Origin of the sequence: Streptomyces sp. NPDC059897, assembly GCF_042730865.1 — a bacterium.
Taxonomy (GTDB): Bacteria; Actinomycetota; Actinomycetes; order Streptomycetales; family Streptomycetaceae; genus Streptomyces.
This window is the reverse complement of the sequence record NZ_JBHWKQ010000001.1, coordinates 1-112,392: the sequence shown is the minus strand read 5'-3', so window position 1 is coordinate 112,392 and position 112,392 is coordinate 1. Positions and strand designations below refer to the sequence as shown.

Genomic DNA, 112,392 nt, shown 5'->3' with positions numbered 1-112,392 from the left:
GGCCCGGGGCAGAGCCCCGAGGCCCCAGCCCCGTTGAGCGTCAACGGGCAAACACTCGTTGACCACCGACGAAGGTCTGCGCGACCCGCGTCGCGCCGATCTCCGTCACGGGTCCGGCGAACGGGTCCCGGTCCAGGACGACAAGGTCCGCCAGGTAACCCGCCGCGATCACCCCCGTCTCCGCGTCGAGGTGGTTCACGTACGCGCTGCCGGAGGTGTACGCCGCGAGCGCGTCGCCGAGCCCGATCCGCTGCTCCGGCAGGAAGGCCGGAGTGCCGTCGGGCGCGTCCGTCAGGACCCGGTTCACCGCCACATGGATTCCCTGCAAGGGATCCGGGCTGCTCACCGGCCAGTCGCTGCCCGCCGCGAGCGTCGCCCCGGCCCGCAGCAGCGCCGCGAACGGATACTGCCAGGCCGACCGCTCCGCGCCCAGGAACGGGATCGTCAGCTCGTCCATCTGCGGCTCGTGCGCGGCCCACAGCGCCTGCATGTTCGCCGTCGCGCCCAGCTCCCGGAACCGGCCGATGTCGTCGGGGTGCACCACCTGAAGATGCGCGAGGTGCGGGCGCGTATCCGTCCAGCCATTGGCCCCCCGTGCCGCTTCGACGGCATCGAGTGCCTCGCGGACGGCGCGGTCGCCGAGCGCGTGGAAGTGCACCTGGAAACCGTGGGCGTCCAGTTCGGTCACGTACTTCTTCAGCGCCTCGGGCGGTACGAAGCTGATCCCGCTGTTGTCCGAGCGGCAGCCGCAGCCGTCGAGGTACGGGCCGAGCAGCGCCGCCGTGCCGTTCTCCGCGACCCCGTCCTGCATGATCTTCACGGTCGTCGAGCGGAGCCGGCCGCGGGTGCCGGCCGCGCGCCGCGCGAGGAGTTCCTCGATCTGCTCGGTGCCGCGCGCGCGGTCCCACCACAGCGCGCCCACGACACGTGCGGTGAGCCGCCCGTCGTCGGCGCACGCCAGGTACGCGTCCGTGGGGTCGGTCAGGTTGGCGTGATCGCCGAGGATGGCGTCCTGCCAGGCCGTGACGCCGAGCGAGTGCAGGTGTTCCTGGGCGCGAAGCAGTCCCGCGATCCGCTCCTCGCGGGTGACCGGGGGGAGCAGGCGGCCGACGAGGTTCGCGGCGCCCTCCTGGAGCATGCCCGTCGGCGTGCCGTCCGCGTCGCGCTCGATGCGGCCGTCCGACGGGTCGGGGGTGCGGGCGTCGATTCCGGCGGCCCGCAGGGCGCGGGAGTTGACCCAGGCGCCGTGGTGGTCGCGGTTGACCAGATACACCGGACGGTCCGGCACCAGGGCGTCCAGCTCGGCCGCCGTCGGCAGCCCGCCCGGGAACGCCTCCATCGCCCAGCCGCCCCCGGTGATCCACTCGGCGTCCGGGTGCGCGCTCGCGTACGCGGCGATCCGCTCCCGGTACGCGGCGAGCGTCGTCGAGCCGCTCAGGTCGCACTGGCCCATCTCCAGGCCCGCCCCGACAGGGTGCGCGTGCGCGTCCTGGAAACCGGGGACCAGCAACTTCCCCGCCAGGTCGACCACTTCGGTGCGCGGGCCGATCAGCTCGCGCACCTCGTCGTGGCCGACGGCGACGATCCGCTCGCCCCGCACCGCGACGGTCGTGGCGCGTGAGCGGGCGGGGGAGCCGGTGTGGACGGGGCCGCCGGTGAAGACGAGGTCGGCGGGTTCGGGCATGGTGTCAACTCCTAGTGCATGTACGGGTGTTACGTCTGGTGGTGGTTCAGTTGGCCGTCGGTCCGGCCAGTTCGACGGCGTCGGCGTCCGTGCCGCGCCCGGTCCTGAAGTAGGGGGAGCGGCGGCCGTACTTGGCGACGGCGGCCATCACGAGACCGGACACGACGATCGTCGAGGGCACCGCCAGCATGAACCACCCGTTGTCCGGCGACAGTTCGAAGTGGTCGCTCATCGTCGCGTACGAGTACGCCAGATACGCCCCGATGCCGAGCAGCGCGAGCCCGCTGGCCCCCGGAACGAGGACCGCGCGCACCGCCTCACGGGGCGCGGTGCGCAGCATCTCGCGGAAGCGGACCGAGCAGGCGAGGGCCGTGAGGCCGTAGTAGAGGGCGACGGTAAGACCGATGGAGTTCACGGCGGCGAGGATCATCTCGTTCAGCTTCGGTATCGCCAGCGCCAGCAGGGCGACCCCGGTCGCGATCGACATCACGGCGACGGTGCCGGCGGCAGGCGAACCGTAACGGGGACTGACCCGCGTCCACACCGGCCCCATGGTGCGGTCCCGGCCCATCGCGAGCAGCCCGCGCGCCGTCGGGATCACGCTGGCCTGCAGGGACGCCACCGCCGAGAAGAGCAGCGCGAGCAGCGGCAGGCTGGCGACCGGCTCGTCGGCGAGCTTCGCGCCGAGATAGGTGAGGGCCTGCGGGCCCTGCTCGACCAGTTCGGGCAGTGACATCTCGCGCTGGAAGGCCACGGAACCGTAGAGGAAGAGCCCGAGCATCGCGAACAGGGCGATCAGTCCGCCGCGCCCCGCGTCCCGTACGTCCTTCGTCTCTTCGGTGACGGTGAACGCCGCGTCCCAGCCCCAGTAGAAGAACACCGCGAGGACCAGTCCCTGCGCGAAGGCCGTGCCGCCGTCGATGTCGAAGGGGTTGAACCACGACCACTGGAAGGCGTGCGGGCCGGTGACCAGGGACCAGCCGCAGAACCCGAGCAGCACCGCGTACTCGAAGACGAGCAGCCACGCCTGCAGGCGGGTCGCCTTGCGGACGCCGGTGACCGCGGTGACGGTGACGGCGGTCAGGACGAGCAGGCCGACGACCGTCGAGAGCGCCGTCGAGTTCGGGTCGAGGTCGAGCCCGAACAGGGTGTGCAGATCGGCCTTGTTGGCGAACTGGAGGAAGACAGAGCCCGTCACCGCGCTCGTGTACGCCATGAAGACCAGCGTGCCGACGAGGGTGACCCAGCCCGTGAGGAAGCCGAGCCAGGGGCCGAGCGAACGGCCCACCCAGACGTAGCCGTTGCCCATGTTGGGCTCCTGCCGGTTCAGCCGCGCGTAGGCGGTGGCGATCCCCAGGATCGGCAGGAACGCCACCAGCAGGACCGCCGGCGCGTGCAGCCCGACCGTCGCGGCCAGGGAACCCATTCCGATGCCGATGCTGGTGGTCGCGGCGGTGCTGGACGCGGCGATGGCGATGCCGTCGACGACGCCGAGGGAACGGCGCAGACCAGGTGGTTCGCTTCTCATGATCGATCTCCTGACGGCAGGGGGAGGGAGGCGGAGGCAGGGGAGAGGGAGGTGCACGAGGGGCGGCGACCGCGATCAAATCGGCCTTGTCAGCTTGCGTCAATGGTGTTGTCATAAGCGCGGAGTGCTGGGCGAGGGAGAGGAGAGGGCGATGGCGGAGGGGCGGATCCCGGTGGAGCGGCGGCGCCGCAAGCCGACGAAATCGGGGGTGCTGCTGTCCGAGGACGTGATCGTCGACTGCGCGCTGCGCCTGGTCGGGCAGCACGGCCCCGACGCGCTGAGCGTGCGCCGGCTGGGCGCCGCTCTGGGGTGCGACCCGAGCGCGCTGTACCGCTACTTCCACAGCACGGACGACCTGCTGCTCGCTGTCTCCGACCGGATCATCGGCGAGGCCATGGACGGCTTCGAGCCCGAGCGGACGACCTGGCGCGACGGCCTGCGCGAGTTCGGCCTGCGCATCCACCGCGGGTACCGGGCGCACCCCCGGGTGGCGGCGCTCGCGGCGTACCGGGTGACGAGGCGCGCGCACGAGTTCCGGGCCGTCGACGCGGGCATCGGCCTGCTGCGGCGGGCCGGCTTCGGAGCCGAGGACGCGGTGCGGCACTACTCCGCCTTCGTCGACACGGTCCTCGGCCACGCGGCCCTCGACGCCGCGTACTTGGCGCTGCCGCCGGAGCGCAGGGAGGCGGACGACCGGGCGTGGACGGGAGAGTACGCGAACCTGTCGGCCGAGACGCACCCCCAACTCGACGCGGCTCGGGGGTACTTGCCGTTGATGGCGGGGAGCTCGTTCGAGGTGGCGTTGGAGCTGTTGCTCACGGCGGTGGAGGTGGCGGCGGGGAGGAACGGACGTACGGACAAGCTGTCCATCCGGGGCGCGCGCGAGTAGGCTGTTCAGCAGTCCGTGGAATATGCGCGCCGTCAGCGCGGCGCAGCGCTTCCGGCGATCTTCGGGCCCAATGGAGGGCCTCCCCACGCCAGCGGCTGCTTATCGCGGGAGCCTGTTCCCGCCTCACAACACCGCTCGCCGCGTGGATCATTCCGACCACCGTCGGCCACCCCGCCCCACGAGCAGTGCACTCCGCTTTGGGGCACCTCATGCCTGGCTTCTTCGTAGACGAACTCCTCTTGATCGCTCCCCTTCGCCAGAGCGCGGGCGTGCGCCTGTGCGGCGAGGTCGTCGGCGCGCACAAGGCGCCCCTGACGGTCGCCGTGACCGAACACGCCCAGAACGCCGACGAGATCACCGTCGATCTCACGCGCGTCGGATACCTCGCCAACAGCGTGCTGGAGACCTTCGTCGCCCTCGCGCGCCACCTCAACCCGCCCCAGTGCCTGTGCCTGGTCGCGGGGCCCGAGCTCCAACTCGCCGAGCGGCTGGCCCAGCGCGGATGGGACGAGATCGACACGCTGCGGGTGGCCGCCCCGTGAGGTCACCGGCGCGGGGGCGTCAGTCCAGCTGACCCCGCAGCCACTCCTCCACCTCGCCCACATGCGCCGCGGCGGCGGCCCGCGCCGCCTCCGGGTCGTGGGCGGTCAGGGCGCGCAGGATGCGGGCGTGCTCGCGGCGGGTGCGTTCGAAGGCGCCCTCCTGTTCGTAGCCGCGCCACACGCGGGCCCGGAAGGTGCGGGATGACAGGCCCTCCAGGATCGCTGCCATCGTGTCGTTGCCCGCGGCCGTGGCGATCGTCCGGTGGAACGCCAGGTCGTGGGAGAGGATCTCGTCCGGGTCGTCCGTCGCCTCCATCGCCGCCAAGTGGTCCGCGACCTCCGCGAGTTGGGCATGGGTGATCCGCGCCGCGGCGAGCGCGGTCGCCGTCGACTCCAGGATGCGGCGCACCTCCAGGAGTTCCACCAGTCCTGGCCCGCGCGACAGGTCGGCGACCACCCCGAACGTCTCCAGGAGGTCGCCGGCCTCCAACTGCGTGACGTAGATGCCTGATCCGTGCCGCGCCTCCAGGGCGCCGAGCACGGTGAGCGCCCGGATCGCCTCCCGCATGGAACTGCGCGAGATGCCGAGCTGCACCGCCAGATCGCGTTCGGTGGGCAGCCGTTGACCCGGCTGGAGCTCGCCGCTGCCGATCATCGCCTTGAGCTGTTCGATGGCCCGCTGGGTGACGGTGGCCTTCTGCATGCCGCGCAGTGTAACCAGCCAGGTGGTCCGACCACTACCGGGGAAGTCGGACCTCTTGCGCGTACCGGCACCAGCAAATACCGAGAAAACTTGGGTACGAAGGGTGTTGGGGCTCCGAAGTGGTCTGATAAATATCTCGGCGCGGGCCGGATCCGGAGGGGTGGAGACCGGCCGTGCCCATGACTTCAGGAGCCGAGGAGCAGTCCGATGACTGGCACCACGATGGACTCGAAGGGGACGACCAGGGGGAACGGGGCCGCACGCGCCCGGAGTTCCCGAAGGCGAGGGCTGGGCGCGGTCGCCCTGCTCGGCTGCGCCGCGCTCGCCCTCACCGCCTGTGGCAGCACCAAGGACACCGCGGCGGGAGCGGGCGGCGGGGGCGGTGGCGACGGCAAGGGCAAGGTGGGCGTCGTCCTGCCGCTACTGACGTCACCGTTCTGGCAGTCGTACAACGACTACGTGCCGAAGATGGCGAAGTCCGAGGGCGTCGACGCGCTGAAGACCGTCAACTCCAACAGCGACCCCTCGCAGCAGATCACGGACATCAACAACCAGCTCAACCAGGGCGTGAAGGGCCTCGTCGTGGCCCCGCTCGACAGCGCCGCCATCGGCGCCGGGCTCGACCAGGCCGAGCGCAAGGGTGTGCCGGTCGTCGCCGTGGACGTCGCGCCCGACAAGGGCAAGGTCGCCATGGTCGTGCGCGCCAACAACGTCGCGTACGGCAAGAAGGCATGCGGCTACCTCGGCGACCACGTGAAGTCCGGCAAGGTCGTCCAGATCATGGGCGACCTCGCGTCCGTGAACGGGCGTGAGCGGTCCAAGGCCTTCCGGGACTGCGTGAAGGAGAAGTACCCGAAGCTGAAGGTCCTGGAGATCCCGGCGAAGTGGGAGTCCGACACCGCCGCCTCCAAGCTCGACACCCTCCTCAACGCCAACCCCGACATCAAGGGCATCTACCTGCAGGCGGGCGGCGTCTATCTCGCACCGACCCTCCAGACCCTCAAGTCCAAGGGAATGCTGGAGAAGGCGGGATCCGCCAAGCACATCACGATCGTGTCGAACGACGGCATCCCGCAGGAGTTCGACGCCATCCGCAAGGGCCAGATCGACGCGACGGTCTCGCAGCCCGCCGACACCTACGCCAAGTACGGCATGTACTACATCAAGGCGGCGATGCAGGGGAAGAAGTTCGAGCCGGGACCGACCGACCACGGCTCGAAGATCGTGAAGCTGCCCAGCGGCACCCTGGAGGACCAGCTGCCCGCACCGCTGGTCACCAAGAAGAACGTCGACGACCCCGAGCTGTGGGGAAACACTGTCAAGTGAGCGCCGACACACCGCCCTTGGTCGAGGCACGCGGCATAGTCAAACGCTACGGGCCCACGGTCGCCCTCGCCGACGGCCGGCTCACCGTGCGCGCGGGCGAGTCCCACGCGCTCGTCGGGCGCAACGGCGCGGGCAAGTCCACACTCGTCCAGGTCCTCACCGGACTGCAGGCCGCCGACGAAGGCACGCTCACCTTTGACGGGCGGCCCGCGCCGCCGCTCGGCGACCGCGAGGCATGGCGGTCCAAGGTCGCCTGCGTCTACCAAAAGCCCACCGTCATACCCGAGTTGACCGTCGCGGAGAACCTGTTCCTGAACCGGCAGCCGGGCGCCCGGCGCGGCTTCTTCAGCTGGAAGAAGCTCGACGCCGAGGCCCGCGAACTGCTCGACACCTGGGACGTTCGCGTCGACCCCGGCGCGCGCACCGCCGACCTCAAGGTCGAGGACCGCCAAATGGTCGAGATCGCACGGGCGTTGAGCGGCGGCGCCCGGTTCATCGTGCTCGACGAGCCGACCGCGCAGCTCGACAACCGGGAGATCGAGCGCCTCTTCGCCCGCATGCGCGCCCTCCAGGACTCGGGTGTCACCTTCCTGTTCATCTCGCACCACCTCCAGGAGGTGTACGAGGTGTGCCAGACGGTCACCGTGCTCCGCGACGCCCGCTGGATCACCACGGCCCCCGTCGCCGAACTGCCCCGGCCCGCCCTCGTCGAGGCGATGGCGGGGGAGGCGGTCGCGGAACAGGCGGCCGCCGCAGCGGAGGCGGTCGTCGAGCAGGCCGCCGAGGAGGCCGTCGAACCCGTCGTCCTCGAGGTCGCGGGCCTCACCTCGGACACGTACGAGGACGTGGACCTGACCGTGCGGCGCGGCGAGGTCGTCGGGCTCGCGGGCTCCAGCGGCAGCGGCAAGATCGCCCTCGCGGAGTCCCTCGCCGGACTGCACACACCCAAGTCCGGCACCGCCCGGCTCGACGGACGGCCACTGCCCTTCGGGGACGTGTCCGCCGCGCTCGCCGCCGGTGTGGGGTGTGTGCCGCGTGACCGGCACGACCAAGGGCTCGTCACCGGGATGTCCATCGGCGACAACTCCACGCTGTCGGTGCTCGGGCGGCTCGGCCGACGCGGGTTCATCGGCACGGAGAGCCGCCGGCGGTTCGCCCGTGAGCTGATCGAGCGGCTCGACATCCATGCGGAGGGGCCCGACCAGCCGGTGTCCGACCTGTCCGGCGGCAACGCGCAGAAGGTGGTGATGGCCCGTGCGCTCGCCTCCGACCCGCGGCTGCTCGTGCTCATCAACCCGACGGCCGGGGTCGACGTGAAGTCGAAGGAGTCGCTGCTGCGCAGGGTCGACAGTGCGCGGGACGACGGCACGGCGGTGCTCGTCGTGTCGGACGAGCTGGATGATCTGCGGCGGTGCGACCGGGTGCTTGTGCTGTTTCACGGGCGGGTGGTTGCGGAGCATGTTGCGGGTTGGGCGGACCAATCGCTGATCGCGTCGATCGAGGGAGTTTCCAGTGACGTCCACCCGTAAAGTTGAGGTCACTTCGGTGCCCAGGCCTCGGGGCTCCGCCCCGGACCCCGCTGGCTCTCGTCCAACAGCGGGGCTCAAGAGCGCCAAGAACGTCCTGCTGCGCCGCGCACGCGAACTCGCCCTCGTACCCGCCCTGTTGCTGCTCGTGGTGCTCGGCGCCGTGCTCAATGACTCGTTCCTGACCGAGCAGAACATCATCACCATCCTCGGCTCCTCCGCCGCCCTCGCGATGGTGGTGCTCGCCGAGTCGCTCGTGCTCATCAGCGGCAAGTTCGACCTGTCGCTGGAGTCGGTCGTCGGTATTGCGCCCGCCTTCGGCGCGCTGCTCGTGCTGCCCGTCGCGCAGTCCGGGTTCGGGACCGAATTCCCCGTCGCCGTATCGCTGTTGGCGGTGCTCGTGGCCGGGGCGTGCATCGGTGCTTTCAACGGTGTACTCGTCGTCAAGCTGAAGCTCAACGCGTTCATCGTGACGCTCGCGATGCTGATCGTGCTGCGCGGGCTGCTCGTCGGGGCCACCAAGGGCAAGACGCTGTTCGGGATGCCCGACGCGTTCTTCGCGCTCGCCACGTCCACGTTCCTGCGCATCCCGATGTCGGTGTGGTTCGCCGCCATCGCGTTCGGGGTCGCGGGGCTCGTCCTCAAGTACCACCGTGTGGGCCGCGCCCTGTACGCGATCGGCGGCAACGCCGAGGCCGCGCGCGCCGCCGGTATCCGCGTCGAGCGGGTCACGCTCGGTGTCTTCGTGGTCGCTGGTGTCCTCGCCTCCGTCGGCGGCATCATGCAGACCGGATACGTGGGTGCCATCAGCGCCAACCAGGGCAACAACATGATCTTCACGGTGTTCGCCGCCGCGGTCATCGGAGGCATCAGCCTCGACGGCGGAAAGGGCACCATGTTCGGCGCCCTGACCGGCGTACTGCTGCTCGGTGTCGTGCAGAACATGCTGACCCTCGCCCAGGTGCCGTCCTTCTGGATCCAGGCCATCTACGGCGGAATCATCCTGCTCGCCCTCATGGTCGCCCGTGTCACCACCGGCCGCGCCCAGGACTGACGCCGCCCGACCACGCCCCCGCCCGAAAGGCAGCACGTGTCCTCCACCTCGCCCCGTGTCACCGCCGTCGACACGTACGACATCCGGTTCCCGACCTCCCGTGAGCTTGACGGCTCCGACGCCATGAACCCCGACCCCGACTACTCCGCCGCGTACGTCGTGCTGCGCACCGACGACCCGGACGGGCACGAGGGGCACGGCTTCACCTTCACCATCGGGCGCGGCAACGACGTCCAGGTCGCCGCGATCCGCGCGCTGAGCCACCACGTCGTCGGCCGCCCGCTGGATGTGTTGTGCGCCGACCCCGGAAGCCTCAACCGCGATCTGATCGGTGACAGCCAACTGCGGTGGCTCGGGCCCGAGAAGGGCGTGATGCACATGGCCATCGGTGCTGTCGTCAATGCCACCTGGGACCTCGCCGCCAAGCGCGCCGCCAAGCCGCTGTGGCGGCTGCTCGCCGAGGCCGAGCCCGAGTGGCTGGTGTCCCAGGTCGACTTCCGCTACATCGCGGACGCGCTCACCCCCGAAGAGGCACTCGAGCTGCTGCGGGCGGGGCGGCAGGGCGCCGCCGACCGTACCGCGCGTCTCGTCGAGCGCGGCTACCCGGGCTATACCACCTCGCCCGGCTGGCTCGGCTACAGCGACGAGAAGCTCACCCGCCTCGCCCGGCAGGCCGTCGCCGACGGCTTCACCCAGATCAAGCTGAAGGTCGGCGCCGACCTCGACGACGACATCCGCCGCTGCCGCACCGCCCGCGCGGTCGTCGGCCCCGACATCCGCATGGCCGTCGACGCCAACCAGCGGTGGAACGTCGGCGACGCCGTCCAATGGACCAACGCGCTGGCCGAGTTCGCCCCCTACTGGGTGGAGGAGCCCACCAGCCCCGACGACATCCTGGGTCACGCCGCCATCCGTGAGGGGGTCGCCCCCGTGAAGGTGGCCACCGGCGAACACGTGCAGAACCGCGTCGTGTTCAAGCAGCTCCTCCAGGCCGGGGCCATCGACATCCTCCAGATCGACGCCGCACGCGTCGGCGGCGTCAACGAGAACCTGGCGATCCTGCTGCTCGCCGCGAAGTTCGGCGTCCCCGTCTGCCCGCACGCGGGCGGCGTCGGCCTGTGCGAACTCGTCCAGCACCTGTCGATGTTCGACTACGTCGCCCTGTCCGGCACCACCGAGGATCGCGTCATCGAGTACGTCGACCATCTGCACGAGCACTTCGTCGACCCGGTCGTCGTTCGTCGGGGCCACTACGCCGCCCCGACGTCCCCCGGCTTCTCCGCCACCATGCACGCCTCGTCCATCGCCGAATTCACCTACCCGGACGGCGAGTTCTGGGCGCGGGACCTTGCCACCGAACCGAACGGAGCCGCCGCATGAGCGACACCCCTGCCCGCAGTGTCCAGGACTTCGCAGGGCTCAAGGCCCTCGTCACCGGCGGCGCCTCCGGCATCGGCCGGGCCACCGCCGAACTGCTCGCCGAGCGCGGCGCCGACGTCGCCGTGCTCGACCGCGACATCACCGACGTGGAGAAGCCACTGCGCGGGTACGCCGCCGATGTCACCGACGACACCGCGGTGCGGGCCGCCGTGGCCGCGGCCGTCCGCGACCTCGGCGGGCTCGACGTACTCGTCAACAACGCGGGCATCGGCGCCCAGGGCACCGTCGCCGACAACGACGACGCCGAATGGCACCGGGTCCTCGACGTCAACGTCATCGGGATGGTCCGCGTGGCCCGCGCCGCGCTCCCCACGCTGCGGGACTCGGGGCATGCCGCGATCGTCAACACCTGCTCCATCGCCGCCACGGCGGGAATCCCGCAGCGGGCCCTGTACGCGGCGTCCAAGGGTGCGGTCCTCTCCCTGACGCTCGCCATGGCCGCCGACCACATCCGCGAGGGCATCCGCGTCAACTGCGTCAACCCCGGCACCGCCGACACCCCCTGGGTCGGCCGGCTCCTCGACAAGGCGGACGACCCGGCCGCCGAACGCGCCGCCCTCGAAGCCCGCCAGCCCACCGGGCGCCTGGTCTCCGCCGCCGAAGTCGCGGGCGCCATCGCCCACTTGGCGAGCCCGCTGTCCGGCGCGACCACCGGCACGTCGATAGCCGTGGACGGCGGCATGCAGGGGCTGCGCCTGCGCCCCGTCGAACAGTGACCCGCATGCGCACCGGCACACTCGGCCGCACCGACGTCCCGGTCACCGCGCTGGGCTTCGGCGGCGCGGCCATCGGCAACCTCTACACACCGGTCCGCGACGACGAGGCCCACCTCGCCCTGGACACCGCGTGGGAGGCGGGCCTGCGCTACTTCGACACCGCGCCGCACTACGGCCTCGGCCTCTCCGAGCGCCGGATCGGCGAGTACCTGCGCAGCCGGCCCACGGGCTCGTACACCGTGTCCACCAAGGTCGGCCGCCTGCTCGAACCGTACGACGGGGGCGGCGACGACAGCGCCCACGGCTTCGCCGTGCCCGCCACCACGCGCCGTGTGTGGGACTTCAGCGCGGCCGGGGTGCGCCGCTCCATCGAGGACAGCCTCGGGCGGCTCGGCCTCGACCGCATCGACGTCGCCTACCTCCACGACCCCGACGACCACTCGGAGGAGGCGTTCGGTGAGGCCTACCCCGAGCTGGAGCGGCTGCGCGGCGAAGGGCTCGTCGGCGCCATCGGCGCGGGCATGAACCAGTCCGCGATGCTGACCCGCTTCGTCCGCGACACCGACGTGGACGTGGTGCTGTGCGCGGGCCGCTACTCGCTGCTCGACCAGCGCGCCCTGAAGACCCTGCTGCCCGCCGCCGTCGAACGCGGTGTCTCCGTCGTCATCGGCGGTGTCTTCAACTCCGGGCTGCTCGCCGACCCCAAGCAGGGCGGCACCTTCGACTACGCCCTCGCGTCGCCCGAGGTCCTCTCCCGCGCCCGCCGGTTCCAGGACCTCGCCGAGCGTCACGGCACCACCCTGCGCGCCGCCGCGCTCGCCTTCCCGTTCGGCCACCCGGGCGTCACCAGCGTGCTCGTCGGCACCCGCTCGGCCGCCGAAGTCACCGACACCGTACGGCAGTTCACCGCAGAGGTGCCCGCCGCGTTCTGGCAGGAGGCCCGCGACCAGCACCTCCTCCCCGCCGACGTGCCCGTCCCCTCCGAACAGGAGCCGCACACGTGAGAATCGCCCTGCACACCAAGGTCCGCGCCGACCTCGTCGACGCGTACGAAGCCGCCCACCGCGAGGTGCCGGAGGAACTCGTCGCCGCGATCCGCGCGGCGGGCGCCCGGCAGTGGACTATCTGGCGCAGCGGCACCGACCTGTTCCACGTCATCGAGTGCGAGGACTACGCCCGCATGCTCGCCGAACTCGACAAGCTGCCCGTGAACATCGCCTGGCAGGCCCGCATGGACGAACTCCTCGACGTCGCCCACGACTACTCCGCCGAAGGCGCGGAAGCCGGACTGCCCGTCGTGTGGGAGCTGCCGTGACCCCCGGAATCGTCGACGCACACCATCACGTCTGGGACCTGTCCGTACGCGACCAGGACTGGATCACCGGACCCGAACTCACCCCCATCCGCCGCACGTTCACCCTCGACGAGCTGGCCCCCGAGCTGCGGGCCGCCGGAGTCGAGGCGACCGTGCTCGTGCAGACGGTGACCGTCGCCGAGGAGACCCCCGAGTTCCTGGCGCTCGCCGGGCGCAGCGACCTCGTCGCGGGCGTGGTCGGCTGGACCGATCTGACGCGGCCCGACGTCCGTGACACCCTGGAGCGGCTGCGGGAGCTGCCCGGCGGGCGGCACCTGGTGGGCATCCGGCACCAGGTGCAGGGCGAGCGCGACCCCGAGTGGCTGCTGCGGCCCGACGTGCGGCGTGGGCTCGCCGCCGTCGCCGACGCCGGGCTCGTGTACGACCTGGTGGTCCTGCCGCACCAGCTGCCGGCCTGCGTCAAGGCGGCGGCCGAGCACCCCGGACTCACCTTCGTCCTCGACCACCTGGGCAAGCCGCCGATCGCGGCGGGGGAGATGGTCCCCTGGCGGGACGACGTGCGCGCGCTCGCGGCGCTGCCCAACACGGTCTGCAAGCTCTCCGGCATGGTCACCGAGGCCGACTGGACGGGCTGGACCGTCGACCACCTGCGCCCGTACGCGGACACGGTCATCGACGCCTTCGGGCCCGCCCGCGTGATGTTCGGCTCGGACTGGCCGGTGTGCACGCTCGCGGCGACGTACCAGCAAGTCATTGACACCGCGCGCGAGTTGGTCGGCGGCGCGGACCCGCACGTCTTCGGGGAGACCGCCCGCCGCGTCTACCTCAGCCGGGTCGGCGGCAGGAACTCCCGTACGTAGGTCCGCTCCCACCACGCACCCGTCTCCCGCAGCTCCCGCCACGTCGTGAAGCGGTAGCGGTACACGCGCGCCCGGATGTGCACGGGCGGCGCGTCGGCCGGGAAGGGGGAGCGGCGCAGCAGCCGCAGCGTGTCCCGGTCGCCCTCCAGGAGCCGCTCGACCAGGCCCTGGAACCACGCCCGCCCGTACGCGGGGGACAGCGCGGCGAACCACATCATCCAGTCGAGCCGCAGATGGTAGGGCGCGAACTGGCGCGGCAGGCGGCGCGGATCGCCGGGCTTGCCCTTGAACTCGTAGGCCAGCCAGCCCGATTCGGGGCGTGGCACCTCGTCCGTCGTGCCCTCGATCACGATCTCCTGGCGGACCCGGCCGACCGAGCCGAACGCCCCGTACGTGTTGACCAGGTGCAGGGAGTCGTAGGAGCGGTTCATGGACTGGCGGCGCGAGAGCAGATTGCGCACCGGCCGGTAGCTGAGCGCCGCGACCGCCGCCGTGAGGGCGATGACCACCACCTCGTACCAGAGCGGCGCCCCGGGAAGCGCCGGTGGTGGGTGCAGGGAGGACAGGTCGAGGGCGGAGGCGGCCAGAACGATCGCGAGCCAGTTCAGCCACGCGAAGTTGCCCGAGGCGACCAGCCACAGCTGGGTGACGATCATCAGGGCCGCCGCCCACGTGGCGACCGGCTGCGGGGCGAAGAGCAGGAAGGGGACCGCCAACTGGGTGACATGGTTGGCCGCCACCTCCACACGGTGCAGCGGGCGCGGCAGGTGGTGGAAGAACCAGCTCAGCGGGCCCGGCATCGGCTGCGTCTCGTGGTGGAAGTCGAGACACGTCAGCTTCCGCCAGCACTCGTCGCCGCGCAGCTTGATCAGCCCGGCCCCGAATTCGAGGCGGAACAGCACCCAGCGCAGCAGGAACAGCACCAGGACCGGCGGCGCCACCTCGTCGTTGCCGAGGAAAACCGCCAGGAAACCGACCTCAAGGAGCAGCGACTCCCAACCGAAGCCGTACCAGGTCTGCCCGACGTTCACGATCGACAGATACAGCGCCCACGGCACCAGCCACAGCGCCATCGCCGCCCACAGCGGCAGCAGCCCGTCCACCCCGGCCAGCAGCCCGCTGGCCACCACCGCGCCGCCCCACGCGCACCCGGCGAAGAACCGGTCCGAGTAGTGCAGCCGGAACAGCGAGGGCGCCGCCTTCCACGGCACGCGCGCCACGAACCGGGGGACAGGAGTCATCCCGCGCTCCCCGATCAGCGCCCGGAACTGCAGCGCCGCCGCCACGAACGCGACGAGGTACAGCGCCGCCAGCCCGCGCTGGAACACCAGGCGGGCGAGCCACATGTCCGCATCGCCGAACCAGTCCACGCCTCCAGTGTGTCCCCGGTTCCGCACCAAGGTCACGACGTGCGGGCACAGGGGGCTCGGCCTAGCGTGGGGCCCATGGGCGCGGGTGACAGGGGCGGCGAGGAGCCCGGGCACGCCCCAGGCGGGGACAGCCCGGAGGACACCTCACGCGGATTTCTGGAGGCCTACGGCCGCGGACTGCGCATGGGCAGCTTCGACTGGGACCTCGACACCGGCCTCATGGCCATGGACGCCCAGGCCCACGAGGTCTTCGACCTGCGCCCCGACGAGTACGACGAGCACCCCGAGACCCTCGCCCAGCGGGTGCCGGTCAGCGAGGGCGGGCGGCTCGACGCGCTCGTGGCGCGGGCCCTGAAGAGCGGCGAGGAGACCTACGGGACGTACTTCCGCATCCGCACCCGTGCGGGCGACATGCGCTGGACCCACACGCGCGGCTACATCCGGCGCGACGAGCAGGGCCGCCCGCGCCGCATCGTGGGCATCGTCCGCGACGCCACCGACGAGCTGAACGACGCCACCGTGCACGCCGAGCGCGAGGCCCGGCGGGCGCTGCGCAGTGGCGACACGGGCGTCGTGCAGACCACCACGGCGGCCCTCGCGCACGCCCGCACGGTCCAGGACGTCATCGACGTGCTGCGCGACACCCACGGCGTCGACCAGCGCGGCTCCGCCAGCTTCGTCATGGGCCTGGTCAGGGCCGGGCGCATCCACCTCGTCGCCGAAGGGCCCCAGGGCACCTTCGTGCCGGGCATCCACACCACCCGCATCGACGACCCGTACCCGATGAGCGAGGCCGTGCGCACCCTTCAGCCCCGCTTCATCGAGTCACCGCAGGAGTTCGCCGCCTCCTACCCCGCGCTGTGGCCGCTCATCGCCCACATGGAGATCACCTCAGCGGCCTACCTGCCGCTCATCGCACAGGCCAAGCCCATCGGCGTGGTCGGCCTGCTCTTCCACGACCGCCAGGGCTTCACCGACTCCGAGCGCAACGTCATGGTCGCGCTCGGCAGCAGCATCGCGCAGAGCCTCCAGCGCGCCATGTTCTACGAGCAGGAGAAGGACCTGGCTCAGGGCCTCCAGCAGGCCATGCTGCCGCGCACCATCCCCGACGTACCGGGCGCCGACCTCGCGGTGCGCTACCGCGCGGCCTCCCTCGGCCGCGACATCGGCGGCGACTGGTACGACGTGATCCCGCTGCCCGGCGGCCGCGTCGGCGCGGTCATCGGCGACGTCCAGGGACACGACACGCACGCCGCCGCCGTCATGGGCCAACTGCGGATTGTGCTGCGCGCCTACGCCGCCGAGGGCCACACACCCGCCACCGTCATGGCCCGCGCCTCCTCCTTCCTGCACGAACTCGACACCGACCGCTTCGCGACCTGCCTGTACGCGGAGGCCGACCTGTCGACCGGCGTCGTCCAGCTCGTGCGGGCCGGACACCTCGACCCGCTGCTGCGCCTGATGGGCGGGAACTGCCGCAGGCTCGCGGTCGCGGGTGGCCTTCCGCTCGGCCTGTCCGCCGAGTTCGGGCGCCTCGAGTACCCGGTGACCACCGCCGAACTCGACCCCGGCGAGGCGCTGGTGATGTGCACCGACGGCCTCGTCGAGCGGCCCGGCACCGATCTCGACGACGGGCTCCAGACCCTCACCACCCTCATCGGCACGGGCCCCGACGACCTCGACCAGCTCGCGGACCGGCTCGTCGCCTCCGTCGAGGACCGCGACACCGAGGACGACGTGGCACTGCTGCTCCTGCGCCGCCGCGGCGCGGGCGCCGTGCAGAGCGGCGGCCGGCTCACCGAACACGTGCCGCCCGGCGACCCGGACGCGCTGAGGGCGGCCCGCCACATGATCCGGCACGCCGTCCGCGCCTGGGGAGCAAGGGACAGCGCCGACGAGATCGAACTCGTCGCCGACGAGATGATCACCAACGCCCTCATGCACACCGAAGGACCCGCCATCGTCACCCTGCGCGTCCTGACCGGCGCCGACCGAAGGCTCAGGGTCGACGTGGAGGACACCTCCAGCGCCCTGCCGCGCCGCCGCGAGGCGGGCGAGGACGGCGTCTCGGGACGCGGCCTGTTCCTCGTCGACCAGCTCGCCGACGTGTGGGGCGTGGAGGCGCGCGGCGTCGGCAAGTGCGTCTGGTGCGAATTCGTGGTGCCCGCACGCGAGTGAGAGGCTGGACGGCATGCCGGAGCTCCCCGAGGTCGAAGCGCTCAAGGACTTCCTCACCGAGCGCCTGGTGGGCCACGACATCGTGCGCGTCCTGCCGGTCGCGGTGAGCGTCCTGAAGACGTACGACCCTCCGCTCACCGCCCTGGAGGGCCGCACGGTCACGTCCGTGGCACGGCACGGCAAATTCCTCGACCTGCACACCGCGGACGGCCCCCACCTGGTCACGCACCTGGCCCGCGCGGGCTGGCTGCACTGGAAGGACCGGCTCCCCGACGGCCCGCCCAAACCGGGCAAGGGACCCCTCGCCCTGCGCGTCGCCCTGGAGACCGGCGAGGGCTTCGACCTCACCGAGGCCGGCACCACGAAGAAGCTCGCCGTGTACGTCGTCCGGGACCCCGGCGAAGTGCCGGGCATCGCCCGCCTCGGCCCCGACCCGCTGGCGGACGACTTCGACGAGACGGCGTTCGCCCGCCTCCTGGAGGGGGAGCGACGCCAGATCAAAGGCGCGCTGCGCGACCAGTCGCTCATCGCGGGCATCGGCAACGCCTACAGCGACGAGATCCTGCACGCCGCCCGCATGTCCCCCTTCAAACCGACGTCCAAGCTGAACGCCGACGACGTGCACACCCTGTACGAGGCGATGCGCACGACGCTGACCGAAGCCGTCGAACGCTCGCGCGGGCTCGCCGCCGGAAAGCTCAAGGCCGAGAAGAAGAGCGGCCTGCGCGTGCACGGCCGGGCCGGGGAGGCGTGCCCCGTGTGCGGGGACACCGTGCGCGAGGTCAGCTTCAGCGACAGCTCGCTGCAGTACTGCCCGACCTGCCAGACGGGCGGCAAGCCACTCGCGGACCGGCGGATGTCGCGGCTGCTGAAGTAGCCGGTCACCGTAAGGGGAGCGTCAGCAGCGGTACCCCGTCCGCCGCCCGCACCTCGAACCGCGCGAGATCCGCGGGCCGCGCCGCCGCCCCGCCGTCCAGCGCCACCGGGTCCCCGCGCACGGTCCACGTCGCCACCGTCTGCTCCGAGCCGTCCCGGCCCACCGCGACCAGCTCGCACACCCGGGGCCCGCCCGAGTCCCGTACGTCCAGGCCCACTTGGGTGCCCCAGTCCCGGTCGTCCGCGGTCACGGTCGCCGCCACACCGGTCGCGGCATCGTGCCCGCTCACGGTCGCCGTGTGCCCGGGAGGACCGGCACCGGCCCCGGTCAGCAGCGCGACACCCTGCCCCGCCGCGGCGAGCACCAGCACCGCCGCGACGGCCGCGCCCCACAGCCGGCGCCGCGCCCTGCGGTGCAGCGCCCCGAGCCGGTCCACGGCCCGGTCGAGAAGCGTCGGGGCCGGTCGCGCCAGCACCTCCACGCACGGCGGCGTCGCCCGCGCGTACAGCGCCAGCGCCCCCGTCGTGGGCGCCAGTTCACCGACCAGGGACGCACACGCGGCGCACTCGGGCAGATGATCCTCGAAGCGGAAGCGTTCCGCGGGGTCGAGAACCCCCAGCGCATAGGCGCCTACGTCGCGATGCCGTTCCAGGGACCACATGCCTTCCTCCGTCTGTCGCCCACCGGTACGCAGGAGGCGGCTGATTCATTCAAGCGACCACGCGATTACACTCCGCCGCATGTTGCGCGTACTGGCCGTCGACGACGAGGAACCCGCCCTCGCCGAACTCCTGTACCTCCTGCGGGCCGACCCGCGCGTGCGCAGCGCCGAGGGCGCCACCGACGCCAACGAGGCGCTGCGCCGCATCGGCCGGGCCCTGGAGGGCGGCGACGGCGCGATCGACGTCCTCTTCCTCGACATCCAGATGGCGGGCCTCACCGGCCTCGACGTGGCGCGTCTCCTCGCCGGTTTCGCCCGCCCGCCGCTCGTCGTCTTCGTCACCGCGCACGAGGACTTCGCGGTCAAGGCCTTCGACCTGAAGGCCGTCGACTACGTCCTCAAACCGGTGCGCCGCGAGCGCCTCGCGGAGGCCGTCGGCCGGGTCACCGAACGCGTCGCGAGCAGCGCGCCACCGGCCACCGTCGCCGACCGCATCCCCGTCGAACTCGGCGGCATCACCCGCCTCGTGGCCGTCGCCGACATCACTTACGCCGAGGCCCAGGGCGACTACGCGCGCCTGCACACCCAGGACGGCGTCAGCCACCTGGTGCGGATACCGCTCAGCACCCTGGAGGAACGCTGGCAGGAACTCGGCTTCGTCCGCGTCCACCGCAGCCACCTCGTCGCCCTCCACCGCATCGACGAACTCCGCCTCGACGGCGCCGGAATGACGGTCCGGGTCGGCGAGGCGGAAATAGCGGTGAGCCGCAGACACGCGAGCCGGGTCCGAGAGCTGCTGATGCGCAGACCGTAGGCAAATGGAGCCCGCCTTTCGTACGAGAGCCCGCGGGGCCCGGGGCAGAGCCCCGCGACCGCAACCCCGTCCCACCGCGAGCAACCCCTTCCGCCGAGCCACCCGACCTGCCTAAACTCCGCCCGTGTCCGATCACCCCCAACGCGAAACCGTGACCGGCGAACCCCGCCAGGTCCCCGGCCCGGAGGGCCTCCGTACGCAGTGGGAGATCGACGAACAGACCACCCTCGGCGCCGCCTACGTCCGCTCCCTCATGCGCAGCCAACTCCGCGCCGGCATCACCGCGTTCATGCTCATGGCCGTCCCCGTCGCCGTCCTGCCCCTGTTCTTCGGCGCCCTGCGCAACGCACCCGTCCAATGGCTCGTCCTCGGCTTCGGCTGCTACCCGTTCCTCGTGCTGATCGCCTGGTGGTACGTGCGCCGCGCCGAGCGCAACGAACGTGACTTCGCCGACCTGGTGCGCGGCCGCCCGGCCGACCACGGAGCGCCGTGAACGAGGCGTACGCGATCCCTGCGGTGGCCGTCGTCGTCCTTGCCACCGTCCTCATCGGCGGCTTCGGCCTGCGCGTGTCCCGCACGACGTCCGACTTCTACGTGGCGTCCCGTACGGTCGGCCCCCGGCTCAACGCGGCGGCGATCAGCGGCGAGTACCTCTCGGCCGCCTCCTTCCTCGGCATCGCCGGGCTGCTCCTGATCCACGGCCCCGATATGCTCTGGTACTCGGTCGGCTACACGGCGGGCTATCTCGTCCTCCTGGTCTTCGTCGCCGCGCCCCTGCGCCGCTCCGGCGCGTACACGCTGCCCGACTTCGCCGAGGGGCGCCTCGAGTCCCGCCAGGTGCGGCGCGTGGTCAGTCTGTTCGTCGTCGGGGCGGGCTGGCTGTACCTGGTGCCCCAGCTCCAGGGCGCGGGGCTCACGCTGCAGATCCTGACCGGGGCGCCCCGCTGGTTCGGGGCGACGCTCGTCGCCACGGTCGTGGTGCTCGCGGTCGCGGCGGGCGGCATGCGCTCGATCACCTTCGTCCAGGCCTTCCAGTACTGGCTCAAGCTCACCGCCCTCCTGGTGCCCGCCTTCTTCCTCCTGCTGGCCTGGCACGGCAACGGCGCCCCGCCGCCGGAGGCCGCGAGCCTCGCCCCGCCGTCCGCCGGGGTCGGCGCGGGCCAGCCCCTCGCCACCAGCCGCGCCGACCACCCGCTCTACGCCACGTACGGCCTGATCATGGCCACGTTCCTGGGCACGATGGGCCTGCCGCACGTCGTCGTCCGCTTCTACACCAGCCCCAACGGCCGCGCGGCCCGCCGCACCACCGTCGTGGTCCTCGCCCTGATCGGCCTCTTCTACCTGCTGCCGCCCGTGTACGGCTGGCTGGGCCGCCTGTACGCGCCCGAACTCACCGCCACCCAGGACGCCGACGCCACCGTGCTGCTGCTGCCGGGGCGGGTCTTCGACGGGGTGGCGGGCGACCTCCTGGGCGCGCTGGTCGCGGGCGGCGCGTTCGCGGCATTCCTGTCCACCGCGTCGGGGCTGACGATGGCGGTCGCCGGAGTCGTCAGCCAGGACGTGCTCCAGGCACGCGGCGTACGGCACTTCCGGCTCGCCGTGCTGCTCGCGATCGTGATGCCGCTCGGCGGGGCGCTCCTGGTGGACGGGGTGCCGGTCGCCGACGCGGTCGGCATGGCGTTCGCGGTGTCGGCGTCCTCGTTCTGCCCGCTGCTCATCCTGGGCATCTGGTGGCGCCGCCTCACCCCACCGGGGGCGCTCGCGGGCCTGCTCCTCGGCGGCGGCTCGGCCCTCATGGCGGTGACGCTGACGGTCGCGGGGCCGGTCACCTCCGGCTGGCTGCACACGCTCCTCGCCTGGCCCGCCGTGTGGTCGGTGCCGGTCGGCTTCCTGGCGATGATCCTGGTGTCCCTGGCGACGCGGGACGCGATCCCGCCGCACACGACGGCGACGATGACGCGACTGCACCTCCCGGAATCGCTGAAGGCGTCCGCGCGAGGTCTCAAGCCGGCGCCACGCGCGCGTGCGGGGGAGACGGGAGGCGGTCCCGAGTGAGCGGCACCGTCACCGCGGCCCTCATCGCCCTGTGCCCGCTGCTGCTCGGCGCCGGGTTCCTGCTCGGGCGGCGCACCGCCCACCCCGACGGGCGCAGCGACGTCGGCACGCCCGTGGAGCGCGCCACCTTCGAGACCCTGCACACCGCCTCGCTCGCCGCCCCTGCACTGCGCGCGGGCCTCACCGAGGACACCGCCCGCAAGTCCGCCCGCCGCCTGCGCACGCTGCTCGGCACGGACGCCCTCGCCGTCACCAACCGCTCCACGGTCCTCGCCTGGGACGGGGCGGCCGAACACACCCACGCCGCGCACGTGATGGAGCGGGTGGAGCCGGTGCTCGCCGGGGGCCGCAGCGCCGCGTTCGGCTGCGGCTGCCCGAACGACGACTGCCTGCTGCGGTGGGCAGTCGCGGCGCCCGTGGTCGCGGACGGCCGGGTGCTCGGCGCCGTCGTCGCCTACGCGGCCCGCGAGTCCGCGGTGCTCGCCCGCGCCACCGACGAGGTCGCCCGCTGGGTCTCGGTTCAGCTCGAACTCGCCGAACTGGACCGCTCCCGCACCCGCCTCATCGAGGCGGAGATCAAGGCGCTGCGCGCGCAGATCTCGCCGCACTTCATCTTCAACTCCCTCGCGGCGATCGCCTCGTTCGTCCGCACCGACCCCGAGCGGGCCCGCGAACTCCTCCTGGAATTCGCCGACTTCACCCGCTACTCGTTCCGCCGCCACGGCGACTTCACCACGCTGGCCGACGAACTGCACTCCATCGACCAGTACCTGGCGCTGGTGCGCGCCCGCTTCGGCGACCGGCTCTCCGTCACCCTCCAGATCGCCCCGGAGGTCCTTCCGGTCACGCTGCCGTTCCTGTGCCTGCAGCCGCTCGTCGAGAACGCGGTCAAGCACGGTCTGGAGGGCGCCGTCACCCGCAGCCTCATCTCCATCCGCGCCACCGACGCGGGCGCCGAGGCCGAGGTCGTCATCGAGGACGACGGCGTCGGCATGAACCCCGCCGAACTCCGCGCGATCCTGCGCGGTGAGGGCGGCCACGGGCGCGGCATCGGCCTGTCGAACGTCGACGAACGCCTGCGCCAGGTCTTCGGCGACGCCTACGGCCTGGTGATCGAGACCGCGGAGGGCGCCGGCATGAAGATCACCATCCGTATCCCGAAGTACCGTGCGGGCGTGTACGCGCCGTAGGGACCGCGGCCCCGCTCAGAACAGGGAGATCGCCAAGTGGCCGAGCGGTAAACCCAGTTGCCACGCGGGCGTCCACACCTGCGGGCCGTCCTCCTCGTCCGGCACGGGCACCGCGTCCAGGTCGGGGGCGAGCAGCTCGGTCTCCTCCAGCCATCTCCACGCGGCCTCGGCGAGGAGCAGGTCGGGCGAGGGGCGCCGGGCCCGCGCGTCCTGGTCGAGCCGCTCCGAGAAGCGGTCCCGCACCCACGACTGCCACGGCTGGTCGTACGCCGTCAGCGACAGCCAGTTCTCCAGCTGGGACACGACGCGGATCCCGGACAGCTCGTCGCCCGCGTCGGACAGGAAGATCGTCAGCGCGAGCGCGTCACGGCCCGCCTTGAACTCGAAGGACGTGGGCGGCATCAGGTCGCCCGTGCGCAGCAACTCGTCCGCGATGTACTCCGCGTACAACCACGCCATGGGGACGACGAGTCCGTCGCCCGGCCCACTCTCGGCGCCGGACGTGCCGTCCGTGCCCTCATCGCTCCCGTACCGCATCGCCTTCCTGCCTTCCTCCGGTCCGTGTGCTGCTTCGGCCCCCGGACCCACCCGTCTCAACTCACCGGGGAGGACAGCGGATTACTCAACCGAGGAAAGGGGGTGCGGAGCAAGGCGCTTTACCGATGCTTGACCCGGCCTTCGGTTTCACCGCAGGTCGGATGCGTAACCCGGAAGGACACGGCGCAACGCCCGCAACGCGTAGTACGCACGGGACTTGACCGTACCCGGGGGGATGCCGAGGGTCTCTGCGGCCTCGGCCACACTAGCGCCCTTGAAGTAGACCTCGAGCAGAACCGCCCGGTGTTCGGGTGTGAGGGTCGCCACGGCGTCCCGGACATCGAGCGCGGCCGCCGAGCGCTCCGCGTGGTCCGCGCACACCCGGGCGTTCTCCAGGACCGCGTCGCCCACCTCCGCGGGCCGCGAAAGGCGTGCCCTGCGCGCGTCGATGGCGAGCCGCCGCCCGACCGTGAACAGCCAGGGCCGCACCGACTCGTAGCGCGGATCGAGCGCCTCGGGATGCTGCCAGGCGCGTACGTACGTCTCCTGGACCAGGTCCTCCGCGCGCTGGGCGTCACCGTCGCACAGGCGCAGCAGGAACGAGAACAGCGGACCGCCGTGCTCCCGCTGGACCTGGGCGAGGTCCTCCTCCGTCGTCGTGGGTGTCGTGAGCGCCGTCGTCATGGGCGTCATGGCAGCGCAGCCCGCCCCGCGCGCCCAGGGGACGCGCGGGGCTCTGCGGCGGACGGGGCGAAGCCCTCGACGAGCGGTGCGGTGAGCGGGACGGGCGGCGTCCCGCGGGCCAGTGCGGAATCAGCCGAATCAGTCGGAGGTGCGGGCCAATTCGGACTTCCTGTACGAGTAGGCGAAGTAGATGACCAGACCGACCAGGAACCACACGGCGAACCGCACCCACGTCTGCCACTGCAGGAACGTGATCAGCCAGATCGAGAAGACGATGCCGATCGCGGGCACGAACGGCATGGCGGGCGTGCGGAAGGTGCGCGGCAGCTCCGGCTGGCGGTAGCGCAGCACGATCACCGCGACGCAGACCACGACGAACGCCAGCAGGATGCCGATGTTGGTGAGTTCGGCCGCCTCCCCGATGGGCAGGAAGCCGGCGATGGCGGCGGAGCAGACGCCGACGATCCACGTCACACGGGTCGGCACGTGCCGCGTGGGATGGGTCTTCGCGAACCACTTCGGCAGCAGCCCGTCGCGCGACATCGCGAACCACACGCGCGTGACGCCCAGCATGAACGTGAACATCACGGTGAGGATGCCGATGATCGCGCCCACCGCGATCACGTCCGCGAGACCGCTGAGGCCCACCGACTTGAACGCGGTCGAGAAGCCGCTCTCCGGGTCGATGTCCTTGTAGTTCTGCATGCCGGTCAGGACCAGGCAGGCGAGGACGTACAGGACCATCGAGATGATCAGCGAGTAGATGATCGCCTTCGGCATGTGGCGCTGCGCGTCCTTCGACTCCTCGGCCGCCGTCGACATGGCGTCGTAGCCGAAGACCGCGAAGAAGACGGTGGCCGCGCCGGTGAAGGCGCCGCTGACGCCGAACGGGAAGAACGGCGTGTAGTTGTCCGAGTTGATGTGGAAGACGCCGACGCCGATGACGAGCAGCACGACGAGGACCTTGAGGATGACCACGAAGGTCTCGAAGCGGGCCGCGTTCTTCATGCCCATGTTCAGCAGCCACGCGATGAGCAGACACAGCGCGGCGGCGAACAGGTCGACCTTGTGACCGCTGCCGGTGCCCGGCGCGCCCAGCATCCAGCTGGGCAGGTCGACGCCCATCTCGCCCAGCAGGAAGCTGAAGTAGCCGGAGATCCCGATCGCGACGACCGCGACGATCGCCGTGTACTCCAGGAGCAGGTCCCAGCCGATCAGCCAGCCGACGAGCTCACCGAGCACGGCGTAGCCGTACGTGTACGCGGACCCGGCCTTCGGGATGAGCCCGGCGAACTCCGCGTACGACAGGGCCGCCGCCGCGCTCGCGACGCCCGCGATGAGGAACGAGATGAGGACCGCGGGCCCCGCCGTGCCGTTGGCGACCGTGCCGGCGAGGGTGAAGATGCCGGCGCCGATGATGCCGCCGACGCCGATCGCGGTCAGCTGCCACAGCCCGAGGGAGCGGGTGAGCTTCCCGCCGGACTCGGTGTCCTCGATCTGCTCGATGGGCTTGCGGCGCAGTACGCCCTGCCCTCTCGAGATGTTCGGGGGGACGGCCATGGGGACCTCACCTCTTCGCTGCTGCGACGACGGCTGACGGCCGATCATGATGCCCCTGTGACAGCGGGTTCGGAAGACAGCAGCGCCGTAGAGGCACCCACGGAATTGTTTTACGGGACGACCGTGACCGGCCAGCGGCCCGCCTTCACCAGGCGCACGGCGACCGAGCCGACGATGCGGTGGCCCGCCTGCTCCGACGCGCCGACCACCACCGCGTCCGCCTTCAGCTCGTCGGCGGCCGTGACCAGGCCGTTGAACGGGTCGCCGCGGAAGGTGTGGAACTCCCAGCGCACGTCGTATATGCCCTTGACCCGAGCGGCCGAGGCGCGGATCTCCTGGATGAGGCCCTCGGCGATCTCGTCGGTCGTCTCCGCGACCGGCACCCCGAGCGCGGCCCCGCCCGTCATCACGGGCTGTACGTAGACGACGGCGAGCAACGCGTGCTGTCTGCGGGCCAGGCCCCCCGCGTAGGCCGCCGCGCGGAACGAGGAATCGGAGCCGTCGACACCGACGACGATCACTTTCGGTCCGTCGGTGCCACGTTCGAACTGATGGGGCTGCTCTTCGGTCACGCGGCAGAGGTTAACGGAGAAGCCGCCGAACAGGTGCTTTCCCGCGTCCCATCCGGTGGTTCCGCGCGCGGCGCCCGCGTGCCGTGTCACGCATTAATCATGACAAAGCATCAGGACATCACGGGACGGCGGACGTTGCTGCGCGGCTTCACCGCCGTCGGCCTCGCCGCCCTCACCGGCTGCACGGGCACCGGCCGGCAGGGCGCCGCCCCGGCCCCCGCGGGCGGGGCCGCCCGCCCCGTACGCGAGCCGTCCACGTACCGGCTGCGCCCGCTGGCCGGACCCGGCGGCCCGCGCCGCGCCGCCCTGAAGGTGCGCAAGGCGCCCATCCTGAGGCTCGACACCGCACCCGGCGACCGCGCCATGGCGCTCACCTTCGACGACGGCCCCGACCCCGCGTACACGCCCGAGATCCTCCGGCTGCTGCGCGAGCACGACGTGCGCGCGACGTTCCTCGTGTGCGGGAACCGGGCGCGGGAGAGCCCCGACCTGCTGCGCAGAATGGCCGCCGAGGGGCATGTCATCGGCAACCACACCTGGACGCACCCGCTGCTCCTCAAGCTGGACAGGACGCGGATCCGCACCGAGATCGAGCGCACCAGCGAGCTCGTCGAGCGGACCGTCGGCGAGCCGCCGCTCTGGTTCCGGGCGCCCTACGGCGCGTGGAACCGCCATGTGTTCGAGCTGGGGACCGAACTCGGCATGGAACCGCTCGCCTGGACCGTGGACTCGCTCGACTGGGACAACCCCGGCACCCCCACGGTGATCTCCCGGGTCGTCGACCGCGCGGCGCCCGGCGTGATCGTCCTCAACCACGACGCGGGAGGCGACCGCTCCCAGACGCTCACCGCCGTACGCAGCTATCTGCCACGCCTGCTGGAGGCCGGGTACCGGCTGACGGTGCCGCGCCCCCACGGCGTGTGACAGGACACCGGGGACAGGTGCGAGGTCAGCGCGTCGACATCAGGCGTGCGAACGCCACGACGTTGCCCTCGTAGCCCCCGCGCTTCGAGAAGCGGCCGCCGCACGTGATGAGCCGCAGCTCCGGGGTGCCGTGCGAGCGGTAGACCTTGCGGCCCGGAAAGCGGGACTTGGCGAACACCTCGACGCCGTAGACCCGGAAGACGGCCGTCCTGCCGTCCCTGCGGCGGATCTCCACGTGGTGGCCCTCGCGCAGCGAGCCCAGTCCGTAGAAGACGGCGGGGCCGCGCGCGTTGTCGACGTGGCCGACGACGACAGCGGTGCCGCGCTCGCCGGGCGCCGCCGCGCCGGTGAACCAGCCCGCCAGGTTCGCCTCCTTCGGCGGCGGCGCGTCGATCCAGCCGTCCGCGTCGAGGCCGACCTCGGACACCGGGGCGTCGACCCGGATCGCCGGGATGCGGACCCGGTCGACCGGCGAGAACGGCAGCGGGCGGGCGGCCTTCGCCGCGGCCGCCTCCGGTGCGCGCCGTTCGTCGGACGCGGCGGACGCGGGCTGCGGCGGCCCCTCGTCGAACTCTCCCGAACCGCTGCGGACGAGGGCCAGCCCGGTGAGCAGCACCAGCGCCAGCACACCCCACGGGGCGCGCCGTCCCGGCCGTTCCTCGTCCGCGAAGCGCCAGTTCGACATGGGTGGCGGCGGGGCGGGTCAGGCGCTCTTGTCGCCGGTGCGGCGGCGCGCCACGACGTACGCGGTGCCGAGCGCGCCCGCGATCAGGGCGCCACCGAGGGCGACCTCCTGAAGGTCCAGCCCGCCGGCACTGCCGCCGATACCGGCCTTGACGCCCTGGGGGACGGGGCTGGGGGAGGAGTCGGGGCGGCCGGTGGCGATGGTGAGGTCGACCCTGCGGGGCTGGCCGCCGTCGCAGACGAACGTGACGGTGTAGGCGGCGCCCTGCTTCGCGTCCCAGTCGACCGGGACGGTGCGGGGGCCCTCGCCGGGCTTGATCCAGACGGAGTCGAAGATCCCGGCCGTCACCTCGGTCTTCCCCGTGCAGCCGCTGGCCGACAGGGTCACCTTGCCGCCCGCGGCGATCGTGGTGGGGGAGATGCTGGGCCTGAAGCCGTCCTCGGCGACGGCCGACGGCGCGGTCAGGGTCAGCGCGGCGAGCGAGAGAGCGGCGGCGGATGCGGCACGTATCGCGTGCATGGGGTTCCTCCGGGGTTCACGAGGAGCGGCAGCGGACCGGTTCCGCGCGCGGGGGACAGCCACCTCGATGCCCGACACGCTAGGGACGCCCCCGTACGGCCGCGATCCGTGTCGTACGAACGGGGCATCCGTGTGGGCCGGTCAGGTGGCGTCCGGGCCGTGCTGATGCTCCGTCGGGCCGCCGGTGTGCCACACGTGCGGGCCCGCGCCGCGCCACTCCACGAGGTGCGGATCGTCGAGCGTCACGTCCGACTCGCCGAACCCGGCGCGGCGCAGCAGTTCGGTCAGGTCCGTGTCGCTGTGCGCCAGGCCGAGCGCCTGTCCGCGTACGGAGACATGCCGCCCACCCGCCGGTGCGGGCGGGTGGACGACGATCGGGGCGTGCCATCGGGTCATGCACCACAGAGTGCGGCGCGCCGGGGCGGGCCGCAGCACGAATCGGTCAATGGGCGCCCGGGAACAGCGTCAGGAACGGATCCGCGGTGGCCGCGACGCCCCGGCTGTACGGCGCGTCGAGATCCCAGATCAGGAACAGCAGGAACGCGATGAGGGACGAGAAGAGCCCGGCGAGGACCAGCTCGCGCGCGGTGCGCCTGATCTGCAGCGCGAAGATCATGCCGATGGTGACCAGGGCGCCGATGGTCAGTCCGAACCAGACGACGCCCGGCATCGTGGCGCTCGTCGAGTCCTCGCGGGCGCCGCGCGCCTCGTCGGCGGCCGTCACCTGGTCGAGCAGCGGCTGATAGGCCTGCGCCTGGAAGTCGTTCTTCGGTTCGAAGTCCGTGACGTCCTCGCGCACCTTCTTCAGCAGCGAGTCGCCCTTGGCGGTCAGCTCGCTCTTGTCGCGCATCGAGTCCCACTCGGTGGTGACGACATGGCTGACATACCTGTCGACATCCGCGCGGATGTCGTCCCGGATCTCCGCCGGGTAGACCCGGACGCGTTCATGGACCTCGTGCAGCGCCTGTGCCTCTTTGCGTACGTGGTCCTCGGCGGCGTTGCGGCCCTCCCAGACGCCCGCGATGGCGAGGCCGAGGACGATCGCGTAGACCACGCCGATCATCATCGTCATGTACTCGATGACGTCGGGAGTCTCGGACGGGTCGTCGTCCTCGCCGATCCTGCGCTGCTGCAGGACCTGGACGACGAGGACGACGCCGCAGACCGCGAGCATCGCGAGGGCGAGAACAAGCCATTCCGACATCGAAAGCTCCACATGGGTTCAACAGGATCAGCGGGGACGCAGTGCGGCGACGGCGAGCACCGCGGGCGCGGTGATGAGCAGGGTGAGCGAGACCAGGGACGGCCCGCCGCGCGGCGGGGCGCGATGGGCGGTGGGGCGGTAGGCGGGGTAGTGCACCGGCTTCGGTTTCGGTGGGGGCTTCGTATGGGTCGGGGTCGGCTTCGGCTCGGGCTTCGGGGGCGGTGCGGGGGCCGGTGGCGGGGGAGGCGGCGGCGTCGGTGTGGGGGTCGGCGGAGGCGGAGGCGGGGGCGGCGGCGGTGGTGGAGGGGGCGGAGGTGGCGGCGGAGGCGCCGGTTTGGGAGGCGGCGGCTTGGGCGCGGGCTTCTTCGGCGGGGGCGTGCTGGGGCCCGCGCTGCAGTCGACGCCGCTGCCGGCGACCGCCACCGCGTCGCCCGACGAGCCGCCGTCGACGGAGGCGTAGGCGCAGGCGTCGGCCGGGAGGACGAGCGGTGCGGCGATGGCGGCCGCGCTCGGCGCGCCGCACAGCCAGGCGGTGACGAGCACCGCGATGACGCGGGTGACCAGGGCTGACCCGGGGCGCTTGGTTCGATGCACGACCATGATCCTGAGCAGCGGCGGGCCCCGGCACGCCGACCCGGGCGCGGAATGGCCCGATGGTGGGGCGCTGGAGCATTCGGGTTTGCTCGCGTGCGCGGGCCTGCTACGGAGCCTGCGCCCCCCGGCGTGCGCCCCTGCCGCACCGAAGAAATCTTCCCCCGCGTTGAACACAGCCGTCACCGCCGCCCGTACCTAGGGCCATGTGCGGCCCGCTCGGGCCCGCGCAACACCCAAGGAATGTGCGGGAGTTGAGATGAAGACCTCCTGGCGGAGCGCCTCGCTCGTAGCGACAGCTGCGGCCCTGCTGGCGCTGACGACGGCGTGCGGTCAGGACCAGGGAGACCAGGCGGCCACAGGGCAGAACGTCGGCAGCGCGGCCGACGCGCAGGGCGGCTACGGGTCCGCCGACGGCTACGGATCGTCGGGCACCGACAAGAGCGCGGCCAAGTCCAAGTCCGCGGGCCAGCTCGCCTCGTGGGACAGCAAGGAACTGGGCAAGGTGCTCACCGACAGCGAAGGGATGACCCTGTACCGCTTCGACAAGGACACCGCGCAGCCGCCCAAGTCGAACTGCGACGCGGCCTGTCTGAAGGCGTGGCCGGCCGTGCCGGCGAGCGGCGCCAAGGCGGCGCCCGGGGTCGACGAGTCACTGCTCGGCGAGGTCACCGCCGCCGGCGGCACGAAGCAGCTCACGGTCGACGGCTGGCCCATGTACCACTACGCGGAGGACAAGAAGGCCGGCGACGTCAAGGGCCAGGGCGTGGGCGGCACTTGGTGGGCCGCGGCCCCCGACGGCAAGAAGGCCAACAAGAAGGCCGAGGAGGAGGCCGGGGCCCAGCCCGCCGACCTCGCGGGCCTGTCCACGCGCAACGACCCGAAGCTCGGCGAGATCGTCGTCGACAAGAACGGCATGACGGTCTACCGCTTCCTCAAGGACTCGGCGTGGCCCATCAAGACGAACTGTGTCGGCGCCTGCGCCGAGAAGTGGCCCGCCGTCGCTCCGGTTGCGAAGAACGACACGCAGAACATTCCACTGAAGGGCTACATGACCTTCACAAGGCCCGACGGAACCAAGCAGCAGACCTTGGACTGCTGGCCCGTCTACACCTTCGCGGGCGACAAAAAGCCAGGTGACACGAACGGTCAGGGCGTAGGAGGTACTTGGTACGCGGCGGCTCCGAATGGAAAGCCGGTAGGGGCTCCCAAGTAACAACCGGGAGGGTCCGGTGCGCCCGGTGAGGCGCCCACAGTAGAGTCGTCAACGGAATTGGCTCGTCGCCGGTCCGTTCCCCGCATGGCCTGGTCAGGCCGTGTGGAGGGAGCGGGCCGGTTCTTTTCGTCGGGGAAAGAGAAGGTTTCGGGATGGTTTCGGATCGTTGCCGATTGGCACGTGACGGAGGCAGTGACCGGGAACGGACGGTCAATTTCCGTTTTGACTCGCTCCTTTGGCGGTGGATCAGTAGCCTCGGCTCGAACACCGGCACGCCTACGCCATGGAGACCTTGATGCAGCGTCCCGCCTGGGCCCCACAGGGCATCGACATCTCGGTGCCCAGTGTGTCCCGTATCTACGACTTCTACCTGGGCGGTTCGCACAATTTCGAGGTCGACCGGGAGGCCGCCCGCAAGGCCATGGAGTTCCTGCCGGGACTGCCGAAGATCATGCAGGCGAACCGGGCGTTCATGCGGCGTGCCGTGCGATACGCCGCGGAGGCCGGAATCACGCAATTCCTCGACATCGGCTCCGGCATCCCGACGTTCGGCAATGTCCACGAGGTGGCCCAGCAGGCGAGCCCCGGAGCGCGCGTGGTGTACGTCGACCACGACCCGGTCGCGGTCGCGCACAGCAGGGCGGTCCTCGAGGACGTCCCGCACACCGGAGTCGTCACGGCGGACCTGCGCAGGCCCCGGGAGATCCTGGAGAGCCCCGAAGTCGCCGAACTGCTGGACCTGGAGCGGCCGGTGGCCCTGCTCCTCGTCGCCGTACTGCACTTCATCGAGGAGGTCGACGACCCGTACGCGGCCGTGGCCGAACTCAGCGAGGCGCTCGCACCGGGCAGCCTGCTCATCGTGACGCATGCCTCCAATGAGGGCATGCCCATAGAGACGGAGCGGGCGGACGGGATGGTCGACGTCTACCGAAACGATGTCCGCAATCCGCTGATCATGCGGAACCGCGACGAGATCAAACGGTTCTTCAAGGGGTACGAGGTGGTCGCACCGGGCATCGTGGCGATGCCGGTGTGGCGGCCTGACACCGCCCCAGAGGACGAGGACCCGTACACCTTCGCGGGCTATGTGGGAGTGGGGCGCAAGGCGTGACTGCTGCATCCTCCCGGGGGACGAACCCCGGACCCCGGGCCGGGAAAGCCGGCCGGACGGACAGGTCGGCACGGACCGACGACAGCATCGGCGGTGATGCGTCGGCCGGGCCGGAAGACAGAGTGCGCGGGTTCGCCACGCTCTGGAGCCGGGAGATCTTCCCGCTCACGGCGACCTCGCTGACCCGGCACGAGTTCGAGGCGGAACTCGTGCCGCTCGTACGCCGGCTGCGCACCGCGCTCGCCTCGCGGGTGCTCGACCGGGCGGAGGCACAGGCCGTCGGCGCGGCCCTGGTCGACGCGCACTGCACCGACCCCGAGGCACTCACCCAGACCCTCGACGTGGTGGAGACACACCTCGTCGGGCACTGCGGGGAACAGACACCCACCGCGGAGCGCGCGGCGGAACTGCGCTCGCGCTGCGCCCGCATCCAGCACGCGATGGCCGCCGGGTTCGCGGCCGCCCTGCGGGAGCGCACCCGCGCCGAGCAGGAGGCCATATCGCGGGCCGCGCTCGACGCCCGCAGCGCCGTCGCCGAGGCCCTGCACGCGAGCGAGGCCAAGTTCCGCGCGGTGTTCCACGGCGCCGCGATCGGCATCGGGATCGCCGACCTCGACGGCACCATCCTCGAGGTCAACGAGACGATGGTGCGGATGTTCGGCGGCAGCAGGCAGCAGCTGCTCAAGCGCAAGGCCCACCAGCTGACCCACCCCGAGGACGCCCCGCACATCTGGCGCATGTACCACGAGCTGGTGCAGGGCGAGCGCGAGCACTACCGGGTGGAGAAGGCCTACTCGCGACCGGACGGCACCGCCCTGTGGACGAACCTGACGGTCTCGCTGCTGCGCGACGCGGACGGCGCCCCGCAGTACCAGCTGGCGCTCATGGAGGACGTGACCGAGCGCCGACTGCTGAACCTGCGGCTGCGCTACGAGGCCACCCACGACGCACTCACCGGGCTGCCCAACCGCACCCTGTTCTTCGAGCGCCTGGAGAAGGTGCTCAGCGCGGGCGAGGGCATGCGCTTCGGCCTGTGCTACCTCGACCTCGACGGCTTCAAGACCATCAACGACAGCCTCGGCCACGCGGCGGGCGACCGGCTCCTCGTCGAGGTCGCGGACCGCCTCCAGGCCTGCGCCACCGCGCCCGGCGAGATGGTCGCGCGGCTCGGCGGCGACGAGTTCGTGGCCCTGACCACCGGCAAGGACACCGAGGCCGAGGTCGACGAGCTGGCCGGACGCATCATGCACGCGCTGGCCACGCCCATCCGTATCGACGGACGCGAGCTCACCGTGCGCGGCTCGGTCGGCATCGTCGAGGGCCCGGCCGCCGAGCGCAGCCCCGCGGAGGTGCTGCGCAGCGCCGACATCACGATGTACCGGGCGAAGTCCGCGGGCGGCAACCGCTACGAGCTGGCGGACCCCGAGGCCGACGCCCGCGCCATCACCCGGCACGGCCTGACGACGGCGCTGCCCGCCGCCCTGGACCGCGGCGAGTTCTTCATCGAGTACCAGCCCCTGGTGCACCTCGGCGACGGCAGCGTGCGCGGCGCCGAGGCCCTGGTCCGCTGGCTGCACCCGCAGCACGGCGTGCTCGGCCCCGACCGCTTCATCCCGCTCGCCGAGCACACCGGCCTGATCGTGCCGCTCGGCCGCTGGGTCCTGGAGGAGTCGGTCCGGCAGGCGCGGGTGTGGCAGGACCGGTACGAGGAGGCGGGCGCGTTCCGCATCAACGTGAACCTGTCCCCGATGCAGCTGACCCACCCCGGTCTGGTGGCGGACACGGTCGACATCCTGGAGCGCTTCGGTCTCGAACCGGACGCGCTGTGCCTGGAGGTCACGGAGTCGGCCCTGATCGGTGCGGACGACGACCTCCTCAAGCCGCTGCGCAGGCTCTCCGAGATGGGCGTCGACATCGCCCTCGACGACTTCGGCACCGGCTACTCGAACCTGGCGAACCTGCGCCGCCTGCCCGTGAACGTCCTCAAGCTGGACCGCTCCTTCACACAGGGCATGCAGCAGTTCCCCGCGGACCCCGTCGACCTGAAGATCGTCGAGGGCATCGTCTCGCTCGCCCACAGCCTCGACCTGTCGGTCACGGTCGAGGGCGTCGAGACGGGCGCGCAGGCAGAGCAGCTCCGCCACCTCGGCTGCGACACGGCCCAGGGCTGGTACTACGCCCGTCCCGGCCCGCCGGACCGCCTCCATGAGCTGGCCCTTGCGGACGCGACCGGCTGAGCTTCAGGAGCGCCCCTCGAACAGCATCCGCTGAAGCTCGCGCGCCGCTCGGGGCGGCGCCACGTCCGACCGGTGCGCGAGCGCGATCGTGCGGCTGAGTCCTGGCTTGGCCAGGGGTGTGACCCGCAGGTCCGCCCCGGCCCGGTGTGCCACCATCCACGGCACCACCGCCACCCCGAGCCCGGCCCGCACGAACCCGAGGACCGCGTCCATCTCGCCGCCCTCCACCGCGAAGTCCGGCTCGAAGCCCTCGCCCCGGCACGCGGCGACGGTCAGCTCCCGCAGGTCGTACCCGTGCCGGAACATGACGAGCCGCTCGCCCTCCAGGTCGGAGACGCGCACGGACTTGCGGCCCCGCCCCGGCGCCGGCGCGTCCTTCGACGACACCACGACCAGCTCCTCACGCAGCAGCTCGACCGTCGTCAGGGCGGGCGCCGGCGCGGGCAGCGGCAGCACGACGAGCGCGAGGTCGAGGGCGCCGCGCGCGAGTTCCCGTACGAGGTCGTGGGAGCCGCCCTCCTCGATCATCAGCTGGATGCCGGGATAGCGGTCGTGAAAGGAGCGCAGCACGTCCGGCAGCAGGCCCGTGCACAGCGAGGGCGTCGCGCCGAGCCGGACCCGCCCGCGCTTCAGCTGCGCCAGCTCCTGCACCTCGTGCCGCGCCGTGTCCGCGTCGGCGAGGATGCGGCGGGCGAGCGGCAGGAGCGCCTCCCCGGCGTCGGTCAGCGAGATGTTCCCGCGGGCCCGCAGGAACAGGTCGACGCCCAGTTCCCGCTCGAGCGCCCGGATCTGCTGGGACAGCGACGGCTGCGCGACGTGCACCAGCTCGGCGGCGCGCGTGAAGTGCCGGGTCTCCGCGACCGCGACGAAGTACTGGAGCTGCTGGAACTGCATGAGCCCACCCTAGCCCCTCGATAGCGAATGCCTATCGAAATGAGGCGGACCATGTCTTGGACCGATCGGGCCCTTGGGCTCTAGCGTCTTGACCCATGGCTCTGGCAACGCGGACGGATCGACGGCCGTCCATGGCACGTACTGTCTGGGACAGTTCCGTCGGCAAGAAGACAGTGATGGCGGTGAGCGGGCTCGTCATGCTGCTCTACCTGGTCGCGCACATGATCGGGAACCTCAAGATCTTCTTCGGTCCCGAGGAGATCAACCACTACGCCTCCTGGCTGCGCACCATGGGCGGCCCGGTGCTGCACTACGAGTGGGGCCTGTGGATCGCCCGCGTGGTGCTGGTCGTCGCCGTCGTCGCGCACGCCACCTCCGCGTACCAGCTGAGCCGACGCGGTCAGAAGGCCCGCCCCAGCAAGTACGTGCACAAGAAGCCGCGCGCCGACTACGCCACGCGCACCATGCGCTGGGGCGGCATCATCCTCGGCCTGTTCATCGTCTGGCACATCCTCGACCTGACGACCGGCACGGTGCACCCGGGCGGCTATGAGCACCTGCGCCCGTACCAGAACATCATCGACACGTTCTCGACCTGGTACAGCAACGTCATCTACATCGTCGCGATGCTGGCCCTCGGCTTCCACATCCAGCACGGGTTCTGGAGCGCCGCGCAGACCCTCGGTGTCGGCAGCCGCACCCGCGACCGCGTCCTGAAGACCGTCGGCAACGTACTCGCCGTGGTGCTCACGCTCGGCTTCATCGCCGTGCCCGTGGGCGTCATGACCGGATTGGTGAGCTGAGGAACAACATGAGCACCTACGCGGACTACTCCACCGGCGAACCCGTCGTCGACACCAAGGCGCCGACCGGCCCCGTCAACGAGCGCTGGGACACCCGCCGCTTCCAGGCCAAGCTGGTCAACCCGGCCAACCGCCGCAAGCACACCGTCATCGTCGTCGGCACCGGACTCGCCGGCGGCTCGGCGGGCGCCACCCTCGCCGAACAGGGCTACCACGTCGTCCAGTTCTGCTACCAGGACTCCCCGCGCCGCGCCCACTCCATCGCCGCGCAGGGCGGCATCAACGCCGCGAAGAACTACCGCAACGACGGCGACTCGGTGCACCGCCTCTTCTACGACACCGTCAAGGGCGGCGACTTCCGCGCCCGCGAGTCCAACGTGCACCGCCTCGCGCAGATCTCCGTCGAGATCATCGACCAGTGTGTCGCGCAGGGTGTGCCGTTCGCCCGCGAGTACGGCGGCCTCCTCGACACCCGCTCCTTCGGCGGCGTGCAGGTGTCCCGTACGTTCTACGCCCGCGGCCAGACGGGCCAGCAGCTCCTCCTCGGCGCGTACCAGGCGCTCAGCCGTCAAGTCGCCGCCGGGAACATCGAGTTGCACCCGCGCACCGAGATGCTCGACCTCGTCATCGTCGACGGCAAGGCCCGCGGCATCGTCGCCCGCGACCTCGTCACCGGCAAGATCGACACGTACTTCGCGGACGCCGTCGTGCTCGCCTCCGGCGGCTACGGCAACGTCTTCTACCTGTCGACCAACGCCATGAACTCCAACGCGACCGCCGTCTGGCGGGCGCACCGGCGCGGCGCCTACTTCGCCAACCCGTGCTTCACGCAGATCCACCCCACCTGCATCCCGCGCACCGGCGACCACCAGTCGAAGCTGACCCTGATGTCGGAGTCGCTGCGCAACGACGGCCGTATCTGGGTGCCGAAGGCGAAGGGCGACACACGCCCCGCGGGCGAGATCCCCGAGGACGAGCGCGACTACTACCTGGAGCGCATCTACCCGGCGTTCGGCAACCTCGTGCCCCGCGACATCGCCTCGCGCGCCGCGAAGAACGTGTGCGACGAGGGCAGGGGAGTGGGCCCCGGCGGCCAGGGTGTGTACCTCGACTTCGCCGACGCCATCAAGCGGATGGGCAAGAAGGCCGTCGAGGCCAAGTACGGCAACCTCTTCGACATGTACGCGCGGATCACCGACGAGGACCCGTACAAGACCCCCATGCGGATCTACCCCGCCGTGCACTACACGATGGGCGGACTCTGGGTCGACTACGACCTCCAGACCACCATCCCCGGCCTGTTCGCCATCGGTGAGGCGAACTTCTCCGACCACGGCGCCAACCGGCTCGGCGCGAGTGCCCTGATGCAGGGACTCGCCGACGGCTACTTCGTGCTCCCCGCCACCATCAACGACTACCTCGCCAAGCACCCGCACAAGGACGAGGTCGACGCTTCGCACCCCGCCACCGTCGAGGTCGTGCGCGAGACCGAGGAGCGGCTCGCCAAGCTGCTCGCCGTCGACGGGGACCGCACACCCGACTCCTTCCACCGTGAACTCGGCGAGCTCATGTGGGAGTTCTGCGGAATGGCCCGCACCGACGCCGGGCTGCGCAAGGCACTCGACCGGATCCCGCAGATCCGCGAGGAGTTCTGGCGCCGCATCAAGGTCCCCGGTGTCGGCGAGGAGTTCAACCAGTCCCTGGAGAAGGCCAACCGCATCATCGACTACATCGAGCTCGCCGAGCTGATGTGCCTCGACGCACTGCACCGCGCCGAGTCCTGCGGCGGTCACTTCCGCGAGGAGTCGCAGACCCCCGACGGCGAGGCCGCCCGCGTCGACGAGGAGTTCTCCTACGCCGCCGCCTGGGAGTTCACCGGCACCGGCACGGCCCCCACCCTGCACAAGGAAGACCTCGTCTTCGAGTACGTCCACCCCACTCAGCGGAGCTACGCATGAAGCTCACCCTGCGCGTCTGGCGCCAGAAGAACGCCGACGCCGACGGCGCCATGTCCACGTACGAGGTGGACGGGATCAGCCAGGACATGTCGTTCCTGGAGATGCTCGACACCCTCAACGAGGAGCTCATCCTCAAGGGGGACGACCCCGTCGCCTTCGACCACGACTGCCGCGAGGGCATCTGCGGCGCCTGCTCGCTCGTCATCAACGGCGACGCGCACGGCCCGGAGCGCACCACCACCTGTCAGCTGCACATGCGGTCCTTCAAGGACGGCGACACGATCGACATCGAGCCGTGGCGCGCCTCCGCCTTCCCGGTCGTGAAGGACCTGGTTGTGGACCGCTCGGCCTTCGACCGGATCATCCAGGCCGGCGGCTACATCACGGCCCCGACGGGCGCGGCCCCCGAGGCGCACTCCACCCCGGTGCCCAAGCCGGACGCGGACTTCTCCTTCGAGCACGCCGAGTGCATCGGCTGCGGCGCGTGCGTGGCCGCGTGCCCCAACGGCGCGGCGATGCTGTTCACCTCCGCGAAGATCAACCACCTGAACGTGCTGCCGCAGGGCGCGCCCGAGCGCGAAACGCGTGTGCTCGACATGGTGGGTCAGATGGACGAGGAGGGCTTCGGTGGCTGCACGCTGGCCGGCGAGTGCGCGACGGCCTGCCCGAAGGGCATCCCGCTGTTCTCCATCACCAGCATGAACAAGGAGTGGCTGCGCGCGAACCGGAAGGTCAGCCGCTGACCCTTCTATGAACGTCCCGCGAAAAGCGCGGGGTGGGCGGGACCGGATGTGGTGCTCAACCCCCGGTCCCGTCATCGTTTTCCGGGCCACGCAGGGCCACGCCGGCTGACGCCGGGCGCGCGCGGCGTGCCACCCCGGGCATTCAACCTCCCCACATCCGCGCACGGCACGCTGGTCACGTACACGCCAACCGGGATCGGAAGAACTGAGGCGGAAGGCCGCACCACGTCGGCCCCCCATCTCCGCCGACAGGCACGTGACCAGGAGCCAGTCATGACCGGCGCACGCACGCTCGACCGCCCCGCACGATCCGTCGCCCCCACCCGCTACACCGTCACCCTCGCCCGGGACGAGGCCGACGTCCGCGCCGCCCAACGGCTGCGCCACGAGGTGTTCGCCCTCGAAATGGGCGCCCTGCTCGACACCCCGCGACCCGGACTCGACATCGACCCGTTCGACGCCCACTGCGACCACCTGCTGGTGCGCGAAGTGCCCACCGGACAAGTGGTCGGCACCTACCGCCTGCTGCCTCCCGAACGCGCCGCCGGGCTCGGGAGGCTGTACTCCGAGGGCGAGTTCGACCTCAGGTCGCTCGCCCCGATCCGCCCGGACCTCGTCGAGGTCGGCCGTTCCTGTGTGCACCGCGACCACCGCGACGGCGCCGTCATCGGCCTGATCTGGGCGGGCATCGCCCGCTACATGACCGACCGCGGCCACGAATGGCTCGCGGGCTGCTGCTCGATACCGCTCGCCGACGGCGGCGCACTCGCCGCGGCCACCTGGGACCGGGCCCGCGCCGACCACCTCGCCCCCGAGGAGTACGGGGTGACCCCGCTGCACGCCTGGCGCGCGGACCACATCGCCCGCCCCGCCGGACGCACCCCGCTCCCGGCCCTGCTGCGCGGATACACGCGGCTCGGCGCCTGGGTGTGCGGAGCGCCCGCGCACGACCCGGACTTCGGGGTCGCCGATCTGTACGTGCTCCTGTCGATGCGCCGGATGAACGCCCGCTACCTGAACCACTTCCTCTCGCTCGCCCCGGCCCGATGAGCGTCTGGCTGCCCACGGCCCCCTGCTCCAGCGCGTGCGTGGGGGACGAGAGCGCGGGTGTGCGGGTGCCACGTGCGGTGCTGCGGCTCGCGGCGCTGCTCGCTGTGCTGGCCGTGGGCGTCGTGTTCCTGCCGTTCGGCCGGTGGGTGCCCGCGCGCTGGGTGCGGCTGTTCGCCAGGGCGGTCGTCCGCGCCACCGGGGTGCGCCCGCACCTGACCGGCGCGGCGCCGCCCACCGGTGGACTGCTGGTGGTCGCCAACCACATCTCGTGGCTCGACATCCCGCTGCTCGCGGCCGTCCGCCCGGCCCGCATGGTGGCCAAGAAGGAGATCAGGCGATGGCCGGTCGCCGGGTTCCTCGCGGCGCGGGCCGGCGTCGTCTTCATCGACCGCGACCGGCTGCGGGCGCTGCCCCGCACCGTGGCCGCCCTCGCCGCGGTCCTCGAACGGGGCGGCGCGGTCGCGGTGTTCCCGGAGGGCAGCACCTGGTGCGGCCGGGCCCGGGGGACCTTCCGGCGGGCCGCGTTCCAGGCCGCCCTGGACGCGGGCACACCGGTGCAGCCGGTGCGGCTCGGCTACCGGCTGCCGGACGGCACGGTCAGCACCGCCCCCGCGTTCGTCGGCGACGACACCCTGTTCGCGGCCCTGTGGCGGGTGGTGTCGGCGCGGCGGATCGAGGCCCACGTGGAGGTCCGGCCCGTGCTCCCCGCGGGCCGCCACGCCGACCGGAGGGCGCTGGCCGAGGCGGCGCAGGACGCGTCGGGGAGGCGCGTGCCGCACGGGCCGCCGGCCCGCACCCTCGCTCAGGACCCCAGCAGGCGCCCCAGGTAGGCCCCGGTCCGGCTCGCGGTCTCCGCGGCCACCGCGGCGGGCGGCCCCGCGACCACCACCTGGCCGCCCGCCGCCCCGCCACCGGGCCCCATGTCGACGACCCAGTCGGCGCCGGCGACCACCGCCATGTCGTGCTCGACCACGACCACGGAGTGCCCGGCGTCGACGAGCCCGTTCAGCTGCCGCATCAGCACCTCCACGTCCGCCGGGTGCAGCCCGGTCGTCGGCTCGTCGAGGAGATACAGGGTGTGGCCGCGCCGCACCCGCTGCAACTCGCTCGCCAGCTTGATGCGTTGGGCCTCGCCGCCGGACAGCTCGGTGGCCGGCTGCCCGAGCCGCAGATAGCCGAGGCCGACATCGAGGAGCGTGCGCAGGCTGCGCAGCACGGGCCGCGCCGCGTCGTCGTCCGCCGCCTCGAAGAACTCCGCCGCCGACTCCACCGTCAGATCGAGGACCTCGGCGATGTTCCGCCCCCGATAGGCCACTTCGAGCGTCTCCGGGTTGTAGCGGGCGCCCGCGCAGTCCGGGCACGGTGTGTACGTGCTCGGCAGGAACAGCAGCTCGACGCTGACGAAGCCCTCTCCCTGACATGTCTCGCAGCGCCCGCCGGTGACATTGAACGAGAAGCGGCCGACACCGTACCCGCGCGCCTTCGCCTCCTCGGTGGCCGCGAACACCTTGCGGACGACGTCGAACAGGCCCGTGTACGTGGCCAGGTTGGAGCGCGGTGTGCGCCCGATGGGCTTCTGGTCGACGACCACGAGCCGCCCGACCCCCTCGACCTCCTCGGTGATTTCGCCGATCAGCGTCGACTTCCCGGAACCGGAGACACCCGTGACGGCGGTGAAGGCGCCCAGCGGGAACGCCGCGGTCACCTCGCGCAGGTTGTGCCGGGTGACCGGGCCGACCTTCAACCAGCCGGTGGGTGTGCGGACTTGGCGTACGGGAGCCGGTTCGTCGTCGAAGAGGTAGCGGGCCGTCGCCGACTCCGCGACCTCGCGCAGCCCGTCCACCGGGCCGCTGTGCAGCACCCGGCCGCCGTGCTCCCCGGCCTGCGGGCCGACATCGACCAGCCAGTCGGCGTGCCGCATCACGTCCAGGTGGTGCTCGACCACGAAGACGGAGTTGCCGGACGCCTTCAGCCGGTCGAGGACGGTGAGCAGGGACTCGGTGTCGGCCGGGTGCAGTCCGGCCGACGGCTCGTCGAGCACGTACACGACACCGAAGAGCCCCGACCTCAACTGCGTGGCCAGGCGCAGCCGTTGCAGCTCACCCGCCGACAGGGTCGGAGTCGACCGGTCGAGGCTCAGATAGCCGAGGCCGAGCTCCGTGACCGTGGCGATACGGGCCCGCAGATCCTCGGTGAGCACGCGTGCCGTCTCGGACGAGTCGCCCTCGGCGGCGAGCAGCTCGGCGAGGTCCGCGAGCGGGACACCCGCGAGGTCCGCGATCGTACGGCCCGCGAACGTGACGGCCAGGGCCTCGGCCCGCAGCCGGGCGCCCCCGCACACCGGGCACGGCGTGCTCTCAAGGAACTTCTCCGCCTTCGCGCGCAGCGACTGGCTCTTGGAGTCCGAGAACGTCTTGAGCACATAGCGGTTCGCGCTCATGTACGTGCCCTGGTACGGGCGGTGGATGCGGCCCGCGTCCCGCACCGGGTGCACGGTCACCACCGGCTGCTCGTCCGTGAACAGGATCCACTCACGGTCCGCCTGCGCCAGCTCCCGCCAGGGCCGGTCGACGTCATAGCCCAGTGCGTCGAGGACATCGCGGAGGTTCTTGCCCTGCCAGGCGCCCGGCCAGGCCGCGATGGCGCCCTCGCGGATCGACAGCGAGGGGTCGGGCACCAGCAGCTCCTCGGTGGTGCGGTGCACCTGACCGAGGCCGTGGCACGAGGGGCACGCCCCGGCCGCCGTGTTCGACGAGAACGCGTCCGAGTCCAGGCGCTCGGCGCCCTCCGGATACGTACCTGCCCGAGAGAACAGCATTCGCAGCGAGTTCGACAGCGTCGTCACCGTGCCGACCGAGGAGCGCGACGTCGGCGCCGAGCGGCTCTGCTGGAGCGACACCGCCGGCGGCAGCCCGCTGATCTCGCCCACCTTCGGCGCGCCCACCTGGTGGATCAGCCGGCGCGCGTACGGGGCGACCGACTCGAAGTAGCGGCGCTGCGCCTCCGCGTAGATCGTCCCGAAGGCGAGCGACGATTTTCCGGAGCCGGACACCCCCGTGAACACCGCGAGGACGTCGCGCGGGATGTCCACGTCGACACCCTTGAGGTTGTGCTCGCGGGCGCCGCGCACCCGAACGAGACCGTCGTGGCGGGGGTCGGGCGAGGTGGGGTGGTGCATGGGGCGGGCTCCCGGTCGGACGGCTGTCGCTGCGTACTCCATGATCCACCACCGGCGTGCCGGAGGCGGCACGGAGAACGCCCGATGAATGATGTGCACATGCCTTGACTGGTGGTCATGGGCTCACGCACCGTTACGGAGGTCGTCATTCGACCAGTGGGGGGCTTGTGAACGGCAGACTTCTCGGCGTGGGCGCGGCACTGTGCGCTCTCGCCCTCGTGGGCGCGACACCGGCACCCGCCTCGTCCGGGTCCCGGCACGGCGGGCTGCCGCTCGGGGCCTCCGACCTGACCGAGACCCGCACCACGCGCACCCTCCAGCCGGGCGTGACGCTCACCCGCATCGTGCGCGGCGCCAACGCCCCGGCCATGGCGTGGACCGTGGAGGTGTCGATCCCTGGTGGCGCGGGCTCGCCCGACCCGGACGCACCGCCCACCGCCCTGAAGGACGAGACCAGCGCCGCCGAACTCGCCTCCGAGCTGCGCGCGGACGGCTTCGAGGCCCGCTCCGAGAAGGTCACCACCGCGGCGACCGCCGACTACGCGGGCGGCACGCTCGGCTGGCGGGTCCGCGTCGGCACCTTCCCGGCCGAGGCCGCCGCCACCGCCGAACGCACCCGCCTGCGCGCCGCCGGATACACCGGTTCCGCCTGGTACACCGGCTGGGACGGGAGCGCGGGGGACCGCGGCCCCTGGCGCGTGGACGTCCTGACCATCGACCCGAAGAAGTTCGACGGCGACCTCAAGGCGTCGTACGGGCCCGACCTGGAGAACCGCGAGACCACCAGCGCACTCGCCGCCGCAGACGGCGCGACGGCCGGGGTCAACGCCGGCTTCTTCGTCCTCGACCCCAAGGCGGGCGCCCCCGGCGACCCGGCAGGTGTCGGCGTCTACGACGGCCGCCTGCTCAGCGAGGCGGTCAACGGACGCCCCGGCCTCGTCGTCCACGGCTCGGCGCGCGGTACCGCGGTGGAGCGGTTCACCTGGCGCGGGAGCGTCCGCGCCGGTGGCACCACGCTGCCGCTCGACGGCATCGACCGCGTCCCCGGCCTGATCCGCAACTGCGGCGGCACCGCCGACGACACCCCGACCGCCCGGCCGCTGCACGACACCACCTGCACCGACCCCGACGAACTCGTCGCGTTCACCCCGGAGTTCGGCAAGCAGACCCCGAAGGGCGAAGGCGCCGAAGCCGTCCTGGACGGGACGGGCCGGGTCGTCGAGGTGCGCTCCCCGCGCGGCGGCGCCCTGCCCGCCGGAGGCCGCAGCGTCCAGGCCACGGGCACGTACGCGGCGCGGCTGACCGCCCTCGCGAAGACCGGCCAACCCCTGGGCATCCAGAGCGGGTTGAAGGACACCAAGGGCCGCTCCGTCACGGCCTCCCGGGCGACGGGCATCCTCAACGGCGGTCCCGAACTCGTCCGCGACGGCCGCCGCCACGTCACCCCGGCCACCGACGGCATGGTGCAGTCCGGCAACCCGAGCTTCTACTACGGCTGGGTGCACAAGCGGAACCCGCGCACCCTCGCGGGCACGGACGCCGCGGGCCGCACCGTCCTCGTCACCGCCGACGGCCGGAGCACCGGATCCCTCGGCCTGAGCATCAACGAGAGCGCCGACGTCGCGAAGTCCCTCGGCCTGCGGGACGCCATCAACCTCGACGGCGGCGGCTCGACCACGATGGTCGTCGACGACCAGGTGATCAACGACCCGTCGGACGCGGCCGGCGAACGCCCGGTCGGGGACGCCCTGTTGGTGCTCCCCGGCACCCACTGACCGCAAGCACAGGAGACGATCCGAGGGAGCCGCCATGACCGCCGCCCTGGCCCGCCGCACCAGACGCCTGCTGCTCGTCCTCGCCGCCCTGCTGCTCACCCTCACCTCGGCCCCGTCGGCCGTCGCCGCCACGCGGGCGGAACCCGCCGCGGAGGTCGTCGACGTCACCCAGGTCGCCGACCGCCAGGTGGACCTCTCCGTACGCGCGTCGGCCCTCGGCGGGCGCACCGTCAAGGTCCGCCTGCTCACCCCCGACGGCTGGAACCCGAACGACCGCACCAAGCACTGGCCCACCCTGTGGCTGCTGCACGGCTGCTGCGGCGACTACACGTCCTGGACGAACATGACGGACGTCGCCTCCGCCGACAGCCTGCGCGACGTCCTCGTCGTGATGCCCGAGGCGGGCTGGAACGGCTGGTACAGCGACTGGTGGAACCACGGCGAGGGCGGCGACCCGGCCTGGGACACCTTCCACACCCGTGACCTGCGCCGCCTCCTGGAGAGCGACTGGGGAGCGGGCTCCCGCCGCGTCGTCGCGGGCCTCTCGATGGGCGGTCAGGGCGCGCTCCTGTACGCGGCCCGGCACCCGGGCATGTTCAAGGCCGCCGCGGCCTACTCCGGCTCCGCGCACCCGCTCCTGAACGACGAGTCGACGAGCCGGATCATGGGCTTCTTCGCCGGCCAGGGCAACGACCCCCTGCGCGCGTGGGGAGACCCCGTCGCCCAGCGCGACATCTGGGCCGCCCACGACCCGTACCACCTGGCGAAGCGCCTCAAGTCGGTCCCCGTCTACCTCTCCTGCGGCGACGGCACCGCGGGCCCCCTCGACCCGCCGGGCGCCACCAATGCCCTGGAGGCCGACTTCAACCGCCAGAACCACGCGCTGGCCGCCCAGTTGAGGAAGGTGGGCGCCAAGCACCTCACCACCAACTTCTACGGCCCCGGCACCCACACATGGGCGTACTGGCAGCGCGAACTGCACGCGTCGCTGCCGATGCTGCTGAACGCCCTCAAGGCAGGTGGCTAACGGGGCGTCAGACGCGCGATCCTCGCCAGGCGGCGGAACGACTCCAGCAGGGCCTCACGGTCGTACGTACTGGTCGTCACCAGCACCTCCTGCGCCCCGCTCTCCTTGATCACCGTCTCCAGCTCGTCGGTGACCTGCTGCTCCGTGCCCGCGATGTGGCCGCGCAGCCCGGACTCGTACAGCTCCCGCTCCTTGTCGGTCATCTCGAAACCCGCGATGCGCTCGACGGGCGGCAGCGGCGGGAACGTGCCGTGGGTGCGCGAGTGCGCCATCGACCAGGCCTCGGGGGCGAGGATGCGGCGCGCCTCCGGCTCGCTGCCCGCCACGGCGACCGTCCCCGAGATCACCACGTACGGCTCGGCGGCCCAGGGGGAGGGGCGGAACTCCTCGCGGTAGCGGTCGATGCCGCGCAGCATCTTCTCGCGGGAGCGGAGGTCGCCGATCACCATCGGGAGACCGGCGCGGGCGGCGATCGAGGCACCCTCGCCCATCGCGAGCACGAACGGCGGCACGGCCAGGCCTTCAGAGGGGCGTGCGTGCACGCCCGTGGCCGAGGTGCCGGTGAAGAACGCCAAGAGTTCGTCGAGCTGCGCCGCGAAGTCGTCGGCATCGTCCTTGTCCCGGCCCAGGGCCTTGCGTACCCCGCCGGTGAACCCGACGGAGCGGCCGAGCCCCATGTCGATGCGGCCCGGGAAGAGCGACTCCAGGACCCCGAACTGCTCGGCCACGACCAGCGGCTGGTGGTTGGGCAGCATCACGCCGCCGGTGCCGACGTGGATGGTGCGGGTCGCCGCGGCGACGGCCGCCGCGAGCACGGTCGGCGCGGAACCGGCGACACCCGGCACACCGTGGTGCTCCGAGACCCACAGCCGGTGGTAGCCGAGGCGCTCCAGATCCTGGGCCAGGGCGACGGTGTCGCGCAGCGCGTCCTGGTCGGAGTGGCCCGCGCGGGTGCGGGAACGGTCGAGGACGGAGAAGCGGGTCGATTCGATCACGGTGCTCACACCTTGGTTCAACGCCGTGGCGCCTCAGGGATTCCCACTGAGGGTGGTCGCCATGGCCGGCGACCGACGCCCCCTCGCCGTCTTCGACCTCGACGGCACCCTCGCGGACACCGCGCACCGGCAGCGGTTCCTGGAGCGCAGGCCGCGGGACTGGAACGCGTTCTTCGCCGCCGCGCCGACACGCTCGCCTGGATTGCCGCGCAGGGCCTGCCGGACGCGCCCCTGCACATGCGGCGCAACGACGACCGCAGGCCGGCCCGGCACACCAAGCTGGACACCTTGCCCCGCATCGCGCGCGGCCGCGAGGTCCGGGCGCTCGTGGACGACGACGAGCTGGTCTGCGTCGAGGCGGAGCGCGCCGGGTTCACCGTCGTACGGGCCCGCTGGGCGAGCACGTCGGCGGCGCTGAAGGACGCACAGGAGCGCGAGGGGCGGACCTGACCCGGTCCGCTGCGGTGGGTCGCTCAGGAGTCGTCGCCCTCCAGGCGGAAGCCGACCTTCAGGCCGACCTGCCAGTGCTCGACCTGTCCGTCGACGATCTGGCCACGGACCTGGGTGACCTCGAACCAGTCGAGGTTGCGAACGGTCTGCGAGGCGCGCGCGATCCCGTTGCGGACCGCCTCGTCCACGCCTTCGTGAGAGGTGCCGACGATCTCGGTGACGCGATACGTGTGGTTCGACATGGTTCCACCGTGCCCCAGCGGGGCGTGACCCGCCATCCGTATGGCACACCTCTTGACCCTTCCGTTGGTCTATACCAAACTCCCTGAACGCCCGTACGAGCCGCGCGCTCTTCCCCCACGTCGGGCCGACCTTCCCTGTCCGCAGGCAGAAAGTGACCGACGTGAACTCCCGCCGCCTTGCCCTGACTTTCGGATCCCTCCTCGCCACCGGCACGCTGCTCACCGCGTGCGGAGCCCTGCCGGGTACGGGGGAGGAGGAGGGGGCGGTCACTGTGTGGCTGATGCGGGGCAGCGCATCCGAGGACTTCCTCAAGCGCTTCACGCAGGACTTCGAGGCCCGGCACGACGGCATCACCCTCGACATCCGCATCCAGGACTGGACCGGCATCGGCCCCAAGGTCACCAAGGCGCTCGACGCGCGGCACGACGGTGAGTCCGGCGCACCCGACGTCATCGAGGTGGGCAACACCCAGGTCCCGGGCTACGTCGAGCAGGACGGCCTGCTCGACCTCTCCCTGGAGGCCGCGCGCGACCTCGGCATGCACGACTGGCTGCCCGGCCTCGCCGAGCCCGGCGTCGACTCCTCCCGGCAGTACGGCATCCCCTGGTACGCGGCCAACCGCGTCGTCGTCTACAACAAGGACCTGTTCCGGCAGGCGGGCATCGACAGGCCGCCCACCACGCGCGCCGAGTGGCTGGATGTGACGCGGACCCTGAACTCCGGCGGCACCCAGGGCATCTACCTCGCCGGACAGGACTGGTACACGCTCTCCGGCTTCATCTGGGACGAGGGCGGCCACCTCGCCAAGCAGACCTCCGGTGTCTGGTCCGGCACCCTGGCGACGCCCGCGGCGCTGCGCGGGATGGCCTTCTACCGCCAGCTCCAGGAGCTCGGCGGCGGCCCCAAGGACGCCGACGAGGAACACCCGCCGCAGGCCGAGGAGTTCGCCCGCGGCGACATCGCGCAGATCATCTCCGTGCCGGGCGCCACCCAGCGCATCCTCCAGAAGAACCCGGAGCTGAAGGGCAAGCTGGGCTACTTCCCGATCCCCGGCAAGACGGCGGGCCGGCCGGGCACGGTGTTCACCGGCGGCTCCGACCTGGTCGTACCGGCGAACACCGACGACCGCAACGGCGCCGTGGAGGTCGTGAAGGCGCTGGCCGGGGAGAAGTGGAACACCGACCTGGCCCGCACCATGAACTACGTGCCGAACAAGACGACCCTCGCCGGCGCGGTCGCGGGCGAGCCGGGCGTGGCCGCGATGGCCGTCGGCGCCGCCCACGGCAAGGCGACGCCCGGCTCCCCGCTGTGGCCGAACGTGGAGTCCGGTTCCAACCCCATCAAGGAGTACATGTCGAAGGTCCTCGCCGGCGGCGACCCCGCGACGGAGGCGAAGCGGGCCTCCCGCGAGATCACCCGCCGGCTGGACGAGCGGAGCTGATGGCGCTGCGGGGCGTCAGTGGCTGTCCGCCGACGCCCTGCTCAACGACAGCGCGAACCGGCCCTCGGTGTCGGTCCACCAGTGGCCCAACTCGAGCCCCACATCGTGCAGTTCCGCCTTCACGACCTCCTGGCGGAACTTCGCCGAGACCTCCGTGCGCACCTCCTCGCCCGCCGCGAAGTCGACCTCGAGGTCGAGGGCCGGGATCTTCACGGTCTGCGCGGTGGTGGCACGCAGCCGCATCTCGATCCACTCGCACTCGGCGTTCCACAGGGCGACGTGCTCGAACGCGTCCGGGTGGAAGTCCGCGCCGAGTTCGCGGTCCATCACGGTCAGCACGTTCTTGTTGAACGCGGCCGTGACGCCCGCCGCGTCGTCGTACGCCGCGACCAGCGTCGCCTCGTCCTTCACCAGGTCCGTGCCGAGGAGGAAGAAGTCGCCGGGCGCCAGCAGGCCCCGCACCGCCGTCAGGAACGCGGCCCGCTCCCGCGGCAGCAGATTGCCGATCGTGCCGCCGAGGAAGGCGACCAGGCGCGGCCCGGGCGTCTCCGGCAGCTCGAACGCCGACGTGAAGTCCGTGACCATCGCGTGGATGTCGAGCGCGGGCCGCTCGGCGAGCAGCGTGTCGGCCGCGCCGCGCAGCGCGCTCTCGCTCACGTCCACGGGCACGTACGTGGTGAGGTCGGTGAGTGCGTCGAGGAGGTGGCGTGTCTTGTCGGACGAGCCGGAGCCCAGCTCGACGAGGGTGCGCGCGCCGGTCGCCGCCGCGATGTCGTGGGCGCGCGCGATGAGGATCTCCCGCTCGGCGCGGGTCGGGTAGTACTCGGGCAACGTCGTGATCTCGTCGAAGAGTTCGCTGCCGCGCGCGTCGTAGAACCACTTCGGCGGAAGGGTCTTGGGGGACTGTGTCAGGCCGTGCAGGACGTCGGACCGGAGCGCGGCGCCGGTGGCGTCCTCGGGCAGGGTGCGGGTCATGCGGAACGGGCTCACGCGGAGGGCTCCTTGAGCGGGGTCAACAGGACGTCGGTGCGGCTCGCCGCGAGCAGCGTGCGGTCGGGGACCTCGATCCAGTGCGGATCGTCGTCGTACGGTTCGGAGGCGACGACGACGGAGCGGCCGGGGTCGGTGCGGTACCACAGGGTGTCGCCCCAGGCCGTGGCCGTGATCGTCTCGCCGTTGGTGAGCAGGAAGTTGAGGCGGGCGGTGGGCGCCGCCTCCGCGATCTCCAGGGTGGTGTCGGCGAGCGCCTGGGCCTCCTCGTCGCCCGAGCGCAGCCGGTGCAGGACCAGCGCCCACAGGAACGCCGCGTCGCAGCGGGCCTCCATGGACAGCAGGTCCGTCGGCGGCAGCGTGGGCGTCAGGGAGGTCAGGGACTGCGGCCAGCCCGGCACCGCGCCGTTGTGGCTGAACAGCCAGGGGCCGGTCGCGTACGGGGCCGCTGCCGCCTCCCCGTCCGCCCCGGCGAGCGTCGCGTCGCGGACCGCCGCGAGCAGCGCCCCGGAGCGCACCACGCGCGCCAGGTCCTGGTACGCCGCGTCGCCCCAGATCGGCCCGGCGCGCCGGTAGCGGGCGGGCACCGGGTCGCCGTCCGCGTACCAACCCATGCCGAAACCATCGGCGTTGACCGTGCCGTGCTGTTGTCTGCGCGGCGCCCACGACTGCCGGAACAGGCTGTGCGGCGGCCGGTCGACGACCTCGCCGAGCGGCACCGGCGGCCCCAGGTAGGCCAGGTGACGGCACATCAGGCACGCTCCCGTGGCTCGGCGTCACGGGCCGTGCGGAACCCGGAGAAGATCTGCCGCCTGATGGGGTGGTCCCAGTTGCGGAACGTGCCCCGGCAGGCCACCGCGTCCACGGCGAATGAACCACCGCGCAGCACCTTGTAGTCGCCCCCGAAGAACACCTCCGAGTACTCGCGGTACGGATACGCCACGAACCCCGGGTAGGGCAGGAAGCCGCTGGACGTCCACTCCCACACGTCACCCATCAACTGCCGTACGCCGAACGGGGATTCGCCCAGCGGATAGCTGCCGGCGGCGGCCGGGCGCAGATGGCGCTGGCCCAGGTTCGCGCGGTCCGGGGTGGGGTCCGTGTCGCCCCAGGGGTAGCGCATCGACCGCCCGGTGGCCGGGTCGTGGCGGGCCGCCTTCTCCCACTCCTCCTCGCTCGGCAGGCGCCGCCCCGCCCACCGGGCGTAGGCGTCGGCCTCGTACCAGCTCACATGCAGCACCGGCTCGTCCGGCGGTACGGGTTCGGTCACCCCGAACCGTCTGCGCAGCCACTGCCCGCCCTCGCGATGCCAGAACAGCGGCGCCTGAAGGCCGTGTTCGCGCACCATCGCCCAGCCGTCCGGCGCCCACCAGCGCTCCTGGCGGTAGCCGCCCTCCTCGACGAACTCCAGGTACGCGGCGTTCGTCACTGGCGTCGTGTCGATGTGGAACGGCGGCACCAGGCGGGTGTGCGCGGGCCGCTCGTTGTCCAGGGCCCACGGCTCGGCCGTCGTGCCCATCGTGAACGGCCCGCCGGGGACGAGTACCTCGGCGGGACCGTCGTAGGGCCGCGCCAGGGGCTCGGGATCGGGCGCCGTGAGTGCCGCGCCGCCCTTCCTCAGCTGGTGCGTGATCAGCATGGTCTCGTCGTGCTGCTGCTCGTGCTGGGCGATCATCCCGAAGGCGAAGCCCGACCGGGTCAGGCGCTCCGTGCCCTCCGCCTCGAACGAGGCCTTCTCCAGCACGTCGAAGGCCCGGCCGCGGACGTCCGCCGCATAGCCGCGGGCTTCCCCGGGCGCGAGCAGCGGCAGGCTGGGGCGCTCCGAGCGCGGGTGCTCGAAGGCGTCGTACAGCGGGTCGATCTCGGGGCGGATCGCCTCCTGGCCGGCGACCGCCCGCAGCAGCCACTGCTCCTCCTGGTTCCCGATGTGCGCGAGATCCCAGACGAGCGGCGACATCAACGGCGAGTGCTGGGCGGTGAGTTCGCCCTCGTCGACACAGCTCGTCAGCAGGGTCGTGCGGCGCCGCGCGGCCTCCAGGGCGGCCGCGGCGCGGTCACGGAGCGCCTCTGGGTCCGTGGTGACGTTCTCCTCAGCGGTCATGATCGGACGGTCCTCCCCTGAGCGGGTTCTCGCGAGAGCTGGTCGAGCACGTCGTCGGCGGGGCAGCGGCCGCGCAGGACGTAGCGGTGGGTGAAGTCGGCGACCGCCTGCCGCACGCCGGGGTCCGCGCCGAGCCTCGGCAGCGCCTCGAGCGCCGTCGTGAAGCAGGCCGTGGCGGCCTCGCGCAGCTCGGGATCGGCGAGGCCGAGCCGGGCCGCGTCGCGCCACAGCGGATTGTGCGGGGCCGGCAGTGGACCGGCCCGCTCCGCGAGCGGCTTGACCGCGCGGTACGCGGTCTCGGCGGCCTGAGCGTCGTCGAACAGGGCGGTCGTCACGGCGAGCGGCACCAGCCACCCGTCGTCGCCCGACTGCGCGTCGATCATGCGCAGTTCGAGGTGCCCGCGCGGGCGCACGGGCGGGAACAGGGTCGTCAGGTGGTAGTCGAGGTCCGAGCGGGTCGGCGGGCGCGGCGCGCCCGTGCGTGCCCACTCGCGGAAGCTCAGCCCGTCGGGCACGTGCCACGGCCCGTCGTCGGTGCGCACGCACATCACGGGCGCGTCGAGCACGTGCCGCGCCCATGCCTCGCGCGGATCGAAGTCGAGGGGCACGCCGCCGGAGCGCCCTACGTCGATCCGCTCCCACAGCAGCTGCCGCGTGGAGCGCCAGCCGGTCCGACGGCCCGACAGCATCGGCGAGTTGGCGAACGCGGCCACCAGGACCGCGCCCAGCAGATGCGCGAGCCGCCAGCGCCGCCCGAGCCCCTGCGGGCCCGGCTCCTCGTGCCCCGCGTCCAGGCACACCTGCACGGACGCGGACGAGCACATCATGGAGCGCCCGGCGGGCCCGGCCCGGTCCAGCGAAGCCTCCAGGGCGTCGTATCGGGGCTGATGGAGAACGCGTCGCGGCGGCAGCCACGGGTCGGTGCCGTGGCCGGAGAGGACGAGTCCGTGGCCGCGGAGCGCGGAGCGGACGGCGGTCAGATCGGCCCGCATGGCCGAGACGCATTCGGTGAGGGTGGCGGCGGGGAGCGAACTGAGTTCCAGCTGCCCGCCGGGTTCCACGGTGAGCGCCGAGCGCAGCGGCAGGGCGCGGAGTGCGACGTATGCCGCGTCGAGTCGTTCGGGCGGTAAGGGGAGCCACGGCTTCAGCAGCGGGCGCGGCTCGTGCACGATCCATTCCAGCTCGACCCCGACCTTGCGGGGTGGTCCGGTCTTGAAGCAGATGCCCCGTACCAGGGCCTCCGCCTCGGCCTCGGTGACCAGGTCACCGAGCGCCGTACAGTCTCCCTCGCTCATGGGGGGATTCCTCCTGGTTCGCACGTCTCCATGGTCCCCGGTGGGGGCCATCCCGTCGATTCGGCCGGTGCCGACAAACAGCCCCTTCCGGGCGACGCAGACCCTCCACCCAAGACGGTTCGGGCGGCTCGCACAAGAGTGCCTCTGGACATCCGCCGGTCTTCTTCGGAGGCGGCAAAAACCTGTTGCCCGCGCGGTCACTGTGCGTACACGATGGCTTCATGAAGGCGACGGGGGAGACCACGGGGGACGCGGCGTGAGCGCGCGATTGCGCGAGCTCGCGCGGAGCACGGAGAGGATCGTCGGCTCGGGGGAGTACGCGGCCGACGGGGGCCGCGTGGTGACGATCGGCGCCGCGGTGGCACGGGCGCGGGCGGGCACCAGGATGTACGGGCCCGACCCGGTGCCCGTGCCACCGATATCGCCGGTGGACCGGACGGACGTCGAGGTCACGGGCGAGAGCAGCCTGGAGGCGGCGCGCCGGATGACGGGGGAGCGGTCGGAGCCGGTCGCCGTCCTGAACTTCGCGTCGGCGCGCAACCCGGGAGGCGGCTACCTCAACGGGGCGCAGGCCCAGGAGGAGGCCCTGTGCCGCTGCTCCGCGCTGTACGCGTGCCTGACCGAGGTGCCCGAGTTCTACGCCCACCACCGCGAGCACCGCGACGCCTTCTACACCGACCGCGTCATCCACGCCCCGGCCGTCCCGGTGTTCCGCGACGACCAGGGCCGACTCCTCGACGTCCCGTTCGAGGCGGGCTTCCTGACGTCACCGGCTCCGAACGCCGGAGTGATCGCGCAGCGCACCCCGGAGCGGGTGCACGAGATCCCCGCGGCGCTGGCCGCGCGCGCCGAGCGCGTGCTGGAGGTGGCGGCGGCCGAGGGCTACCGGCGCCTCGTCCTCGGGGCCTGGGGCTGCGGAGTCTTCCGCAACGATCCGGGCCAGGTGGCCGAGGCCTTCCGCACCTTGCTCGAAGGGCGCTTCGCGCACCACTTCGAGCAGATCGTGTTCGCCGTCCTCGACCGAGCGAAGGGCGCACCCACCCGCGCGGCGTTCGAGAGCGCCTTCGACGCGGCGGGTCAGCGCCGGTAGTAGGGCGTGGGCGGGTCGACGTCGACCGTGGTGCGCGGGCGGGTCAGCGCCGTCCGTAGCGCTCGAGCAGGCGGATGAGCGTCGGCCGCGGTGAGCGGACGAGCCAGCGCCGACTGTGGCACTAGGGCAGGCGGATCATCGTCGGCCACGGCGCGCGCCGCCGGGACAGCGTCGGCCGTGCTGCGCGGACGGGCCGGCGCCGACCGTAGCGCTCGCCCCGGCGGGTCAGCGCCAGCCGTAGCGCTCCCGCAGGCGCAGCACCACCGTGTTGAAGCGGCCGCGGTCGAGTGCGCAGGCCTCGCGGCGCATCCCCTTCTCGTGCACGCGCAGAACACGGTCCAGGTCCACCCACGAGTCCCGGCCCTCCCGGTCCCAGGGGCCGGCGCCGAGCGCCACCCACTCGCGGTCGCCGTCGTGCCGCTTGCTGGACAGCTGCACCGCCAGCAGCGTGCCGCCCGGCTCCCGGGCGACCACGAGCACCGGGCGGTCCTTGCCGCGCCCGTCGTTCTCCTCGTACGGAACCCAGGTCCACACGATCTCCCCGGGGTCCGGGTCGCCGTCGTGCGCGGGCGCGTACTCGGTGCGCACGCTCCCCACCCGGGTCGGCTCGGCCTCCACCGTGGCCGTCGCGCCGCCGCGGCCGGGGTGTTCGTATGCTTGGTCATCCGTATAGGCAGTCACGCGGGTCACGTTAGACGCCGACCGGCCCAATCCCTGCGGCGGGTACGCCGGATGGGCCGCAGGCTCGCCCCATGAAGCGACGTCACAGCACCGCCCTCTGCGTCCTCGCCGGGACCCTCGCGCTCACCGCCGCGGCGCCCGCGGGCCCCGCCGCCTCCGAGGCCGCGCCCCCGCGCACCGTCTCCGCGTGGCTCCCGTACTGGGACCAGGAGGCCGCCTACCGGAACGCCCTCGACCACGCCGCGCAGATCCGCACCATCAGCCCCTTCTGGTACGAGACGAAATCCGCGTCCCGCGTCGCGGGCCACACCGGCGCGGGCGAGCGCCGCATCATCAACGGACTGCACGCCCGCGGCATCCAGGTCGTCCCCACGGTCATGGAAACGATGAAGCCGGGCGCCCTCGCAGAGGTCCTCAACGACCCGAAGTCCCGCACCCGCCACATCGACGCCCTGCTCGACGTCGCCCGCAGCCGCGCCTACGACGGGCTCGACATCGACTACGAGTCGATCGCCGTCGCCCCCGACGACAAGTACCGCGCGGTGCGCGCCGGTTACACCGCCTTCGCCACCGAACTCTGCGCCCGCCTGCACGCCACCGGCAAGAAGTGCTTCCTGACCGTGATGCCCAAGACCCGTTCGACCGGCCGCATTTGGGACTACAAGAAGCTGGGCGCCGCCGCCGACCGCATGCGCATCATGGCGTACAACCTGCATTCCGCGGAGGGCAGGCCGGGGCCACTGGCCTCGCCCAAGTGGTACGACGAGATCCTGTCCCGCGCCACGGCCCAAGTCCCGCGCGCCAAACTGGAGATGGGCCTGCCCGCGTACGGCTGGAACTGGAAGGCGGACGGCCCCCACGGCGGCGGCAAGCACCGCGCCCGGCACGTCACGTCGAAATCGGCCGAGGCGCTGCGCCGCAAGGTCGGCGCGCGCTACGCCCTCGACCCCGAATCCCGCACCCCCCACTTCACGTACACCGAGCGCAAGGACAAGAAGGCCACCCGCCGCACCGTCTGGTACCAGGACGCCGCCGGCACCGCCGCACACCTCCCCGTCCTGCGGAAACACGGCGTCCGCGACACGGTCCTGTGGGCGCTGAACTTCGAGGACCCGAAGCTCTGGAAGACCCTGGCGCGGGGGTAGCCGCACCCGCCGTACGGCGTCTGCAAGGATGCCGTACGTCATGGTGCAGATACCGAAGCAGCAGTCCGCCCAGCCGTCCGAGCCGACCCGGCCCGATTCCGGCGCCCTGCCCACGAGCGCCGACGTGGCACGCCTCGCCGGAGTCTCGCGCGCCACCGTCAGCTACGTCCTCAACAACGCCAGCGCGGTCCGCATCAGCGAGCCGACCCGGCGGCGCGTCCACGAGGCCGCCAAGGAACTCGGCTACGTCCCGCACGCCGCCGCCCGCAGCCTGCGCGCGGGACACACCCGGATCGTCCTCGTGCCGACCCCCGACGTACCGATCGGGCCCCTGTACAGCGCGTTCCTCAACGAACTCCAGTGGGCGCTGAGCCGCCTCGACTACACCGTCGTGCAGTACGGCAGCGTGGGCCTGGACGGCGACGCCGCCGCCCGCGCCTGGGCCGAGCTGCGCCCGGTCGCGGTGCTTGGCCCGGTCGGCCTCGGCGCCGACGGCATCGCCGTGCTCCGCCGCTCCGGCGCCCGCGCCGTCATCACGCTCGGCCCGGAGCCGGTCGAGGGCGCGCACGCCCTGCTCACGGACCACCGGCAGGTCGGCCGCGCCGCCGCCGCACACCTCCTCGCCCGCGGCCACCGGCGCATCGGCGTGGTCATGCCGAAAGAGCCGGGCCTCGACGTCTTCGCGGTGCCGCGCCTGGAGGGCGTGCGCCGGGCGGGCGCGGAGCCGGTGCCGCTGCCGCTCGCGTACGACGAGCAGGACGCGGCCGAAGTCGCCGAACAGGTAGGGGAGTTGGGCCTGGGGGCCGTGTTCGCGTACAACGACGAGTACGCCATGCTGCTGATGCGCGCGCTGCAGGACGCGGGCGTCGACATCCCCGGCGACGTGGCGGTGATGGGCGCCGACGACCTGATGCTCGGGCGGCTGCTGCGCCCCCGGCTGAGCACGGTGCGGCTCGACCTGCCGTCGGGGCGGGAGCTGGCGGAACTGGTCGACCGGCTGGTCAGGGACCCGGACCGGGACGGGGAACCGGCACAGCGGGAGGCGCTGGCGGTGACGCTGGTGGCGCGCGAGTCGGCCTGAGACGCGCCCGCGGAACCAGGTCCCGACACGCCACGAGGCGGCCGCCCTCATGAGAGGTCGACCGCCTCGCGCGCATTCGAGTGACGGGGGAGGGAGGCTCAGCCTTCCTGACCCTGGCCGGGGCCCTGCCCCTGACCCTCCTGCTCGGCCTTCGCCTGCTGCTCGGCGACCGACGCGCGGACCTCGTCCATGTCCAGCTTGCGGGCCTGGCCGATGACGTCCTCGAGCGCCTCCTTGGGCAGCGCGCCGGGCTGCGCGAACACAGCCACCTGGTCACGCACGATCATCAGGGTCGGGATCGACTGGATCCCGAAAGCGGCGGCCAGCTCCGGCTGGGCCTCGGTGTCGACCTTGCCGAACACCAGGTCCGGGTTGGCCTCCGCGGCCTGCTCGTAGACCGGGGCGAACTGCTTGCAAGGCCCGCACCAGTCAGCCCAGAAGTCGATCAGTACGAACTCGTTCTCCGTAACCGTCTGATCGAAGTTCTCCTTGGTCAGCTCCGTGGTGGTGCTGCTCATGGTGTTTTTCCCTCTTCCTGCTTCCGGGGTTCGGGGCGAAGCCGTAGGGGGCAAAGCCGCTGTGCACAACCGTCCGCATGTCGGACGTATTCCGCGCTCGTACCCATGTGCTCGGCACGCACACATCCGACCACACTGAGAGACTGGGGCGCATGACGGAAGCCAACGTGTACGACGTTGTAGTGCTCGGAGCGGGTCCCGTCGGCGAGAACGTCGCCGACCGCGCACGGGCCGGGGGACTGAGCGCAGCCATCGTGGAGAGCGAGCTCGTCGGCGGTGAGTGCTCGTACTGGGCGTGCATGCCCAGCAAGGCGCTGCTCCGCCCGGTGATCGCCCGCGCCGACGCCCGCCGGGTGCCCGGCCTGCGCCAGGCGGTCCAGGGCCCGCTCGACGCCCCGGCGGTCCTCGCGCACCGCGACTACTTCACCTCGCACTGGAAGGACGACGGCCAGGTCGGCTGGCTGGAGTCCATCGGCATCGACCTCTACCGCGGCCACGGCCGCCTCGACGGACCGCGCCGCGTCACGGTCACCGCGGAGGACGGCACGGTGACCACGCTCACGGCACGCCACGCGGTCGCCGTCTGCACCGGCACCCGCGCCGCCCTGCCACCACTCCCGGGCCTGGACTCGGTCAAGCCGTGGACCAGTCGGGAGGCCACGAGCGCGGACCACGTTCCCGGCCGCCTCATCGTGGTCGGCGGCGGCGTGGTCGCCACCGAGATGGCGACGGCCTGGCAGGCGCTGGGCTCACAGGTCACCGTGCTCGTACGCGGGGGCGGCCTGCTGGACCGGATGGAACCGTTCGCGGGCGAGCTGGTGGCGGACGCGCTGCGGGAGGCGGGCGCGGACCTGCGCACGGGCGTCTCGGTGAATTCGGTGGAACGCAACGCCGCCGGCACGGTAGTGGCGACCCTCGACGACGGCACGACCCTCGAAGCCGACGAAATCCTCTTCGCGACGGGCCGCGCGCCGCGCACGGAGGACCTCGGCCTGGAGACGGTGGGCCTGAAGCCCGGCTCCTGGCTGGACGTCGACGACTCCCTCCGCGTCACGAACAGCACCTGGCTCTACGCGGTCGGCGACGCCAACCACCGCGCGCTCCTCACCCACCAGGGCAAGTACCAGGCGCGCATCGCGGGCGCCGCGATCACGGCCCGCGCGCAGGGCGTCCCCATCCTGGAGGCGGACCGCTGGGGCGCCCACGCCGCGACGGCCGACGTGTCCGCCGTCCCCCAGGTGGTCTTCACCGACCCCGAGGCCGCGAGCGCGGGCCTCACCCTCGCCGAGGCCGAGGCGGCGGGCCACCGCGTCCGCGCGGTCGACTACGACATGGCGAACGTCGCCGGCACGGGCCTCTACGCCGACGGCTACACGGGCCGCGCCCGCATGATCGTCGACCTCGACCGGGAGATCCTCCTGGGCGTCACCTTCGTCGGCCCGGGCGTGGGCGAACTCATCCACTCGGCGACGATCGCCATCGCGGGCGAGGTCCCCATCGACCGACTGTGGCATGCGGTGCCGGCGTATCCGACGATCAGTGAGGTGTGGTTGCGGTTGCTGGAGGCTTATAGGGGTTAGGTAGCCGCCGTTAGGTACAAACGACGGAGGTCAAAGCGCATGGCATGGACCGAGGCATGATCGAACGTCCCTAGGGCGGATGTGGTCGATGCTTGGTCGGGGGCCGTCGCTTGTCCCAGATGTCAGCAGCCACTTCGTCCCCTGAGTAGCAGCGCCACAACGAGCGGGCGGCTGCGGACCGTCGCGGTGATGGGCCGGAGTTGGGGCTTCGTGAACGTGACTCATTTCAGCGAGGTGTTCAAGCACGGATACGGGATGCTGCCTCGGACCTGGCGCGAGCAAGACCACCCCCGTTCTTCCGCGTGACGGTCTCCGGACGCCACGGTGCACCGCCTCCGGGGTACCCCGAACCTCGGCCGGCCGACAGGCGCTTGGCGGTGGTCGGCCAGTTGCTTCGGTGGCCGGGCTGCCGTGGCACACGTTGTGGAGTGCGTCGGTGGCCGGAGTCGGCGGGGTGTCGGTCGGCGAGGTGCCGACGGACACGCACCCGGTGCCCGTCGCCGTGAGTCTGGTGCCGCAAGGGACCCCGGCCGCGCGGACGTTGCAGCCCGGGGATCCCGATTCCGCTGCCGTCCTCGTACGGAAACTCGTCGCCGGTTCGCTCCTCGATGTCGAACCGGCTGAGATCCAGGGCCTGTCGGACGAGGCGCGCGGGTCGGCCCCGCTCGGCTTCAGCCGGGGCGCCGACTACGTACGTGTCTGGCGTCGCGGGGCGCGGAAGGACGGCGAGCGGATCGTGACGGCACTGGCCGCGCCCCTCACGGGAACCGACCCCTCGCCCGACGGCATCCTCCTCGTTGCCACGGAGAGTGGTGTGAACGCGTTGCAGATCCGCCGGGAGCAGACGGATACGTTCCCGGCCGCCTGACAACCGAGAGGCCCGGCCCGATAGCCTCAAGGGCGCCACGGCCTCAAGCGCCCCACCCACATACTGGCCGCCCGGCCCACCGAAGACCCGAAGGAGTTGCCGTGATCAGCCAGGAGCAGGCGCTCGCGACCGCCGAGGGGTGGCTCAACCGCGAAGGACGGGAGCGCCGCGAGGTGCGGATCCAGGAGTTCGACCTTGGCTGGGTGGTGTGGGCCGCGGCCCCGCCGCTCGAGCGCGACCCGGTCACGGGCAAGCGCAGGCCGCCGGCCACGATCGGCCACGCCTGCGGAGTCGTCGACCGCCGCACAGGCGAACTGAGCACGTGGCCGTCCGTGCCGGTGGACGAGGTCGTACGGATGTATCAGCAGAAGCACGGTGACGCAGCAGTGCAGGCGCCCGCCGAGCAGTGGGTCACAGGCCCCGGCAACACCACGGTCTTCACCTACCTCGACCCCGAGACCCGCGAGGAGACGAGCCTCGTCAAGAACTCGGAACCGGGCGATCCGCACTCCGAGTGGGTAGCCGCCGCGGAGCTGCTCGGCCGTGGGATCCCCGCGGAGGACGTCGTCGCGGTCCACACCGACCTCAGCCCGAGCACGCTTCCCGGCGGCTACCCGGGCGTGGTCTTCCCCCGCCACTTCACCAACGCCCGCTTCTCGCACACGCACCAGTACGGTCCCCGGCGCGAGGACCGCGCCGCGGCGATCGACGCCCTGGTCCAGCACGTCGAGGAGATGCACCGGATCGCCGGGCAGGAGCCGCCGCCCCGGCCGAACCGGGCGCCGATGCCGACCGACGTCGAGCCGGCCGAGCCGATCAGCGACGTCGCGCTCGGCCGCGAACTGACGGAGGCCTTCGGAGCCGAGGACGTCCTGCGCTACGACGCCGACGACGTGGCCGGCACGCCACTTCCGGCGGCCGCGAAGGCGACGCTGACGTGGGCCGGGCTTCCGGCCGACGTGCCGTTCTTCTTCACGGCCGACACCCCAGAGGCGTGGCGTTCGGACGGCCGGTTCAACAATGTCGCCATGGAGCTTCGTGTGGGCCGCTCAAGGGCGGGCGCCGATGCCCTCGCGTTCCTTGAGGGGCTCGTCAGGATCGGCAGCGACCGGTACGCGGTGATCGCCGTCCAGTGCACCGAGTCCGAGCTCGACGGTGAGCCGGTCGGCCAGGTCTGGGCCGTCACCCTGGAGACCGGCGCGGGCCGCCGCGTCAACGCCTCCGTGTCCGCCTTCGCCCGCTCCCTCGCCCTGCTGCACACCACGCGCGAGGAGATGGTCGGCCTCGACCCGGTGATGGCGGGCACGGCGGTCGCCGGTCTCCAGGAGGAGCTCGTCGCCATCGACGCGTCGGCGCTCGACGACCCGAGGAACTGGTGGTCGGTGATCATCGAGCAGATGTGGCACGGATTGTTCTGACCAACTGCCGCCTGGGCGTTATGAGTTTATGAGTTGTGGAGCACGTACGACCAGGCCGGCTGCTCACTGCCGGCCTGGTCGACGCCGCCGAGCTCACTGAGCACCCAGTAGGGGATCTCCTCGCGCTCGGGATTGAGCGGAGGCAGCAGGCTCCGCGTCCGCAGCCCGGTGACGAACAGCGCGACCATGGTGAGGAATTCCTCCAGGCCGCGCGCGGCGGGAAGCCCGGCCAGGTGCTCTTCGTCGGGCCCTGTCGGAACGCGCAGGATGCGTCCGGTGGGCCCGTCGACGACCAGCTCACCGCCCATCCACCTCCCGATCTGGAAGAACGGCCCCTGCTCGGCCACGGCTTCGACATCCTCCGGCCACTCCACCTCGTCGAGGAGGTCGACGTCTCCGTCCCCGTACGGCAGGAGTGCCATGGCGCCCTCGCGCAGGTCCGGCAGCCCGAACTCGAGGAGGAGTTCGCGGGTCGGCTGATGGGTCAACTCGTCGGGCAGTTCCTCGGGTTCGGCCTCCATGACGTCCTCCGCACCGAAGAGGGCGACGAGGTCGGTGTGGCTCGGGGGACCGGCATCGACGGGGCTGCTGGGGCTCGCGTCGGCGTAGGGCCCAGTGAGGGGGGCGTGCCGGGAGCCGAAGGTGTCGGCGAGGCCCGCGCCCTGGGCCCGGATGGCCACCAGCCCCAGATCACCCCCGAATACGACGACACCGCCCACGGCGAGCGGCGCGCAGGGCAACACGAACGCGTCCTTGTCCCGGGGCGGGGCCGCGTCGGCGAACAGCTCACTGAGCCGGGCGGGGTGCTTGGTCGCCGACCCGTCGGGCATGGCCAGTTCCGAGCGATGCTGCAGCAGCGCCTCGTCCCGATTCCAGGGCCCCGCGACGAGCTCGCCGCTCTCCAAGTCCCTTACGGTCACGTACGGTTCGGGCTCCCCGTCGACCGTACGCTGCTGCAGCGCGGCGACGGCGGGCCGCCCCTGCCACCGCACTTCCGTAAGCCGCACGAACCTGCCCGCTTCGAGGAACCGTACGTGGTACCCGCCCGGCTGCCGCCAGCGCGCCCACTTCGTACGCCAGGGAAGCGCGAGACCGGAGGCGGCGACGGTCGACGCGAACTCATTGTCACCGCGGGAGGAGGCCATCAGATGCAGCCAGGAAGCCCACTCACCCTGACCGCGCGGCACAACTCCCCACCCCCACAGATGAATTGCATCGGCGGCCGGGGTATTGCCGAAGACGACGAGGCTGCGGCTGCGCGCCGCGTCCATGAGGGCGGTCTGCGGCAGGTGAGCCACGGCCCGCCCGTCCCGCAGGAGTTCGTCGTACGTCCCCGCCTGCACGGCGTGCATGGCAAGCCCGGCGGCAGCGTAGAGCCCGATGGCATTGGACCTGGCCCAGCCTTCGGGGTGGCGGAAGTCGGTGGCGGCGCGTTGCAGCAGCCAGTCCACCAAGTGCCGATTGGTGCGGGCGAGTTCGTTGGGATCGGTACGTCGCCGCAACTCCTCGGCCACGTTCTCATCGACGAACGAAACCCCCAACGGGCCGATCGCCAGTACCTCCGCATGCTCCTGCGCGAATTCGTCAAGCTCGATCTGGCAGTCACCACTGAGTCCGGCAATGAGCTCCGCCCACACGGGGAAGGGCACGATGCGCGGCTCGGCGAGCGCGAGGGCACGCAGGGCGGCGGGTGCGTCGGCGATGGCGACGTCACCGACGGGCAGCCGAAAGACGCAGTCATCCGACATTCCGCGCGGCAGAAACTCATGATCGGTATCGGTCACCACGGCCACCTTGCCCCGCGTCAACCACGGAAGCGCCCACGTGATCAGCCGCTCGGGCTCGTACGACCGCCGTGTGACCCCGGCGCGCCGGGTGTTGACCAGCACCACCAATCGCTCTTCACGCAAGGCCCCGAGTCCCGTCCGTAGGGCGCCCCGCTTACCGGAATCCGCCTCAACTCCCAGCGCCTTCAAGACCCCCCGCACCACCTGCTCGGCGCTGAGCCCCGCGGCATCGACGAGCACACTCCCCGGAACGTCCTCGTGCACCCGCCGCATGACGCCGCCGGTGTCGGCTCCGACCGGAGCGACGACATAGGCGGCACTGCCACCCCGCCCCCCGGCCCGCCACCACGCACCGACACGCGACGGCACCCCTTCCGCCCCCACGGAAAGGTCCCCCGTTGCCCTATTCATGCCACTCCTCGTCACCGTGTCTCCCGAGGTCTCCCGGACGGTGTCACGGTATCGGGGGAGCGGGGTCGGAAGGGGAGTGGGGCCAGGGCGCGGGGCGACGGGCGGTTCACGGCACGTCCGTGGGCGCGCGGCGCGGGCCCGTGACCGATGGGCCCCGACAACAACGGGGATCACCCTCCTGCTGGAGCACTAACGGCCGGTGAAGAAGTCGGTGAGGGCGGCGACGACGGCCTCGGGCTGCTCCTCGGGGATGTAGTGGCCGGCGTCGGCCACGACGACGCCGGCCACGTTCTCGGCCCACGGGCCGATGGAGGCCGCCATGTCAGGGATCGAGCCGTGGCTGCTGGAGATTCCGAGGACGGGCACGGTCAGTCGCCGTTGCTCGAGTGCCGCGTGGTTCTTGCGCGCGGACTCGGCGGCGTCGCGATAGTGGGCGAGCCCGGCGCGCAGGCCGCCATCGACGGCGAGGGCCGCGCCGTAGTGGTCGAGCTCTGCTTCCTCGAACGCGTCGGGCGCGAGGGACTTGTTCTTCAGGAACCAGCTGACGGACTCCCGCTCGCGGCCGGCTATCAGCGTCTCGGGAAGGTCGGGCACCAGGTGGAACGCGAAGTGCCAGGTCTTGAACGCCAGGGCCGGGTCGAGAGGGATCGCTTCCGGCATGGTGATACCGGGAATTCCGGCGTCGAGCAGCGCGACCCCGTGCAGTCGGCTCTCGTGGTTCAGGGTGAGGGAGAAGGCGCCCCAGGCGCCGATGTCGTGCCCGGCGAGCCAGTACTCCCGCACGCCGAGAGCGTTCACAGCGGCCTGGACGTGCGCGGCGACCGTGTGCGTGTCGGATCCATTTCCCACCCTGTCGAGACGATGAACGGTTCGGACTGGATTCCCGGACCACAAGGCTTATCTATTCTCCACGCCCCCTTCGAATACCACATTTACCGCGACCCCGGCCTGCTGATTTTCGACATCTCGATCTACTGGCATTGGCGGCTGTCACTTGTACTGCATCGCCCTCACGCTCCTGGAACCCCTGCGGAAGGCGCACCATAGAATCGTTCATTTCGATCCATTGCCAGCCAAGCGAGAGGTTGGTTCCGGTGCCGGGACGTAAGGTCAGGAAGTCTTTCACGAAATGGACGGCAGTCGAGAGGTCGATCTCCTTCGTGGGAGTGACGCTTTCTCCCTGCCAACGTGGCTTCGCGTCGACCTGTTCCGGGAGAGGATGCGTCGAAGCATGGAGAACTCGGAAATCGGTGAAGGAGTGTCCAAGGGCATGTCGAATTCGTCATCCCAGTAGGAAGAAGCGGTCCCCAAGGACAGGGGAACGCAGAGTCCATGTGGCAGCGTGAACATCGCGCCGAGAGTGAGCTCGGCCAATTCAAGATGACGGACGTCGGTCTCGTCGATTTCCCGGATGAGGCGAACGCAACTCCCGGGGAAATCGAGCATGGTGGGGTCGGCGGCACCTCCTGTGCGGCCGACCTGGCTGGACGGCGGAGGATTCACGCGGGTGGGGTGCTTGTTACGCGGTGCAGGACGACGAGCCAGTCGTCTTCACTCGGCCAACCAGTCAACTCGGCGAGCTTCCATGTCTCGTCGCCCACGGGGAAGGTCTCTCCGACGCGAAGGGCGGGTTGATGTGCCTCGCCATTGACGGAAATCCCGAGCTTGACTCTGACGGATTGGTCGGCGTCCCGGTAGATGTCCATTACTGAGTAGCTTGCGTTCTCCCTGTTTTGTTGAATCCCATGCCAGAGACCGATTTTGTCGACATTCACTTCTCGTCCTCCAGAGTTGTGTACGTGCTGGTGCAGTATTCCTTCAATTCTTTGATGGTCAGCGGTTGCGGATGGTCCTTGTTGTACGGATTGCGCAAGTGGATCAAGGCTCGGTCATCGACTGAGACGATCTCGTAGGCGTGCCCACTTACGAGTCCCTTCTCCATCTCGTTTTCCACGCCATCCCCCTTGGGGTGGGTTCCGATGACGACTGGCCTGCCGCTGTCCGTAAGCTCCCGCAGGTGGGCGAGGAGTTGTTTGTCCGGGCTGCGGCCCTGCATGTCATACTGTGTCGGAATTTCGTGGTTCTCCGCCATTTGCCCAGTGAGCTGGGTGAGTAGCTCGGCGCGTTCCCCCGACGACGAGCCCTGAGTGATGCGGGAATAGCCGGTGAGCAGGTTGCCGTCGAAGTCCTTGTGGCGGGGGAACTGCTCCAGAAGATCGCGCCTCTCCTTGTCCCAGAACTGGTCCAGCCCCGCAATGGCCTTTTCCATGATCGCTGGCCAGGCTACGCCCACCGTGTGAGCGTTTGCATAGGGGGTGAGGTTCGGGAGCTCGCTGTGGATGGGTACTTCGGGCGTGACCCGGACGGTCAAGATGCGCCCCGTTGGAGCGTGGTGGCCATGGTTGTTGCGTGCGGCTTCGTGGAAGCGGACCTCGTAGTTGCCGTCTTCCGTCTCGTGGATCAGGTCCTGGATGCGCTCCGGGTACCTGCCTGCGACGGCGCCCATGACAGCGATGATGCCGCAGTCGCCGATGGCGCCCTGCTGGGTCTGCTCACGTGACGGAGGCCCGTCAAACAGCGGCATCCGTGTCCCGTCATCACGATCCAGTGGAGTGCCATACCGGTCGGGCTGGAAGTCCGGCAGTTTCTGGTGGTTGCCGAAGCGCGGCTGGTCCACCTCAGTGGTGAGCTCAGTAGGCTCGCCACGTCCTGACGGTAACAAGTGCCCCAGGGCTTGTTTGAGTAGGCCCGACTTCTTGGGCTGTCCGTCTGAGGCAGGCGAACCCGCGCGAGGCTCGTCGGCAGGCGGGTTTGCGGCATTGGCGTGGCCGTCTGTGCGCCCGCTGTCGCCGAGGTTGTCGGTGGGCGTGCCCGCGGGGTCGGCGGCGGGACGGCGGGGGGTGCCGGCCGGGGCCGCCGGGGGTGTGCGGTTGGGGTGGTTCTGGTCGGACAGGGTTTGGACGAGTTCGTCGACGAAGTCCAGGTGGTGCTGGATCTCCTCGTCCATGAGTTCACGGTTGGGCGTCTTGAAGCCTTCGGTGCGCTTCTTGGCTTCGGCCTCCGACAGGCCCTCGGTGCGGCGGAGTTGGGCGCGTCGCTGGTCGAGGAGGGTCTGGCGTTGCGGGTCGGTGCGGTATGTCGTGCTGTAGTGGACGGGGACGCCGTGCATCGCCGTCGACTTGCGGATCGTGTCGGAGCAGTCCGCGTGGCCGGAGTTGCCCGCGCGTAGGCCGCAGGGCTCCCGCTCGGTGTACAGGCCGGCGACTCGGTACGGGGGCAGGCCCTCGGCGGCCCGGTCGTTGTTGCGCAGCCGGATCGACTCCAGGATGTGCGTCTCCGAGTGCCGGGGACGTACGGCGTCCGAGGCGGCCGGGACCGAGGAGTCGATGATGTAGTGGCTCTCGCCGTGCTCGTCGACGACCTCCACGACTGCGTAGTTCTTGTCGGAGAAGTCCGGGGCGTTGCGCTCGGTCGCGTCCACCAGGTCCCGCATATCCGGCGGGATGTCGTCCTTCGGGCGGGCCGAGGCCTCCCGGCGGGAGGAGGCGATGGACTCGTGGTGGTCGTGCGCCGGGTCGGGCTGCTTGTTCTTCTTGGGTGGCGCGTCGGCGTACGGGTCGTTGTTGCGTGACGGCTCAGGGCTCGCGTCCACCGCGTTGTTCGCGTGGAACGACTGGCTCATCCGGCCGAGCGTCGCGAGCGCCGCGTAGCGGTCACCGTCGTTCATGTCCGACCACGCCGGGTCGAGATGACGGCGCAGGTCGCTGTCCGTGAAGTTCGTATAGGGCATCGAGACGTTGTCCCGGTGCGCCCGCAGTATCTCCTTGTGCGCCCGCCTCGCCTCCGCCACGGCGTTCTTGGCATCGGTCACGCGCTGTTGGGCAGCCGCCCGGTCCTCCGGGGCCGCCTTCTTCAGCGCCCGCTTGGCGGCGGCGGACTCGCTCTTGGCGTCGTCGACCGCATGCTTCGCGTCACGGACCTGTCGCGCGGCCTCTACGTGATCCTGCCGGCGTGACAGGGACTCCTGGAGGAGCTCGCGCAGGGGGGAGGTGGGCGGATCTCCGTGGGGTGCGGCCCAGGCGCGCATTTGGTCGTGGACCGGGTCCAGCGCGATCCGGTGGACGTTGCGCTCCCGCCGGAGTTGTTGCTGCGAGCCGTCCGGAGGGAGGTTCGCGTGCTGTTGGGTCGCGGTCTCAGGGTCGGGGAGGCTCGCCAAGGCTCACGCGGCGGGCGATCCGGCGGTCGTCGTGACCGCGAGCGTCGTGGTAGTCGTAGTGATAGGTGGTAACGCCATATAGCTTGGCCAACAGTCGGGCTACGGTGGACTTGCCGGCCCATTGGCCGCCGCCGATCCACAACGCGCGGTGCAGGGTGCCGAAGGGGTCCCAGACCTCGCTGGCTGCGCGGGAGTCGTGGCTGGTCATTTGGTGTCCTCCTGGGTTGGCTGGCGGCGGCTGATCGCGGTCGCGTAGGCGTCCCAGTCCCCGGCGGCTCGCTGCGATTTGACGGCGACAGTGACGGCGACGGTGATGTCGATGCCGAGGGTGCGGGCGAGGACTGCGGCGGGCAGCTCGGTGGCGAGCTGGAACAGTGCGGGCGAGCGGCTCGCCGTGAGCCGGATGCCGATTTTACGGAGCCGTTCGCCCATGGCCCAGGCACTGATCAGTCGGCCGGGCTGGCTGTCGGGGAAGTGCCAGGGCGAGTCTGTGCGGCCATGGACGGCATGGCTGCGGCGAACAGCTCCTGCGCACGCAGGTTGAGGAAACCACGGTGGGTGCGGGCGTGAGGGGGTGTGCGGAAGAGTTCGGCGCCGGTCACGAGCGCGGAACGGGGGTCGAAGCGACACCGATCCCCTTCGTGCCCGCGTCGTGCTCGGCTACCTGCGAGCCGGGCGCGAGCTGGATTTGGCCGAGCTCGCGGCTCAGGGCCGACTCGGACTCCCCTCCGGTGCGCTCAGCTGTGCTCAGCCTGCTCAGCGAGGGGCAGTACCGCCCGGAGACTCTGCTTCCAGGAGCGTGAGCAGTCCGGGGAATCTCTTCTCGATGTCCGCGCGGCGTAGTCGGATGCCCTTGCGGTTGCCGTAGTCGATCTCGTCGATGAGACCTGCCTCGCGCAGGACCCGGAAGTGGTGGGTCTGGGTCTGCTTCGAGATCGGAAGATCGAACGAGTTGCAGCCCCGCTCGCTGTCCCTGCGGTCGGCGGCCAACTCCGTCATCACCGAACGACGGTGCTCGTCGGCGAGGGCGCGAAACACCGCACCCAGATCGAGCGCCTCGGCCTTTGGGCCGACCAGGTTCCTCCCGGCCACGCCACACCTCCTTCAGGTACGACTTGCATCGTACCTGAAGGACGTGCTTCGCTGAGGTACGAAATTATTCGTACCTTGCCCGGGTGGTGCGCCCCGTGCCTCCGCGCCCCGGCACCCGCACTCACCGGGGGCCTGGTCATCGACACTCCGAGAGGTCACCGTCATGAAGAAGCCCGAGGTGCTGATAGTCGGTGCCGGAATCGCAGGGCCCGCACTCGCCTACTGGCTCTCCCGGAATGGATACCGGCCAACGGTCGTCGAACACGCCCGGCAGCTGCGCTCCGGTGGCAGCGCGATCGTCGTGAAGGGGCCCGCGATCCCGGTCGCCGAGCGCATGGGCATCCTCCCGCAGCTCCACGGGCTCGCTACCCGCAATCGGTCGCTGTCCTTGCTCGACCCCGGCGGCAGGCGAATCCTGCAACTCCCGCTCACCTCGGACAAGGCGCCGACGGTCGAGGTGACCCGAGCCGACCTGTCCGAGGTGCTCCACCGGTCGGCGCAGACCGAGGCCGAGTTCTTGTTCGACGACACGGTCACCGCTCTCGACCAGGATGAAGGTGGGGTCGACGTCACCTTCCGGCGGTCCGCGCCACGGCGCTTCGACTTGGTGGTCGGTGCCGACGGGATGCACTCCACCGTACGGCGCCTGGTCTTCGGCCCCGAACGGCAGTTCGCGAGCGACCTGGGCCTGTACGGCGCGACCGTCCCGCTGGAACCCGACGTCATCGAGGACCCGAGCGAGATGACGATGCTGACCGTGCCGAACCGGATGCTGGTCCTGCACCCCTCACGGACCACCCCGCTCGCGATCTTCACCTTCCGGACCGCACGGCCGGCGCCCCACGACCGCAAGAACCTCGCCCTTCACAAGCAGGTCGTGGCCGACGCCTACGCCGACGTGCGGTGGCGGGCACCGGAATTCGTGGCGGCGTTCCTCGACCACCCGGCTCCGTACTTCGACCCCCTGACCACCGTCCGGGTGCCCGCGTGGTCCCGCGGACGGGTCGTACTGCTCGGGGACGCCGCGGCGGCGACAGCCCTGCTGGGTGACGGGTCCAGCATGGCGATGGCGGGCGCGTACGCTCTCGCGGAAGAGCTCGCCGCCCATCCCGGTGACCACGCCCGCGCCTTCACCGCCTACGAGTCGCGGCTCCGCCGCGAGGTGGGCCCGCGGCAGCGACGCGTCGGCCCGCTCTCCAGGCTCATGGTGCCCCGCACCCGACCGGGCCTCGCGGCGCGCAACACGGTGGGCCGCGCGGTCGCCCGCACGAACCGGACCGCCCCTCGCGAAACCGCCAACCGGTAGACCGAGCCCGCACCGACCGGCCACCGGTCGGTACGCAGCTCCCCTGTAGCCCTCAACTAGGTCGGCGCAACCATGTCCGACGAGCCCGGCCCGGCGCGGTAGGTCATCGCCGATGCGGCAGGCCGACTGCTGCCGGCCTCCGCTGTAGCACCAACCGAGCCACCGCCATCGTGAAGACCTTCCCCGCCCCTCGTCATGCCTCAACCTGAGGTTGGAAAAGGCTCACTGAGCTCCAAGCTGCTCGTTGAGGTTGATGGTGCGGGCGTCTAGGTTTGTACCTAACGGCGGTTGCTGGAGGTTTATGGGGTTGGGTAGCCGCCGTTAAGTACAAACGGCGGAGGCGGCCCGGCCGGAGGCGCAGTCCGGGCCGCGATGACCAGTGGGCTCGGCAGTCGTCGAGAACGTCTTCGCAGCAGCCGGCAACTCCTGATCCGTGGCGTCACCGGGCTCCCGGGCATCGACGTCAGGTACGAAGTCCTCGACGACGAAGAACAGTTCGTTGAGTACGGCGAAGTCTGCGTCTGGGATTCGCCGCAGACCGGGGAACTCCTCCCGGAATCGCGAATCGAATTGCAGCGCGTCGATCCTTCCGGAGACGAGGAGCTCAGTCAGGCGCACGTAGGGCGCGAGTGTGCTCGAGGGTTTCGCGCTGCGTCCCATCACGGGTTCCATTCGACGACCCACCTGCCCTCGTCGAAGAACTGCTGCAACGAGGCGAAGTCCTCAACCCACTCGTCGCCCCCGGCCACCTTCAAGTCGGGGTCGGCGGCAGTCAGCACCAAGTAGCTCGGAGGATCGTCCGGGAGCTCCTGGATGTATACGTAGCGCCCTTGTTCATCGCCCGAAGAGATCCTGCCCAGCGACGGTTCACAGCCCTGAAGCATGCGTCGCCAAGAGAGCGCTCCCACACCCCCACTCGTTCATTTCCTGAACCAGGAGAGCCGCTGTGACTCGCTTCCCCCTGCCCAGCCCCAGCCCCAGCCCCAGGCCCCTGCCCCTGTCCCGCCGCAGAGTGCTCGGAGCGGCCGCCGCCGTCGGTGCCGCGCTGCCCGCCCTCGGGGTGGCGCCGGCGCAGGCCGCCGTGCCCGCGCGCCGCAAGCGCCTCGCCGCAGGTGGTGACCTCGGGCCCAATGTGATCGTGTTCGACCCGGCCACGCCCGGCATCCAGGCCAAGCTGGACGAGATCTTCAAGCAGCAGGAGTCCGACCAGTTCGGCGCCGGTCGCTATCAGCTGCTGTTCAAGCCGGGCACCTACAACGGGCTCAATGCCCAACTCGGCTTCTACACCTCGATATCCGGGCTCGGGCTGTCCCCGGATGACACCACCATCAACGGCGATGTGACCGTCGACGCCGGCTGGTTCAACGGCAACGCCACGCAGAACTTCTGGCGCAGCGCCGAGAATCTGGCGCTGGTGCCGGTGAACGGGACGAACCGGTGGGCGGTCGCCCAGGCCGCCCCGTTCCGCCGCATGCATGTGCGCGGCGGCCTCAACCTCTCCCCGGACGGCTACGGCTGGGCCAGCGGTGGATACATCGCCGACAGTCGCATCGACGGCACCGTAGGACCGTACTCGCAGCAGCAGTGGTACACCCGCGACTCGTCGGTGGGTGGATGGCAGAACGCCGTCTGGAACATGGTGTTCTCGGGAGTCGAGGGCGCGCCCGCGCAGAGCTTCCCGAACCCTCCGTACACCACCCTCGACACCACCCCCGTCTCCCGCGAGAAGCCATTTCTGTACCTGGACGGCGCGGACTACAAGGTGTTCCTGCCGGAGAAGCGGACCAACGCGCGCGGCACGACCTGGGGCAGCGGCACGCCGCGCGGCACTTCGCTCCCCTTGAGCCAGTTCTACGTCGCCCGGCCGGGCGACGGTGCGAGCACCCTCAACGCCGCCCTCGAACAGGGTCTCAACCTCCTTCTCACGCCCGGCATTTACCACCTGGACGCCCCCGTGGAGGTGAAGCGCGCGGGCACCGTCGTCCTCGGCCTCGGCTACGCCACCCTCGTCCCGGACGGCGGCGCGACCGCGCTGAAGGTGGCGGACGTCGATGGGGTGCGGCTCGCCGGCTTCCTGGTGGACGCCGGCACCGTCAACTCTTCCACCCTCGTCGAGATCGGCCCGCAGGGCGCCTCCGCGGACCACTCCGCCGACCCGATCACCGTGCAGGACGTGTTCGTCCGCATCGGCGGCGCCGGCGCAGGCAAGGCCACCACCAGCCTTGTCATCAACGCCCGGCACACCATCGTCGACCACACGTGGGTGTGGCGCGCCGACCACGGGGAGGGCGTGGGCTGGGACACCAACCGGGCCGACTACGGCGTCGTCGTCAACGGCGACGACGTGCTGATGACCGGCCTGTTCGTCGAGCACTTCAACAAGTACGACGTCCAGTGGAACGGCGAGCGCGGGCGCACCATCTTCTTCCAGAACGAGAAGGCGTACGACGCCCCGAACCAGGCGGCCATCCAGAACGGCGACATGAAGGGATTCGCCGCCTACAAGGTCGCCGACTCCGTTACCAGCCACGAGGGTTGGGGCCTCGGCTCGTATTGCTTCTACAACGTCGACCCGACGATCGTGCAGCACCACGGTTTCGCCGCTCCGAACACACCGGGCGTGAAGTTCCACGACCTGCTCGTGGTGTCACTGGGCGGCAAGGGGCAGTACGAACACGTCATCAATGACGCCGGCGCCGCCACCTCGGGCAGTGACACCGTCCCCTCGACCGTCGTCTCCTACCCCTGACAGGCGCCACGCGGGCCCCGGACGGTCGGCTGCCGCGGCGTTCGCCGGCCGTCCGGGGTCTTCCGCACGCGCGTAGACCCTGGCACGATCTGGGCCGATCCACCTGCACCACAGCTGTCACATCCCACTCAGGGTTCTGGACTCGGACACTGGCAGGAAGGCCGCGACACCCATGCGTATCCGTTCCGCGCTCACCGCACTCGCCCTCACCACCGGCGCTCTCGTCGCCCCCGGCTTCGGGGTGCTGACGACCGCCACCGACGCGTTCGCCGCCACGAAGATCTCGCATGCGACCGCGACCTCGATGTTCCGCTCGGTCGGGATCACCTGGTCGTCGTCCGGCGGCTGTTCGGACCGGAACGTGTCCACCTGCACGTCGTTCGAGCAGCTCAATCTCGCGACCGCGCAGGGCGCCCAGACGTTGAAGAAGGCCAGCGGCTGCGCGCTCAACATCACGGGCGGCACCGAGACCGGCCACGCGAGCGGCACGTACTCGCACTGGAACGGCTTCAAGCTCGACTTCGGCAAGAGCACCTGCGTCACGAACTACGTCAAGAATCACTTCGCGTACATCGGCCTGCGCGGCGACGGCGCCCCGCAGTACAAGGCCGGGTCCGGCAACGTGTACGCGGACGAGGGCAACCACTGGGACGTGACGTTCTACAACTGCGGCGGCTGTTGACCACCCGACCACCCTCGCAGCGCGGCCATTGTTCGTAGGTGAGTCGAAGAAGGTGTTGTCATGAGTCCAGAGAGTCCAGAGAGTCCAGAGAGTCCAGAGAGTCCAGAGAGTCAAGAGAACCAAGAGCCCGTGCGTTCCTCCGTCCCGCCCGGCCGGCGTGCCGTCCTCGGCGGGACCTTGGCCGTCGCCGCGGCGGCCCTGGTACCGGGCGCCGCCAGTGCGGCTCCACGACGCGGGCCGCATGTCACCGACGCCACGTACGCCAACGACGCGGAGACGTCCGGCGGCGACCCCTACGTACTGTTCGACGAGCCCAGCGGTTACTACTACGCGTACTGCACGGGTGGTTCGGACGACGGCTACTTCTTCGGTGTGCACCGCTCGCCCGACCTGGCGACGTGGGAGCGCCTGCCGGGCGGCGCGTTGCGCGCCGACGATCCGAAGCGGTGGGGCAAGGACTGGTTCTGGGCGCCCGAGGTCTACCACAACCCCGACACCGGCCTGTACTTCCTGTTCTACGCGGCCCGCATGGACAGCGCGATGGGCGAACAGTACTTCGGCCACGCGGACTTCGAGGAGCCGTGCTCGATCGGGGTCGCGGTGTCCCGCACGCCCGAGGGCCCGTTCCGCGACATCGCCGACCGGCCGATCGACTACCACCCGTACAAACCGGATTACCACGACGTCAACCTCATCATGGGCGACGACCAGCTCACCCCGCCGGCCACCGAGGAAGAGGGGCGCACCGCGCCGCTGGGCCCGTACATCCCGATGATCGACGCGAACCTGCTCTTCGACGAAGGGCGGATCTATCTCTACTTCTCCAGCAACGCCTACCGCAATTGGGTGTGGGACGCCGGCCTCGGCAAGTACATCGAGGAGTCCAACATCGCGGCCGTCGAGCTGACCACGCAGTGGTGGCGGGACCCCGAGGGCGCCACCATGCCCAGCATCCATCCGCGTTACGTCGACTCCAACGCGCGGACCAGCACCTCCGGCGGGCGGCGCCGGGACGGGTTCGTGCCGATCCTGACCTACGCCGCCGACCCGCAGCCCTGGGAAGACGCACACGTCAACGACCATGCCACGTCGGGTGGTTCGAAGAAGGACCGCCGCTGGGAAGAGGGCTCCACGGCCTGGCGGCACGACTACGTCCACGACGGGAAGCGGCGCAGCCTGTACTACCTGACGTACTCGGCCAACAACTTCGAGAACCAGTACTACGGCGTGGGATACGCCGTCGCCGACCATCCGCTGGGGCCGTGGCGCAAGTACGCGGACAACCCCGTGCTCTCGCAGAGCCCCGACGTCGGGATGTACTCCACCGGCCACGGCAGCCTGACCACCTCGCCCGACGGCAGCGAGCTGTACTACGTGCACCACGGCCGTACGTCGCCCACCTCGCCCGACCGTGTCGTCTACACCGAGCGTCTGCGTATCGACGACCACGCCGCCGGCCTCCCGCGCCTCACCATCGACCAGTCCACCGGCGACGAACCCGTGCCGTCCGGGACCGCCCCGTTCACCTTTACCGCCCGGCCGGTCTCCGTGAACGTAGGCGGGACGGCGGACGTCGTCTGCGCCGTGCGCAGCGCCGCGGGCGCCGCCTTCGACCTGTCGGCACCGGAGAACCGGCTGCGGGCCGAACTGCGTCCGGCCGGCCCGGCGTCTGTACGCGTCGAGGATGGCAGGGTGACACTCCGCGGGCTGCGCAAGGGCTCGACGCGGCTCACGCTGGTGTACCAGCGGCGCCGGGCCGACGGCTCGTACCGCGATGTGCACCAGGCACGCCGCGGGGGACGACCGGAGGCGGTGACGGTGACCGTGCCGGTCGTGGTGCGCTGAGACTCGAACCGGCATGGTGTCAACTCGCCAGACCCGATGGGATGTTCACCCGCATGGCCCGCCCATGGGTGCCGTACCGCCCCGCTCACCGGATCCTCGGAACAGCAGGTACCGGCCGCACATCAGGGGACGTCGTCGTGGAACATCCAGGAACGCTGATCCTCATCATGGCCGCGGCCGTGCTCGCGCCCTTGCTGGCACACGGCCTCGGCCGCTGGGTCCGGGTGCCGCTGGTGATCTTCGAGATCGTCCTCGGCATCGTCATGGGCCCCGACGTCCTCGCGTGGGCGCACTCCGAGGAGCTCACCGACGTGCTCGCCGACCTCGGCCTGTCCCTGCTGATCTTCCTCGCGGGCTACGAGATCCAGTTCGACGCCATCCGCGGTGACACCCTGCGGCGTGCCGTGTGGGCCTGGGTGATCTCGCTGGTCGCGGGGCTCGCGGTGGCGCTGGCATTGACCGGTCTCGACTTTCCGCGCAGCGTGATCATCGGTACTGCCCTCACCAGCACGGCCCTCGGCACGGTGGTGCCCCTGCTGCGCGACAGCGGCGATCTGCAGGGCCGGTTCGGCACCGTCACCATGGCGTTCGGCGCGGTCGGCGAGTTCGGGCCCATCATCGCCATGTCCGTCCTGCTCAGCGGGCGGGATCCCGGCCTGTCGACGGTCATCCTGGCCGTGTTCGCCGCCATCACCGCCGGCGCCGTGTACTGGGCGCTGCGCCCGCGGCCGCCCTGGTTCACCCGCGTCATCCAGACCACGCTGCACACCAGCGGCCAGTTCGGGGTGCGCTTCGTCATGCTGCTGCTCGTCTCGATGCTCGCCCTGTCGGAGGCGTTCGGCCTCGACGTGCTGCTCGGGGCATTCGCCGCCGGACTGCTCACCCGGCTCGTGCTGCAAGGCGCGGCGCCGGAGGTCGGCGAGGACGTTCTGCGGAAGATCGAGGGTCTGGGGTTCGGCTTTCTCGTGCCGTTGTTCTTCATCGTGACGGGCATCCAGTTCGACCTGTCGTCGCTCCTGGACGGCGGGCGCCCGCTCCTCCTTCTGCCTGTCTTCCTGGTCCTCTTCCTGCTGGTCAGGGGAGGCCCGGTGTACGCGCTCGCCCCACGTGACCTCTCCCCGCTCGGCCGCAGGGCCCTGACCCTCCACTCGGCCACCTGTCTGCCACTGGTCGTCGCCATCACCACGATCGGGCTGGACGAGGAACTCCTCGGCAGGAGCGAGGCCGCGGCCATGGTGGGCGCCGCCATGCTCTCCGTCCTCGTCTTCCCGCTCCTCGGCCTCCACCAGCGGAACAAGGAACGCAAGGTGTCACGCGTACGAGCCGGCGCCGGGGCCGACGGCACCGAGACGTGGTGAGTGCGACGGGCGCCCTCAGGGTGTGACGAGTGCCCTCAGGGTGTGCCGATGAGTTCGCCGAGCCGCGGGGCGAGCCACGGCCGGCGGCCACCGGCGCGCATGCGGCCGCTCGCGACCGCCTTCCAGATCGGGATGCGCCGGAACGACACCAGCAGGAACGTGGCCGGGGCGGCCGAGATCCGGCAGTCGTAGCGGCGCGTCGGCGCGTCCCGGGTGACGGTCGCCGCGCCGTCCTCGACGACCACGGCGAGCCGGGGTCCGCCCTTGATGGCGAGGTCGAAGGCGATGCGTACGCCACGTGCCTTCGCCGTGTTCACCGTCATCGGCATCATCGTCGGCATCAACTGGCCGAGGACAAGACCGGCTTCGTCCGGACCGATCGGCCAGGGTGTCCGCGTGCCGCGCGCGAGATCGAGGCCGTGCACGAGGCTCTCGCTCAGCATCAGCCCGGTCACGGCCGCCAGCGTGAGCGTCACGCCGGGGCCGTACCACGGTGTTTCGACGCGGGTGTCCGGGGCCAGGCCCTCGGTCCCGCGCAGGAAGGCCGCGCCGCGTTCGGCGAGCAGGTCGGCGAGCGCGGCCCGTCCCGCGGGGTCGAGCAGCCCGATGGACCGGGCGTTCAGCGTGGTGATCCGCTCGACGAGCGGCCCGTCGCCGAGCGGCAGTACGTCGTCCCAGGGCACGGGCTCGTCCGACCAGCGCGCGCCACAGGCCATATACACCGCGGCGAGGTGTGCGCCGACGTCACCGACCGTCCAGCCAGGAAGCCCCGAGGCCGCCTCCTGGTCGGGCGCCTCCCGCACCGTACGGACGACGCGGGCGAGGACGGAGTCCAGCGCGGCACGGGTTCTCGCGTGCTCGGTGACGGGATCGAAACCCATGACGGTGCCCATGCCATTCCCTCGGGGATATCGGACGGGCTCGAACGTTACCGCCGGGTAGCGAGTAGCGGGTGCGGGAAGGGAAAACGGGACAGGCCGATCACCGTGCCTCGGCAGCGATCACCGTGCCTCGGCCTCTTCCTTGGCATAGCGGTACAGGTCCTGGGACGTGTCGATGAGTTCCTTCTGCTCCTCCTTCGAGCCGACCATCGGCTGCGAGCCGTTCAGCGGCAGTTGCGCGCTTTCCGGGAGGAACTTGACGGTCACCAGGCCGATGACACCGGCCACCATCAGGTAGTACGCGGGGATCAGCTTGTCGCCGGTCGCGTTGACCAGGGCCTCCGTCACCAGAGGCGTGGTGCCGCCGAACGCCGCCACGGCGAAGTTGAAGCCGATGCCCATCGCCGCGTACCGCACCGCTGTCGGGAACAGCGCGGGCAGCGTGGCGGCGCTCGGGGCGGCGAAGCACGTCAGCAGCGTGGACAGGATCAGCACGCCGAAGATGGGTGGCCAGGTGCCCTCCGACTTGATGAGGAGGAACGCGGGGATGGCCAGGAGGATCATGGCGATGGCCCCGCCCGCGTAGAGGGGACGCCTGCCGATGTGGTCGCTGAGGCGCCCGAGGAAGGTGATGAGGAGGACGATCCACACCATGCCGATGAGCACCAGGACGTCAGCCGAGCCGCTTGAGCGGCCGAGCGCTTCCGTCTGATAGCTCGGCAGATAGCCGGTGACCATGTAGTTCGTGACGTTGTAGAGCAGGACCAGGCCCATGCACACCAGCAGGGGCCGCCAGTGCTCGCGGACGATGGTCTTGAACTCACTGCCGACCGATTCCTGGGCGAGGCTCTTCTCGTGTTCGTCGAGCTGCTGCTGGAAGGCGGGCGACTCCTCCAGCTTGAGCCGCATGTACAGGCCGATGACACCGAGCGGGCCCGCGATCAGGAAGGGCAGCCGCCAGCCCCAGGACAGCATCTGGTCGTCCGTGAGGGCGATGTTCAACACGGTGACCAGCGCGGAGCCCAGTGCGTAGCCGACGAAGGTGCCGAAGTCGAGCCAGCTGGACAGGAAGCCGCGCCGTCGGTCGGGTGAGTACTCGGCGACGAACGTGGTGGCGCCGCCGTATTCGCCACCGGTCGAGAAGCCCTGGACCATTCGGGCGAGCAGCAGGAGAACGGGGGCGGCGATGCCGATCGTCTCGTAGCTCGGGATGAGGCCGATCGAGAACGTTCCGGCCGCCATCATGATCATGGTGGTGGCGAGCACCTTCTGCCGCCCGATGCGGTCACCGAGCGGGCCGAACACCAGGCCGCCGAGCGGTCGCACCACGAACGCGGCGGCAAAGGTCGCGAAGGACGAGATCAGTTGGGCGCCGGGGGAGGCGCCGGGGAAGAAGACCTTGCCGATGGTGGCGGCGAGATAGCTGTAGACACCAAAGTCGAACCACTCCATGCAGTTGCCCAGTGCCGAGGCGCTGACAGCCCGCTTGAGCAGGGGTTTCTCGACGACCTGGACGTCCTGCCTGCCATAGGCCCGCTTGGTGCGCCGCAGTCGGCGGACCAGTTCCTCGCGCACATGCTGGGGCAGGCCCGCGACCGTCTCCGGCATGCGCTTGCGGCCTCTGGTGGGCGGGCCGTCAGAAGGTGTGTGGGCCACGTGCCGATGCCACCTCTCGCTGTCGTCCTCATCTCTGCGCGTCAGGGCCGAGTCTCCGCACATTGATCACTCGGCGCACTTCGGGGACGACTTCCCGGCATGTGCTTCGGCACACCACGCTCGGCGAGCGCGCTGACGGCGGTGGCCAGCAGGGCGACACCGGCGCCTCCGGCGACGGCTGCAGCGGGGGACGCCGCGCTCAGGACCACCGCGGACAGCGCCGCGGTGAGCCCGTATCCGACGCCCCCGGCCGCGTACATGACGGAGTAGGCGCCGGCGTGCGCGTGCTCGGGCAGGCGCTCGCGCAGGCTGAGACTCCGGGTGACCATCACGCCCGACTGGAAGAGGCCCGCGAGGAGGAGTCCGGCGGCGATGCCGGGCAGCCCCGGCAGTACCGCGATGAGCCCCACGCATCCGGCGGTGACCGTGAGCAGGACCAGGCTCTGGGTCCGCGCGGAGCCCGACCAGGACCGCATGCCGTAACAGAGCGCCCCGGCCGCCCCCGCCAGCGCGAAACCGGCGAGCAGCGGACCGGCCCAGCCGACGGCCACCCGCCGGTCCTCAAGGAGTGCGGGCAGCACGAGTTCAGCCGTGGCCAGCATCGTCATGGCGGCAGCGCTGGTGAGGTAGATCGGCCAGGTGGACAGCAGGACCCGGCCCGTCGCTCCGGAGCGCACGGCGGGCCCGGCGTCGCGGTGTTCGGGAAGGCGCAACAGGAGCAGGGCGCCGGTGGCCGCGAGGACGCCGCCCAGCAGCAGCGGAGCCCCCGCCTCGATCTCAAGGGCGAGGAGCACCACCAGGCCGGGCGACGCGGCCCAGATGATCTGGGTCAACGTGGCCTCCACGCTCAGGGCGCGCGGCACGGCGGTGTCCTTCACCATGCGCGTGAGGAGGGCACGCGCCCCGCCGGGACAGGCGGCCGGTGCCGCGCCGGCCAGGAACGCGAGGCCGAGCAGTACGGGCAGCGGTGCGGAGCGCGCGAACGGCAGCGCCACGAAGGCGCACGCCCGACGGCCAGGCCGCAGGCCAACTGTCGCCGTATCCGGCCACCGCGCAGGCGCGCCCCGAGGAGCGGCGCACCGGTCACCTCTCCCAGGACGTAGGCGGAGGCCAGAGCGGCCCCCGCCGTGTAACCGCCCGCGCCGTGCCGGCTGAGGAACACCAGGGCCAGCGGCGCCATGGCCACCGGCGTCTTGCTCGCGAGCGAGACCAGCGCCCACAGGGCGAACTCCCCGCGAATCGGGATCCGGCGGCCGGACGGATCGGCGGACACGGCGATCAGCCCCTCACCTGGTCGACCCCAGAAGGGTTCCAGCCGGCCCGCGCCGAGGCAACGCCTCGCCAAGGACAGTCCGCGGGCCGGCCGCCGTCAGCGCCGCATCAGCAGCTCAGGTTCGCACCCGGGTCGACGCCCAGGATCTGGCTGAACTTCTTGTAGTTGTCGATACGGCTCTGGACCTGGCCGGGGTTGGCGCCGTTGCACTCAAGGGTGCCGTTGATGCTGCGGATGGTCTCGCCGAACCCGGCACCGTTGACCATGGCGTTGTGCGGGGTCATGGTGCCGGGGCCGCTCTGCGTGTTCCAGTACCACAGGCCGGTCTTCCAGGCGACGGCCGCGTCGTTCTGCACCAGGTCGGGATTGTGCAGCAGGTCGATGCCGAGCGCGTCGCCCGCCGCCTTGTAGTTGAAGTTCCAGCTGAGCTGGATCGGGCCGCGCCCGTAGTACTTGTCGGTGCCCGCCGGGCAGCCGTACGGCTGCGAACTGTCGCAGTAGTGCGGGTAGTTGGCGGTGTTCTGCTCGACGACGTGCACCAGGCCGCCGGTCTCGTGGCCCACATTGGCGAGGAAGGCCGCGGCCTCCTGCTTGCGTACGGTGTCGCTGCCCGTGCCGGTGAAGCCCGGGTAGGCGCTGAGCGCGGCCGTCAGGCCCTCGTACGTGTAGAAGGGGTTCCGGCCCGGAAACATCTGGTCGAACTGGCCTTGGCTGACGACGAATTCGGCCTGAGCGCCGGGCTTTTCGGCGGACGCGGGTCCGGCCAGGGTCAGTGACCCGAGGACGGCGGCGCATGCGGTGGCGATCAGCAGACTGGGTGTGCGGAGGCGCATGGCGAAGCACTCCGATCGAGGGGGAGTGGTGGGGGGTGTGGGGGTGGTGTGCGGCGCCGCGGGCCGTGCCGGACCGGGAGGCCCGCCGTGGGGGAAGACCCGCGGCGCCGCCGTACCGAAGTACTCGCTCGCTCAGCCGCCGACGTTCACGTCGATGCAGGCGTAGAACGCGTTCGCGGTGTCGGCGATGTTCCAGACGGCCAGCACCTTCTGCTTGCCCGTCAGTGAGCCGAAGTCCACGTCGTGGGTGACCGTGGCGCCCGGCTTCGCGCCGTTGTCGTTGAACTCGGCGATCTCCTGGCCACCGGCGTAGTACTGCCAGGTGCTGGTGGCGTGCTGCGCCGTCAGTTTCCACTCGAAGGTGGCGTTGCGGGAGACCGGGGTGGCGACCCAGCCCTTGGAGTCGTCGTCGAGCTCGGCGAACCGGCTGTTGCCGCCGCTGCAGCTCGTCAGCCCCTTGGGGCCCTCGACGCTCTGCGGTTCGTGGGTGATGTCACCGCAGGAGACGGTGCCCGCCGCGCACTGCGCCTGCCGGCTGGGCGGGGACGAGATGTAGCCGTGGGCGCTCGCCGAACCGGCGGGAAGGCTGACGGCGATGACGGGGGCCAGGGCCGCGCCGATGAGCGCGGCGGTCTTCCTTCTGGCGTTCATGCGTACTCCTTCACTTCAGGTCTTCCCGGGGCGTGCGTGAAGTGGGGGCGCACGCTCGGGTCGGCCTCTCGAGGGTGGGGTCCAAGAGGCGCGAAGGGGGCAGGAAGGGGCCGCCCGACGCATGGCGCGGGTGAACTCCCTTGAAACGAACGGCCGTTGCTTGGACTAGACCATACAAGTGGTCGTGCGCGTGTCAAGGTCCTCGTGGGGAACAAGGGGCCGCCGTGGACCGATGAGTTCCGGCCGCCTCGTGGGCCATGGCCCGGCCGGGCGTGTGCGGCGCCAACTCCGTGGTAACCGGCGGTACATGGAAAACGAATCCCGTACGCGGCGGTACTCGTGGGCTCGGCGGCTGGTCCGGGCCTTCGTGATGGCGGTCGGCTTCGTCTGCATGGTGGCGTTCGCAGTGGCGCTGGCGAGGGCCACCCTCGTCCCCTCGCCGGGGTCGGACTCGCTGACGCACACCAACCTGCACCCGGGCCGTTCGATCGGCCTGTACTTCGACCAGCCCGACTGGCGCGACACCATCAAGCAGGTCGGCGGGAACGTCCTGCTCGGGGTGCCGTTCGGCGTGCTGCTTCCGGTGCTCTTCCCGCGCACCCGGGGCTTCGTCCGGGTGGTGCTGATGACGGCGTTCGTGATGCTGACGGTCGAGCTCGCCCAGGGGCTGCTGGTCGAGGGCAGGGCGTTCGACATCGACGACGTGATCCTCAACGCCGCGGGCGCCTTCGTCGGATACCTCGTCGCCGGTCGTCGCCTCGGCCGGGCGCTGCACCCGCGCCGCGCCCATTGGTGGCGGCCGGCGCGCGGCTGATCCGTCCGCCGACCGACACACCTGTGCCCCCGGAATGACGACTCCGGGGGCACAGGTGGTGGTGCGATGGGGGAGGGATCAGAGACCCATGGAGGCCCGGAACTCCTCGAACGAGACCTTGCGGTCACCGTCGCTGTCGATGGTGTCGATGAGTTCCTGCGCGGCCTCCGCCGTGACACCCGTGTCACCGAGCTCCGCGACGACCTGCCGGTACTCTTCGGCAGTCAACTGCCCGTCCCCGTCGACGTCGTACCGGTCGAAGACCTTCCGCGCCGCGGCTGTCATGTCGACCACTTGATCCTCATTTCCTTGCTGTGCCAAGACCGGCCCCACTCTAGGACCTCCGGGAACCGGCTCCGACGCGGCCCATGCGATGCGGGAAATCCCCGACCCCGCACCGGGATTCCAGGGATGGCCCACCGAGTGGGGCATGGCTAGCCTCTGACCCCTGGCCAGCTCCATCTCGTACCGGGCACCACCCCACCCAGACCCGATGAGGCGCCGTCCCATGACCGAGCAGTCCCAGCTGTCCGAAATCGACCTCGAATCCGGACCCGGGGCCGGACCCCGGATGTCCGAGCGGTACAAGAACTACATCGTCGGCATCTGCACGGCCGCCTACGTCCTGTCCTTCGTGGACCGCCAGGCGCTGTCGCTGATGATCGAGCCCATCAAGCGGGACCTGAGCCTGACGGACACCCAGTTCAGCCTCCTGAGCGGGCTCGCCTTCTCCATCCTGTACTCGGTGATGGGACTGCCCATCGCGGCGCTCGCCGACCGCCGCTCCCGTCCCGTGATCATCTCCGTCGGCATCGCGCTGTGGAGCCTGGCCACCGCGCTGTCCGGGCTGAGCAAGGGGTTCGCCCACATGTTCCTGGCCCGGGTCGGGGTGGGGGTCGGCGAGGCGGCGCTGACCCCGTCCGCGTACTCGATGTTCAGCGACATGTTCCCCAAGAGCAGACTGGGCCGGGCGGCCGGGATCTACTCGCTCGGCTCGTTCATCGGAGGCAGCGCCGCGTTCTTCATCGGCGGGTACGTCATCGGGCTGCTCAAGGACGTCGACAGCGTGGCCGTCCCGCTCGTCGGCGAGGTGCGCGCCTGGCAGCTGACGTTCTTCATCATCGGCCTGCCCGGACTGCTCCTCGCGCTCGTGTTCCTGCTGACGGTCCGCGACCCGGTCCGGCGCGGCCTGGCACGGGACTCCGCGGGCGCCGTACGCAAGGTGGCCATGCGTGATGTGTTCGCCTTCCTGCGCGGCCACGCGCGGACGTTCTTCTGCCACTACGCGGGCTTCTCCTGCTACGCGATGGTGCTGCTCGGCCTCATGGCCTGGCTGCCCGCCTTCTACATGCGCGCCTTCGGGCTGAGCCCCACCGAGGTCGGCTATGTGCTCGGTGGCGTCGTGCTGCTGGCCAACGGCTCGGGCGTGCTCTTCGGCGGGTGGCTCGTCGACCGGCTCACCAAGCTCGGCCACCCGGACGGGGCGATGCGCGCCGGTGTCATCGGCGCCGTCGGCATGCTCGTCCCGGTCGTCGTCTTCCCGCACGTCAGGCCCCTGTGGCTGTCGCTGGTGCTGCTGACGGTCACGATGTTCTTCGCCTCGTTCCCGATGCCCGCGTCGACCGCCGCCATGCAGGTGCTCAGCCCGAACCAGATGCGCGCCCAGGTCTCCGCCGTCTTCCTGCTCATCTCGAACCTGTCCGCCGTGGGCCTCGGCACGACGCTGGTCGCGCTGGTCACCGACGAACTGCTCGGCTCGAGCCGGCGCATCGGTACGTCCCTGTCGCTGGTGTACGGCGTCGCCTCGGTCGGCGCCATCGTGCTGCTGTGGCGCGGCTGCGCCCACTTCCGCCGGAGCCTCGCCCGCGAGGAACGGCTCGCCGCCCAGGCGCAGGACATCGCCGCCACCTGACCAGGACCCGCGCAGCCACGCTTCGCACGCTCAACTGAAGGGAACGGAAGCACACATGGACATCACCATCCTCGGCGGCGGACACGGCTGCTTCGCCGCGGCGGCGGAACTCGCGGAGAACGGTCACACCGTGCGCTGGTGGCGGCGTGACACCAAGGCCCTGGACGGCCTGCGCGAGCGCGGCGCCCTCACCGTCCGCGACCACCGCGGCACCAGGGACGTCACCGTGAGCGACACGGCACGCGCCGGGACGATCCACGCCGTCGCGGACCTCGCCGATGCCGTACGAGGGGCGCGCCTCGTCGTCGTACCCCTGCCGGCCACCGTGCACGAGGACCTGGCGTCCAAGGTGGCACCGCTGCTCCAGGACGGCCAGGTGGTGTTCCTCCCGCCGGGCACCTTCGGCACGGTGCTCTTCGCCAAGGCGCTGGCCGAGGCGGGCAGCACGGCGGACGTCGCGCTCGCCGAGACCGGGACACTGCCCTACCTGGCGCGCACTCACGGACCGTACGAGGTGGTGGTGAGCGGGTACGCGACGCGGCTGCCCACCGGTGTCCTTCCCGCGCGCTCGTCCGACGCCGCGTTCCGCGTGCTGCGGGAGGCCTACCCGGCGGTCGAACCGGTCGAGGACGCCCTCAGCGGCGCGCTCATGAACGCGGGACCGGTGATCCATCCGCCGCTCATCCTCATGAACGCCGGTCCGCTGGAGCACAGTTCGGACTGGGACATCCACAACGAGGGCACGCAGCCGTCGGTCCGCCGGGTCACCGACGCCCTCGACGCCGAACGGATCGCGGTCCGCGAGGCGCTCGGCTACGCGGCCCCGCACTTCCCGCTCGCCGACCACTACGCGGCGGACGGCGACGAGTGGATGTACGGCCGCGCCGCCCACGAACGGCTCACGGACAGCGGCGACTGGCGGGAGAGAATCGACCTCCTCGACCACCGCTACATGCTGGAGGACACCCGCCTCGGCCTGTCCTTCCTGGTGTCGGTGGGACGCTGGGCCGACGTCCCCACACCGGTCGCCCAAGGCCTGTTGAGTATCGCGTCCGCCGTCACCGGCCGGGACCTGTACGCCGAAGGCCGCACCCTGGAATCCCTCGGCCTGGCCCGGCTCTCCCGCCCCGAACTGACCAAGCTGCTGCACGAAGGGCTGCCCGCATGACGGACACGGAACGCACCGACGTCGTGGTGGTGGTCGGCGCCGGACGCATGGGCCAGGGCATCGCCCGCGCCTTCCTGGCCGCGGGGACGGATGTCACCCTCGCGGACGTCAAGGAGACGGACGAGGACCGGGCGGGATACCGGAAGGCGGCGGAGCAGCAGGTCCTGGAACGCCTGCGGGGCACGGGATCCGACAGCGGCCGAGCACCCCAACTCCTCGTCTGCGACCGCGAGTCCGCGCAGGACCGGCTCGCCGCCGCGGACGTCGTGTTCGAGGCCGTGCCCGAGGTCATCGAGGTCAAGCGGGACACCCTGGCGTGGGTCGACACACATGTGTCCGCCGACGCGGTCATCGCCTCGACGACATCGACCTTCCTCGTCACGGAGATCGCCGACCTGGTGGCCGACGCGAGCCGGGTCCTGAACGCGCACTGGCTGAACCCCGCCGACCTCATGCCGCTCGTCGAGGTCAGCCGGAGCGACCGCACCGACCCCGCGCAGGTGGAGCGGATGACCGGCCTGCTTCGCCGCATCGGCAAGATACCCGTCGTCTGCGGCCCGGCGGCCGGCTACATCGTCCCCCGCCTCCAGGCCCTCGTCATGAACGAGGCGGCCCGCATGGTCGAGGAGGGCGTCGCGACCGCCACCGACATCGACCTGGCGGTACGCGCCGGACTCGGCCCACGCTTCTCCGTCCTCGGCCCGCTCGAATTCATCGACTGGGGCGGCGGCGACATCCTCCACTACGCCTCCCGCTACCTCACCGCCCGGCTCGGCGACCGCTTCCGCGCCCCGGCCGTGGTCGAGGAGAACATGACGGCCCACCGCCGCGGCCTCCAGGACCACACCGGCTTCTACGCGTACGACCCCGAGAGCATCGCCGCGTACCAGGCGGGCCGCATGCGGGAGTTCGAGGAGCTGCTGCGGCTGCGGGGGCCGGAGCTGCGGGCGGAGCCGGTGCTGTCGGAGCGGCCGGTGCCGCCGTCGGAGGGCGACTGAGGCGTACGGATTCGGGGGCTCAGTCGGCCGACGGCTTCTCCCGGACCGGCGACGAGGTCGTCCTCGCGGCCTCGGCCTCCGCCTTCGCGCTGTTGACCGCGGCAGCGGCCTGCTTGGCGACCTCGTCGGCCGCCGCGGCGGCGGTGGTCCGCGGGCCCGGTTCGATCTCCGGGGTACCGGTGTCGTCGGCGGACTCGGTGCCGGTGCCGGTGCCGGTGTCGGTCTCGTCGGAGGGGGACTCCTCGGGCTGCTGCGCGTTCTTGGGCAGCCCCATCGTCGAGTGGTCGCCGAAGGCGCTGGAAACGGAGCGGACCGCCTCCGTCAGCTCTCCCGGGATCACCCAGAACGTGTTGTTCTCGCTCTTCGCCAGGTGCGGCAGTGTCTCGAGGTACTTGTAGGCGAGGATCTTCGGGTCGGCGTTGTTGCGGTGGACGGCCTGGAAGACGCGCTCCACCGCCTTCGCCTCACCGTCGGCTCGCAGGATCATGGCCTGCTGCGTGCCCTGTGCCTCCAGGATGTCCTTCTGCTTCGTGCCCTCCGCGGTGAGGATCTTGGCCTGCCGTTCGCCTTCGGCGTGAAGGATCGCCGCGCGCTTGTCGCGCTCGGCCCGCATCTGCTTCTCCATCGCCTCCTTGATGGTGTTCGGCGGGTCGATGGCCTTGATCTCGACGCGGTTGACGCGGATGCCCCACTTGCCGGTGGCGTCGTCGAGGACGGTGCGCAGCCGGGTGTTGATCTCCTCGCGCGAGGTGAGCGTCTCCTCCAGGTCCATGCTGCCGATGACGTTGCGCAGCGTGGTCACGGTGAGCTGGTCGATCGCCTGCAGGTAGTCGGACACCTCGTAGGCCGCCGCCCGCGGGTCGGTGATCTGGTAGTAGAGCACGGTGTCGATGTTCACCACGAGGTTGTCCTCGGTGATGACCGGCCTGGGGTCGGACGAATACACCTGCTCGCGCACGTCGAGCTTGGTGTTGACGCGGTCGGCGACCGGCACCACGAGGTTCAGGCCGGGCTGCAGCGTCCGGCGGTAGCGCCCGAACCGCTCGATGTTGTACCGGCGGGCCTGCGGGACGATCCGTACGGAGGTGGCCACGAGAAAGATGACGACGATGACCGCCACCAGAATCGGGATGAGAATGGCGTCCACGCTTCCTCCGTTGCTGGATGGTCGACCGTGCGGTACGCAGCGGTGCGGTGCATGCGGTGCGGGTTCAGGGCAGGAGCTCTCGGGGGTAGACGACGGCTGTCGCGCCTTGGATCTCCATGACGTCGACCAGCGCCCCCACGGGGATCACCTGGCTCTCGTCGAGGGCGCGAGCGGACCACTCCTCGCCGGACAGCTTGATCAGGCCGCGGGTCCCGGTGACCTCCTGCATGACCTCGGCAGCCTTGCCGATCAACGCGTCGCTGCCCTCGCGCGTGAGGGGTGTCTGGGCCAGATGACGCAGCACGACGGGCCGTACGAGGACGAGGCCCGCCGCCGCCGTGACCCCGAGTGCCACGAGCTGGCCGAGCAGCCCGACGCCCACGCCCGCGACCACCGCCGTCACCAGGGCGGCCCCCGCGAACAGCCCGAAGACCAGCGTCAGCGTGAAGAACTCCGCGGCGCCCAGCCCCGCGGCGGCAAGCAGCCAGAAGTACCACGGCATGGCGATCAGCCTCCGTCAAGCGACCTCTCGTCAAAGCTACCGTCTGGAACACCGGACAGAACAGACGTAACCGGCGTGTTTCTGGCGTCCCGTGCCGGTACCTGCTACGCCGTGGTGTCCGTGACCGCGTGTTCGGTGAACTCGCCGCACGCGCGGAACCCCAGGCGGCGGTAGACGGGCTCGCCGTCGGCGGAGGCCTGCAGGACCGCGATGTGGTGGTCCCGGTCGCGGGCCGTGTGGAGCGCCGCGAGGGTGATGGCGCCGCCGTAGCCGCGCCGGCGGTGGGCCGCCAGGGTGCTGATGTTGTAGATCCCGGCGACCCCCGCGTGCTGGAACACCTCGGCCGAGCACACCGGGCGGCCGTCCACGTAGCCGACCAGGTAGCGGGCCGGGCAGTGCGTGGCGAGGGCCTGCGGGGCGGCTCGGGCGTAGTACGGGCGGACCGTGGCGGACGGCGGGGCCCAGTTCGCGGCGAGGGTGGTGGCGTAGTCGGCGAGCTGCTCGGGGGTGGTGGCCGCCTGGATGTCCAGCTCCGGAGCGTCGGGCAGCGGCAGTGTGTCGTCCAGCCGGGCCCACATCGCCGTCTCGCGCTCCGATTCGGGAAGGCCGGCCGCCGTCAGCCGGTCGCCGAGGTCCGACGGCCGGGAGGAGGGCCCCACCCACCAGGAGAACGGGCGGCCGGTGCGGGTCAGGGTTCGGTGTGTCTCCGTGATGCGGGCGGCGGCGGTGCTCTCGGTGAAGCGGGCCGCGGCGACGATGTTGAAGGTGTCGTCGTCCAGGCCGCTGTCCGCGATCAGGAGGTCGTCGGCCTCCGTGACGGTCGCACCGGCCATGCCGCGATGGAGATGGCAGGCGTGCTCCGCCAGGTTCTGCTCCATCCTGGCCGCGAGCTCTGCTGTGCTGGGAAGATCGCCGTTCACGAGGCCCGATTCCAGCACGCCCGGGCGCGCGACGCACATGGATTAAGGTCCGGGCGCCGGAGGCCGCCGCCAACCGTGCGCGGGGGTCTACCGGCGGGGCTCCTCGCCCGGCTCCAACGCCGGTGCGGAGACGCCGAGATGGGCCCGGCACTGCGGGCGGGGCGCGTCCTCGAGGCGCGGTCGCACCGCCCGCGGCCGGATGAACACGGCCGCGGTGACCGCGCCCAGCACGAACAGCGCAGCGCAGCCGACCGCCGCCCGGTGGAACGACGTGTCCACCGCCTCGGGCCGCGTATAGGCATCGCCCGACAGGCCGACGGCCAGCGGCAGCGCGGCGACCACGAGCAGCTGTGCCACGCGCGCCGCCGTGTTGTTGACACCGCTCGCGAGACCGGCGTGTTCCGGGTCCACCGACGCGAGGACCGTCGTGGTGAGCGGGGCCACGAAGAGGCTCATGCCGAGCCCGAGCACGGCGACCGCGGGCAGCACATCGGCCGCGTACGACGACCCGGGACCGATCCGCAGCATCAGCAGCACCCCGACCGCGGCGACGGCGGGCCCCACGACCAGCGGCGGCGTCGGCCCCACCCGGCGAGCCAGATCTCCCGCCCTGGGCGAAAGCAGCAGCATCAGCGCGGTCACCGGCAACGTAGCCACTCCCGCCTCCAACGCGTCGTATCCCAGGGCGACTTGAAGCTGGACCGGCAGCAGGAAGAGGATGCCGCCGATCCCCGCGTACAGGCACAGCGTCATCCCGTTCGCGGCGCTGAACAGGCGCGAGCGGAACAGGGACAGCGGCAGCATCGGCGCGGCCCGCCGCCGCTCCACGGCCACGAAGGCGACACCGGCGGCCAGGCCGACGAGCGCGGGCACGCCGGTCGACGCGGCGGACGCACCATCGCCCGACGACCCGATCAGCGCGTAACTCACCCCGGCCAGACACACCGCCGCGAGCACGGCGCCCACCTGGTCGAACGGGGCGTCCGCCGCCGCGGCGTCGCGGCTCTCTGGGACGTAGCGCACGGCGATGACCAGTACGACGACGGCCAGCGGCACATTGATGAGGAAGATCCACCGCCACCCGGGCCCGTCGATCAGCCACCCGCCGAGAAACGGCCCGAGCGCCCCCGCGACACCCGTCAGCCCCGACCAGGCGCCCACCGCGCGGGCCTGGTCGTCGGGATGGAACACCGACCGCACGAGCGCCAGCGACCCGGGAGTCAGCAGCGCACCGCCGACACCCTGCAACGCCCGCGCCGCGATCAACGTCCCCTCGTTCGGGGCGAGTCCGCACGCCGCCGAGGCGACCGCGAACCATGCCACACCCAGGACGAGAGCCCGCCGCCGACCGATCCGGTCGCCCATCGCGCCGCCCCACAGGAGCAGCGCGGACAGCGTGAGCATGTAGGCGTTGACCACCCATTGCAGGGCGGACAGGGAGGCGCCGAGGTCACGCCCCATGGTCGGCAGCGCGACGTTCACGACCGTCCCGTCGAGCATGGCCATCCCGGAGGCCAGGACCACACACGCGAGGATCCACCGCCCGCGCGCCGACGAGAGCCGGACACCGGGGGCGGCGTCGGGTGTGGGTCCGGCCGTCGCTGCCATCGCGCACATTCTCGCCGAGCCACCGTCTGTACGCGACCGTCGGTGTCCTGTCGGGCGGAGTGCGCCCGCGGTACGTCTTCCCAGGCGCGGCGACGGCCCCGCTGCTAGCTTTGTCCTGAAATGCGCCTGGGCGTATCCGCTGGGAAACCGGGAACAGGAGCGTGACCGACCCCATGGCCAGGACCCGCCGACTGATCCTGAGCTCGCCCGCCGAGGTCTGGGCGCTGCTCTCGGACGGCTATCGCTACGGGGAGTGGGTGACGGGCACCAAGAGGGTGCTCGACGTCGACCCGGCCTGGCCGGACGTGGGCACCGCGCTGAAGGTGCGGGTCGGCCTCGGCCCGCTGACCCTCGACGACACCAGCACGGTCAGGATCTGCGAACCGGAACACCGCCTCGAACTCGAGGCGAAGGCCGACCCGTTCGGGGCCGCCCGCATCGCGATGAACCTGATCCCCTGGGCCGAACACACCCTCTTCGTCCTCGACTGGCACCCGCTCAGGGGCCCGGGCACGCGGATGCACGGGCTCCCCGTCGACTACCTGGTCGCGGTCCGCAACGGCATGATGCTGACAAAGCTGGCGCGAATCGCGGTGGAGGAACACGCGAACGCACCGCGCGCCGCCTTCTAGGGGCGACTGCCACCGGCCTTGGCCGTCGGCCTGCCGGCCTCCCAGGCGGCTTCGACCATCCGGAAGATCTCGTCGAGTGCGGTTTCCGGCTCGGCCGCCTCGCGGGCCAGTGCGAACGCGTCGATCACGAACCTCGCGATCGTCCGGCAGGCCGTGGCGGTGTGCCGCAGCCCGGGGTCGGCGGCGAGGGACTCGGCCAGCGACTCCGCGTGGCGCAGCCGCATCGACTCCTCGTACTTCCGCAGAGCCGGCGTCGACTCGATCATCTTCCAGATCGGCGCGGCGCCGTCCGCCGTGCAGTGCCGGACCAGGGCCTCGATCTCGCGGCGCAGCGCGGGGATCAGCGGCTCGTGCGGCGCCCGGTCGGCGACCGCCCGTGTGAGCCGCTGCTCGAAGTCCTGGTCCTGCTCGAACACGAGGGCCTCTTTCGAGGCGAAGTGGGAGAAGACCGTGGTGACGGCCACGTCGGCCTCGGCGGCCACGTCGCGGATCCCCACCGCCTCGTACCCACGCTCTAGGAAGAGCCGCAGAGCGGTTTCGGCGATCTTCTGGCGGGTCGCGGCCTTCTTGCGCTCGCGACGTCCCGGTGGCGGCTCGTTCATGCGCGAACGCTAGCAGATCCAAAAGCACAACAACTGTGAAAACATAACCGTCGTGAAACACTAACGGTTAGTGCTACGGTCGGCCGCATGGAGACCATGAAGAAAGTGAATTTCGCCGAGTTCGGCGGCCCGGACGTACTGCACCTGATCGATGCGGAGAAGCCCCGTACGGGCCCCGGCCGGATCCGCATCGCCGTGCGCGCGGCCGGTGTGAACCCCGTCGACTGGCGCATCCGCGAAGGGCAGGTCCTCGGAGCCCACCCGACCGAGCTGCCCTCAGGGCTCGGGCTGGACGCCGCGGGGGTCGTGGACGAGGTCGGCGAGGGCGTCGAAGGGGTCGAGGTCGGGGACCGCGTCTTCGGCGAAGGAGTCGACACCTACGCCGAGTTCGCCGTGCTGACCGCCTGGGTCCGCATGCCCGAGGGGGTGACGTTCGAAGAGGCCGCGGGGTATCCGTCCGTGGTGGAGACCGCGCTGCGCATCCTGCGCGAGGTCGGTGTCGGGCCGGGGCAGACGCTGCTCGTCAGCGGCGCGTCCGGGGGAGTGGGCTCCGCGGTGCTGCAGATCGCCCGTGACCGGGGCATCGAGGTGATCGGTACGGCCGGGGCGGCGAACCAGGACTACGTGCGGGGACTCGGCGCCCACGCCACGACGTACGGAGAGGGCTGGGTCGAGCGGGTACGGGCGTTCGGCCGGGTCGACGCGGCGCTCGACCTGGCCGGCTCGGGCGTGATCCGCGAACTCGTCGAACTGGCCGGCGAACCGCAGAAGGTGCTCTCCATCGCGGACCTCGGTGCGCCCGAGTTCGGGGTCCGGTTCTCCGGCGCGGCCGGGAGCGTGCCGGAAGCCCTTGCCGAGGCCGTGGCCCTCATCGAGCGGGGGAAGCTGCGCATCCCGGTCGAGAAGTCGTACACGCTGGCCGAGGCCCCGGCGGCACACGTCGACAGCCGCGCCGGTCACACGCGCGGGCGCCGGGTCCTGACCGTGTGACCGACTCTCCTCGCTGCTTCTTCAGTGCTGCTGCGGCTTCTGCGGGGTTGCCTCGCTGGGCCGTACCACCACGAACCCCTCGCCCTCCAGCATGAGTTGCACCGCTTCCCCGGACCCGCCGCGGATCATCGAGCCCAGCGACTGCGAACGGTGCAGCGAGGTACGGAGGTTGGCGCTCCAGCCGACGACCGCGTCCGTGTCCACGTACACCGGCTGCTGAGGCGAGACGGTGAACACGAGAGGGTTGCCCTCGCAGACCAGCCCGAGCCGCCCCTGACCGGTGAACACGCTGTTGAACAGCCCGCCGCCGCTCATCCCGGCGCCCTTCACCGTCTTGATCTCGTACGACAGTGAGGCGTCGAAGCACAACACGTTGCGGCCGTTGACGGTGAACACGTCGCCGGGGTCGAGATCCACGACGAACACGTTCTGCGCCTCCTGCGCGAACCAGGCCTCACCCTGGCCACGCACCTTCATCACGGGAAGCCCCTCCCCGGTGACGGCCCGCTTCAGCATGCCGCCGACGCCCTGCCCCTTCCGCTCGAACTGCAGATCCCCCCGGTAGGCGACCATCGCCCCCTGCCGAGCCATCATCTCGCCGTTGATCACATACCGGATCGACTTGGCGTTCTGCACGGTCATGCCCGGCGCGGTGGCGGGCTGCACCAGGTACTCGCTCGCGAAAAGATCACCCTTCATGCGGGCATCGTGGCCCGGAGGGAATCGTTCCCACAAGGGCGGGGACCGCGGCACCGCCCGACCGCCGTGGGCGGGGAGAAACGACCGAGCCCCCTACCTGGTCGGCAGGGGGCTCGGTGCGGCGGTCAGAGGGAGCCGTTGATGCTGATCTGGTGCGGCTGGGCGAGGGCGTTCTGCGCCTGGGCGGCGGCGCCGAGGGCGGTGCCCTGCGCCAGGGCCATCAGGTCGGCGGTGCCGAAGGTCTTGCCGTCGACGGTGACGCTGCCCTCAGGGCTCAGGCCGCCGGAGACGCTGTCCAGGTCGGCGTCGGAGATCTCAAGGGCCTGGATCTGGTGAGCGGAGTTCATGGGGAAGTCCTTCATACGGGGGGTTGATAGGGGAGTGGCGCGGGCGATCACACCACACAGCGCGCCGGGCAGCCAGCCAAGGCCCGGTCCCACCCGGGCAGTTGATGAAACCGAGCCGACCTTCATGTGGACGCGCGCACGAAATCGGGGCGGTTCCTCCACTTCGCCTGCCGCACAGTGCGGACCACGGGTATTGCCATCGGCGTAGCAGGGGCGACAATTCCCCACCTGAGGTATCTGGCACTCCAGGAGTTGCGCCTACTCTGTGCAAGTTCTGCGGCGCCACCACGGCAGCCTCCCGACCACGGGAAAATCCGCCGACATCGGGCGTTGCTCAGGGGACCGGGGGGTCACGGTGAGTGAGGAACGCGGGGGAGATTTCTCCGACGCGGACATCGACCGGGAGTTCGCCGCCATCGTCCGGCGGGGGGTGCGGGAGACGGTGTCCGACGCGGGGTCCGAGGGGCCGGGGGCCGACGCGAGGCCCGAGGACCCGGTGGACCGTGTTCGGCACGCGGCGGGTCGCCAAGGCGAGGTACGACCGGCGCGCCCGGTAGTCGCTGCGTCGTCGGACTCGGGCCGCACGCCGGAGGGCGGGCGAACGCCTGGGGCTGCCGCTGCGCGTGTGGCAGGGGCGGTGTAGACAATGGAGGCATGTCGCAAGGTCACGACGTACTCGGCCCGCCTGTGCGAGCGCGGCGGGCGCTGGTCGCCGTCCCCGTCGCGTGGATCGTCGTCGTGTCCGTCGTCGATGTGCTCGCGCCGCCACATGTCCACCTGGGTCCCCTGCTCGTCGCGGCCCCGGCGATCACACCATTGTTCGGCGGGCCCCGGACGGTGGGGCTGGTCGCCGCCCTGGCGGTGATCGCGCAGACGACCATAGGCGTGCTGCGCGACCCGGACGATCTGCTCTCGGCCAACCACGAGGCACAGATCGTCGCGCTCCTGGTGGTCGGAATCAGCCTTGTCGTCTTCTGCGTACTGCGCGAGCGGCGCGCCGAAGAGCTGTCACAGGTGCGGTACGTGTCCGAAACGGCCCAGCGGGTCGTCCTGCCGCCGCTGCCGAAGCGGCTCGGTCCCCTGCATGCCGCCTCCTTCTACCTCGCCGCGGAGGCCGAGGCCCGGATCGGCGGGGACCTGTACGCGGCGGTGCGCACCACCTCCGGGACCCGGCTGATCGTCGGCGACGTGCGCGGCAAGGGCATGACCGCGGTCGGCGACGCCGCGCTGCTGCTCGGAGCGTTCCGCGGCGCGGCCCACCGCCAGGCCGACCTGGGCGAACTGGTGGCCTACCTCGAGCGGAGCGTGTGCTGGGGCCTGATGGAACCGGGGGAGGCGGGCCGTTACGCGGAAACGTTCATCACCGCCACCGTCCTCGACATCCCGGACGGGGACGGCCCCGTCCACATGGTGTCCTGCGGGCACCCGCCGCCGCTGCTCCTCCGCGACGGCCGGCCGACGACGGTGGACGCGAAGCACCCCGCCCCTCCACTGGGCCTGAGCGAGCTCACGGATCCGAGCCACCACGTCGAGAGCTTCGACTTCGAGCCGGGGGATCTCCTGCTGCTGTACACGGACGGTGTCACCGAGGCCCGCGACGCCGCGGGCGCCTTCTACCCGCTCACGGAACGCATCACCGGCTGGACCGGGTACGACACCGACGCCTTCCTCGACCGCTTCCGGCGGGACCTGCTGCGCCATGTCGGCGGTGAGTTGGACGACGACGCGGTCATGATCGCGATAGAGCGGCCTGCGGCGCTGCCGGGGCGGGCGTGAACGTCCGCACCCATGAACATGTCCCGGCACGCACCACACGTCTCCCACGCCTCACACGTCTGAAACCCCTACTGAAACCCCTCAGGCGCGCCCACCGCGCGGCTCCCGCTTGACCGCCTTCAGGATCACGAACTTCGCGTTGCTGGCGACCAGTTGGCTGTTGCCGAACAGGCGGCGCAGCTTCACGTGGTAGCCGAGGTGGCGGTTGCCGACCACCCACAGTTCGCCGCCGGGGCGGAGCGCCGCGCGGGCCTGGCTGAACATGCGGTGCGCCGTCGCGTCCGTCGTGGCCTGGTGGCTGTGGAACGGGGGATTGTTGAGGACCAGGTCGACGGAGCCGGGAGGCGTGTCGGCGAGGCCGTCGGCGACGCGGAACTCGGCCTTGCCGGGGCGGTCGCCGACGTTCTCTTCGTACGTGGCCCGCGCCGACGCCACCGCCTGGTGCGACTCGTCCGTGAACAGGACGTCCGCGTCGGGGTGGGCGAGTGCGGCGCTCGTGCCGACGACGCCGTTGCCGCAGCCCAGGTCCACGATCGTGCGGGCGTCCGTACCCCGCGGGAGGTGCTGGAGCAGGAAACGGGTGCCGATGTCGAGGTGCTCGGCGCAGAACACGCCCGCGTGATTGACGACCGGCCGGCCGGACAACGGTCCGATGTCGGAGGGCAGCCGATAGGTGTACGGCCAAGGATTCGAGGCGGGGGCGGAGGCGGAGGCGTGGGCGGGATCGGAAGCGGTCGTCGGGCTCGTCCCACTGAAGATCAGACGAGCCTTCTTCTCCGCCAGCGACGTACGCGTCGGGCCGATGATCCGCTCGAACAGGTTCAGCGTCGAGGTGTGGATCTCCTTCACCATGCCGGTGCCGACCACCACCGTGTTCTCGTGCACGGCCGGACGCAGCCGGTGCAGCTGGTCCTCGAGGAGCGCGAGGCTCTTCGGCACGCGGACGAGCAGCACGTCGATGCGCGCGGGCGGGGCGTCCTGCGTGGTGAGGAGACGCGCGCCGGTGCGCTCGTTCCGCGTCAGGTTCGCGTACGTCGCCTGCTGTCCGAGATACGAGTCCGAGATCAGGGTCGGGGTGCAGCCCGGGACCCCGCTGAGCGCAGCGGCCAGCGTCCCCCAGCGGTCACCCACGACCGTCACGTCACCGGTCAGGTCGGTGCCCGCGTCGGCGAGGTGCCGCAGCAGGTACGTGTCCGCGGCGTCCCACGCGCGCAACTGGTCGCGGGGATTCTCCGGGAAACGGGTGAGGCCGAGGTCTCCCCAGGGCGTGGTCAGGAGAGGGGCGGCCGTCGCGGGCTGATCTGTGCGGTTCATCGTGCAGCAAGGCTAGCGGAGGTGCTGATCAGGGGGATGCGGCCGGGCACCGTCGGAGGGGCCGGGCGCGTGCACCGTCCCGTGATACGTGCGATGTGGCCGAGTCCCTGGTGGCGGCGCCGCCGCTACTCCGTCGAGTCGGCCTTGGCCGGGGGCGCGAAGACGCAGAACTCGTTGCCCTCCGGGTCGGCGACGACGATCCAGCGAAAGTCGTGTTCGCGCTGTTCCCGAGAGACCCGTCGGGCGCCGAGTGCTTGGAGGCGGTCGGCCTCCGTGCTCAGGTCAGCGGTGCCGAAATCAAGGTCGAGGTGCATGCGGTTCTTGGCACGCTTCGGTTCCGGGACCTGCTGCAGGAGCAGGGTGGGCGCGGGGGCGGGAGCGACCAGGCTCAGGTACGGCGGTCCTTCGAAGCCGCGCCGGTAGTTCAGCGGGGCGAGCGCGGCGAGCCAGAATGCCGCCTGCGCCTCGGTGTCGACACAGTCCAGCGTCACGACGATCTGCATGAGGGAACGGTAGGGGGCTCGGGCCGCCGTGACGATCGGATTTCGGCGGCGCAGCCCCGGCCGACTACAGGTCCGCAGCGTCGGCTGAGGGTCCCGGTGAAACGCTGTGGTCCGCGGCGGAATCGTGCTCGGCCGGCACCTTGTAGCCGGGCACCGAGGGCCAGCGGACCGTCAGGACCACGGACTCCTCCTCCGCGAACCAGGAGTGGTCGACGCCATGGCCCCACACGACGTAGTCGCCCTGCTCGGCCAGGAGGACGCTGCGGCCGGGAAGTTCCACCCGGAAGCGGCCGCTGATGAGGACCAGCAGGGCGGTGCGTTCCTCGCCGGTCACCCATTGGGCCCGCTCGTCGCCCGGAGGGTGGACGCCCCACTTGATCTCTACGTCCTCGCTGTGCCGAGGGTCGGAGGCGTCCTTGAAGTGTCCCAGCAGCCAGCCGCGGTCCAGCGCCGCGTCCTTGCCGGCATTGCCCACGTATACGTTGTCGATCACGGCCCGGAAGGTAGCAGGTAGCGGCGGTGGGGGCGGTCATGCCCCGTCGTGCTCGTCCAGGACCCGGCCGAGCAGGCTGGTCAACGTGCGGCGTTCCTCGGCGGACAGGCTTCGGAGCAGGTCGTCCTGCACCTGGTCCACGACGCCGTCCATCCTCCGCAGCTCCCGTACGCCGCCCCTGGTCATGCTGATCCGGTTGCGCCGCCCGTGGTCCGGGTCGGGCTCCCGGACGGCGAAGCCCTGTCCGACCAGGTCGTCCACGACGGCCACGACGTCGCTGCGGTCCATCCGGGCGCGTCGGCCCAGCTCGGCCTGGCTGACCGCCCCGAACTCGTCCAGCACGGCCAGGACGCGGTAGTGATGCCCCCGCGCACCCGTGTCCGCGAAGGCGTCGAACACCAGTCGGCGGGTGTGCACGGCCAGCTGCGTGATCAGCCAACTCGGCTTTCCGGCCATGCGTTCGGGCATCTGCTCCATGACCCCAACCGTAACAGTGTTGGTGCCACCAACACTCTGGCATAGTGTTGGTGGGGCCAACATTCGGTATGCGGTGCAACATCACGCGACACCACACGAGGAGACACGCGGCATGATCCTGGTCACTGGCGCCACCGGAAACGTCGGGCGCAACCTCGTGCGCGAACTCGCCGACGCGGGCGAGGAAGTGCGGGCCCTCACGCGCGAGCCCGCCACCGCCGGACTGTCGGACGGCGTCGATGTCGTCGAAGGGGATCTGACCCGCCCCGCCACCCTGCCGGCCGCCCTCCAAGGCGTGGACCGGGTCTTTCTGTTCCCCGTTCACGGGCCCGGAGCCCTTGACGGTTTCCTCGCCGCCGCCGAGCAGGCGGGTGTGCGGCACATCGTCCTGCTCTCCTCGGACTCGGTGACCTTTTCCGAGCCCGGCTGGATCGGCGAGCAGCATTTGGCCTGTGAACGGGCCGTCGCCGGCTCCGCGATGTCCTGGGCCTTCGTCCGCCCCAGCCTTTTCATGGCCAACGACCTCGGCTGGGCCCGGCAGATCCGGCGAGGTGCCGCCGTGCGCGGTGTGTACGGCGACGGCGGCATGGCCCCGGTCGACGAGCGCGACATCGCCGCGGTCGCGGCACACGCCCTCACCCCGAGCGCCGGAAAGACGTACGAACTCACCGGGCCCCAGACACTGAGTCAGGTCGACCGGGTCCGCATCATCGGTGAGACGCTCGGCGTCGACACCCGCTTCGAGGAAGTGCCTCGCGGCGACGTGCGCCGGGAGCTGCTGCACCGCCTGCCGGCCCCGGCCGCCGACTTCCTTCTGGACCAGCTTGCGGCGTCGCGGACGAAGCCGGTTCAGGCCCTGCCGACCGTCGAGAAGGTCACCGGGCGCCCCGCGCGCACGTACGCGCAGTGGGTCGCTCATCATGCCGCGGCCTTCGGTGCCGAGCAGGGCCTGCCCCGGGGCGCGGCCAGTTACTGACGTTCCGGGCGTGATGTCGTGGAGGGTTGGCAGGTGACGGCCGTCGCGGTATGTCCGAACCATGAGGTATCCGCAAGGCGGTGGGCTGACAGCCGAGCGGCGGGCGTTTCGGGAGCGCATCCGTATGGAGGCCGCCGAGATGTTTGCCGCCGGGCAGGACAACACGGTGGTGGCCAAGCAGTTGCGGGTCAGCGTGCGCTCGGTGCAGCGATGGCGCACTGCCTGGCAGGACGGCGACCGACAGGCTCTGACCTCCAAGGGGTCGGCTGCCCGGCCGAAGCTGAGCGAGGCCCTGTTCGCGGTCCTGGAGCAGGAGTTGGCCAGAGGGCCGGTCGCGCACGGCTGGCGGGACCAGACCTGGACGCTGGCCAGGATCAAGACACTGATCGGGCGCCGGTTCCACAAGTCGCTCTCGCTGTCGGCCATCGCGGAGATGCTGCACCGACACGGGTTCAGCCACCAGGTCCCGGCCCGGCGGGCGATGGAGCGGGACGAGAACGCGGTGACCGGCTGGGTGGAGGACACGTGGCCCCAGGTGGAAGCATCGCGGCGGCGCTCAACGGCTGGATCGTCTTCGAGGACGAGGCCGGCTTCTCGATGACGCCGCCCACCTCCCGCACCTGGTCCAAGCGCGGGCACACCCCGGTCATTCGGGTCAGGGGACGATCCCGGGGCCGGGTATCAGTGGCAGCACTGTGCTGCTACCGCCCCGGCGAACGTTCCCGCCTGATCTACCGGTACATCCTCCACGAACCCTGCCGCGGCATGACGAAGTCCGGACGCCGCAGCTTCGCCTGGACCGACTATCGCGATCTGATCAGCGCCGCCCACCAACAGCTCGGCGCCCCACTCGTCCTTGTGTGGGACAACCTCAACACCCATCGCGCAGCGGGTCTTCGCGACTTCGCCGCTGAGCACGACTGGATCACCATCTTCCAACTGCCGTCCTACGCACCCGATCTCAACCCCGTCGAAGGCATCTGGTCCACACTGCGGCGCGGCCGTCAGGCCAACACCGCCTTCACCGACCCCAAGCACCTGCAACGAGCCCTTCGACAGTGCCTGCGTCAGATCCAGTACCGAAGCGACCTCATCGACGGATGTCTCGCCGCAACCGGCCTCACTCCGGCGACAACACGCCCGGAAAGTCAGTAGCTGGAGGCCTGGTGGTGGTCCGACCGGCACCTCTGGCGGAGCGGCTGTCCGGGCGTGGGTACGTTGGGGGCGTGCCCCGCGGATGGCCTGCTCTCAGCCGCCGATGGGGCCCGGGTTGTTGTCGTCCGCGTCCTGGCACTGCTTGATGCGTGCCTGGATCGCCCGCGCCTTCGCGCGCTCCTTCGCGGCCGACTTGTGGTAGCCGAGCGCGTCCAACTTGGCGGCCTTGGACTTCAAGTTGTCGACCTGCTTGCGCATCTTGGGGATGTTGCAGGTGATCGGGCCACGGACCGACACACCGGTCTGGTCGGCGATGGGGGCGGCCTGCGCGGGGACGGCCGAGAACAGGACGCCGCCCGCGATGGCTGCGGACGCGGCGAGTGTGGCGAAACGTCGAAGCAAGGGTGTCCCTCTCCAAGTGGCGGGCTGTACGGCCCATTTGGGGTGGTTGATGCGAGTCTGTCACTGTATATGAAGAGATCGGCTTCTCGGGCGTCAGATGCCGATCGCTCGTGTCGATCGCTCGCGCGTGTGTGCCCTGGAGGATGGGCTCACTTCGGTTTCGGTTCAGTGCTCACAGTGAATTCCGCGTGCCCGCCGCCTGTGACAGGGCGTCAAGTGTCACGTCCACGATGGCCCGGAGGCCGGCCGGGCTCGTACCGGCCCTGCTCATGACGGCGAGTGACTGGTTCACGGCCGCCACGTGCACGGCGAAGGAATCGGTGTGCTGGTCGGACAGTCGGCCCGCCTTCAGTGCGGTGTGCAGGCGCCGGCGCTGGAGGCCGAGCGACTTCGTGGCGTGTGTGGCGATGTTCGGGCTCAGTACGGGGATCGCCATCGTCGACTGGGCGACGAGGCAGCCGTCGGGCACGCCGGGATCGGCGATGCGCTCCAGCGTGACGTCGAAGAAGGCGCGAACCGCCGCGACGGGGTCCGAGGCCGCGCACGACAGGGCGGCGTCGTACTTCTCGCCGTAGCGCGCGGCGTAGCGGTCCAGGCAGCGCAGGAACAGCGTGTCCTTGTCGCCGAGGGAGGAGTAGATGGAGCTGCGGTTCAGGCCGGTCGCCCGGGACAGGTCGTCCAGTGAGGTGTCGGCGTAGCCGGAGCGCCAGAACTGGATCATCGCGGCATCGAGCGCCGCGTCCATGTCGAACTGCTTCTTGCCTGCCACGCGGTACTTCCTCACGTCCTCGTCGGTGTTCGGGCTGTGCTGTGCTGTGCGTCATCTTATCTTGAACTGATCAGTTCAAGATGTGTTAGCTTTCCGGCGTGGGCTGCCCCCCCCCGCAACACACCACTCGCACCGACGGAGGTCCCCGTGACCGGCCTGCCCCTGAAGCATCTGGACGGATTCACCCACCGCTGGGTCGACGCGGACGGCATCCGTCTTCACGCCGTCGAGGGCGGGCGGCCGGACGGTCCGGCCGTTGTCCTGCTCGCCGGATTTCCGCAGACCTGGTGGGCGTGGCGGAAGGTGATGCCCAGCCTCGCCGACCGGTTTCATGTCATCGCGATCGACCTGCCGGGGCAGGGGCACTCCGAACGTCCGGAGCGCGGCTACGACACGCACGCGGTCGCCGCGCACGTCCACGCCGCCGTGCAGGCCCTCGGGGTGTCGACGTACTCCCTGGTCGCCCATGACGTCGGTGCCTGGGTCGCCTTCTCCCTCGCCCTCACCTTCGAGAACGACCTGCGTGGGGTCGCCCTGCTCGACGCCGGAATTCCCGGCATCACGCTCCCGGAGGCGATCCCCACCGACCCGGACCGTGCGTGGAAGACCTGGCACTTCGCGTTCCATGTCGTGCCCGACCTGCCCGAGACGCTGCTCGCGGGGCGGGAGCGCGAGTACGTCGGCTGGTTCCTGAAGGCGAAGGCGCTGTCGCCCGACACGTTCGACGATGCCGAGATCGACCACTACGCGGCGGCTGTCGCCGCCGACGGCGGTCTGCGTGCCTCCCTCGCGTACTACCGGGACGCCGCTGAGTCGGCGCGCAAGAACCGCGAGGCGCTGGAGCGGCGACGTCTGACCGTGCCCGTCCTCGGCGTCTCCAGCAGCCACGGCTCCGTTCCGGACATGGCCGCCTCCATCGGTCCGTGGGCCGCGAACACCACCGGGATCGTCGTGCCCGACGCCGGACACTTCATCCCTGACGAGCAGCCCGAGGCCGTCGCCGCCGCGATCACGGAATTCGTCGGTGGCCAGGGCTGACGCCCGACCTTCGAGGCGCAACGCACAAGCGGGTCCCGCCCAGAAGGCGGGACCCGCTCGTCCGTTGTTCGGTGCCCGGTCCGGCTACTCGAAGTCGCCCGCGAGCGCCGACGCCATCCGCAGATGCGGCGCCGCCTCGTCGTGCCGGCCCTGGCGCTCCAGCGTGCGGCCGAGCATCAGGCGGGCGTAGTGCTCCACCGGGTCGTGCTCCACGATGGTGCGCAACTCGGTCTCGGCGCGCCGCAGTTGGGCCGAGTGGTAGTACGAACGGGCCAGGAGGAGGCGGGGGCCGACCTGCTCGGGAACCTCCTCGACGAGGCCGTCGAGGATCCGGGCGGCGTTCGCGTACTCCTTCGCCTCGAAGAACATCTGGGCACGGTCCCAGCGCTCCGCGGCCGTCCCGTGCGTGTAGTACTGCTGCTCCACTGTTGCCTCCTTGCTCGACGCCTTCAACGGGGGCAAGGGGTGGGGTATTCCCGGGTGGTGCCCGGGAGCTCCGCGCGCAGAGCCGCCTCCAGTTCGAAGCGGGCGTCGGGGTCGGTCAGTGCCGGACCGAAGAGGCGTTGCAGGTGGTGCAGGCGCTGGCGGGCCGTCTGGGGGTGGATGGCCAGGCGCGCGGCCAGCTCGGGTGCGCTGCCGTGCGGGCTCTGCAGGTGGGCGAGGAGGGTGTGGGCCAGGCGGCTGCGCTGTTTCGGGGTGAGTTCCGCGAGGGGTGCGAGGCGGCGCGTGGCCATCAGGCGGACGAGTGCGGGGTCGGCGAGCAGCAGCAGGTCCGTGAGGTGTCGCCCTGCTTCCAGTGGCCCTGCCTCCAGCTGCCCCGATTCCGGCCGTCCTGCTTCCGTGCCGGCGCCGGTGCCGGCGCCCCCGTTCTCGCGCAGGGTTCGCGCCCACCGCAGCGAATCGGCGGCCTGCGCGAGGGGTACGACCGGGCCGATGACGCCCGACCGCTCGTGCAGGAGCCGACGCAGGCGGGGGTCGGCAAGGCGTGTGTCGGGGTCGGGGACGAGGAGGCAGGGGGCGGGTCCGTCGAGATCGGCGAGTACGGCTTCGGGCAGTGGCTTCCGGGCCGGGGGAGCGCCTTCCCCGCCACGCTCCGGCGCTCGCGCCGTGGGGGAGGCCTCGGGGCCAGCCGTCCCAGATCCCGTTACCGCGCCTCCAGCCCGCCCGCCCCCGCCGCCTGCCGCACCCCCAGGATCCTCCGCCCCCCGAGGCCCCAACGCCACCGCGGCCACCAGCTCCGGCAACTCCCACTCCGCGTCCTGCGCCGCCCGTTCCAGTGCCACGGACCCGAGAGGGGCGGGAGCGATCAGGAGGGCGAGGAGGCGGTGGCGGCGTCGGCCGAGGGTGCCCGCGGCGTCGGCCTGGGCGCGCGCGTACGCGGTGACGGACGCCGCCGCGATCTCCTCGATGTGCGTGAACGCGGCCTCCGCGAGCCGGGCCAGCGCGTCCGTGCTCAGGGACAGGCGCCGAGCCACCCGCACGTAGCGCCGCCAGGCGACCCGGCCGCCGAGCCGGTACGCGGCCTGCAGCGCATCCAGGCTGCGCCCCTCCGCCAACTCGCCGCGGCCGAGCGCCCGGTAGATCGGAAGGCGCCGCGCGTCGAGTTCCCCGCCGCCATTCCCGACCCGGTCGGCGAATTCCGCGAGAGTGGATTCCACCCCGCTTTGGATCGACATTCCGAACTGCCCGGACAACGGCCGGGAGAATTCAGGGATCTGTCGCCGGATTTCATGGATGATCTCGGCCGCGAGGGCCGGGTTCTCTCTGCGCAGCTCGTCCGGCAGCCGCTGCGGAAACGCCGCCCACGCGCCTTTGGAACTTGGCGTGCCGATCGTGCCGGAACCGTTCATCCCTTCGCTCCCAGGTCCGTCCGTTCGCCGAGTATGGGCCGAGGTTACTCGCCGGTCAAGATGTTGACACGAAGTCAACTACCAGTGCTAGTCGGTCGTTCACCAGCGCTATTGCGGACCGCCGGGGCCATGCGGGCGGTGAAGCGCTCACCTTCGTGACACTTTCGCCCTGCCCGCGCGAGGAATCCTGGCACCGTTCTGCGCGCCCGGCGCGGCGCCGAGCCCACACCATTGCCGGGCGCCTCGGACTTCTCCTAGCTTCACGCCGTCCGACGCCGCTCAGTACGCGGCATTCCAGAACAAGGGACGGTACTGGAAAATGAGACGCAGGATTATCGGCGCGGCAGCCGCGGGTGCCCTCGGAGTGGCGGGACTTGTCTCGCTCGGCTCCCCGCACGCGACCGCGACCGAGGAGCAGAGGCCGGTCGAGTACAACTTCACCAAGGGATTCCTCGCCGGATTCTTCAAGGCCGGTGAGGCGCCGCCCGGCGCGAACGACTGGGGCTGCAAGCCGAGCGCCGAGCACCCGAGGCCCGTCGTCCTCGTCCACGGCACGCTCGAGAACATGAACGACAACTGGCGTGGCGCGGCGCCGCTCCTCGCCAGCAACGGCTACTGCGTCTTCGCCTTCAACTACGGCGCCGACAAGGAGACCTCGCCGATCCAGGGCACCGCCCACATGAAGGACAGCGCGGCGCAGCTCGGTGTCTTCGTGGACAAGGTGCGGGGTGCGACGGGCACGGCCGAGGTCGACCTCGTGGGCCACTCGCAGGGCGGCGGACCGCTGCCGCGGACCTATCTCAAGGACGACCCGAGCGCCGCGGGCAAGGTCGGCAAGCTCGTCGGCATCACCCCCTCCAACCATGGCACCACCCTGTCCGGAATCACCGAACTCGGCCGCCAATTGCACCTGTTGAAGCCGGTGAACGGGTTCCTGGACAAGACCGCCCCCGCTCTCGTCGAGCAGGAGATCGGCTCGGACTTCAACAAGGCCCTCGACTCCGGCGGTGACACCGTGCCGGGCGTCGACTACACCGTCATCGCCACCAAGTACGACGAGGTGGTCACGCCCTACACCAACGCCTTCCTCAAGGCGGGCCCCGGCGCGAGCGTGCGCAACATCCGGCTCCAGGACACGTGCGCCAAGGACTACACGGACCACCTCGAGGCCCCGTACGACCCTGTCACCCTCACTCATGTGCTCAACGCGCTCGACCCCGAACATCCCCGCCCGGTGAAGTGTCAGACGGTGCTCCCGCTCACCGGGCCCACCGGGCCGGTCGAGCAGTAACCACCCAGCAGCTCCACCCGTAAGCGGCCCGCCGTCCTCACCCCGGCGGGCCGCTTACGGGTGTCCGTCGGCCGGTTCGCGCCGTCGGCCATGTTGACTCACTGCGGGTGCCACGTATGTTGCTGTGCGTCCCCTGTTCGACTCGCGCACAGTTCGGTCCCGCAAGACCCACTGGCCCCCTCGGCCCCGTGGGTCCACCCGCCCTCCGTGCAATGGGAGTCTCATGGACACCACCCCCGACACCGCCCTCAGCGCCACCCCCAACACCAGCCTCAGCGCCGCTTCCGTCACCCGCCGCCGCTTCCTCCAGACCACCACCGCCACGGCAGGCGCCCTCGCGGCAGGCGCCGGAACTTTCCTCGAACCAGCGACAGCGGCCGCCGCCGGAAACGCCCCCGCCTCCCTCTCCTTCACCGCCGCCACCAACGGCGCCGCCACCCTCGCCCCCTCCGGTGACCGCCTCGTCGCCGAGATCCAGAACATCCTCTGGTCGATCCCGCGCAAGGGCGGCACCGCGAGACCGCTCACCACCCCCGAACTCGAGCCCACCCGCCCCCAGTTCGCCCCGGACGGCAAGCGGATCGTCGTCTGCGCCTACCAAGGGGGCGGCTTCCATCTGTGGCTCCTCGACGCCGACGGGGCCGGGGCGCCGAAGCAGCTCACCGAAGGCCCGTGGGACGACCGCGGCCCCGCCTGGTCCCCGGACGGCCACCGCATCGCCTTCGCCTCCGAGCGCGGCGGCGACCCCGAGCACGCCGCCCCGTACCGCATCTGGACCCTCGACGTACGCGACGGAACCCTCACCCGCCTCACCGGCGCTCCCGGCCAGGACGGTCCGGGGCAGGGTGGCGCCTGGGAGGACTTCGACCCCACCTGGTCCGCCGACGGCACCCGCGTGCTCTTCGTACGGGGAGTGGTCACCGACGCCGGAACCCTCCAGGCGTCCACCGTCGCCTCGGTCGCCGCCGACGGCACCGGAGCCGTCGCCGCCGAACACACCGACGACTCCGGCGCCCAGGTCATGACGCCCGCCGTCGCCCCGGGCGCGAAGGGCCCGCTCGCCTACCTGCGGACCACCGCCGCGCCCTCCGCCACCTGCACCCTCGTCGTCGACGGGAAGCCGGTGGACGTGCCCGGCGATGTCGCCCCCGTGCCGCCCCGCTGGACAGGCCCCGACACCCTGCTGCTCACCGTCGACGGCCGGTTCCGGCTCGTACGCCCCACAGCCCCGAGCGAGGGCGAACGCATCGCGTTCACCGCGAAACTCCCGGTCGACCGGCCCCGCTACCGCGTCAAGCGCTACGACTTCGGGGGCGGGGGAGTCCGGCCCGTCCGCTCCCCGCACCTGCCCGCCCTGTCGCCCGACGGCGAGCAGGTCGCCTTCGCCGCCCTCAACTCCCTGTGGATCGGCGGAACTTCGGGCGGCCGCGCCCCGCGCAAGGTCGTGCAGGCCCCGCAGACCCGCTACGTACTCGCCCCGACCTGGACCCCCGACGGCAAAGCGCTCGTCTACGCCGACGACCGGACGGGCCTGTTCTCCGTACGCCGCCACGACCTGGACAGCGGCAAGGAGACCGTGCTCGCCGAGGGAGGCCGGGTGTTCCCCGCGCTCTCGCCCGACGGGGAGCGCCTGGCGTGCATCGACATGTCCGGCAACCTCGTCCTGCGCGAGCTGACGGCGGGCACCGAACGTGTCCTCGCCGCCCCGATGGGCAGCGGCGGACTGCCCGGCAGACCCTGCTGGTCGCCCGACGGCAGATACGTGGCCCTGTGCGACCGAGGCCGCCTCAACCAGCGCTTCCGCGAGGGCTACAACCTCATCCGCGTCGTCGACACCAAGACCGGCAAGGCGGTCGTGCACGCCGTCGCCCCGCACGTCTCGATCGCCGACCGCTACGACTCCGGACCCGCCTGGTCGCCCGACGGACACACCATGGCCGTGGTCGTCGAGTCCGCGCTGTGGCTGCTGCCCGTCCGCCCCGACGGCACCCCGGACGGCGACCCCCGCCAGGTCACCGACGAGGCCGCCGACCACCCGAGCTGGTCCGCCGACAGCCGCAGCCTTCTCTACCTGAGCGCGGGCCGGCTCCGCCTCCTCGACGTCGCGAAGGGCACCGCCCGTACGGTCAAGATCCCGCTGGACCACCGCCGCCCCCGCCCCGCCGACACCGTCGTGCACGCCGGCCGCTTCTGGGACGGCACGGGCTCCGAGGTCCGCGACGACGTCGACCTCACCGTCGAGGGCGGCCGCATCACCGCTGTCACCCCGCACCGCACGGGCGGCCGGGCATCCGCCAAGCGCATCGACGCCTCCGACAAGACCGTGCTCCCGGGCCTCTTCGACGCCCACACCCACCCGTGGCAGTCGACCTACGGCGGCCGCCAGACCGCGCTCCAACTCGCGTACGGCATCACCACCGCGGTCTCCCTCGGCGGCTTCGCCTACGAGCAGGCCCGCATCAGGGAAGCGGTGTACGCGGGCGCGCTCGCCGGGCCGCGGCTCCTCGCCACCGGGGAACTGCTCGACGGGCCGCGCGTCGCCTACAGCATGGGCCGCGCCCACCGCACCCGCGCCGGTCTGCGCCGCTCGCTCGACCGCGCCGCCGCACTCGACTGGGACTTCGTCAAAACCTATGTACGGGCGCCGGGTTGGGTGATGAAGGAGGCCGCCTCCTTCGCGCACGAGCGGCTCGGCGTGCGCAGCGGCAGCCACCTGTGCACACCGGGAATCCAGCTCGGCCAGGACCTGACGACCCATCTGCAAGCCACGCAGCGCCTGGAGTTCGGGCGTGCGACGACCGCGACCGGGCGCTCGGGTGAGGACGTCCAGGAGATCTACTCGAAGACCGGCGACTTCCACCTCATCGCCACCCCGTTCACCGCGCAGCCGCTGATCGGCGCCGACCCGGCCATCGCGGAGGACCCGCGCGTGACGCGGCTGATGCCTCCGTGGGACACCGCCGCCGTGGAGAAACTGGCCAAGACCCCGCCCACCGCCGCCCAGCTCGCCACTCTGGACAGGGAGCTCGCGGTCTACCGGCGCATCCTCGCCGCAGGCGGACACATCGCGCTCGGCACCGACCAGCCGCTCGTGTCTGTCGGCCTCCACCTCCACCTCGCGCTGCGCGCCCTGCACCGCGGCGGACTCTCCCCGGCCCAGGCCCTGCACACCGCGACGCTGATGCCCGCGCGGGTCTTCGGGGCGGACAAGGACCTCGGCACCCTGGAGGAGGGCAAGCTCGCCGACCTCACGATCGTCGACGGCGACCCGTTCACCGACTTCGACGACCTGATCCGTACGACGGCCGTGCTGCGCGGCGGCGTCCCCTTCCAGCAGGCCGACCTCGTCGAGTCCTTCGAACCGGTGACCAGTACGACACTGCGTGCCACCGGTGACGACTGGCTGGAGGTGGGCCGGCACATGCGGCGCGAGGGCTGCTGCGACCCCGGGTTCTGAGCCGAACGGGTGATCCGGCCCAGGTGCCCGCCCACCTTGTATGAGGTCGGGCCACGCGGGCACTCGTGTTCCGCGGCGCACCGCGCGCCACGGAACACGAGAGCTGCCATCGGCGCAGAGGAGGCCGGTATGTCCGACCCGTCACGCCCCCAGGACCCCGTCACCGCGCATCCCCGGCCCGACTTCCCCTCGCAGGATCAGGAGCCGCCGGGCTGGACCGGGCCCATGGACCCGCCGCCCGACCACGGCGAGGACTCCTACAAGGGCGCGGACCGGCTGACCGGCCGCAAGGCCGTGCTCACCGGCGGTGACTCCGGCATCGGCCGCGCGGTGGCACTCGCCTTCGCCCGCGAGGGCGCCGACGTCCTGTTCACGCACATGCCGGAGGAGGCCGACGAGGCCCGCGAGACGGTCCGGCTGGTCGAGGACGCCGGGCGCACCGCGGTCCCCATGTCGTGCGACGTGCAGGACGAGGCACAGTGCGAGCAGGTGGTGGAGCGGGCCGTCGACGCGTTCGACCGCATCGACATCCTCGTGAACAACGCCGCGTACCAGATGTCGCAGCCGGACGGCATCACCGCCATCAGCACCGAGCAGTTCGACCGGGTCGTGCGCACGAACCTCTACGCGATGTTCTGGCTGTGCCGCGCGGCCGTGCCGCACATGCCGCCCGGCGGCTCGATCATCAACACCACATCGGTGCAGGCGTACAAGCCGAGCCCGCATCTGCTCGACTACGCGATGACCAAGGGCGGCATCGTCACTTTCACCCAGGGCCTGGCGCAGATGCTGGTCGAGGACGGGATCCGGGTGAACGCGGTGGCGCCTGGACCGGTGTGGACGCCGCTGATCCCGGCGACGCTGCCGGACACCGCCGAGTTCGGCAAGCAGGCGCCCCTCGGCCGCCCCGCGCAGCCCGCCGAGATGGCACCTGCGTATGTCTATCTGGCCTCCGACCAGGCCAGTTTCATCACGGCGGAGATCCTCAACGCCACCGGCGGCACCCCGCTTCCCTGACCCGACCCCACCGACGACCGGAGGCGACGATGAGTGAGAACGAGATGGCCGACGACGCCTACCAGCCAACCGGCGGCAACGAGGAGCAGGAGGACGCGGCTCCGTTCGACCCCCAGGACGTGCTGGACGAACGCGACTACGACGAGACGCTCGACGAGGGCTACTCCCCGCCCGAGAAGCCGTTGGGTGTCACCAAGCCCGGTGTCACGGCGTCCGAGCAGCACGAGGGCGAGTCGCTCGACGAGCGGCTGCGCCAGGAGGTGCCCGACCCGGACCGCCCCGAGGGCGACGGGGTGGGTGACCTGCCGGGCGGCGAGGGCGAGCCCGTCGACCCGGAGGCCGGCGAGGAACGTGCCGGGCGCCTCACACGTCCGGACGAGGGTGCCCACCCGGACAGGACCAAGGAGGAGGTCGCCGCGGACGAGGGCATCGACGGCGGCGCGGCGGGCGCCGAGGAGGCGGCGATGCACATCGTCCCCGACGACCACCTGCCGCCGCCCCTGAACACCCCGAAGGTCTAGTAGTGCTTCGTTAGGTTCTGGTTCTGGTGAGTGGTTGGCCGCAGGTGGTGCAGGTGCCGGTCCAGCACCGGAGCATGTCCTGCAGGGTGTCGAGGACTTGGTAGAGGCTCAGGCTCTGCTCGGGGCTTTTGGGGCCAGGCGCCGGAGGGTGAGGAAGGCCTGGGCGGCGGTGACGAGGGTGACGTGGTGGTGCCAGCCGCGCCAGGTGCGGCCCTCGAAGTGGTCCAGGCCCAGGCCGTGTTTGAGTTCGCGGTAGTCGTGCTCGATGCGCCAGCGCATCTTCGCGAACCGCACCAGGTCCGCGAGCGGGGTGGTGGCGGGCAGGTTGCTCATCCAGTACCCGGTCGGTGCCGCTTCGTTTTCGCTCTGTTCGACGAGCAGG

110 protein-coding genes and 1 pseudogene are annotated in these 112,392 nt (G+C 71.2%); 55 read left to right on the top strand and 56 right to left on the bottom strand.

Annotated features, from left to right (window positions below; genetic code table 11):
• Positions 1-40: 40 nt before the first annotated feature.
• Together ACFV9W_RS00555 and ACFV9W_RS00550 are read right to left on the bottom strand one after the other, a co-directional pair.
• Positions 41-1,684, bottom strand: a complete 1,644-nt coding sequence (locus tag ACFV9W_RS00555) for an amidohydrolase (RefSeq protein WP_385753778.1) — start codon at positions 1,682-1,684, stop codon at positions 41-43.
• A gap of 46 nt (positions 1,685-1,730) precedes the next feature.
• Complete coding sequence (locus ACFV9W_RS00550; RefSeq protein ID WP_385753775.1) at positions 1,731-3,212, bottom strand: APC family permease; 1,482 nt, start codon at positions 3,210-3,212, stop codon at positions 1,731-1,733.
• Between the two features lie 151 nt (positions 3,213-3,363).
• On the opposite strand from ACFV9W_RS00550, the gene ACFV9W_RS00545 reads away from it, so the two are divergent.
• A complete protein-coding gene (locus ACFV9W_RS00545) occupies positions 3,364-4,101 on the top strand; it encodes a TetR/AcrR family transcriptional regulator (protein ID WP_385753772.1) in 738 nt (245 codons plus the stop codon).
• Positions 4,102-4,340: 239 nt separating this feature from the next.
• A complete protein-coding gene (locus ACFV9W_RS00540) occupies positions 4,341-4,643 on the top strand; it encodes a hypothetical protein (RefSeq protein WP_385753769.1) in 303 nt (100 codons plus the stop codon).
• A 19-nt stretch (positions 4,644-4,662) separates the two neighbouring features.
• Here the strand turns inward: ACFV9W_RS00540 and ACFV9W_RS00535 are convergent, their stop codons facing one another.
• Positions 4,663-5,346, bottom strand: coding sequence for a FadR/GntR family transcriptional regulator (locus tag ACFV9W_RS00535; RefSeq protein WP_385753766.1), 684 nt, complete (start codon positions 5,344-5,346; stop codon positions 4,663-4,665).
• A gap of 222 nt (positions 5,347-5,568) precedes the next feature.
• Here ACFV9W_RS00535 and ACFV9W_RS00530 point away from each other — a divergent pair, with 222 nt between their 5' ends.
• The 8 genes from ACFV9W_RS00530 (at position 5,569) to ACFV9W_RS00495 (ending at position 13,583) form a co-directional block, all read left to right on the top strand.
• Positions 5,569-6,672: a sugar ABC transporter substrate-binding protein gene (locus ACFV9W_RS00530; protein WP_385754867.1), complete on the top strand. Its 1,104-nt coding sequence runs from the start codon at positions 5,569-5,571 to the stop codon at positions 6,670-6,672.
• On the top strand, positions 6,669-8,201 hold the full coding sequence (locus ACFV9W_RS00525; RefSeq protein ID WP_385753764.1) for a sugar ABC transporter ATP-binding protein: 1,533 nt from the start codon (positions 6,669-6,671) through the stop codon (positions 8,199-8,201). Before ACFV9W_RS00530 ends, ACFV9W_RS00525 begins: the two co-directional genes overlap by 4 nt.
• A gap of 94 nt (positions 8,202-8,295) precedes the next feature.
• Positions 8,296-9,252, top strand: coding sequence for an ABC transporter permease (locus ACFV9W_RS00520; protein WP_385754863.1), 957 nt, complete (start codon positions 8,296-8,298; stop codon positions 9,250-9,252).
• 36 nt (positions 9,253-9,288) lie between these two features.
• Positions 9,289-10,632 carry an L-fuconate dehydratase gene (locus ACFV9W_RS00515; RefSeq protein WP_385753762.1) on the top strand — a complete coding sequence of 448 codons (1,344 nt, stop codon included), beginning with the start codon at positions 9,289-9,291 and terminating at the stop codon, positions 10,630-10,632.
• Positions 10,629-11,408, top strand: coding sequence for an SDR family NAD(P)-dependent oxidoreductase (locus tag ACFV9W_RS00510; RefSeq protein ID WP_385753760.1), 780 nt, complete (start codon positions 10,629-10,631; stop codon positions 11,406-11,408). Before ACFV9W_RS00515 ends, ACFV9W_RS00510 begins: the two co-directional genes overlap by 4 nt.
• A 5-nt stretch (positions 11,409-11,413) precedes the next feature.
• The gene (locus ACFV9W_RS00505) at positions 11,414-12,412 is read left to right on the top strand and encodes an aldo/keto reductase (protein ID WP_385753758.1); all 999 of its coding nucleotides are present in this window, start codon (positions 11,414-11,416) and stop codon (positions 12,410-12,412) included.
• Positions 12,409-12,723, top strand: coding sequence for an L-rhamnose mutarotase (locus tag ACFV9W_RS00500; protein ID WP_385753755.1), 315 nt, complete (start codon positions 12,409-12,411; stop codon positions 12,721-12,723). Before ACFV9W_RS00505 ends, ACFV9W_RS00500 begins: the two co-directional genes overlap by 4 nt.
• Positions 12,720-13,583, top strand: coding sequence for an amidohydrolase family protein (locus tag ACFV9W_RS00495; RefSeq protein WP_385753752.1), 864 nt, complete (start codon positions 12,720-12,722; stop codon positions 13,581-13,583). Before ACFV9W_RS00500 ends, ACFV9W_RS00495 begins: the two co-directional genes overlap by 4 nt.
• Here the strand turns inward: ACFV9W_RS00495 and ACFV9W_RS00490 are convergent.
• Positions 13,544-14,953 (bottom strand): lipase maturation factor family protein, encoded by a 1,410-nt coding sequence (locus ACFV9W_RS00490; RefSeq protein ID WP_385753750.1) that lies wholly within the window; start codon positions 14,951-14,953, stop codon positions 13,544-13,546. The genes ACFV9W_RS00495 and ACFV9W_RS00490 overlap by 40 nt on opposite strands.
• Before the next feature lie 75 nt (positions 14,954-15,028).
• Here ACFV9W_RS00490 and ACFV9W_RS00485 point away from each other — a divergent pair, with 75 nt between their 5' ends.
• The gene (locus ACFV9W_RS00485; RefSeq protein WP_385753747.1) at positions 15,029-17,131 is read left to right on the top strand and encodes a SpoIIE family protein phosphatase; all 2,103 of its coding nucleotides are present in this window, start codon (positions 15,029-15,031) and stop codon (positions 17,129-17,131) included.
• Positions 17,132-17,144: 13 nt separating this feature from the next.
• Positions 17,145-18,008 (top strand): Fpg/Nei family DNA glycosylase, encoded by an 864-nt coding sequence (locus ACFV9W_RS00480; RefSeq protein WP_385753745.1) that lies wholly within the window; start codon positions 17,145-17,147, stop codon positions 18,006-18,008.
• Between the two features lie 4 nt (positions 18,009-18,012).
• Here ACFV9W_RS00480 and ACFV9W_RS00475 read toward each other — a convergent pair whose 3' ends face one another.
• Positions 18,013-18,669, bottom strand: coding sequence for a zf-HC2 domain-containing protein (locus ACFV9W_RS00475; RefSeq protein ID WP_385753741.1), 657 nt, complete (start codon positions 18,667-18,669; stop codon positions 18,013-18,015).
• A 79-nt stretch (positions 18,670-18,748) separates the two neighbouring features.
• Between ACFV9W_RS00475 and ACFV9W_RS00470 the strand changes: the two genes are divergently transcribed.
• The 4 genes from ACFV9W_RS00470 to ACFV9W_RS00455 all read left to right on the top strand — a co-directional run bounded on the left by ACFV9W_RS00470 (position 18,749) and on the right by ACFV9W_RS00455 (position 22,728).
• The gene (locus ACFV9W_RS00470; RefSeq protein WP_385753739.1) at positions 18,749-19,483 is read left to right on the top strand and encodes a LytR/AlgR family response regulator transcription factor; all 735 of its coding nucleotides are present in this window, start codon (positions 18,749-18,751) and stop codon (positions 19,481-19,483) included.
• 151 nt (positions 19,484-19,634) lie between these two features.
• A complete protein-coding gene (locus ACFV9W_RS00465; RefSeq protein WP_385754859.1) occupies positions 19,635-19,976 on the top strand; it encodes a hypothetical protein in 342 nt (113 codons plus the stop codon).
• A complete protein-coding gene (locus tag ACFV9W_RS00460; RefSeq protein WP_385753737.1) occupies positions 19,973-21,538 on the top strand; it encodes a cation acetate symporter in 1,566 nt (521 codons plus the stop codon). The genes ACFV9W_RS00465 and ACFV9W_RS00460 overlap by 4 nt, the downstream gene beginning before the upstream one ends.
• Positions 21,535-22,728, top strand: a complete 1,194-nt coding sequence (locus ACFV9W_RS00455) for a sensor histidine kinase (protein WP_385753734.1) — start codon at positions 21,535-21,537, stop codon at positions 22,726-22,728. Before ACFV9W_RS00460 ends, ACFV9W_RS00455 begins: the two co-directional genes overlap by 4 nt.
• 15 nt (positions 22,729-22,743) lie before the next feature.
• Here ACFV9W_RS00455 and ACFV9W_RS00450 read toward each other — a convergent pair whose 3' ends face one another.
• The 4 genes from ACFV9W_RS00450 to ACFV9W_RS00435 form a co-directional block, all read right to left on the bottom strand.
• A complete protein-coding gene (locus ACFV9W_RS00450; protein WP_385753731.1) occupies positions 22,744-23,265 on the bottom strand; it encodes a hypothetical protein in 522 nt (173 codons plus the stop codon).
• Between the two features lie 147 nt (positions 23,266-23,412).
• Positions 23,413-23,958 (bottom strand): sigma-70 family RNA polymerase sigma factor, encoded by a 546-nt coding sequence (locus tag ACFV9W_RS00445; protein WP_385753729.1) that lies wholly within the window; start codon positions 23,956-23,958, stop codon positions 23,413-23,415.
• Between the two features lie 129 nt (positions 23,959-24,087).
• The gene (locus ACFV9W_RS00440) at positions 24,088-25,509 is read right to left on the bottom strand and encodes an amino acid permease (RefSeq protein ID WP_385753726.1); all 1,422 of its coding nucleotides are present in this window, start codon (positions 25,507-25,509) and stop codon (positions 24,088-24,090) included.
• A gap of 110 nt (positions 25,510-25,619) precedes the next feature.
• Positions 25,620-26,081, bottom strand: coding sequence for a universal stress protein (locus ACFV9W_RS00435; RefSeq protein ID WP_385753724.1), 462 nt, complete (start codon positions 26,079-26,081; stop codon positions 25,620-25,622).
• 99 nt (positions 26,082-26,180) lie between these two features.
• On the opposite strand from ACFV9W_RS00435, the gene ACFV9W_RS00430 reads away from it, so the two are divergent.
• Positions 26,181-27,005: a polysaccharide deacetylase family protein gene (locus ACFV9W_RS00430; RefSeq protein WP_385753722.1), complete on the top strand. Its 825-nt coding sequence runs from the start codon at positions 26,181-26,183 to the stop codon at positions 27,003-27,005.
• A 25-nt stretch (positions 27,006-27,030) separates the two neighbouring features.
• On the opposite strand, the gene ACFV9W_RS00425 is transcribed toward ACFV9W_RS00430, so the two are convergent.
• The 5 genes from ACFV9W_RS00425 to ACFV9W_RS00405 all read right to left on the bottom strand — a co-directional run bounded on the left by ACFV9W_RS00425 (position 27,031) and on the right by ACFV9W_RS00405 (position 30,013).
• A complete protein-coding gene (locus ACFV9W_RS00425) occupies positions 27,031-27,690 on the bottom strand; it encodes a class F sortase (RefSeq protein WP_385753720.1) in 660 nt (219 codons plus the stop codon).
• A gap of 18 nt (positions 27,691-27,708) precedes the next feature.
• Positions 27,709-28,209, bottom strand: a complete 501-nt coding sequence (locus tag ACFV9W_RS00420; RefSeq protein WP_385753717.1) for a hypothetical protein — start codon at positions 28,207-28,209, stop codon at positions 27,709-27,711.
• A gap of 141 nt (positions 28,210-28,350) precedes the next feature.
• On the bottom strand, positions 28,351-28,605 hold the full coding sequence (locus tag ACFV9W_RS00415; protein WP_385753715.1) for a hypothetical protein: 255 nt from the start codon (positions 28,603-28,605) through the stop codon (positions 28,351-28,353).
• Between the two features lie 46 nt (positions 28,606-28,651).
• Complete coding sequence (locus ACFV9W_RS00410; protein ID WP_385753712.1) at positions 28,652-29,413, bottom strand: DUF4239 domain-containing protein; 762 nt, start codon at positions 29,411-29,413, stop codon at positions 28,652-28,654.
• A 27-nt stretch (positions 29,414-29,440) separates the two neighbouring features.
• Positions 29,441-30,013, bottom strand: a complete 573-nt coding sequence (locus ACFV9W_RS00405; protein ID WP_385753710.1) for a hypothetical protein — start codon at positions 30,011-30,013, stop codon at positions 29,441-29,443.
• A gap of 250 nt (positions 30,014-30,263) precedes the next feature.
• Here ACFV9W_RS00405 and ACFV9W_RS00400 point away from each other — a divergent pair, with 250 nt between their 5' ends.
• The 3 genes from ACFV9W_RS00400 to ACFV9W_RS00390 all read left to right on the top strand — a co-directional run bounded on the left by ACFV9W_RS00400 (position 30,264) and on the right by ACFV9W_RS00390 (position 34,568).
• Positions 30,264-31,220, top strand: a complete 957-nt coding sequence (locus ACFV9W_RS00400) for an SCO0930 family lipoprotein (protein ID WP_385753706.1) — start codon at positions 30,264-30,266, stop codon at positions 31,218-31,220.
• A gap of 295 nt (positions 31,221-31,515) precedes the next feature.
• On the top strand, positions 31,516-32,331 hold the full coding sequence (locus ACFV9W_RS00395) for an SAM-dependent methyltransferase (protein ID WP_385753703.1): 816 nt from the start codon (positions 31,516-31,518) through the stop codon (positions 32,329-32,331).
• 86 nt (positions 32,332-32,417) lie between these two features.
• Complete coding sequence (locus ACFV9W_RS00390; protein WP_385754856.1) at positions 32,418-34,568, top strand: putative bifunctional diguanylate cyclase/phosphodiesterase; 2,151 nt, start codon at positions 32,418-32,420, stop codon at positions 34,566-34,568.
• A 3-nt stretch (positions 34,569-34,571) separates the two neighbouring features.
• Here the strand turns inward: ACFV9W_RS00390 and ACFV9W_RS00385 are convergent, their stop codons facing one another.
• Positions 34,572-35,462 carry a LysR family transcriptional regulator gene (locus ACFV9W_RS00385; RefSeq protein WP_385753701.1) on the bottom strand — a complete coding sequence of 297 codons (891 nt, stop codon included), beginning with the start codon at positions 35,460-35,462 and terminating at the stop codon, positions 34,572-34,574.
• A 131-nt stretch (positions 35,463-35,593) separates the two neighbouring features.
• Between ACFV9W_RS00385 and ACFV9W_RS00380 the strand changes: the two genes are divergently transcribed.
• From ACFV9W_RS00380 to ACFV9W_RS00360, 5 genes are all read left to right on the top strand, one after another.
• Positions 35,594-36,265 (top strand): succinate dehydrogenase, encoded by a 672-nt coding sequence (locus tag ACFV9W_RS00380; protein WP_385753698.1) that lies wholly within the window; start codon positions 35,594-35,596, stop codon positions 36,263-36,265.
• 8 nt (positions 36,266-36,273) lie between these two features.
• Complete coding sequence (locus ACFV9W_RS00375) at positions 36,274-38,223, top strand: fumarate reductase/succinate dehydrogenase flavoprotein subunit (protein WP_385753695.1); 1,950 nt, start codon at positions 36,274-36,276, stop codon at positions 38,221-38,223.
• A complete protein-coding gene (locus tag ACFV9W_RS00370) occupies positions 38,220-38,966 on the top strand; it encodes a succinate dehydrogenase/fumarate reductase iron-sulfur subunit (RefSeq protein ID WP_385753692.1) in 747 nt (248 codons plus the stop codon). The genes ACFV9W_RS00375 and ACFV9W_RS00370 overlap by 4 nt, the downstream gene beginning before the upstream one ends.
• Positions 38,967-39,239: 273 nt before the next feature.
• Complete coding sequence (locus ACFV9W_RS00365; RefSeq protein ID WP_385753690.1) at positions 39,240-40,016, top strand: GNAT family N-acetyltransferase; 777 nt, start codon at positions 39,240-39,242, stop codon at positions 40,014-40,016.
• Complete coding sequence (locus ACFV9W_RS00360) at positions 40,013-40,846, top strand: lysophospholipid acyltransferase family protein (RefSeq protein ID WP_385753688.1); 834 nt, start codon at positions 40,013-40,015, stop codon at positions 40,844-40,846. Before ACFV9W_RS00365 ends, ACFV9W_RS00360 begins: the two co-directional genes overlap by 4 nt.
• On the opposite strand, the gene ACFV9W_RS00355 is transcribed toward ACFV9W_RS00360, so the two are convergent.
• A complete protein-coding gene (locus ACFV9W_RS00355; protein ID WP_385753686.1) occupies positions 40,819-43,194 on the bottom strand; it encodes an ATP-binding cassette domain-containing protein in 2,376 nt (791 codons plus the stop codon). The two genes, ACFV9W_RS00360 and ACFV9W_RS00355, sit on opposite strands and share 28 nt — an antisense overlap.
• Before the next feature lie 167 nt (positions 43,195-43,361).
• Here ACFV9W_RS00355 and ACFV9W_RS00350 point away from each other — a divergent pair, with 167 nt between their 5' ends.
• Together ACFV9W_RS00350 and ACFV9W_RS00345 are read left to right on the top strand one after the other, a co-directional pair.
• Entirely contained in the window at positions 43,362-44,969 is a 1,608-nt protein-coding gene (locus ACFV9W_RS00350) for a phosphodiester glycosidase family protein (protein ID WP_385753682.1), read from the top strand.
• Positions 44,970-45,003: 34 nt separating this feature from the next.
• Positions 45,004-45,996 carry an alpha/beta hydrolase gene (locus tag ACFV9W_RS00345; protein ID WP_385753679.1) on the top strand — a complete coding sequence of 331 codons (993 nt, stop codon included), beginning with the start codon at positions 45,004-45,006 and terminating at the stop codon, positions 45,994-45,996.
• Here the strand turns inward: ACFV9W_RS00345 and ACFV9W_RS00340 are convergent.
• Positions 45,993-47,000, bottom strand: a complete 1,008-nt coding sequence (locus tag ACFV9W_RS00340) for an MsnO8 family LLM class oxidoreductase (RefSeq protein WP_385753676.1) — start codon at positions 46,998-47,000, stop codon at positions 45,993-45,995. The genes ACFV9W_RS00345 and ACFV9W_RS00340 overlap by 4 nt on opposite strands.
• 52 nt (positions 47,001-47,052) lie before the next feature.
• On the opposite strand from ACFV9W_RS00340, the pseudogene ACFV9W_RS00335 reads away from it, so the two are divergent.
• Positions 47,053-47,441: pseudogene (locus ACFV9W_RS00335) on the top strand (hypothetical protein).
• A 23-nt stretch (positions 47,442-47,464) separates the two neighbouring features.
• Here the strand turns inward: ACFV9W_RS00335 and ACFV9W_RS00330 are convergent.
• Positions 47,465-47,683, bottom strand: coding sequence for a dodecin (locus ACFV9W_RS00330; RefSeq protein ID WP_385753673.1), 219 nt, complete (start codon positions 47,681-47,683; stop codon positions 47,465-47,467).
• A gap of 161 nt (positions 47,684-47,844) precedes the next feature.
• Here ACFV9W_RS00330 and ACFV9W_RS00325 point away from each other — a divergent pair, with 161 nt between their 5' ends.
• Entirely contained in the window at positions 47,845-49,125 is a 1,281-nt protein-coding gene (locus ACFV9W_RS00325) for an extracellular solute-binding protein (protein WP_385753670.1), read from the top strand.
• Positions 49,126-49,140: 15 nt separating this feature from the next.
• Here ACFV9W_RS00325 and egtD read toward each other — a convergent pair whose 3' ends face one another.
• Genes egtD through egtA form a run of 4 tightly spaced genes read right to left on the bottom strand, consistent with a single transcriptional unit; the run spans position 49,141 to position 53,511 of the window.
• The gene (gene egtD, locus ACFV9W_RS00320; protein WP_385753667.1) at positions 49,141-50,115 is read right to left on the bottom strand and encodes an L-histidine N(alpha)-methyltransferase; all 975 of its coding nucleotides are present in this window, start codon (positions 50,113-50,115) and stop codon (positions 49,141-49,143) included.
• Positions 50,112-50,867: an ergothioneine biosynthesis protein EgtC gene (gene egtC, locus ACFV9W_RS00315; RefSeq protein WP_385753664.1), complete on the bottom strand. Its 756-nt coding sequence runs from the start codon at positions 50,865-50,867 to the stop codon at positions 50,112-50,114. Before egtC ends, egtD begins: the two co-directional genes overlap by 4 nt.
• Entirely contained in the window at positions 50,867-52,216 is a 1,350-nt protein-coding gene (gene egtB, locus ACFV9W_RS00310; protein ID WP_385753662.1) for an ergothioneine biosynthesis protein EgtB, read from the bottom strand. Before egtB ends, egtC begins: the two co-directional genes overlap by 1 nt.
• The gene (gene egtA / locus ACFV9W_RS00305) at positions 52,213-53,511 is read right to left on the bottom strand and encodes an ergothioneine biosynthesis glutamate--cysteine ligase EgtA (protein WP_385753660.1); all 1,299 of its coding nucleotides are present in this window, start codon (positions 53,509-53,511) and stop codon (positions 52,213-52,215) included. Before egtA ends, egtB begins: the two co-directional genes overlap by 4 nt.
• A 256-nt stretch (positions 53,512-53,767) precedes the next feature.
• On the opposite strand from egtA, the gene ACFV9W_RS00300 reads away from it, so the two are divergent.
• On the top strand, positions 53,768-54,601 hold the full coding sequence (locus ACFV9W_RS00300) for a TIGR02452 family protein (protein ID WP_385753659.1): 834 nt from the start codon (positions 53,768-53,770) through the stop codon (positions 54,599-54,601).
• A gap of 225 nt (positions 54,602-54,826) precedes the next feature.
• Here the strand turns inward: ACFV9W_RS00300 and ACFV9W_RS00295 are convergent, their stop codons facing one another.
• Positions 54,827-55,282, bottom strand: coding sequence for a type II toxin-antitoxin system PemK/MazF family toxin (locus ACFV9W_RS00295; protein ID WP_385753657.1), 456 nt, complete (start codon positions 55,280-55,282; stop codon positions 54,827-54,829).
• 71 nt (positions 55,283-55,353) lie between these two features.
• On the opposite strand from ACFV9W_RS00295, the gene ACFV9W_RS00290 reads away from it, so the two are divergent.
• Complete coding sequence (locus ACFV9W_RS00290; protein ID WP_385753654.1) at positions 55,354-56,427, top strand: glycosyl hydrolase family 18 protein; 1,074 nt, start codon at positions 55,354-55,356, stop codon at positions 56,425-56,427.
• A 40-nt stretch (positions 56,428-56,467) separates the two neighbouring features.
• Entirely contained in the window at positions 56,468-57,508 is a 1,041-nt protein-coding gene (locus tag ACFV9W_RS00285) for a LacI family DNA-binding transcriptional regulator (RefSeq protein ID WP_385753651.1), read from the top strand.
• A 98-nt stretch (positions 57,509-57,606) separates the two neighbouring features.
• Here ACFV9W_RS00285 and trxA read toward each other — a convergent pair whose 3' ends face one another.
• Complete coding sequence (trxA, locus tag ACFV9W_RS00280) at positions 57,607-58,026, bottom strand: thioredoxin (protein WP_385753648.1); 420 nt, start codon at positions 58,024-58,026, stop codon at positions 57,607-57,609.
• A 152-nt stretch (positions 58,027-58,178) separates the two neighbouring features.
• On the opposite strand from trxA, the gene ACFV9W_RS00275 reads away from it, so the two are divergent.
• The 3 genes from ACFV9W_RS00275 (at position 58,179) to ACFV9W_RS00265 (ending at position 61,892) form a co-directional block, all read left to right on the top strand.
• Positions 58,179-59,606 carry a dihydrolipoyl dehydrogenase family protein gene (locus ACFV9W_RS00275; RefSeq protein WP_385753646.1) on the top strand — a complete coding sequence of 476 codons (1,428 nt, stop codon included), beginning with the start codon at positions 58,179-58,181 and terminating at the stop codon, positions 59,604-59,606.
• Positions 59,607-60,042: 436 nt separating this feature from the next.
• Entirely contained in the window at positions 60,043-60,474 is a 432-nt protein-coding gene (locus ACFV9W_RS00270) for a hypothetical protein (RefSeq protein ID WP_385753644.1), read from the top strand.
• Positions 60,475-60,575: 101 nt separating this feature from the next.
• A complete protein-coding gene (locus ACFV9W_RS00265) occupies positions 60,576-61,892 on the top strand; it encodes an SUKH-4 family immunity protein (RefSeq protein ID WP_385753642.1) in 1,317 nt (438 codons plus the stop codon).
• Positions 61,893-61,918: 26 nt separating this feature from the next.
• Here the strand turns inward: ACFV9W_RS00265 and ACFV9W_RS00260 are convergent, their stop codons facing one another.
• The 7 genes from ACFV9W_RS00260 to ACFV9W_RS00230 all read right to left on the bottom strand — a co-directional run bounded on the left by ACFV9W_RS00260 (position 61,919) and on the right by ACFV9W_RS00230 (position 69,398).
• Positions 61,919-63,676 carry an SUKH-4 family immunity protein gene (locus ACFV9W_RS00260; RefSeq protein WP_385753638.1) on the bottom strand — a complete coding sequence of 586 codons (1,758 nt, stop codon included), beginning with the start codon at positions 63,674-63,676 and terminating at the stop codon, positions 61,919-61,921.
• 603 nt (positions 63,677-64,279) lie between these two features.
• Entirely contained in the window at positions 64,280-64,984 is a 705-nt protein-coding gene (locus ACFV9W_RS00255; protein WP_385753635.1) for an alpha/beta fold hydrolase, read from the bottom strand.
• Between the two features lie 605 nt (positions 64,985-65,589).
• Entirely contained in the window at positions 65,590-65,865 is a 276-nt protein-coding gene (locus ACFV9W_RS00250) for a DUF6406 domain-containing protein (RefSeq protein WP_327668673.1), read from the bottom strand.
• Entirely contained in the window at positions 65,862-68,306 is a 2,445-nt protein-coding gene (locus ACFV9W_RS00245) for a C2 family cysteine protease (RefSeq protein WP_385753631.1), read from the bottom strand. Before ACFV9W_RS00245 ends, ACFV9W_RS00250 begins: the two co-directional genes overlap by 4 nt.
• Entirely contained in the window at positions 68,284-68,514 is a 231-nt protein-coding gene (locus tag ACFV9W_RS00240) for a hypothetical protein (RefSeq protein WP_385753628.1), read from the bottom strand. The genes ACFV9W_RS00245 and ACFV9W_RS00240 overlap by 23 nt, the downstream gene beginning before the upstream one ends.
• Entirely contained in the window at positions 68,511-68,738 is a 228-nt protein-coding gene (locus tag ACFV9W_RS00235) for a hypothetical protein (protein WP_385753626.1), read from the bottom strand. The genes ACFV9W_RS00240 and ACFV9W_RS00235 overlap by 4 nt, the downstream gene beginning before the upstream one ends.
• Positions 68,739-69,062: 324 nt before the next feature.
• Positions 69,063-69,398 (bottom strand): ArsR/SmtB family transcription factor, encoded by a 336-nt coding sequence (locus ACFV9W_RS00230; protein ID WP_385753624.1) that lies wholly within the window; start codon positions 69,396-69,398, stop codon positions 69,063-69,065.
• A gap of 163 nt (positions 69,399-69,561) precedes the next feature.
• On the opposite strand from ACFV9W_RS00230, the gene ACFV9W_RS00225 reads away from it, so the two are divergent.
• Complete coding sequence (locus ACFV9W_RS00225) at positions 69,562-70,704, top strand: FAD-dependent monooxygenase (RefSeq protein ID WP_385753622.1); 1,143 nt, start codon at positions 69,562-69,564, stop codon at positions 70,702-70,704.
• A gap of 321 nt (positions 70,705-71,025) precedes the next feature.
• Here the strand turns inward: ACFV9W_RS00225 and ACFV9W_RS00220 are convergent, their stop codons facing one another.
• The gene (locus ACFV9W_RS00220; protein WP_385753620.1) at positions 71,026-71,364 is read right to left on the bottom strand and encodes a colicin immunity domain-containing protein; all 339 of its coding nucleotides are present in this window, start codon (positions 71,362-71,364) and stop codon (positions 71,026-71,028) included.
• On the bottom strand, positions 71,364-71,486 hold the full coding sequence (locus tag ACFV9W_RS00215; RefSeq protein ID WP_385753618.1) for a hypothetical protein: 123 nt from the start codon (positions 71,484-71,486) through the stop codon (positions 71,364-71,366). Before ACFV9W_RS00215 ends, ACFV9W_RS00220 begins: the two co-directional genes overlap by 1 nt.
• A 164-nt stretch (positions 71,487-71,650) precedes the next feature.
• Here ACFV9W_RS00215 and ACFV9W_RS00210 point away from each other — a divergent pair, with 164 nt between their 5' ends.
• The 4 genes from ACFV9W_RS00210 to ACFV9W_RS00195 all read left to right on the top strand — a co-directional run bounded on the left by ACFV9W_RS00210 (position 71,651) and on the right by ACFV9W_RS00195 (position 77,338).
• On the top strand, positions 71,651-73,453 hold the full coding sequence (locus ACFV9W_RS00210) for a coagulation factor 5/8 type domain-containing protein (RefSeq protein ID WP_385753616.1): 1,803 nt from the start codon (positions 71,651-71,653) through the stop codon (positions 73,451-73,453).
• A 172-nt stretch (positions 73,454-73,625) separates the two neighbouring features.
• Positions 73,626-74,135 carry a hypothetical protein gene (locus ACFV9W_RS00205; RefSeq protein WP_385753613.1) on the top strand — a complete coding sequence of 170 codons (510 nt, stop codon included), beginning with the start codon at positions 73,626-73,628 and terminating at the stop codon, positions 74,133-74,135.
• Positions 74,136-74,264: 129 nt separating this feature from the next.
• Entirely contained in the window at positions 74,265-75,980 is a 1,716-nt protein-coding gene (locus ACFV9W_RS00200; protein ID WP_385753612.1) for a family 43 glycosylhydrolase, read from the top strand.
• 137 nt (positions 75,981-76,117) lie between these two features.
• On the top strand, positions 76,118-77,338 hold the full coding sequence (locus ACFV9W_RS00195) for a cation:proton antiporter (protein ID WP_385753609.1): 1,221 nt from the start codon (positions 76,118-76,120) through the stop codon (positions 77,336-77,338).
• A 35-nt stretch (positions 77,339-77,373) separates the two neighbouring features.
• Here ACFV9W_RS00195 and ACFV9W_RS00190 read toward each other — a convergent pair whose 3' ends face one another.
• The 6 genes from ACFV9W_RS00190 to ACFV9W_RS00165 all read right to left on the bottom strand — a co-directional run bounded on the left by ACFV9W_RS00190 (position 77,374) and on the right by ACFV9W_RS00165 (position 82,632).
• Positions 77,374-78,231, bottom strand: coding sequence for a maleylpyruvate isomerase N-terminal domain-containing protein (locus ACFV9W_RS00190; RefSeq protein ID WP_385753608.1), 858 nt, complete (start codon positions 78,229-78,231; stop codon positions 77,374-77,376).
• A gap of 108 nt (positions 78,232-78,339) precedes the next feature.
• The gene (gene proP, locus ACFV9W_RS00185; RefSeq protein ID WP_385753601.1) at positions 78,340-79,827 is read right to left on the bottom strand and encodes a glycine betaine/L-proline transporter ProP; all 1,488 of its coding nucleotides are present in this window, start codon (positions 79,825-79,827) and stop codon (positions 78,340-78,342) included.
• Between the two features lie 89 nt (positions 79,828-79,916).
• Positions 79,917-80,756: a hypothetical protein gene (locus ACFV9W_RS00180; RefSeq protein ID WP_385753598.1), complete on the bottom strand. Its 840-nt coding sequence runs from the start codon at positions 80,754-80,756 to the stop codon at positions 79,917-79,919.
• On the bottom strand, positions 80,750-81,148 hold the full coding sequence (locus ACFV9W_RS00175; protein WP_385753596.1) for a hypothetical protein: 399 nt from the start codon (positions 81,146-81,148) through the stop codon (positions 80,750-80,752). The genes ACFV9W_RS00180 and ACFV9W_RS00175 overlap by 7 nt, the downstream gene beginning before the upstream one ends.
• Positions 81,149-81,255: 107 nt before the next feature.
• Entirely contained in the window at positions 81,256-81,981 is a 726-nt protein-coding gene (locus ACFV9W_RS00170; protein WP_385753593.1) for a chitinase, read from the bottom strand.
• Between the two features lie 132 nt (positions 81,982-82,113).
• A complete protein-coding gene (locus ACFV9W_RS00165) occupies positions 82,114-82,632 on the bottom strand; it encodes a lytic polysaccharide monooxygenase auxiliary activity family 9 protein (RefSeq protein ID WP_385753590.1) in 519 nt (172 codons plus the stop codon).
• 370 nt (positions 82,633-83,002) lie between these two features.
• Between ACFV9W_RS00165 and ACFV9W_RS00160 the strand changes: the two genes are divergently transcribed.
• Positions 83,003-83,446 carry a VanZ family protein gene (locus ACFV9W_RS00160; protein ID WP_385754854.1) on the top strand — a complete coding sequence of 148 codons (444 nt, stop codon included), beginning with the start codon at positions 83,003-83,005 and terminating at the stop codon, positions 83,444-83,446.
• A gap of 78 nt (positions 83,447-83,524) precedes the next feature.
• Here the strand turns inward: ACFV9W_RS00160 and ACFV9W_RS00155 are convergent, their stop codons facing one another.
• A complete protein-coding gene (locus ACFV9W_RS00155) occupies positions 83,525-83,731 on the bottom strand; it encodes an EF-hand domain-containing protein (protein WP_385754852.1) in 207 nt (68 codons plus the stop codon).
• A 223-nt stretch (positions 83,732-83,954) separates the two neighbouring features.
• Between ACFV9W_RS00155 and ACFV9W_RS00150 the strand changes: the two genes are divergently transcribed.
• Genes ACFV9W_RS00150 through ACFV9W_RS00140 form a run of 3 tightly spaced genes read left to right on the top strand, consistent with a single transcriptional unit; the run spans position 83,955 to position 87,524 of the window.
• Entirely contained in the window at positions 83,955-85,358 is a 1,404-nt protein-coding gene (locus tag ACFV9W_RS00150) for a spinster family MFS transporter (RefSeq protein ID WP_385753588.1), read from the top strand.
• A gap of 55 nt (positions 85,359-85,413) precedes the next feature.
• Entirely contained in the window at positions 85,414-86,526 is a 1,113-nt protein-coding gene (locus ACFV9W_RS00145) for an NAD/NADP octopine/nopaline dehydrogenase family protein (protein WP_385753585.1), read from the top strand.
• Positions 86,523-87,524: a 3-hydroxyacyl-CoA dehydrogenase NAD-binding domain-containing protein gene (locus ACFV9W_RS00140; RefSeq protein WP_385753583.1), complete on the top strand. Its 1,002-nt coding sequence runs from the start codon at positions 86,523-86,525 to the stop codon at positions 87,522-87,524. The genes ACFV9W_RS00145 and ACFV9W_RS00140 overlap by 4 nt, the downstream gene beginning before the upstream one ends.
• Positions 87,525-87,543: 19 nt before the next feature.
• On the opposite strand, the gene ACFV9W_RS00135 is transcribed toward ACFV9W_RS00140, so the two are convergent.
• The 4 genes from ACFV9W_RS00135 to ACFV9W_RS00120 all read right to left on the bottom strand — a co-directional run bounded on the left by ACFV9W_RS00135 (position 87,544) and on the right by ACFV9W_RS00120 (position 91,701).
• A complete protein-coding gene (locus tag ACFV9W_RS00135) occupies positions 87,544-88,671 on the bottom strand; it encodes an SPFH domain-containing protein (protein WP_385753580.1) in 1,128 nt (375 codons plus the stop codon).
• Between the two features lie 64 nt (positions 88,672-88,735).
• Positions 88,736-89,173, bottom strand: a complete 438-nt coding sequence (locus tag ACFV9W_RS00130) for an NfeD family protein (RefSeq protein WP_385753578.1) — start codon at positions 89,171-89,173, stop codon at positions 88,736-88,738.
• A 104-nt stretch (positions 89,174-89,277) separates the two neighbouring features.
• A complete protein-coding gene (locus tag ACFV9W_RS00125; protein WP_385754849.1) occupies positions 89,278-90,051 on the bottom strand; it encodes a GNAT family N-acetyltransferase in 774 nt (257 codons plus the stop codon).
• A gap of 129 nt (positions 90,052-90,180) precedes the next feature.
• Positions 90,181-91,701 carry an MFS transporter gene (locus ACFV9W_RS00120; RefSeq protein WP_385753576.1) on the bottom strand — a complete coding sequence of 507 codons (1,521 nt, stop codon included), beginning with the start codon at positions 91,699-91,701 and terminating at the stop codon, positions 90,181-90,183.
• Between the two features lie 173 nt (positions 91,702-91,874).
• Between ACFV9W_RS00120 and ACFV9W_RS00115 the strand changes: the two genes are divergently transcribed.
• The gene (locus ACFV9W_RS00115; RefSeq protein WP_385754846.1) at positions 91,875-92,333 is read left to right on the top strand and encodes an SRPBCC family protein; all 459 of its coding nucleotides are present in this window, start codon (positions 91,875-91,877) and stop codon (positions 92,331-92,333) included.
• Here the strand turns inward: ACFV9W_RS00115 and ACFV9W_RS00110 are convergent.
• The gene (locus tag ACFV9W_RS00110; protein ID WP_385753574.1) at positions 92,330-92,935 is read right to left on the bottom strand and encodes a TetR/AcrR family transcriptional regulator; all 606 of its coding nucleotides are present in this window, start codon (positions 92,933-92,935) and stop codon (positions 92,330-92,332) included. The genes ACFV9W_RS00115 and ACFV9W_RS00110 overlap by 4 nt on opposite strands.
• Before the next feature lie 96 nt (positions 92,936-93,031).
• Here ACFV9W_RS00110 and ACFV9W_RS00105 point away from each other — a divergent pair, with 96 nt between their 5' ends.
• Positions 93,032-93,925: an NADP-dependent oxidoreductase gene (locus ACFV9W_RS00105; RefSeq protein WP_385754843.1), complete on the top strand. Its 894-nt coding sequence runs from the start codon at positions 93,032-93,034 to the stop codon at positions 93,923-93,925.
• A 21-nt stretch (positions 93,926-93,946) separates the two neighbouring features.
• Here ACFV9W_RS00105 and ACFV9W_RS00100 read toward each other — a convergent pair whose 3' ends face one another.
• Positions 93,947-94,624, bottom strand: coding sequence for an AIM24 family protein (locus ACFV9W_RS00100; RefSeq protein ID WP_385753571.1), 678 nt, complete (start codon positions 94,622-94,624; stop codon positions 93,947-93,949).
• 125 nt (positions 94,625-94,749) lie between these two features.
• Positions 94,750-94,971, bottom strand: coding sequence for a hypothetical protein (locus ACFV9W_RS00095; RefSeq protein ID WP_385753569.1), 222 nt, complete (start codon positions 94,969-94,971; stop codon positions 94,750-94,752).
• Between the two features lie 654 nt (positions 94,972-95,625).
• On the opposite strand from ACFV9W_RS00095, the gene ACFV9W_RS00090 reads away from it, so the two are divergent.
• Positions 95,626-96,747 carry a PP2C family protein-serine/threonine phosphatase gene (locus ACFV9W_RS00090; RefSeq protein WP_385753567.1) on the top strand — a complete coding sequence of 374 codons (1,122 nt, stop codon included), beginning with the start codon at positions 95,626-95,628 and terminating at the stop codon, positions 96,745-96,747.
• 81 nt (positions 96,748-96,828) lie between these two features.
• Here the strand turns inward: ACFV9W_RS00090 and ACFV9W_RS00085 are convergent, their stop codons facing one another.
• From ACFV9W_RS00085 to ACFV9W_RS00070, 4 genes are all read right to left on the bottom strand, one after another.
• Complete coding sequence (locus tag ACFV9W_RS00085) at positions 96,829-98,061, bottom strand: methyltransferase (RefSeq protein ID WP_385753564.1); 1,233 nt, start codon at positions 98,059-98,061, stop codon at positions 96,829-96,831.
• 125 nt (positions 98,062-98,186) lie between these two features.
• The gene (locus ACFV9W_RS00080; RefSeq protein ID WP_385753562.1) at positions 98,187-98,564 is read right to left on the bottom strand and encodes a VOC family protein; all 378 of its coding nucleotides are present in this window, start codon (positions 98,562-98,564) and stop codon (positions 98,187-98,189) included.
• 64 nt (positions 98,565-98,628) lie between these two features.
• Positions 98,629-99,057: a signal peptidase I gene (locus tag ACFV9W_RS00075; RefSeq protein WP_385753560.1), complete on the bottom strand. Its 429-nt coding sequence runs from the start codon at positions 99,055-99,057 to the stop codon at positions 98,629-98,631.
• A 36-nt stretch (positions 99,058-99,093) separates the two neighbouring features.
• On the bottom strand, positions 99,094-99,534 hold the full coding sequence (locus ACFV9W_RS00070) for a MarR family winged helix-turn-helix transcriptional regulator (protein WP_385753558.1): 441 nt from the start codon (positions 99,532-99,534) through the stop codon (positions 99,094-99,096).
• A gap of 112 nt (positions 99,535-99,646) precedes the next feature.
• Between ACFV9W_RS00070 and ACFV9W_RS00065 the strand changes: the two genes are divergently transcribed.
• From ACFV9W_RS00065 to ACFV9W_RS00055, 3 genes are all read left to right on the top strand, one after another.
• Positions 99,647-100,510 carry an NAD(P)H-binding protein gene (locus ACFV9W_RS00065; RefSeq protein WP_385753555.1) on the top strand — a complete coding sequence of 288 codons (864 nt, stop codon included), beginning with the start codon at positions 99,647-99,649 and terminating at the stop codon, positions 100,508-100,510.
• Between the two features lie 61 nt (positions 100,511-100,571).
• Positions 100,572-101,111, top strand: a complete 540-nt coding sequence (locus ACFV9W_RS00060; protein WP_385753553.1) for a winged helix-turn-helix domain-containing protein — start codon at positions 100,572-100,574, stop codon at positions 101,109-101,111.
• Positions 101,108-101,665 carry a transposase gene (locus ACFV9W_RS00055; protein WP_385754839.1) on the top strand — a complete coding sequence of 186 codons (558 nt, stop codon included), beginning with the start codon at positions 101,108-101,110 and terminating at the stop codon, positions 101,663-101,665. Before ACFV9W_RS00060 ends, ACFV9W_RS00055 begins: the two co-directional genes overlap by 4 nt.
• Positions 101,666-101,758: 93 nt before the next feature.
• On the opposite strand, the gene ACFV9W_RS00050 is transcribed toward ACFV9W_RS00055, so the two are convergent.
• Both ACFV9W_RS00050 and ACFV9W_RS00045 read right to left on the bottom strand, forming a co-directional pair.
• The gene (locus tag ACFV9W_RS00050; RefSeq protein ID WP_385753551.1) at positions 101,759-102,067 is read right to left on the bottom strand and encodes a hypothetical protein; all 309 of its coding nucleotides are present in this window, start codon (positions 102,065-102,067) and stop codon (positions 101,759-101,761) included.
• A gap of 172 nt (positions 102,068-102,239) precedes the next feature.
• Positions 102,240-102,836, bottom strand: a complete 597-nt coding sequence (locus ACFV9W_RS00045; RefSeq protein WP_385753548.1) for a TetR/AcrR family transcriptional regulator — start codon at positions 102,834-102,836, stop codon at positions 102,240-102,242.
• Between the two features lie 147 nt (positions 102,837-102,983).
• Between ACFV9W_RS00045 and ACFV9W_RS00040 the strand changes: the two genes are divergently transcribed.
• Complete coding sequence (locus ACFV9W_RS00040; RefSeq protein WP_385753546.1) at positions 102,984-103,874, top strand: alpha/beta fold hydrolase; 891 nt, start codon at positions 102,984-102,986, stop codon at positions 103,872-103,874.
• 84 nt (positions 103,875-103,958) lie between these two features.
• Here the strand turns inward: ACFV9W_RS00040 and ACFV9W_RS00035 are convergent, their stop codons facing one another.
• Positions 103,959-104,300, bottom strand: a complete 342-nt coding sequence (locus ACFV9W_RS00035; protein ID WP_385753544.1) for a tetratricopeptide repeat protein — start codon at positions 104,298-104,300, stop codon at positions 103,959-103,961.
• Positions 104,301-104,323: 23 nt separating this feature from the next.
• Positions 104,324-105,532 carry a helix-turn-helix domain-containing protein gene (locus ACFV9W_RS00030; protein WP_385753542.1) on the bottom strand — a complete coding sequence of 403 codons (1,209 nt, stop codon included), beginning with the start codon at positions 105,530-105,532 and terminating at the stop codon, positions 104,324-104,326.
• 511 nt (positions 105,533-106,043) lie between these two features.
• Here ACFV9W_RS00030 and ACFV9W_RS00025 point away from each other — a divergent pair.
• The 4 genes from ACFV9W_RS00025 (at position 106,044) to ACFV9W_RS00010 (ending at position 112,010) form a co-directional block, all read left to right on the top strand.
• Positions 106,044-107,015, top strand: coding sequence for an esterase/lipase family protein (locus ACFV9W_RS00025; protein WP_385753540.1), 972 nt, complete (start codon positions 106,044-106,046; stop codon positions 107,013-107,015).
• 223 nt (positions 107,016-107,238) lie between these two features.
• Positions 107,239-110,472: an amidohydrolase family protein gene (locus ACFV9W_RS00020; RefSeq protein WP_385753538.1), complete on the top strand. Its 3,234-nt coding sequence runs from the start codon at positions 107,239-107,241 to the stop codon at positions 110,470-110,472.
• Positions 110,473-110,601: 129 nt separating this feature from the next.
• Positions 110,602-111,489, top strand: a complete 888-nt coding sequence (locus ACFV9W_RS00015; RefSeq protein ID WP_385753536.1) for an SDR family oxidoreductase — start codon at positions 110,602-110,604, stop codon at positions 111,487-111,489.
• A 29-nt stretch (positions 111,490-111,518) separates the two neighbouring features.
• Positions 111,519-112,010, top strand: coding sequence for a DUF5709 domain-containing protein (locus tag ACFV9W_RS00010; RefSeq protein ID WP_385753534.1), 492 nt, complete (start codon positions 111,519-111,521; stop codon positions 112,008-112,010).
• A gap of 108 nt (positions 112,011-112,118) precedes the next feature.
• Here ACFV9W_RS00010 and ACFV9W_RS00005 read toward each other — a convergent pair.
• Positions 112,119-112,392: transposase (locus tag ACFV9W_RS00005; protein WP_385753532.1), on the bottom strand; the 274-nt coding region annotated here is incomplete at its 5' end.

Coding starts and splice junctions, on each gene's coding strand:
- ACFV9W_RS00330 (WP_385753673.1), bottom strand. CDS start 47,683: ATGTCGAACCACACGTATCGCGTCACCGAGATCGTCGGCACCTCTCAC.
- ACFV9W_RS00400 (WP_385753706.1), top strand. CDS start 30,264: ATGAAGACCTCCTGGCGGAGCGCCTCGCTCGTAGCGACAGCTGCGGCC.
- ACFV9W_RS00205 (WP_385753613.1), top strand. CDS start 73,626: ATGCGTATCCGTTCCGCGCTCACCGCACTCGCCCTCACCACCGGCGCT.
- ACFV9W_RS00220 (WP_385753620.1), bottom strand. CDS start 71,364: ATGGGACGCAGCGCGAAACCCTCGAGCACACTCGCGCCCTACGTGCGC.
- ACFV9W_RS00165 (WP_385753590.1), bottom strand. CDS start 82,632: ATGAACGCCAGAAGGAAGACCGCCGCGCTCATCGGCGCGGCCCTGGCC.
- ACFV9W_RS00170 (WP_385753593.1), bottom strand. CDS start 81,981: ATGCGCCTCCGCACACCCAGTCTGCTGATCGCCACCGCATGCGCCGCC.
- ACFV9W_RS00120 (WP_385753576.1), bottom strand. CDS start 91,701: ATGGCAGCGACGGCCGGACCCACACCCGACGCCGCCCCCGGTGTCCGG.
- ACFV9W_RS00090 (WP_385753567.1), top strand. CDS start 95,626: ATGTCGCAAGGTCACGACGTACTCGGCCCGCCTGTGCGAGCGCGGCGG.
- ACFV9W_RS00285 (WP_385753651.1), top strand. CDS start 56,468: ATGGTGCAGATACCGAAGCAGCAGTCCGCCCAGCCGTCCGAGCCGACC.
- ACFV9W_RS00410 (WP_385753712.1), bottom strand. CDS start 29,413: ATGTCGGAATGGCTTGTTCTCGCCCTCGCGATGCTCGCGGTCTGCGGC.
- ACFV9W_RS00475 (WP_385753741.1), bottom strand. CDS start 18,669: ATGTGGTCCCTGGAACGGCATCGCGACGTAGGCGCCTATGCGCTGGGG.
- ACFV9W_RS00360 (WP_385753688.1), top strand. CDS start 40,013: ATGAGCGTCTGGCTGCCCACGGCCCCCTGCTCCAGCGCGTGCGTGGGG.
- ACFV9W_RS00225 (WP_385753622.1), top strand. CDS start 69,562: ATGAAGAAGCCCGAGGTGCTGATAGTCGGTGCCGGAATCGCAGGGCCC.
- ACFV9W_RS00530 (WP_385754867.1), top strand. CDS start 5,569: ATGGACTCGAAGGGGACGACCAGGGGGAACGGGGCCGCACGCGCCCGG.
- ACFV9W_RS00505 (WP_385753758.1), top strand. CDS start 11,414: ATGCGCACCGGCACACTCGGCCGCACCGACGTCCCGGTCACCGCGCTG.
- ACFV9W_RS00370 (WP_385753692.1), top strand. CDS start 38,220: ATGAAGCTCACCCTGCGCGTCTGGCGCCAGAAGAACGCCGACGCCGAC.
- trxA (WP_385753648.1), bottom strand. CDS start 58,026: ATGAGCAGCACCACCACGGAGCTGACCAAGGAGAACTTCGATCAGACG.
- ACFV9W_RS00425 (WP_385753720.1), bottom strand. CDS start 27,690: ATGTCGAACTGGCGCTTCGCGGACGAGGAACGGCCGGGACGGCGCGCC.
- ACFV9W_RS00070 (WP_385753558.1), bottom strand. CDS start 99,534: ATGGAGCAGATGCCCGAACGCATGGCCGGAAAGCCGAGTTGGCTGATC.
- ACFV9W_RS00095 (WP_385753569.1), bottom strand. CDS start 94,971: ATGAACTCCGCTCACCAGATCCAGGCCCTTGAGATCTCCGACGCCGAC.
- ACFV9W_RS00130 (WP_385753578.1), bottom strand. CDS start 89,173: ATGCCGTGGTACTTCTGGCTGCTTGCCGCCGCGGGGCTGGGCGCCGCG.
- egtC (WP_385753664.1), bottom strand. CDS start 50,867: ATGTGCCGTCACCTGGCCTACCTGGGGCCGCCGGTGCCGCTCGGCGAG.
- ACFV9W_RS00125 (WP_385754849.1), bottom strand. CDS start 90,051: ATGGAGCAGAACCTGGCGGAGCACGCCTGCCATCTCCATCGCGGCATG.
- ACFV9W_RS00430 (WP_385753722.1), top strand. CDS start 26,181: ATGACAAAGCATCAGGACATCACGGGACGGCGGACGTTGCTGCGCGGC.
- ACFV9W_RS00150 (WP_385753588.1), top strand. CDS start 83,955: ATGACCGAGCAGTCCCAGCTGTCCGAAATCGACCTCGAATCCGGACCC.
- ACFV9W_RS00155 (WP_385754852.1), bottom strand. CDS start 83,731: ATGACAGCCGCGGCGCGGAAGGTCTTCGACCGGTACGACGTCGACGGG.
- ACFV9W_RS00140 (WP_385753583.1), top strand. CDS start 86,523: ATGACGGACACGGAACGCACCGACGTCGTGGTGGTGGTCGGCGCCGGA.
- ACFV9W_RS00395 (WP_385753703.1), top strand. CDS start 31,516: ATGCAGCGTCCCGCCTGGGCCCCACAGGGCATCGACATCTCGGTGCCC.
- ACFV9W_RS00355 (WP_385753686.1), bottom strand. CDS start 43,194: ATGCACCACCCCACCTCGCCCGACCCCCGCCACGACGGTCTCGTTCGG.
- proP (WP_385753601.1), bottom strand. CDS start 79,827: ATGCCGGAGACGGTCGCGGGCCTGCCCCAGCATGTGCGCGAGGAACTG.
- ACFV9W_RS00055 (WP_385754839.1), top strand. CDS start 101,108: ATGACGCCGCCCACCTCCCGCACCTGGTCCAAGCGCGGGCACACCCCG.
- ACFV9W_RS00365 (WP_385753690.1), top strand. CDS start 39,240: ATGACCGGCGCACGCACGCTCGACCGCCCCGCACGATCCGTCGCCCCC.
- ACFV9W_RS00535 (WP_385753766.1), bottom strand. CDS start 5,346: ATGCAGAAGGCCACCGTCACCCAGCGGGCCATCGAACAGCTCAAGGCG.
- ACFV9W_RS00145 (WP_385753585.1), top strand. CDS start 85,414: ATGGACATCACCATCCTCGGCGGCGGACACGGCTGCTTCGCCGCGGCG.
- ACFV9W_RS00100 (WP_385753571.1), bottom strand. CDS start 94,624: ATGAAGGGTGATCTTTTCGCGAGCGAGTACCTGGTGCAGCCCGCCACC.
- ACFV9W_RS00445 (WP_385753729.1), bottom strand. CDS start 23,958: ATGACGCCCATGACGACGGCGCTCACGACACCCACGACGACGGAGGAG.
- ACFV9W_RS00060 (WP_385753553.1), top strand. CDS start 100,572: ATGAGGTATCCGCAAGGCGGTGGGCTGACAGCCGAGCGGCGGGCGTTT.
- ACFV9W_RS00550 (WP_385753775.1), bottom strand. CDS start 3,212: ATGAGAAGCGAACCACCTGGTCTGCGCCGTTCCCTCGGCGTCGTCGAC.
- ACFV9W_RS00015 (WP_385753536.1), top strand. CDS start 110,602: ATGTCCGACCCGTCACGCCCCCAGGACCCCGTCACCGCGCATCCCCGG.
- egtA (WP_385753660.1), bottom strand. CDS start 53,511: ATGAGCGAGGGAGACTGTACGGCGCTCGGTGACCTGGTCACCGAGGCC.
- ACFV9W_RS00510 (WP_385753760.1), top strand. CDS start 10,629: ATGAGCGACACCCCTGCCCGCAGTGTCCAGGACTTCGCAGGGCTCAAG.
- ACFV9W_RS00240 (WP_385753628.1), bottom strand. CDS start 68,514: ATGACCAGCCACGACTCCCGCGCAGCCAGCGAGGTCTGGGACCCCTTC.
- ACFV9W_RS00110 (WP_385753574.1), bottom strand. CDS start 92,935: ATGAACGAGCCGCCACCGGGACGTCGCGAGCGCAAGAAGGCCGCGACC.
- ACFV9W_RS00380 (WP_385753698.1), top strand. CDS start 35,594: ATGGCACGTACTGTCTGGGACAGTTCCGTCGGCAAGAAGACAGTGATG.
- ACFV9W_RS00105 (WP_385754843.1), top strand. CDS start 93,032: ATGAAGAAAGTGAATTTCGCCGAGTTCGGCGGCCCGGACGTACTGCAC.
- ACFV9W_RS00275 (WP_385753646.1), top strand. CDS start 58,179: ATGACGGAAGCCAACGTGTACGACGTTGTAGTGCTCGGAGCGGGTCCC.
- ACFV9W_RS00385 (WP_385753701.1), bottom strand. CDS start 35,462: ATGCAGTTCCAGCAGCTCCAGTACTTCGTCGCGGTCGCGGAGACCCGG.
- ACFV9W_RS00010 (WP_385753534.1), top strand. CDS start 111,519: ATGAGTGAGAACGAGATGGCCGACGACGCCTACCAGCCAACCGGCGGC.
- ACFV9W_RS00085 (WP_385753564.1), bottom strand. CDS start 98,061: ATGAACCGCACAGATCAGCCCGCGACGGCCGCCCCTCTCCTGACCACG.
- ACFV9W_RS00485 (WP_385753747.1), top strand. CDS start 15,029: ATGGGCGCGGGTGACAGGGGCGGCGAGGAGCCCGGGCACGCCCCAGGC.
- ACFV9W_RS00160 (WP_385754854.1), top strand. CDS start 83,003: ATGGCGGTCGGCTTCGTCTGCATGGTGGCGTTCGCAGTGGCGCTGGCG.
- ACFV9W_RS00420 (WP_385753717.1), bottom strand. CDS start 28,209: ATGCACGCGATACGTGCCGCATCCGCCGCCGCTCTCTCGCTCGCCGCG.
- ACFV9W_RS00450 (WP_385753731.1), bottom strand. CDS start 23,265: ATGCGGTACGGGAGCGATGAGGGCACGGACGGCACGTCCGGCGCCGAG.
- ACFV9W_RS00190 (WP_385753608.1), bottom strand. CDS start 78,231: ATGGGCACCGTCATGGGTTTCGATCCCGTCACCGAGCACGCGAGAACC.
- ACFV9W_RS00080 (WP_385753562.1), bottom strand. CDS start 98,564: ATGCAGATCGTCGTGACGCTGGACTGTGTCGACACCGAGGCGCAGGCG.
- ACFV9W_RS00440 (WP_385753726.1), bottom strand. CDS start 25,509: ATGGCCGTCCCCCCGAACATCTCGAGAGGGCAGGGCGTACTGCGCCGC.
- ACFV9W_RS00025 (WP_385753540.1), top strand. CDS start 106,044: ATGAGACGCAGGATTATCGGCGCGGCAGCCGCGGGTGCCCTCGGAGTG.
- ACFV9W_RS00480 (WP_385753745.1), top strand. CDS start 17,145: ATGCCGGAGCTCCCCGAGGTCGAAGCGCTCAAGGACTTCCTCACCGAG.
- ACFV9W_RS00065 (WP_385753555.1), top strand. CDS start 99,647: ATGATCCTGGTCACTGGCGCCACCGGAAACGTCGGGCGCAACCTCGTG.
- ACFV9W_RS00345 (WP_385753679.1), top strand. CDS start 45,004: ATGACCGCCGCCCTGGCCCGCCGCACCAGACGCCTGCTGCTCGTCCTC.
- ACFV9W_RS00405 (WP_385753710.1), bottom strand. CDS start 30,013: ATGGTCGTGCATCGAACCAAGCGCCCCGGGTCAGCCCTGGTCACCCGC.
- ACFV9W_RS00180 (WP_385753598.1), bottom strand. CDS start 80,756: ATGGTGAAGGACACCGCCGTGCCGCGCGCCCTGAGCGTGGAGGCCACG.
- ACFV9W_RS00235 (WP_385753626.1), bottom strand. CDS start 68,738: ATGGGCGAACGGCTCCGTAAAATCGGCATCCGGCTCACGGCGAGCCGC.
- ACFV9W_RS00020 (WP_385753538.1), top strand. CDS start 107,239: ATGGACACCACCCCCGACACCGCCCTCAGCGCCACCCCCAACACCAGC.
- ACFV9W_RS00375 (WP_385753695.1), top strand. CDS start 36,274: ATGAGCACCTACGCGGACTACTCCACCGGCGAACCCGTCGTCGACACC.
- egtB (WP_385753662.1), bottom strand. CDS start 52,216: ATGACCGCTGAGGAGAACGTCACCACGGACCCAGAGGCGCTCCGTGAC.
- ACFV9W_RS00115 (WP_385754846.1), top strand. CDS start 91,875: ATGGCCAGGACCCGCCGACTGATCCTGAGCTCGCCCGCCGAGGTCTGG.
- ACFV9W_RS00470 (WP_385753739.1), top strand. CDS start 18,749: ATGTTGCGCGTACTGGCCGTCGACGACGAGGAACCCGCCCTCGCCGAA.
- ACFV9W_RS00545 (WP_385753772.1), top strand. CDS start 3,364: ATGGCGGAGGGGCGGATCCCGGTGGAGCGGCGGCGCCGCAAGCCGACG.
- ACFV9W_RS00415 (WP_385753715.1), bottom strand. CDS start 28,605: ATGACCCGATGGCACGCCCCGATCGTCGTCCACCCGCCCGCACCGGCG.
- ACFV9W_RS00290 (WP_385753654.1), top strand. CDS start 55,354: ATGAAGCGACGTCACAGCACCGCCCTCTGCGTCCTCGCCGGGACCCTC.
- ACFV9W_RS00555 (WP_385753778.1), bottom strand. CDS start 1,684: ATGCCCGAACCCGCCGACCTCGTCTTCACCGGCGGCCCCGTCCACACC.